At 40.0% G+C, this 115,343-nt stretch carries 103 protein-coding genes, 1 tRNA gene and 2 pseudogenes (1 of these 106 running past the window's edge); 52 read left to right on the top strand and 54 right to left on the bottom strand.

The window, feature by feature from the left end:
• The 6 genes in view from napB to napF are tightly spaced (at most 6 nt apart) and all read right to left on the bottom strand, a layout consistent with a single transcriptional unit that may run on beyond the window.
• Nucleotides 1-315: the 5' portion of a nitrate reductase cytochrome c-type subunit gene (gene napB / locus KDJ85_RS11155; RefSeq protein ID WP_206082770.1), read on the bottom strand. It extends 135 nt beyond the left edge of the window; only the first 315 of its 450 coding nucleotides appear in the window; the start codon lies at nt 313-315; its stop codon lies beyond the left edge, outside the window.
• Nucleotides 312-1,175, bottom strand: a complete 864-nt coding sequence (napH, locus tag KDJ85_RS11150) for a quinol dehydrogenase ferredoxin subunit NapH (RefSeq protein WP_225819737.1) — start codon at nt 1,173-1,175, stop codon at nt 312-314. Before napH ends, napB begins: the two co-directional genes overlap by 4 nt.
• Nucleotides 1,162-1,872 (bottom strand): ferredoxin-type protein NapG, encoded by a 711-nt coding sequence (gene napG / locus KDJ85_RS11145; protein ID WP_225819736.1) that lies wholly within the window; start codon nt 1,870-1,872, stop codon nt 1,162-1,164. Before napG ends, napH begins: the two co-directional genes overlap by 14 nt.
• Nucleotides 1,873-1,878: 6 nt before the next feature.
• Complete coding sequence (gene napA, locus KDJ85_RS11140; RefSeq protein WP_225819735.1) at nt 1,879-4,365, bottom strand: nitrate reductase catalytic subunit NapA; 2,487 nt, start codon at nt 4,363-4,365, stop codon at nt 1,879-1,881.
• On the bottom strand, nt 4,346-4,624 hold the full coding sequence (napD, locus tag KDJ85_RS11135; RefSeq protein WP_206082774.1) for a chaperone NapD: 279 nt from the start codon (nt 4,622-4,624) through the stop codon (nt 4,346-4,348). Before napD ends, napA begins: the two co-directional genes overlap by 20 nt.
• Nucleotides 4,614-5,105, bottom strand: a complete 492-nt coding sequence (napF, locus tag KDJ85_RS11130) for a ferredoxin-type protein NapF (protein ID WP_225819734.1) — start codon at nt 5,103-5,105, stop codon at nt 4,614-4,616. Before napF ends, napD begins: the two co-directional genes overlap by 11 nt.
• A gap of 811 nt (nt 5,106-5,916) precedes the next feature.
• Here napF and nrfA point away from each other — a divergent pair.
• The 7 genes from nrfA to KDJ85_RS11095 all read left to right on the top strand — a co-directional run bounded on the left by nrfA (nt 5,917) and on the right by KDJ85_RS11095 (nt 13,230).
• Nucleotides 5,917-7,356 (top strand): ammonia-forming nitrite reductase cytochrome c552 subunit, encoded by a 1,440-nt coding sequence (nrfA, locus tag KDJ85_RS11125; protein WP_225819733.1) that lies wholly within the window; start codon nt 5,917-5,919, stop codon nt 7,354-7,356.
• 48 nt (nt 7,357-7,404) lie between these two features.
• On the top strand, nt 7,405-7,974 hold the full coding sequence (gene nrfB / locus KDJ85_RS11120; RefSeq protein WP_225819732.1) for a cytochrome c nitrite reductase pentaheme subunit: 570 nt from the start codon (nt 7,405-7,407) through the stop codon (nt 7,972-7,974).
• Complete coding sequence (gene nrfC / locus KDJ85_RS11115) at nt 7,971-8,642, top strand: cytochrome c nitrite reductase Fe-S protein (protein ID WP_206082778.1); 672 nt, start codon at nt 7,971-7,973, stop codon at nt 8,640-8,642. Before nrfB ends, nrfC begins: the two co-directional genes overlap by 4 nt.
• Nucleotides 8,639-9,595, top strand: a complete 957-nt coding sequence (gene nrfD, locus KDJ85_RS11110) for a cytochrome c nitrite reductase subunit NrfD (RefSeq protein WP_225819731.1) — start codon at nt 8,639-8,641, stop codon at nt 9,593-9,595. Before nrfC ends, nrfD begins: the two co-directional genes overlap by 4 nt.
• Before the next feature lie 24 nt (nt 9,596-9,619).
• Nucleotides 9,620-11,479 carry a heme lyase CcmF/NrfE family subunit gene (locus KDJ85_RS11105; RefSeq protein ID WP_225819730.1) on the top strand — a complete coding sequence of 620 codons (1,860 nt, stop codon included), beginning with the start codon at nt 9,620-9,622 and terminating at the stop codon, nt 11,477-11,479.
• Entirely contained in the window at nt 11,472-12,515 is a 1,044-nt protein-coding gene (gene nrfF / locus KDJ85_RS11100) for a heme lyase NrfEFG subunit NrfF (protein ID WP_225819729.1), read from the top strand. The genes KDJ85_RS11105 and nrfF overlap by 8 nt, the downstream gene beginning before the upstream one ends.
• A gap of 316 nt (nt 12,516-12,831) precedes the next feature.
• Nucleotides 12,832-13,230, top strand: coding sequence for a hypothetical protein (locus tag KDJ85_RS11095; protein ID WP_225819728.1), 399 nt, complete (start codon nt 12,832-12,834; stop codon nt 13,228-13,230).
• Between the two features lie 155 nt (nt 13,231-13,385).
• Here the strand turns inward: KDJ85_RS11095 and KDJ85_RS11090 are convergent, their stop codons facing one another.
• Complete coding sequence (locus KDJ85_RS11090) at nt 13,386-13,640, bottom strand: GDCCVxC domain-containing (seleno)protein (RefSeq protein ID WP_225819727.1); 255 nt, start codon at nt 13,638-13,640, stop codon at nt 13,386-13,388.
• Nucleotides 13,641-13,812: 172 nt separating this feature from the next.
• Between KDJ85_RS11090 and yegD the strand changes: the two genes are divergently transcribed.
• Nucleotides 13,813-15,165: a molecular chaperone gene (gene yegD / locus KDJ85_RS11085; RefSeq protein ID WP_225819726.1), complete on the top strand. Its 1,353-nt coding sequence runs from the start codon at nt 13,813-13,815 to the stop codon at nt 15,163-15,165.
• Nucleotides 15,166-15,219: 54 nt separating this feature from the next.
• Here the strand turns inward: yegD and KDJ85_RS11080 are convergent, their stop codons facing one another.
• Nucleotides 15,220-15,699, bottom strand: coding sequence for a DUF4822 domain-containing protein (locus tag KDJ85_RS11080; protein WP_225819725.1), 480 nt, complete (start codon nt 15,697-15,699; stop codon nt 15,220-15,222).
• A gap of 178 nt (nt 15,700-15,877) precedes the next feature.
• Complete coding sequence (locus tag KDJ85_RS11075; protein ID WP_225819724.1) at nt 15,878-16,738, bottom strand: LysR family transcriptional regulator; 861 nt, start codon at nt 16,736-16,738, stop codon at nt 15,878-15,880.
• A gap of 109 nt (nt 16,739-16,847) precedes the next feature.
• On the opposite strand from KDJ85_RS11075, the gene KDJ85_RS11070 reads away from it, so the two are divergent.
• From KDJ85_RS11070 to dmsD, 3 genes are all read left to right on the top strand, one after another.
• Nucleotides 16,848-17,318, top strand: a complete 471-nt coding sequence (locus KDJ85_RS11070; protein WP_225819723.1) for a multidrug/biocide efflux PACE transporter — start codon at nt 16,848-16,850, stop codon at nt 17,316-17,318.
• A gap of 253 nt (nt 17,319-17,571) precedes the next feature.
• Nucleotides 17,572-18,039 carry a hypothetical protein gene (locus tag KDJ85_RS11065; protein ID WP_225819722.1) on the top strand — a complete coding sequence of 156 codons (468 nt, stop codon included), beginning with the start codon at nt 17,572-17,574 and terminating at the stop codon, nt 18,037-18,039.
• Between the two features lie 367 nt (nt 18,040-18,406).
• Complete coding sequence (gene dmsD, locus KDJ85_RS11060; protein WP_225819721.1) at nt 18,407-19,024, top strand: Tat proofreading chaperone DmsD; 618 nt, start codon at nt 18,407-18,409, stop codon at nt 19,022-19,024.
• Nucleotides 19,025-19,076: 52 nt separating this feature from the next.
• Here dmsD and KDJ85_RS11055 read toward each other — a convergent pair whose 3' ends face one another.
• Genes KDJ85_RS11055 through KDJ85_RS11035 form a run of 5 tightly spaced genes read right to left on the bottom strand, consistent with a single transcriptional unit; the run spans nt 19,077 to nt 24,255 of the window.
• On the bottom strand, nt 19,077-19,421 hold the full coding sequence (locus KDJ85_RS11055) for a DUF3088 family protein (protein ID WP_225819720.1): 345 nt from the start codon (nt 19,419-19,421) through the stop codon (nt 19,077-19,079).
• 49 nt (nt 19,422-19,470) lie between these two features.
• A complete protein-coding gene (locus KDJ85_RS11050) occupies nt 19,471-20,610 on the bottom strand; it encodes a trans-sulfuration enzyme family protein (RefSeq protein WP_225819719.1) in 1,140 nt (379 codons plus the stop codon).
• A gap of 26 nt (nt 20,611-20,636) precedes the next feature.
• A complete protein-coding gene (locus KDJ85_RS11045; protein ID WP_225819718.1) occupies nt 20,637-21,632 on the bottom strand; it encodes a D-cysteine desulfhydrase in 996 nt (331 codons plus the stop codon).
• A gap of 16 nt (nt 21,633-21,648) precedes the next feature.
• Nucleotides 21,649-23,073: a Na+/H+ antiporter NhaC family protein gene (locus KDJ85_RS11040; protein ID WP_206082796.1), complete on the bottom strand. Its 1,425-nt coding sequence runs from the start codon at nt 23,071-23,073 to the stop codon at nt 21,649-21,651.
• 36 nt (nt 23,074-23,109) lie between these two features.
• On the bottom strand, nt 23,110-24,255 hold the full coding sequence (locus tag KDJ85_RS11035; RefSeq protein WP_225819717.1) for a trans-sulfuration enzyme family protein: 1,146 nt from the start codon (nt 24,253-24,255) through the stop codon (nt 23,110-23,112).
• A 1,339-nt stretch (nt 24,256-25,594) separates the two neighbouring features.
• Between KDJ85_RS11035 and KDJ85_RS11030 the strand changes: the two genes are divergently transcribed.
• The 11 genes and pseudogenes from KDJ85_RS11030 (at nt 25,595) to KDJ85_RS10980 (ending at nt 39,237) form a co-directional block, all read left to right on the top strand.
• Nucleotides 25,595-26,725 (top strand): M20 family metallopeptidase, encoded by a 1,131-nt coding sequence (locus KDJ85_RS11030; protein ID WP_225819716.1) that lies wholly within the window; start codon nt 25,595-25,597, stop codon nt 26,723-26,725.
• Nucleotides 26,726-26,749: 24 nt separating this feature from the next.
• Nucleotides 26,750-28,186, top strand: a complete 1,437-nt coding sequence (locus KDJ85_RS11025) for a YfcC family protein (RefSeq protein WP_225819715.1) — start codon at nt 26,750-26,752, stop codon at nt 28,184-28,186.
• 169 nt (nt 28,187-28,355) lie between these two features.
• Entirely contained in the window at nt 28,356-29,729 is a 1,374-nt protein-coding gene (gene dbpA / locus KDJ85_RS11020; RefSeq protein WP_225819714.1) for an ATP-dependent RNA helicase DbpA, read from the top strand.
• A 166-nt stretch (nt 29,730-29,895) separates the two neighbouring features.
• The gene (locus KDJ85_RS11015) at nt 29,896-30,939 is read left to right on the top strand and encodes an ABC transporter substrate-binding protein (protein ID WP_225819713.1); all 1,044 of its coding nucleotides are present in this window, start codon (nt 29,896-29,898) and stop codon (nt 30,937-30,939) included.
• Entirely contained in the window at nt 30,939-31,652 is a 714-nt protein-coding gene (locus KDJ85_RS11010; protein WP_225819712.1) for a substrate-binding domain-containing protein, read from the top strand. The genes KDJ85_RS11015 and KDJ85_RS11010 overlap by 1 nt, the downstream gene beginning before the upstream one ends.
• 134 nt (nt 31,653-31,786) lie before the next feature.
• Nucleotides 31,787-33,033 (top strand): annotated as a pseudogene (codB, locus tag KDJ85_RS11005) (cytosine permease).
• A complete protein-coding gene (locus KDJ85_RS11000) occupies nt 33,026-34,318 on the top strand; it encodes a cytosine deaminase (RefSeq protein ID WP_225819711.1) in 1,293 nt (430 codons plus the stop codon). Before codB ends, KDJ85_RS11000 begins: the two are co-directional and overlap by 8 nt.
• A 434-nt stretch (nt 34,319-34,752) precedes the next feature.
• Nucleotides 34,753-35,736: an autoinducer 2 ABC transporter substrate-binding protein gene (locus KDJ85_RS10995; RefSeq protein ID WP_225819710.1), complete on the top strand. Its 984-nt coding sequence runs from the start codon at nt 34,753-34,755 to the stop codon at nt 35,734-35,736.
• Between the two features lie 83 nt (nt 35,737-35,819).
• The gene (locus KDJ85_RS10990) at nt 35,820-37,301 is read left to right on the top strand and encodes a sugar ABC transporter ATP-binding protein (protein ID WP_225819709.1); all 1,482 of its coding nucleotides are present in this window, start codon (nt 35,820-35,822) and stop codon (nt 37,299-37,301) included.
• On the top strand, nt 37,294-38,268 hold the full coding sequence (locus KDJ85_RS10985) for an ABC transporter permease (RefSeq protein WP_225819708.1): 975 nt from the start codon (nt 37,294-37,296) through the stop codon (nt 38,266-38,268). Before KDJ85_RS10990 ends, KDJ85_RS10985 begins: the two co-directional genes overlap by 8 nt.
• 3 nt (nt 38,269-38,271) lie before the next feature.
• Nucleotides 38,272-39,237: an ABC transporter permease gene (locus tag KDJ85_RS10980; RefSeq protein ID WP_225819707.1), complete on the top strand. Its 966-nt coding sequence runs from the start codon at nt 38,272-38,274 to the stop codon at nt 39,235-39,237.
• Between the two features lie 39 nt (nt 39,238-39,276).
• Here the strand turns inward: KDJ85_RS10980 and araC are convergent, their stop codons facing one another.
• The gene (araC, locus tag KDJ85_RS10975) at nt 39,277-40,170 is read right to left on the bottom strand and encodes an arabinose operon transcriptional regulator AraC (protein WP_225819706.1); all 894 of its coding nucleotides are present in this window, start codon (nt 40,168-40,170) and stop codon (nt 39,277-39,279) included.
• A gap of 279 nt (nt 40,171-40,449) precedes the next feature.
• Here araC and KDJ85_RS10970 point away from each other — a divergent pair, with 279 nt between their 5' ends.
• On the top strand, nt 40,450-42,123 hold the full coding sequence (locus KDJ85_RS10970) for a ribulokinase (RefSeq protein WP_225819705.1): 1,674 nt from the start codon (nt 40,450-40,452) through the stop codon (nt 42,121-42,123).
• 54 nt (nt 42,124-42,177) lie between these two features.
• Nucleotides 42,178-43,686, top strand: coding sequence for an L-arabinose isomerase (araA, locus tag KDJ85_RS10965; RefSeq protein ID WP_225819704.1), 1,509 nt, complete (start codon nt 42,178-42,180; stop codon nt 43,684-43,686).
• A 50-nt stretch (nt 43,687-43,736) separates the two neighbouring features.
• On the opposite strand, the gene KDJ85_RS10960 is transcribed toward araA, so the two are convergent.
• Entirely contained in the window at nt 43,737-44,579 is an 843-nt protein-coding gene (locus tag KDJ85_RS10960) for a DeoR family transcriptional regulator (RefSeq protein ID WP_275967691.1), read from the bottom strand.
• A 250-nt stretch (nt 44,580-44,829) separates the two neighbouring features.
• Between KDJ85_RS10960 and KDJ85_RS10955 the strand changes: the two genes are divergently transcribed.
• From KDJ85_RS10955 to cfa, 8 genes are all read left to right on the top strand, one after another.
• Entirely contained in the window at nt 44,830-46,116 is a 1,287-nt protein-coding gene (locus tag KDJ85_RS10955; RefSeq protein ID WP_225819703.1) for a D-tagatose-bisphosphate aldolase, class II, non-catalytic subunit, read from the top strand.
• An 11-nt stretch (nt 46,117-46,127) separates the two neighbouring features.
• Complete coding sequence (locus KDJ85_RS10950) at nt 46,128-47,276, top strand: SIS domain-containing protein (protein WP_225819702.1); 1,149 nt, start codon at nt 46,128-46,130, stop codon at nt 47,274-47,276.
• An 11-nt stretch (nt 47,277-47,287) separates the two neighbouring features.
• Entirely contained in the window at nt 47,288-48,142 is an 855-nt protein-coding gene (locus KDJ85_RS10945) for a tagatose bisphosphate family class II aldolase (RefSeq protein ID WP_225819701.1), read from the top strand.
• 13 nt (nt 48,143-48,155) lie between these two features.
• A complete protein-coding gene (locus tag KDJ85_RS10940; protein WP_225819700.1) occupies nt 48,156-49,124 on the top strand; it encodes an N-acetylglucosamine kinase in 969 nt (322 codons plus the stop codon).
• 1 nt (nt 49,125) lies between these two features.
• A complete protein-coding gene (locus KDJ85_RS10935) occupies nt 49,126-50,034 on the top strand; it encodes a DMT family transporter (protein ID WP_225819699.1) in 909 nt (302 codons plus the stop codon).
• Nucleotides 50,035-50,120: 86 nt separating this feature from the next.
• Nucleotides 50,121-51,389 (top strand): glycoside hydrolase family 27 protein, encoded by a 1,269-nt coding sequence (locus KDJ85_RS10930; RefSeq protein WP_225819698.1) that lies wholly within the window; start codon nt 50,121-50,123, stop codon nt 51,387-51,389.
• A gap of 78 nt (nt 51,390-51,467) precedes the next feature.
• On the top strand, nt 51,468-52,463 hold the full coding sequence (locus KDJ85_RS10925) for an OmpG family monomeric porin (RefSeq protein WP_225819697.1): 996 nt from the start codon (nt 51,468-51,470) through the stop codon (nt 52,461-52,463).
• A gap of 408 nt (nt 52,464-52,871) precedes the next feature.
• Nucleotides 52,872-54,035: a cyclopropane fatty acyl phospholipid synthase gene (gene cfa / locus KDJ85_RS10920; protein ID WP_225819696.1), complete on the top strand. Its 1,164-nt coding sequence runs from the start codon at nt 52,872-52,874 to the stop codon at nt 54,033-54,035.
• A 57-nt stretch (nt 54,036-54,092) separates the two neighbouring features.
• Here cfa and torS read toward each other — a convergent pair whose 3' ends face one another.
• On the bottom strand, nt 54,093-56,855 hold the full coding sequence (gene torS / locus KDJ85_RS10915) for a TMAO reductase system sensor histidine kinase/response regulator TorS (protein WP_225819695.1): 2,763 nt from the start codon (nt 56,853-56,855) through the stop codon (nt 54,093-54,095).
• An 84-nt stretch (nt 56,856-56,939) separates the two neighbouring features.
• Here torS and torT point away from each other — a divergent pair, with 84 nt between their 5' ends.
• Complete coding sequence (gene torT, locus KDJ85_RS10910; RefSeq protein ID WP_225819694.1) at nt 56,940-57,971, top strand: TMAO reductase system periplasmic protein TorT; 1,032 nt, start codon at nt 56,940-56,942, stop codon at nt 57,969-57,971.
• Here torT and torR read toward each other — a convergent pair.
• Nucleotides 57,944-58,645 carry a two-component system response regulator TorR gene (gene torR / locus KDJ85_RS10905; protein ID WP_225819693.1) on the bottom strand — a complete coding sequence of 234 codons (702 nt, stop codon included), beginning with the start codon at nt 58,643-58,645 and terminating at the stop codon, nt 57,944-57,946. The two genes, torT and torR, sit on opposite strands and share 28 nt — an antisense overlap.
• A gap of 136 nt (nt 58,646-58,781) precedes the next feature.
• Between torR and torC the strand changes: the two genes are divergently transcribed.
• Genes torC through torD form a run of 3 tightly spaced genes read left to right on the top strand, consistent with a single transcriptional unit; the run spans nt 58,782 to nt 63,111 of the window.
• Complete coding sequence (torC, locus tag KDJ85_RS10900) at nt 58,782-59,951, top strand: pentaheme c-type cytochrome TorC (protein WP_206082809.1); 1,170 nt, start codon at nt 58,782-58,784, stop codon at nt 59,949-59,951.
• On the top strand, nt 59,951-62,497 hold the full coding sequence (gene torA / locus KDJ85_RS10895) for a trimethylamine-N-oxide reductase TorA (RefSeq protein ID WP_225819692.1): 2,547 nt from the start codon (nt 59,951-59,953) through the stop codon (nt 62,495-62,497). Before torC ends, torA begins: the two co-directional genes overlap by 1 nt.
• Nucleotides 62,494-63,111, top strand: coding sequence for a molecular chaperone TorD (gene torD, locus KDJ85_RS10890; RefSeq protein ID WP_225819691.1), 618 nt, complete (start codon nt 62,494-62,496; stop codon nt 63,109-63,111). The genes torA and torD overlap by 4 nt, the downstream gene beginning before the upstream one ends.
• Nucleotides 63,112-63,170: 59 nt before the next feature.
• On the opposite strand, the gene KDJ85_RS10885 is transcribed toward torD, so the two are convergent.
• Nucleotides 63,171-63,773 carry a DJ-1/PfpI family protein gene (locus KDJ85_RS10885; protein ID WP_225819690.1) on the bottom strand — a complete coding sequence of 201 codons (603 nt, stop codon included), beginning with the start codon at nt 63,771-63,773 and terminating at the stop codon, nt 63,171-63,173.
• Nucleotides 63,774-63,859: 86 nt separating this feature from the next.
• Here KDJ85_RS10885 and KDJ85_RS10880 point away from each other — a divergent pair, with 86 nt between their 5' ends.
• Nucleotides 63,860-64,405 carry a TetR/AcrR family transcriptional regulator gene (locus tag KDJ85_RS10880; protein WP_225819689.1) on the top strand — a complete coding sequence of 182 codons (546 nt, stop codon included), beginning with the start codon at nt 63,860-63,862 and terminating at the stop codon, nt 64,403-64,405.
• An 88-nt stretch (nt 64,406-64,493) separates the two neighbouring features.
• On the top strand, nt 64,494-65,030 hold the full coding sequence (locus KDJ85_RS10875) for a GNAT family N-acetyltransferase (protein ID WP_225819688.1): 537 nt from the start codon (nt 64,494-64,496) through the stop codon (nt 65,028-65,030).
• A gap of 24 nt (nt 65,031-65,054) precedes the next feature.
• On the opposite strand, the gene KDJ85_RS10870 is transcribed toward KDJ85_RS10875, so the two are convergent.
• The 5 genes from KDJ85_RS10870 to KDJ85_RS10850 form a co-directional block, all read right to left on the bottom strand.
• Nucleotides 65,055-65,681, bottom strand: coding sequence for an SDR family oxidoreductase (locus tag KDJ85_RS10870; RefSeq protein ID WP_225819750.1), 627 nt, complete (start codon nt 65,679-65,681; stop codon nt 65,055-65,057).
• Between the two features lie 318 nt (nt 65,682-65,999).
• Complete coding sequence (locus KDJ85_RS10865) at nt 66,000-67,175, bottom strand: ROK family protein (RefSeq protein ID WP_225819687.1); 1,176 nt, start codon at nt 67,173-67,175, stop codon at nt 66,000-66,002.
• Between the two features lie 319 nt (nt 67,176-67,494).
• Nucleotides 67,495-68,526: an N-acetylglucosamine-6-phosphate deacetylase gene (locus tag KDJ85_RS10860; protein ID WP_225819686.1), complete on the bottom strand. Its 1,032-nt coding sequence runs from the start codon at nt 68,524-68,526 to the stop codon at nt 67,495-67,497.
• Nucleotides 68,527-68,550: 24 nt separating this feature from the next.
• On the bottom strand, nt 68,551-69,294 hold the full coding sequence (locus tag KDJ85_RS10855) for a glucosamine-6-phosphate deaminase (RefSeq protein WP_225819685.1): 744 nt from the start codon (nt 69,292-69,294) through the stop codon (nt 68,551-68,553).
• A 41-nt stretch (nt 69,295-69,335) separates the two neighbouring features.
• Nucleotides 69,336-70,673 (bottom strand): MFS transporter, encoded by a 1,338-nt coding sequence (locus KDJ85_RS10850; RefSeq protein WP_225819684.1) that lies wholly within the window; start codon nt 70,671-70,673, stop codon nt 69,336-69,338.
• Nucleotides 70,674-71,100: 427 nt separating this feature from the next.
• On the opposite strand from KDJ85_RS10850, the gene KDJ85_RS10845 reads away from it, so the two are divergent.
• The 5 genes from KDJ85_RS10845 (at nt 71,101) to KDJ85_RS10825 (ending at nt 77,601) form a co-directional block, all read left to right on the top strand.
• Nucleotides 71,101-72,540, top strand: a complete 1,440-nt coding sequence (locus tag KDJ85_RS10845) for a mannitol dehydrogenase family protein (RefSeq protein ID WP_225819683.1) — start codon at nt 71,101-71,103, stop codon at nt 72,538-72,540.
• 705 nt (nt 72,541-73,245) lie between these two features.
• Nucleotides 73,246-74,034: a DUF3100 domain-containing protein gene (locus KDJ85_RS10840; protein ID WP_206082819.1), complete on the top strand. Its 789-nt coding sequence runs from the start codon at nt 73,246-73,248 to the stop codon at nt 74,032-74,034.
• Between the two features lie 12 nt (nt 74,035-74,046).
• Nucleotides 74,047-74,523: a hypothetical protein gene (locus tag KDJ85_RS10835; RefSeq protein WP_219246199.1), complete on the top strand. Its 477-nt coding sequence runs from the start codon at nt 74,047-74,049 to the stop codon at nt 74,521-74,523.
• Nucleotides 74,524-74,542: 19 nt separating this feature from the next.
• The gene (locus KDJ85_RS10830) at nt 74,543-75,868 is read left to right on the top strand and encodes an amidohydrolase (RefSeq protein ID WP_225819682.1); all 1,326 of its coding nucleotides are present in this window, start codon (nt 74,543-74,545) and stop codon (nt 75,866-75,868) included.
• 554 nt (nt 75,869-76,422) lie between these two features.
• On the top strand, nt 76,423-77,601 hold the full coding sequence (locus KDJ85_RS10825) for a M20 metallopeptidase family protein (RefSeq protein WP_225819681.1): 1,179 nt from the start codon (nt 76,423-76,425) through the stop codon (nt 77,599-77,601).
• Nucleotides 77,602-77,661: 60 nt separating this feature from the next.
• Here the strand turns inward: KDJ85_RS10825 and KDJ85_RS10820 are convergent, their stop codons facing one another.
• A complete protein-coding gene (locus KDJ85_RS10820; protein ID WP_225819680.1) occupies nt 77,662-78,639 on the bottom strand; it encodes a LysR substrate-binding domain-containing protein in 978 nt (325 codons plus the stop codon).
• Between the two features lie 227 nt (nt 78,640-78,866).
• On the opposite strand from KDJ85_RS10820, the gene focA reads away from it, so the two are divergent.
• Together focA and KDJ85_RS10810 are read left to right on the top strand one after the other, a co-directional pair.
• A complete protein-coding gene (gene focA / locus KDJ85_RS10815) occupies nt 78,867-79,721 on the top strand; it encodes a formate transporter FocA (protein ID WP_225819679.1) in 855 nt (284 codons plus the stop codon).
• A gap of 459 nt (nt 79,722-80,180) precedes the next feature.
• Nucleotides 80,181-81,182 (top strand): FUSC family protein, encoded by a 1,002-nt coding sequence (locus tag KDJ85_RS10810; RefSeq protein ID WP_225819678.1) that lies wholly within the window; start codon nt 80,181-80,183, stop codon nt 81,180-81,182.
• A 104-nt stretch (nt 81,183-81,286) separates the two neighbouring features.
• Here the strand turns inward: KDJ85_RS10810 and KDJ85_RS10805 are convergent, their stop codons facing one another.
• The 21 genes from KDJ85_RS10805 to KDJ85_RS10705 form a co-directional block, all read right to left on the bottom strand.
• Nucleotides 81,287-81,520: a hypothetical protein gene (locus tag KDJ85_RS10805; RefSeq protein WP_225819677.1), complete on the bottom strand. Its 234-nt coding sequence runs from the start codon at nt 81,518-81,520 to the stop codon at nt 81,287-81,289.
• A 49-nt stretch (nt 81,521-81,569) separates the two neighbouring features.
• A complete protein-coding gene (locus KDJ85_RS10800) occupies nt 81,570-81,947 on the bottom strand; it encodes a CrcB family protein (protein WP_225819676.1) in 378 nt (125 codons plus the stop codon).
• A 12-nt stretch (nt 81,948-81,959) separates the two neighbouring features.
• Nucleotides 81,960-82,340 (bottom strand): fluoride efflux transporter CrcB, encoded by a 381-nt coding sequence (gene crcB, locus KDJ85_RS10795; protein ID WP_225819675.1) that lies wholly within the window; start codon nt 82,338-82,340, stop codon nt 81,960-81,962.
• Between the two features lie 145 nt (nt 82,341-82,485).
• Entirely contained in the window at nt 82,486-83,085 is a 600-nt protein-coding gene (locus tag KDJ85_RS10790) for an ATP-binding cassette domain-containing protein (RefSeq protein WP_225819674.1), read from the bottom strand.
• Nucleotides 83,086-83,103: 18 nt separating this feature from the next.
• Complete coding sequence (locus KDJ85_RS10785) at nt 83,104-84,339, bottom strand: ArsB/NhaD family transporter (protein ID WP_225819673.1); 1,236 nt, start codon at nt 84,337-84,339, stop codon at nt 83,104-83,106.
• A 100-nt stretch (nt 84,340-84,439) separates the two neighbouring features.
• Nucleotides 84,440-85,615 carry an ion channel gene (locus tag KDJ85_RS10780; protein WP_225819672.1) on the bottom strand — a complete coding sequence of 392 codons (1,176 nt, stop codon included), beginning with the start codon at nt 85,613-85,615 and terminating at the stop codon, nt 84,440-84,442.
• A gap of 31 nt (nt 85,616-85,646) precedes the next feature.
• Complete coding sequence (yut, locus tag KDJ85_RS10775; RefSeq protein WP_225819671.1) at nt 85,647-86,639, bottom strand: urea transporter; 993 nt, start codon at nt 86,637-86,639, stop codon at nt 85,647-85,649.
• A gap of 167 nt (nt 86,640-86,806) precedes the next feature.
• Nucleotides 86,807-87,772 carry an urease accessory protein UreD gene (locus KDJ85_RS10770; protein WP_225819670.1) on the bottom strand — a complete coding sequence of 322 codons (966 nt, stop codon included), beginning with the start codon at nt 87,770-87,772 and terminating at the stop codon, nt 86,807-86,809.
• Between the two features lie 2 nt (nt 87,773-87,774).
• Entirely contained in the window at nt 87,775-88,407 is a 633-nt protein-coding gene (gene ureG / locus KDJ85_RS10765; protein ID WP_225819749.1) for an urease accessory protein UreG, read from the bottom strand.
• A 29-nt stretch (nt 88,408-88,436) separates the two neighbouring features.
• Nucleotides 88,437-89,123, bottom strand: a complete 687-nt coding sequence (locus tag KDJ85_RS10760; protein WP_225819669.1) for an urease accessory protein UreF — start codon at nt 89,121-89,123, stop codon at nt 88,437-88,439.
• A gap of 29 nt (nt 89,124-89,152) precedes the next feature.
• Nucleotides 89,153-89,815, bottom strand: coding sequence for an urease accessory protein UreE (locus KDJ85_RS10755; RefSeq protein WP_206082860.1), 663 nt, complete (start codon nt 89,813-89,815; stop codon nt 89,153-89,155).
• A 62-nt stretch (nt 89,816-89,877) separates the two neighbouring features.
• Nucleotides 89,878-91,596 carry an urease subunit alpha gene (locus tag KDJ85_RS10750; protein ID WP_042848772.1) on the bottom strand — a complete coding sequence of 573 codons (1,719 nt, stop codon included), beginning with the start codon at nt 91,594-91,596 and terminating at the stop codon, nt 89,878-89,880.
• Between the two features lie 62 nt (nt 91,597-91,658).
• Nucleotides 91,659-92,084: an urease subunit beta gene (locus KDJ85_RS10745; RefSeq protein WP_225819668.1), complete on the bottom strand. Its 426-nt coding sequence runs from the start codon at nt 92,082-92,084 to the stop codon at nt 91,659-91,661.
• 19 nt (nt 92,085-92,103) lie between these two features.
• Entirely contained in the window at nt 92,104-92,406 is a 303-nt protein-coding gene (locus KDJ85_RS10740) for an urease subunit gamma (RefSeq protein ID WP_206082862.1), read from the bottom strand.
• Nucleotides 92,407-92,632: 226 nt separating this feature from the next.
• Nucleotides 92,633-93,412 (bottom strand): ATP-binding cassette domain-containing protein, encoded by a 780-nt coding sequence (locus KDJ85_RS10735; RefSeq protein WP_225819667.1) that lies wholly within the window; start codon nt 93,410-93,412, stop codon nt 92,633-92,635.
• Nucleotides 93,412-94,218: an ABC transporter permease gene (locus KDJ85_RS10730; protein ID WP_225819666.1), complete on the bottom strand. Its 807-nt coding sequence runs from the start codon at nt 94,216-94,218 to the stop codon at nt 93,412-93,414. The genes KDJ85_RS10735 and KDJ85_RS10730 overlap by 1 nt, the downstream gene beginning before the upstream one ends.
• A complete protein-coding gene (locus KDJ85_RS10725; protein WP_225819665.1) occupies nt 94,215-95,183 on the bottom strand; it encodes an ABC transporter permease in 969 nt (322 codons plus the stop codon). The genes KDJ85_RS10730 and KDJ85_RS10725 overlap by 4 nt, the downstream gene beginning before the upstream one ends.
• Nucleotides 95,183-96,772 carry an ABC transporter substrate-binding protein gene (locus tag KDJ85_RS10720; protein ID WP_225819664.1) on the bottom strand — a complete coding sequence of 530 codons (1,590 nt, stop codon included), beginning with the start codon at nt 96,770-96,772 and terminating at the stop codon, nt 95,183-95,185. Before KDJ85_RS10720 ends, KDJ85_RS10725 begins: the two co-directional genes overlap by 1 nt.
• A 103-nt stretch (nt 96,773-96,875) precedes the next feature.
• The gene (locus KDJ85_RS10715) at nt 96,876-98,120 is read right to left on the bottom strand and encodes an ammonium transporter (RefSeq protein WP_225819663.1); all 1,245 of its coding nucleotides are present in this window, start codon (nt 98,118-98,120) and stop codon (nt 96,876-96,878) included.
• Between the two features lie 761 nt (nt 98,121-98,881).
• Nucleotides 98,882-99,199, bottom strand: coding sequence for an MGMT family protein (locus KDJ85_RS10710; protein WP_225819662.1), 318 nt, complete (start codon nt 99,197-99,199; stop codon nt 98,882-98,884).
• A 31-nt stretch (nt 99,200-99,230) separates the two neighbouring features.
• A complete protein-coding gene (locus tag KDJ85_RS10705; RefSeq protein WP_225819661.1) occupies nt 99,231-100,124 on the bottom strand; it encodes a LysR family transcriptional regulator in 894 nt (297 codons plus the stop codon).
• A gap of 115 nt (nt 100,125-100,239) precedes the next feature.
• Here KDJ85_RS10705 and KDJ85_RS10700 point away from each other — a divergent pair, with 115 nt between their 5' ends.
• A complete protein-coding gene (locus KDJ85_RS10700) occupies nt 100,240-101,736 on the top strand; it encodes an MFS transporter (protein WP_225819660.1) in 1,497 nt (498 codons plus the stop codon).
• Nucleotides 101,737-101,994: 258 nt separating this feature from the next.
• On the opposite strand, the gene arsC is transcribed toward KDJ85_RS10700, so the two are convergent.
• Genes arsC through KDJ85_RS10675 form a run of 5 tightly spaced genes read right to left on the bottom strand, consistent with a single transcriptional unit; the run spans nt 101,995 to nt 106,316 of the window.
• Nucleotides 101,995-102,447, bottom strand: a complete 453-nt coding sequence (gene arsC, locus KDJ85_RS10695) for a glutaredoxin-dependent arsenate reductase (RefSeq protein WP_225819659.1) — start codon at nt 102,445-102,447, stop codon at nt 101,995-101,997.
• A gap of 10 nt (nt 102,448-102,457) precedes the next feature.
• The gene (locus KDJ85_RS10690; RefSeq protein WP_225819658.1) at nt 102,458-103,747 is read right to left on the bottom strand and encodes an arsenic transporter; all 1,290 of its coding nucleotides are present in this window, start codon (nt 103,745-103,747) and stop codon (nt 102,458-102,460) included.
• Nucleotides 103,748-103,802: 55 nt separating this feature from the next.
• Nucleotides 103,803-105,554, bottom strand: coding sequence for an arsenical pump-driving ATPase (gene arsA / locus KDJ85_RS10685; RefSeq protein WP_225819657.1), 1,752 nt, complete (start codon nt 105,552-105,554; stop codon nt 103,803-103,805).
• 13 nt (nt 105,555-105,567) lie between these two features.
• Nucleotides 105,568-105,933 carry an arsenite efflux transporter metallochaperone ArsD gene (gene arsD / locus KDJ85_RS10680; RefSeq protein ID WP_225819656.1) on the bottom strand — a complete coding sequence of 122 codons (366 nt, stop codon included), beginning with the start codon at nt 105,931-105,933 and terminating at the stop codon, nt 105,568-105,570.
• Nucleotides 105,934-105,980: 47 nt separating this feature from the next.
• On the bottom strand, nt 105,981-106,316 hold the full coding sequence (locus KDJ85_RS10675; RefSeq protein WP_225819655.1) for a metalloregulator ArsR/SmtB family transcription factor: 336 nt from the start codon (nt 106,314-106,316) through the stop codon (nt 105,981-105,983).
• Between the two features lie 450 nt (nt 106,317-106,766).
• Here KDJ85_RS10675 and KDJ85_RS10670 point away from each other — a divergent pair, with 450 nt between their 5' ends.
• The 4 genes from KDJ85_RS10670 to KDJ85_RS10655 all read left to right on the top strand — a co-directional run bounded on the left by KDJ85_RS10670 (nt 106,767) and on the right by KDJ85_RS10655 (nt 111,955).
• Complete coding sequence (locus tag KDJ85_RS10670) at nt 106,767-108,485, top strand: IlvD/Edd family dehydratase (RefSeq protein ID WP_225819654.1); 1,719 nt, start codon at nt 106,767-106,769, stop codon at nt 108,483-108,485.
• Nucleotides 108,486-108,605: 120 nt separating this feature from the next.
• The gene (locus tag KDJ85_RS10665) at nt 108,606-109,298 is read left to right on the top strand and encodes an RraA family protein (RefSeq protein ID WP_225819653.1); all 693 of its coding nucleotides are present in this window, start codon (nt 108,606-108,608) and stop codon (nt 109,296-109,298) included.
• Nucleotides 109,299-109,332: 34 nt separating this feature from the next.
• Entirely contained in the window at nt 109,333-110,646 is a 1,314-nt protein-coding gene (locus KDJ85_RS10660) for an MFS transporter (RefSeq protein ID WP_225819652.1), read from the top strand.
• Nucleotides 110,647-111,196: 550 nt separating this feature from the next.
• Nucleotides 111,197-111,955, top strand: a complete 759-nt coding sequence (locus KDJ85_RS10655; RefSeq protein ID WP_225819651.1) for an IclR family transcriptional regulator — start codon at nt 111,197-111,199, stop codon at nt 111,953-111,955.
• A 470-nt stretch (nt 111,956-112,425) separates the two neighbouring features.
• Here the strand turns inward: KDJ85_RS10655 and KDJ85_RS10650 are convergent.
• Together KDJ85_RS10650 and KDJ85_RS10645 are read right to left on the bottom strand one after the other, a co-directional pair.
• Nucleotides 112,426-112,773: pseudogene (locus tag KDJ85_RS10650) on the bottom strand (tyrosine-type recombinase/integrase); the annotation flags it as partial.
• A gap of 145 nt (nt 112,774-112,918) precedes the next feature.
• Nucleotides 112,919-112,995 (bottom strand) — tRNA-Arg (locus KDJ85_RS10645).
• Nucleotides 112,996-113,182: 187 nt separating this feature from the next.
• On the opposite strand from KDJ85_RS10645, the gene folD reads away from it, so the two are divergent.
• Nucleotides 113,183-114,040: a bifunctional methylenetetrahydrofolate dehydrogenase/methenyltetrahydrofolate cyclohydrolase FolD gene (gene folD / locus KDJ85_RS10640; protein WP_225819650.1), complete on the top strand. Its 858-nt coding sequence runs from the start codon at nt 113,183-113,185 to the stop codon at nt 114,038-114,040.
• Between the two features lie 18 nt (nt 114,041-114,058).
• On the top strand, nt 114,059-114,271 hold the full coding sequence (gene ybcJ / locus KDJ85_RS10635; RefSeq protein WP_206082893.1) for a ribosome-associated protein YbcJ: 213 nt from the start codon (nt 114,059-114,061) through the stop codon (nt 114,269-114,271).
• Between the two features lie 47 nt (nt 114,272-114,318).
• Here ybcJ and KDJ85_RS10630 read toward each other — a convergent pair whose 3' ends face one another.
• Nucleotides 114,319-115,068, bottom strand: a complete 750-nt coding sequence (locus tag KDJ85_RS10630; protein WP_225819649.1) for a protein-tyrosine phosphatase family protein — start codon at nt 115,066-115,068, stop codon at nt 114,319-114,321.
• Between the last annotated feature and the right edge of the window lie 275 nt (nt 115,069-115,343).

Below are 115,343 nucleotides of genomic sequence, written 5' to 3'. Positions count from 1 at the left end.
AAAATGTGTGGGACTCACACGCGGCGCACCTGTGGTACGGTAGTTTTCAACGCCGTGGCATTGTAAACAACGGTTCGTGTTGGTGGTAATTTGGTAACCCTCAACGCTATGTGGGATCATCGGCGGCTGGTTCACATAGTTTAGTGCCATTCTTTCTTGCTCTTTAGGAATATGAATACTTCCCTCAGTCGTACCAGACACTTCTGGTGATTGCGTCAAATCGACACCATTAGCAGCCCAAACTAGACCACTGACAACAAAGACCATACCTGCGATTGCGCGGCTTAGCGTCTTTTTCAGGACTGAATTTTTCATGATTTAGCTCCCGAGCTCCATCGTAGTGTTATTTTAAAAACATCCTCAGAACAGACATCGATACAACGACCGCAAGTGATACAGTCCTTGTCAGAAATCAGTGCTGGGGCTTGTTTATCGAGAACCGGTGCACGCAACACTTGCGGCTCCGGACAAACGTGGAAACAATCCATACAGCGGCTACAGTCTTTTTTATTCACCGCCGTGACGACCAGTGCGCCCTTACAACCTGCGACACCATATAGTGCGCCTAATGGGCAAAGGTGACCGCACCAACCATGTTCCACTACCAATAAATCGAATAAAAACAGCGCAACTAAAACTAATGCACCACTTCCAAAACCGAAAATTAAGCTGCGCCCTATTAATGAGACTGGATTTAGCCATTCCCACAATAACGTGCCTGTCACCGCTGACCCCACTAAAATCACCACCAGCAACACATAACGAATGTAGCGTGGAATGGTGGCGGATTGGTTCAAGTCAAACTTACGGCGCAGCCATGCTGCGGCGTCAGTTATTGGATTAACAGGGCAAACCCAACTGCAAAAAATGCGTTTACCTAATAGCGCATATACACCGAACACAATAGCGGCACCGATCAGCGCAGAGATCCCTGGTAAGTAACCACTTGCTAAGCTCTCTAATGTAATCAGCGGGTCGGTCAATGGCACTGTGTCTAACAATAAGCTACTGCTATAGTTTCCGTGTAAGATCCACACACCAAACCATGGACCACTCAAAAACATCGCTAGCACCAATAATTGGCTGACACGCCTTAACACCAACCATTTGTGGCTCTGCCACCACCCTTTTTTTGCCTGAGCTTCACGTCCGGCGTCGCGTTTACGATTTGCCATTGTTTCCCTCCAGCCAACCAAAACGGTAATGATGGCCTAATTCACCTTTCGCCAAGTCTCTTGGCAACACTTTGATAGCCGCTTCTTCCAACACACAAGCTTGCTCGCACTTACCGCACCCCGTGCAATAATTGCTGTTTACCGTTGGTAAAAAACGCGCGTGTTTACCTGTTCGATGATTCTGCTCAAGCTCCAATGTGATTGCTTCGTCAATAAGCGGGCAAACGCGGTAACACACATCGCAACGTAACCCTTGGAAATTCAGACAGTTTTCTTGGTCAAGTAACACAGCCAAGCCCATACGCGCATCATTGATAGACTCAATGTCTTTATCCAGCGCGCCACTTGGGCACACTTTTGCACATGGAATGTCTTCACACATTTCACACGGGTTTTCACGGGCGATAAAATACGGTGTTCCCGCTGCCAGCCCCGATGCCAATGTCGCTAATTTCAACATGTCATAAGGGCAGGCTTGAACGCATTGACCGCAGCGCACACAGGCACTGGCAAATGCAGCTTCATTTAGCGCACCCGGCGGGCGAAGTCTGACTCCACTCGCTCGGGAGGTTTGTTGCTGAAGCCCCAGTACCACACCAACAGCCGCTAAACCAGCCGCTGCGCGACCTACGTCACGCAAAAAGCGACGGCGACTGTTCTGGGACTTAACCTTGTTAGGATTAGTTTTCTGGGGCATGAGCAATTACACCTTTTCCAGTTTAACGGCACATTTTTTGTAGTCCGTTTCTTTCGAAAGTGGGTCAGTCGCATCCAGTGTTAAATTGTTCACTAATTGCGCTGCATCGAAGAACGCCATGTACACCAAACCTTTTGGTGGTCTATTACGGCCGCGAGTTTCAACAATCGTTGTCACATCACCACGGCGAGAAACCACTTTGACTTTGTCGCCACGACGTAATCCACGATCTTTCGCATCAAGTGGATGCATAAACACTAATGATTCAGGGAAAGCACGGTGAAGCTCAGGCACACGACGCGTCATACTGCCAGTATGCCAATGTTCAAGAACACGCCCTGTTGATAACCACAAATCGTATTCTTTATCTGGCGCTTCTGCAGCGGGTTCAAACGGCAGTGCAAAAATAACCGCTTTGCCATCAGGTTTACCGTAGAATTGATAGCCTTCACCCGCTTTAACGTAAGGGTCATTTCCTTCGCTATAACGCCACTGGGTTTCTTTGCCATCCACCACCGGCCAACGGATACCGCGAGCTTTGTGGTAAGCATCAAAGTCTGCTAAGTCATGACCATGTCCACGACCAAAACCTGCGTATTCTTCAAATAAGCCTTTTTGTAAATAAAAGCCTAACTCACGGGATTCATCGTTTAATTGGTCTTCTGCTAACTCTGTCACTGGGAATTTGGTGACAGCTTCGTTGGCAAATAACACGTCATACAAGGTTTTACCGCGTAGTTCTGGTTTTTTCGCCAGTAACTCTTCAGGCCACACGTCATCCGTTTTAAAGCGTTTAGAGAATAGCACCATCTGCATTAAGTCAGATTTTGCTTCCCCTGGCGCTTGAACTTGTTGGCGCCAAAACTGGGTACGACGTTCTGCGTTACCGTAAGCCCCTTCTTTCTCGACCCACATTGCGGTAGGTAAGATTAAGTCGGCAGCCAATGCACTGACAGTTGGGTATGGGTCAGATACCACGATAAAGTTACGCGGGTCGCGCCACCCTGGCATGCGCTCTTCGTTGATATTTGGGCCCGCTTGCATGTTGTTATTACACATTACCCAGTAGAAATTCAGCTTCCCGTCTTTTAAGGCACGGTCTTGTGCAACGGCGTGTAAACCGACTTTTTCTGGGATTGTGCCCGCAGGTAATCCCCAAACACCTTCCACTTTTTCACGGTGTTTTTCGTTAGTGACCACCATGTCTGCAGGTAAACGGTGTGAGAACGTCCCCACTTCACGCGCGGTACCACAGGCTGATGGCTGGCCTGTTAAGGAGAAAGGACCACAGCCCGGCTGAGAGATTTTACCCGTCAATAAGTGCAGGTTATACGCAAGGTTATTTGCCCAAACTCCGCGGGTGTGCTGGTTAAAGCCCATAGTCCAGTAAGAAACCACTTTGGTTTTCGGGTCCGCATACAGCTTCGCTAACTCTTCTAGCTGGTCTTTTGGTACCCCGGTCATTTCCGCGGTTTTGTCTAAGGTGTATTCCGCAACAAAGGCTTTATATTCGTCCCATGTCATTGGTTCAGAGGCATCAGAACCTGCATTTTTCGCGCTTTTTTCTAATGGGTGAGTTGGACGTAAGCCATAACCGATATCTGTTGCACCGCGACGTAGGTTAACGTGTTTATCCAGAAAGTCCTGATTAACTGCATTATTTTGAATAATATAATTCGCAATATAGTTCAGGATCACCAAGTCAGACTGCGGCGTAAATACAATGCCGTTATCGGCAAGTTCAAAGCTACGGTGTTTAAACGTAGACAACACCGCAACACGTACATCTGGGTTAGATAAACGGCGGTTAGTAATACGCGACCATAAAATCGGGTGCATTTCCGCCATGTTTGAACCCCACAGAACAAAAGCATCTGCGTGCTCAATATCATCATAACAACCCATCGGTTCATCCATACCAAAAGTACGCATAAAACCCACTACCGCTGACGCCATACAATGACGCGCGTTCGGGTCTAAGTTGTTAGAACGAAAACCACCTTTAAACAGTTTAGAGGCTGCATAACCTTCCCAAACAGTCCATTGGCCTGAACCGAACATGCCGATCCCTTCTGGCCCTTTTTCTTTTAAAGTGGTTTTAACTTTTTCTTCCATGACATCAAACGCTTGTTCCCACGTAATTGGTGTGAACTCGCCATTTTTGTCATATTCGCCGTCTTTCATGCGCAACATTGGCTGCGTTAAACGGTCTTTTCCGTACATGATTTTCGGTAAAAAATAGCCTTTGATGCAGTTCAGGCCACGGTTTACAGGGGCTTCAGGGTCACCTTGGCTCGCAACAATACGGCCATTTTGAGTGCCAACAAGGACGCCACAACCTGTACCGCAAAAACGGCAAGGGGCTTTGTCCCATTTAATGCTTTCTTGTTGGCCGACGACCGCTTTGGCAATACTGGGGGTGCCAATACCTGCCGCCGCAGCAGCGGCCGCTATCGCATTGGCTTTCATAAAGCTACGACGACTGAGTTTCATAATCTTCCTCACCTTGCTCATCCTGCTGGTGATACACCAGCGAAACATCTAGCACACCTTCGATATCGCGTACTAAATCAATAGTATCTAACAACGTTTTACTGCCTTGCCCTTCAACAACGACAATCAGTTTTCCATTTTCAGGGGCGCTAATCGCCACTTCACAGTTCGGAAACTGATTTATTTTTTCGGTCACAGCAGACATTCGTTCGCTTTTTATTTGTACAATCAAACTGCACACTTGATATTTACTGTGCATGTTCATGCTCCACGGTAATGGCTGATACAGGGCAGCCTGCAACACAGGCACCACAGCCTGTACAGCCTTGTGTTTCTATTTTTGGCTGGTAAATACCTGCCAGTGACGGACGAAAAGAGATAACTTCAGGCTCACAACTGTCTTGGCAACGGCGACATTCGATAGATTTAAACGCAAGGCAGTTCTGACCGATAGAAACGGTGATATCCCAAGGTTGGGTTTGTTGTGGCAGGAAAATAGGTTCAGGGCAGGCAGTCGCACACGCGTAGCAAAAGGTGCATTCGCCACGTTTAAAATCGACAACAGGGTACCCACCTGCGCCAGCGTGTAAAATTGTTGTTTCACAACTTTCTACACAAGCATTGCAGCGGGTACACTTTTCAATAAAGTGCGCTTCACTACCACTCCATGGCGGTCGAACCACTGGCGCCGCATTACGCCACGCACCAGTTAATACTCCCCGACGGGTGAGATCAACCATGTTGATTTCCTTTACATTGCCAACAAAATCGTAAAAAAGTACTGATAAACCGCAGTTTTTATATGTGTATTATTTATGAGAAATATTAACGATAGAGGTTAGAAAAATACATACTACCAAGTAGGTAAAAGGAGTAATAACACCGCTTACAACTGAAAATCACCGCATTCGAATTCTTGATAACTTTTGAACATCAAAATGACTAAAAATAGGGAATACCGACAGTTTTTTAATTATTTTTTAACAATCATTCAATATAGATATTTAATTTAATCGTGAGTTTTAATGTTCCAAGTTTAAATTAACACCAAAAACTACCACTAAAGTGGTAGATTCAATGTCATTTTAGAAAAAAATAATTGCAAGTTTTTTGATATTACGCACGATTTATTTCTTATTTTACTTTGCGAAATATAAAAATGATTACAACCAATAATATTATTCTTAAAAATCAAATAACTAAATAAAACAAATTGTATTGGTAAAAATAAGAATCATTACTAAATAATTACCCTAAACGATCAGTTTAAAACTAGCCATTAATAACTATAGCAGTTTCTTTAATACTCCGTATTTATTATTTATCTGCATTCTATTTCTTTAATCCAAATTATCTTTTGATCAAAAACAATATTTTTTGTGTGGTTTTTTGTTACACATATAAGTTGGCAATGTCTTGATAGCATCCATCAACTTGCTATCAAACCTATATAACAAAAAATACCCAAAATCGTTCGAGCTGATATACCTCCTAAAATAGTTGCTCGAAAAATGAAGGGATGGTTGGCTCACATTACTCGAGGCCCTTTTTATGGCAAACATAAGAAATAATGTACTGTGCTTACTGAGTCTAGTGGCAGGAATATTTCTCTTTACCTCTGTTCATGCACAAACCCCTACTCCAACTAAGGATGGTACCTCCACAATAAATACACGAAATGAAACTTTCGAAGCCGCTCACCCAGACCAATATCACTCTTGGCGAGCAACTTCTGAACAAGCAAACCGCGAAGATGCCCTCGCAGAAGACCCGCGTTTAGTCGTTCTTTGGGCGGGATACCCATTCTCCCGTGACTATAACAAACCGAGAGGCCATGCGTATGCCATCATTGACGTGCGTGAAACATTGCGCACAGGTGCACCAAAAGATGCACAAGATGGCCCATTACCAATGGCTTGCTGGAGCTGTAAAAGCCCCGATGTTGCAAGGCTTATCCAAGAGCATGGTGAAGATGGGTATTTTGAAGGCAAATGGGCAAAAGGTGGCCCAGAAGTCGTTAACGTTCTCGGTTGCGGTGACTGCCACAAAACTGATTCCCCTGACTTTGCGAAAGGGAAACCCGAGCTAACTCTGACACGCCCTTATGCAGAGCGCGCAATGGAAACCATTGGCAAACCCTTCGATAAAGCCAGTCGTTTCGACCAACAGTCCATGGTGTGTGGTCAATGTCACGTTGAGTACTATTTCTCTGGCGACAAAAAATCCGTTAAATTCCCGTGGGATAACGGAATCAAAGTTGAAGATATGGAAGTGTACTATGACAACATTGGTTTTTCTGATTGGACAAACTCACTATCCAAAGCACCAATGTTAAAAGCACAGCACCCTGAATATGAGACCTGGAGTGCAGGTATTCATGGCAAAAATAATGTGACTTGTATTGATTGCCACATGCCGAAACTACAAAACGAAAAAGGCGAACTGTATACCAGCCATAAAATTGGTAATCCGTTCGATAATTTCGAGCAAACTTGCAGCAACTGCCACACACAAAGTAAACAACAGCTGCAAGATGTCGTCGCAGAGCGTAAACACGCTATCCAAGAAATGAAAATCAAAGCGGAAGATCAGTTAGTTCGTGCTCACTTTGAGGCAAAAGCCGCATGGGATGCGGGTGCAACCGAAGACGAAATGAAACCAATCTTAACCGACATTCGCCATGCACAATGGCGCTGGGACTTAGCGATTGCGTCTCACGGTATCCATATGCATGCGCCTGATGAAGGTTTGCGTATGTTAGGTGGCGCAATGGATAAAGCCGCTGATGCACGCACCAAACTTGCTCGTTTGCTCGGTTCGAAAGGCATCACCCATGAAATTGCCATCCCAGACATTTCCACCAAAGAAAAAGCACAAAAAGCCATTGGTTTAGATATGCAAAAAATCAATGCTGAGAAACAAGAGTTCTTAAAAACTGTTGTGCCACAGTGGGATGAACAAGCTCGTAAAAATGACCTATTAGCCAAATAACCGTCACTTGCCCCAATGATAAGGGGCAATACAACCAATGGAGTAATTATGAGCGTACTACGTTCGTTATTCACTGCTGGGGTGCTGGCAACAGGCTTATTATGGGCAGCTGCCGCCTCCGCTACGCCTCAAATTGCTGAGGAAAATGCTGATGGCCGTTGGGTTGTCACACAGCAACGCAGCGCTGATAGCGCATGCTTAGATTGCCACAAACCAGACAAAGAAGGCATGCACGGCACGCACTCAGAAGTGGTCAATCCAAACAATAACTTACCAGTGACTTGCACCAACTGCCACGGTAATCCTGGGCCTGATCATCGAGAAGGCGTAAAAGATGTTATGCGCTTCAACAACCCAATGTACAACGTGGAACAGCAAAACAGCGTCTGTTTATCCTGTCACCTACCAGAGCAACTGCAAAAAGCGTTCTGGCCCCATGATGTCCACGTGACAAAAGTGGCCTGTGCCAGTTGCCATGACCTCCATCCAAAACAAGATACGATGAAGGTACTGACCGATAAAGGCAAGGTGAAGATTTGTGTTGATTGCCACTCTGAGCAGCGCGATAACCCTGCTTTCAACCCAGCAGCGGTGAAATTGCGTAAGGAGCAGCCATGAGTTGTTCTCGTCGTCAATTCATTATTTATTCAGGAGCACTGGCGGCGGTAGGAGGAATAGCTGGCCAAACTCTAGCGAATACCATGAAAATAGACGGCGTTCGCTACGGCATGATCCACGATGAAAATTTGTGTATCGGCTGTACGGCATGCATGGATGCGTGTCGTGAGGTTAACCAAGTCCCAGAGGGAGTTTCACGGTTAACCATTATTCGTAGTGAACCCATCGGCCAGTTCCCAGATATCAAATATCGCTTCTTTCGCCATTCATGCCAACACTGCGAAAGTGCACCTTGTGTCGATGTCTGTCCAACAGGCGCTTCTTTTATCGATAAAACGACAGGCATTGTTGATGTCAATCCTGACTTATGCGTGGGCTGCCAATATTGTATCGCGGCATGCCCTTACCGTGTGCGGTTTATTCATCCTGTCAATAAAACAGCGGATAAATGCGATTTTTGTCGAAAAACCAATCTAAAAAATGGCAAGCAACCTGCTTGTGTTGAATCTTGCCCAACCAAAGCACTTACATTTGGTAATTTAGATGATCCAAAAAGTGATATTTCTTTGATGTTAAAGGAAAAACCTACTTATCGATTCAAAATCGCACTCGGTACTCACCCCAAAATGTACCGAGTTCCATTCAAATATGGGGAGGTTAGCCAATGACAACCGCTTCTGCTTTCCATTTTGAATCACTGGTTTGGGACTGGCCCATCGCGGTCTACTTATTTTTAATCGGTATTTCTGCGGGGCTGGTTGTATTGGCCGTGTTACTGCGCCAGTACTACCCTAATGCTGCAAGCAGTGACAGTACAATAATGCGTACCACGCTAATTTTAGCGCCAACAACCATTATACTGGGCCTATTGATTCTAATTTTCCATTTAACACGTCCATGGACGTTTTGGAAATTGATGTTTCATTACAGTCCAACTTCCGTCATGTCGATGGGGGTAATGTTGTTCCAAGTGTATATGGCAGTCTTAGTGGTTTGGCTGGCTAAAATTTATGAAACCGAACTAATTGGCTTGCAACAAAAATGGCTGCCGAAATTCAGCATAATACCTCGCGTACTCGCGATGCTTACTCAAGCAATGCGCTTTCTCGATATTATCATGCTGGTTTTAGCGGTATTACTGGGCGCCTATACGGGGTTCTTACTGTCCGCCTTAAAATCCTATCCGTTCTTAAACAATCCATTATTACCCGCTTTATTCCTATTTTCTGGAATATCGTCAGGAATTGCCGTGTCATTAATTGCATTAGCGTTACGCTATCGCAAAAATATTCATAACACTGAATCTGCTTTTTTACATCGCGTAGAAAGCTTTGTGATTTGGTTAGAGATATTCCTATTGGCGGCCTTTTTTGTCGGCTTAGCCTTAGGTGATGATGGTAAAATTCGTTCATTAATTGCTGCACTAGGCGGTGGTTTCTGGACATGGTGGTTCTGGATTGGCGTGGTTGGCTTCAGCTTTATTATCCCATTAGGCTTAAAAAAATGGGTGGATAAAAGCCATGGCGCAGCAAGAGTTTTGCTGGTCAGTGGTGCGAGTTTATTCGGCGTATTTTGCCTGCGTTTCTTTGTGTTATACGCAGGGCAATTAACGGTTGCATAATTTGTTAAAAAATAAAGGTGATAATTGGAACTGATACTCCCAGAAGTGGGTTTCATCTGCCTAGTGCTGACTCTGGGTCTCACCAGTTTCCAAGTGCTATTTGGGTTTATTGGTCACTTCAGACACGTTCCGAGGCAAATGCCTCAGAACGTGTTTTGGACATCTTTGCAGTTTATCCTATTACTCAGTGCATATATTTGTCTAACCGTCAGTTTTATTAGCAGTGATTTTTCGGTGGTTTATGTTGCTCAACATAGCCACCGACTCTCACCATTATCCATTAAAATTGCCGCCGTTTGGGGCGGGCACGAAGGGTCGTTATTCCTTTGGTTATTGTTTATCTCAGCTTGGAGCACCTTATTTGCGTGGCGCTATCGCCAGCAAAAACACCCATTATTTTCATTAACACTCACCCTAATTGCGGTCATTAATACGGCTTTATTACTATTTATCGTCCTGTACTCCGACCCGTTTGCTCGTATTTTTCCGCCTGCAATTGAAGGGCGAGATCTCAACCCAATGCTGCAACATTGGGGCTTAATCTTGCATCCTCCGCTGCTTTATTTAGGTTATAGCGGTTTAATTATTGTTTGTGCTTTAGTGATTGGTTCACTGTTATCAGATGCGTTTAATACAACAACAGCTTGGTTGTGCTGGCGTTTTCTAGTACCAAGTTGGTGCATACTCACTCTCGGTATTATTCTGGGTTCTTGGTGGGCTTATAGCGAATTAGGCTGGGGCGGGTGGTGGTTTTGGGACCCTGTCGAAAATGCCTCTTTACTACCGTGGCTGAGTGCCACCGCACTCCTTCATAGCTTAGCTGCATCACGAAAAAGTGGGATTTATCGCCACTGGTCCATGTTATTGGCAATCGCCACATTTATTCTCTCTTTATTAGGTACCTTGATTGTTCGTTCTGGTATTTTAATGTCTGTACATGCCTTCGCATTAGATAATGTGAGAGCCGTCCCCCTCTTTATATTATTTAGTTTTTTAAGCCTAACCTGCTTACTTATCTACGGGTGGAAAGCCAAAACGACTGACAATGCAACACAAGGTAAAACACAGCGTGACGTTTATTTATTACTCACATTAATCCTATTTGTCGCTGTGTTATTTATTGTGCTTACAGGCACATTGTACCCGATGATTTACACGTTATTTAGTTGGGGGAAAATTTCGGTTGGTGCACCTTACTTCAACCAGACCTTGTTACCCTTTGGCATTTTAATGTTGCTGGTAATTACATTAAGTGCATTTAATCCAAATCCGAAAAAACGTCGTATTCTTTATATTGCATTTTTCGGTTTACTACTTGGCCTAGTTTTAGCACCACATGGTATTATTATTGCTACTGCCTGTAGTTTATTAACTGTTGTTTTATTGGTTTTATGGTTAAAACCTTTCTACATTATCCGACAACAACTTCCCGCTTTATTAGCGCATACTGGGGTGGTTATTTTTGCTGCGGGTATTGCACTTTCAATCGGTAGCCGCCAAGAAACTAGCGTTAATCTGGCGGTTGGGCAAACAATCACATTAGCAGGCTATCAATTCAAATTTGCCGATTTACAACTCGCGGCACAGCCTAATTACACCACTGAAAAAGCCATTATTCACATTACTCAAGGGAACCAATTTCAACATAATTTAATTACCGAACGCCGTTTTTATCTTGCTCGTCAGCAATTAATGATAGAACCAGGCATTAACTGGGGATGGTTACGTAATTGGTATGTGGTGCTCGGTGAAAAGACCGCTGACCAACATTATGCAATGCGCTTTTATGTGCAAGATGGTATTCAATGGATATGGAGCGGCGGTATATTAATGTGCCTAGGACTCTTATTTGGCTGGATAAGAGGGCGAAAAAAACATGCTTAATCTCTTACGTGCCCTATTCTTATTATGTATTTCAACCATAGCGAATGCGCAAATAGTCGATACATGGCAATTTAACAGTGCTGAAGAACAAGAGTATTCTTTACAGATTGCTGCGCAACTACGCTGCCCTCAGTGTCAAAATCAAAACCTATTAGAGTCTAACGCCCCTACCGCCGTCAGTATGCGCCATCAAGTCTATAAAATGGTATCCGAAGGGAAAAACCAACCCCAAATAGTGCAATATATGAGGGAACGCTATGGCGATTTTGTTCTGTACAACCCACCCGTCAATTTTACCACCGCCATTCTTTGGTTATTGCCTTTTTTTGCATTTTGTCTGATTTCTTACTACCTAATACGCGCCCTTCACACACAGAGAAAACAGGCATCGACACAATCATCAGTAAATTCATCAGAGCAATTACTGGCGATGCCTAAAATAAACCCAAACCTTAATACATGGAATCGCAAGCTCAATGCTTTACTCATCGTATTGGTCGTAGGGATCACCGCAAGCTATTTTTTATTACCCCGTTTTCAATTAGCTTATAATGAATATCAACGCATTTCAGATCCCATAAATGCCTTCACACCATTAGAACAAGAACAAAGTGACCTATTACGCTTACAAAATGATATTCGCCAATCACCTAAAAACGGTGAACTTTGGGCTGTACTTGGGGAATATTATTTATACCAAAATAGTTATGATAATTCGTTAATTGCCTACCAGAGAGCGCTAAAATATACCGGAGAAAATGCACAACTGTACTCCGCTATCGCCACTGTTTTATACTATCAAGCGGGCCAGCACCTCACTGATGAGACATTAGCTGTTATCAACAAGGCACTTAGCCTTGATAATAATGAAGTCACTGCGTTGATGTTAATTGCTTCTGATGCGTTTATGAATGCAAACTATGATAAAGCCATTCAAATTTGGCAAACTCTACTCGATAGTAATAGTCCACGAATTAATCGAGCACAACTTATTGAAGCAATTCAAATGGCAAATATCATGAATAATAAACAATAATAACTTTATTCTAATATTACTAACGCTAGGTATTAATACATGGTAATCTATCACTAAGTAAAATTATCACGAGCAAAATAATGACAATCTATTTAAATGTGTAATTTTTCGTTTCTTATTGATTGCCATTATTTCATTTCTATATTACTTAAAAAAAATTTATGCTAGATTTAATAGAATCAGCATTTTTTAATACACACACGTACAAAATCGCAATTAACGAAGTCATATAGCCACATATACTGCTTATATGCACTTTCCTGTTTGTGTGTTTATTAAGGATAATTAAAATAACTACATATAGAAAATAAATACTATGAGAAATAAAATATTTTCATTTTTAGTCGTAGGGCTTGTTGCTGGCGTCTCCTTTATTGGCGGCGTTGCGAGTAACTATACTCCTGATTTAGATATTGTCTCTAAATCACAAAGAGCAGTAGAAGACTTTTTAGCATTCCCAAAGACAGCAAAGTATAAAAACGTTAAATATCATGAAATAAGAGAAACGCTAGATCATGGTATGCTCGGGTATGTTTGCGGTGAAGTTCTTATCTTCACTACCCAAAACTCATACAGTTTTAAGCGGTTTATTGTCAAAACATACCTACATCAAGATGGGCGTAATGTCGTTTCTATTCCATTAATTGATAGTGATGAAAAAGAATTTCCAAACAATGAATTTAATATTATTTGGACTAAATACTGCAATAGTTAACAAAACGTAAATATTTAATTCTATTCATTATAAATTTAGCTTAAATAAAAAATTAAATAGATATAAATCAAATATAGGATTTATATTTAATAACTGAACTTCATTTATAGATAAATTGATAGCAAATTAGAGTCCCATATTTTCATATGGGCTTTTTATTGGTCAGCTTTAAGGGTTGAGCAACAACAAGAAGACGAGCCCTTAATTTCGGCCTCTTGAATCGGTGGACATTTAACTGAACCATAAGAGCAGAAAACACAACAATCCCCTTTTAATGGCGTCAATAAAACACCACAGTGCTTGCATTCATAAAACCATTGACATGCATTTGTTGGCATTTCTTCCTCTTCAGATTGCCTACACTCAGGACACGTGATCACTGATATTAATTCTATCTGTTTATGACTCATTTTAGCTCCATAACATCCACATTTTATTTCATGAGAATAGCCCGTCTTCATTACAAGTTCCTTGAGCTAAGTACAGATCAAGCTAAAAACTACTATTCTGATAGTAATTCGAACCTGCTTGATATAAAGTCTTTCCCCTTTTTTCTTTGGTCACTTAATTTTTGGAGATGAGATGTTTATTGGTTTTGATTATGGAACATCCAACTGCGCTGTCGCGATAATGGAAAATGGCGTACCTAAATTGCTGCCTTTAGAAGGTGAGAAAGCTTATATTCCATCGACTCTTTGCGCGCCAACGAGAGAGTCCGTTTCTGAACATTTATTTCGCCATTGCAAGATTTCACCTTCCGATGATATTGGACAACAAATTTTAAGAAGATCAATGGCGTTTAACCAAGAAGAAGGTGTTGACTTAGTACCTGAAGACATTGTATTCGGTCAAGCTGCGTTAGATTTATATTTACGGGATCCTCGTGATGTCTATTACGTCAAATCACCAAAGTCATTTTTAGGGGCTTCTGGTTTACATGAAACACAAATAAGTTTTTTTGAAGATCTTGTCTGCGCCATGATGCGCAATATAAAAGACACCGCCGAAATAAGTACACACAACCCAATTACAGATACCGTTATTGGACGCCCTATTAACTTCCATGGCCGTGGTGGTGAAACAGCCAATCAACAAGCAGAAGCCATTTTATACCGCGCGGCAAAACGTGCGGGTTTTCATAATATTGCTTTTCAATTCGAACCCGTTGCAGCAGGTTTAGAATATGAGTCAACGTTAAATAATGACCAGATAATCTTAGTCGTTGATATCGGTGGCGGAACAACAGATTGCTCATTAATAAAAATGGGGCCAAGTTACCGTGGTTCAGAAGATAGAACTCAATCATTATTAGCTCACAGTGGCCAACGTGTGGGTGGGAATGATCTCGATATCTACCTTGCTTTAAAACAACTTATGCCGCTTTTTGGCATGGAGAGCCAATCGTTATCTGGGTTAAAAATGCCATTTTTGCAATTTTGGAATCCCATAGCCATTAATAATGTCGAAGCACAAAAAGAATTTTATTCAAGACCGAACTTATTGGCACTTACGCGTTTAAAGCAAGACGCGAAAGAACCCGAAAAAATTGTGCGCTTACTCGAAGTTTATAACCAAACATTGGGCTATAGCCTTGTTCGTAAAGCTGAAGAAGCCAAAATTGCCTTATCGGATAATACAGAGTATTTAGCTAAAATAGCTTTGATAAGTGAAGTGCTAGAAGTGAATATTCGGCAAGATCAGATGGTTGAATCCATTGAATCACCAAAAAGTAAAATGATTGAACTGGTAAAAGAAGCCGTAATTCAAGGTGGCGTACAACCAGATGCTGTTTTTGTCACGGGAGGGAGTGCTCGTTCACCGATATTACACCAAGCTATTACTCAGGAACTGCCAAATATTCCTATTGTAAAAGGTGATGATTTTGGCTCCGTCACAGCAGGATTAGCACGCTGGGCTGAAACTTGTTTTAAATAAAAAAAGCGATCACTTGCTTAAAATTAATGCCGCTTAAGCGGCATTAATTAGAAACTATTTTTTTACTTTATGAACAATATCAAAGTACTTATCTTTACTATCTTGTTCAGGGTAAATACGGTAAGTATATTCTTCAGGTGTCACTGTGACATTTTCAACAACACGGGTAAATAACACTTCACCTTTGTCATTTTTCGCCGTTAATGAACGAGTTTTACCATTTTCATCAAATGACCAATCCCCTTTCATTTTTGGTTTGCCATCGAAAGTGGTCATATTAAATGTGCCATCAGGGTAATACTCAGCTAGGCCAAAGAAATTAGCGACTTGCTTATCATCAGCGCTGACTACTTTTTTGTCTTGATCCAACGCTTCCGTGGTTGTCCAAACTTTACCGACCATAATTTCTTCATAAGCATTTAATTTATGCTCCGCGCTCTGAGCTTGGCTCACAGCTTGAGTTGTAGCGGCATGAATACCAAATGACATAGTAGATACAACAGCAAATAATGTAGGTACTAATAATTTTTTCATTTTCTTCCTCTCAATTAACGCTAACAACAGAACTTGTTTTATTTAGGTTAACGACATGAGTCTTATTATCAAAATAGTATTACGTTTATTTACATGAAAACATTTTGTTACATGAAATATTTAGTGTTTTAGTCTGAAAAATCTGTAAATAATTTAGTATTCGAAACTAAAGATAACTTTAAACATCACCAGCGAGTAATTTATTTATTAACCAGTAGCCAGCTTTACCCGGAGGGCTATTTTTAGACCAAACTAAATCAACATCTATTTTTCGTGGCCACAAATCATAATTAAGGCTGACTAACACGTCATGACCAAATTGTTTAACTAACCATGTAGGTAAAATAGCCCAGCCAATACCTTGTTCCGCCATTTCCAATAACAATAAATAGTTAGGTGCTAACCAGTTTTTCTCACTATTAATAATAATTTGGCTACTGCTACTCAAACGTAATTGACGTGTCGTCGTTAAATGTTGATAAGTCAATTTTTTTTCTAGTGCTAAAGGATGTGTTTTTAATACATATAATCCGAGCTCACCTTGAATAGGCAACCGTGAAAAAGAAATATCCGCAGGATATTCAGTTCTCGACTCCATCATACCAACATGAGCCTGCTGGTTTTGGATCATCTCAATAACCGCATTATTTTCTGCAATTAAAAATTCAAACTCAATGTGCGGGAACTGCCTATTTAGCGTTGTTAGGATATGCTCAGCATGGGGTGGCTGGTAAATATCTGAAAAAGCACAGCTTAATTGTGGCTCAATATCTGGAGATAACTCGACTCTTAATGCTTGCAAGCGCTCATTGGCTGATAATATATCTTCAACCAAACTCAACACTTTTTTCCCCGCCAACGTTAGCGTAGATTCACGCCCTTGACGGTCAAATAATGCAAAGCCCATATCATCCTCAAAACCACTAATTGTACTGCTAATCGTTGACTGGCTTTTATTGAGCTTCCTTGCCGCCGCAGAAAATGATTTTAACGATGCCGCTTCTACAAAGGTACGTAATGTTTCAATGGAATAATTCATAAGGTATCGGTTTTATCGATGGCTGCCATTTTGTATATATAGTAAAAATCACCAATAATTGCACCTGTTTTTTACTAATACATTATTTTGCTATAAGTTTGAGGTTGTTATGAGCAAGCATACAAAAACATTAACTGAACGAGTTTTTCACGCAGTTTCATTCGAAGTCATTGCGATAGCAATAACTGCACCGGTCAGTGCGTGGGTTTTAGGACGCTCAATTTTCCAGATGGGAACAGTGGCTATCGTACTTTCCACACTCGCCATGTTATTAAATCTATTTTATAACATGCTGTTTGACCGTTTTTGGCCTTTATCAAAAGGACCAAGGTCTGCAAAAGTACGTATTGGCCACGCCGTTGGTTTTGAACTCAGCTTCGTTATCTTAGGTGTCCCAATGTTGGCTTTATTATTAAACATGACCCTATGGGATGCCTTTATTTTAGAAGTTGGCTTTTTTGCTTTTTTCTTATTTTATACGTATGCATTTAACCTGGTATATGATGTTTTACGCGTACGTTGGTTTGAACATCAAGAAAAACACGCCAAAGCTGCTAATCCTATAGTAAAACGTACTTAATTCTCCCAGTAACACCGGATATCGACATATTCGGTGTTACCTGTGTTTTCCCTTCTACTTTCCCAAACTATCCATCACTATAATTGCAAAAAACTTCCGTTTATTAATTAATAGATGCGTTTTTTGCATTCAACATTTGCAGAAATGTCAATTTTCCCTTTGTCTTTCATCACTTATATTTAGCGCATTAAAGAAACAAACACTTAAAGTCACAAGCCAATATTAGCTGGCTAAACTGTTTAAAGGTATTTAAATGAAAAAAATATTTATCTCATCGGCATTTTTTTTAATCTTTCACATGAGCGCACAAGCCGATATCCGCGCACATGAAAATGCAATTGTTTCATTAAGCTTTAATGAAAATAACACATCTTATGCAAATGAAGCGGCAATCGCGGCTCATGCAAAGGCCGCTAATTTACCTAAAAGTGAAATCAATGGAGTGGCTAAGCCTTTTTCACAAATGAACGTTCATGAAAAAGCCATAACCACATTAAATTCCACTGAAAATAATATGTCACCCGCTATTTTACGTATCATCGAGTCGCATATTAAAGCAAGCCAACTACCTTCTAATAAAATTTCAGGGGTTAGCAAATCTCTTTCAGACATGGATTCCCATGAAAAAGCAGCTGTAGCATTAAGTTTTACCCACAACAACCAGTCCCCTTCAATGATTTATGCAATGGAACAACACTTAATCCGGAGCCAAACAAAATAAGAAAATTCGTTATTAACGCACTATTTCGATTTATCACACACTAATCATGCTCAAGGCTTAGGATCTATTCTGGGCCTTTTTATTGACTTCACGCCACAATAACCCCATCTAAATTGATTTAAAAAACACATAACAAACTTGTTTTTAACCTAGTGACCCCAAAGACTCACTTAAGCCTTAGTACTAACAGAAAAACGTTTTCTTATCTTGCGCTGAACGTCGACAAATATCTGATGATTCGTTACGATGGTTAAATCAATATGTTGATATTTCCATAAACAAGTACAACCGAAAACCACCCTTTATTTCATTTGAAACTCAAATGGTTAAAAATTTTTAGTAAAATTAAAAGACGAAGTGAATCAGTATGGAACAAAAACAATTAGATGACATGTCACTGTGCATCCAAACTTTAGGCGCACTCTTTTCCTATGACCCTTCAGACCCTCGAGTTAGCAGACTCATTGAGCTATTTAGCACCAGTGAATGGTTAACAGAGTGGCCTCTCACCGCTCATTATGATTGCCAACGAATTAATCAGTTATTTCAAGGTGATACTAAGCAATCTGAAACGCTAAAAGAGGCCTATGAGCGATTATTTATTGGCCCTAATGCACTCCCTGCTCCGCCTTGGGGTTCTGTTTATCTCGATAAAGAAAATGTTTTATTTGGAATTTCTACCCTTGAATTAAGAGCTTGGCTACGTAACAACCAAATTAATATTGAATTGAATGCCAATGAACCAGAAGACCATGTTGGCTTATTATTCTTATTAACAGCGTGGGTTATCCAAAATAAGCCTGAATTGCTAAATGATTTATTGGAAATTCATTTCTTACCTTGGATATATCGTTATTTGGAAAAAATGCAATTACAAAGCGGTAATCACTTTTATGAAGCTACTGCGTTATTAGCAACAGAAACCTTAAAATACTTGCAGAAAGAAGCTCAATTGACGCCAGTGAATAAAGAGCTTTATCTATAGTTTCTATTTATTAGAAGATAAGTGCCCTAAAAAATATTAGGGCACTTTTTTATTATGGATGCTGTTTAGGTATATGGTAAGTATCTACTAAAAACGCAATGATTTGGCTTAAATCAGAAATGTAAGACGTATTTTTATACACTCCAGTTTGATAAGAAGACGTTATCCCCTCTGGTAATATTAAAGCAGGTAAAGATTGATTCTCCTCGCCACACATATCCACTAATTCTTCTCGTGGTTTCTCAAAAGGCAGATAACTTACCTCAATGAAATTGAATAACCTCGGGTTTTTAGCGAGTATTCCCTCTAGCATTGTGCAGTCTGGGCAAAAAAAAGTGTCATCTTGATAATTTTTATCCGAAAAACCCATATCTAAAAGATACAATTTACATTTCATTGTGATACCCATTTTTGTAAGGAATAAAGATGAAAAATAAGCCTTCTGGTTATAGCGTTGATAGTGCGTTATCTAAATCAGCTAATAAATCACTAATGTCTTCACAGCCAACTGAAAAACGTAGCAACCCATCCGTCACTCCCTGTGCAATGCGTTCCTCTTCAGGAATACAAGCATGGGACATAATCTTAGGGTAAGAAATAATTGACTCAATTCCCCCTAAGCTAACAGCGACCAATGGGATACGAATCGCATCTAAAAATAATTTCACATTTTTTTCATTGCCTAAATCAAACGAAACGACCATTCCGCCATTTTTAGATTGCTGCATATGAACTTGGTGATTTGGGTGTGAAACCAAGCCTGGGTAAAATACCTTTTTTACTTTCGAATGTTGGTTAAGATATTCTGCAAGCTTCTGCGCATTTTCACTGGAACGCTCAACACGCATTGCCATTGATTTTAAACCGCGCATGGTCAACCAACTATCAAATGGAGCAGCAATACTGCCAATAGCAACTGCTGATTTGTGTAACCATTTGGCATATTCGGCATTATTTGTCGCAACTGTCCCTAAAATAACGTCGCTGTGCCCATTTATAAATTTAGTGGCGCTATTAATCGAGAAATCAATACCTAGTGAAATCACATCCGACAATAACGGCGTCATAAACGTGTTATCACACACAGTGATTAAATTATTCTTTTTTGCCAAACCAATCACTGCATTTAAGTCTGTTACTTGCAGTGTTGGGTTCGATGGCGTTTCAATGTAAAATGCCTTGGTATTTTCTTGTATTGCATCTGCATAATTTTTAGGATCTGTCGCATCAACAAATGTCACTGAAATACCGTAACGAGGTAAAAACTCAGTCATTAACTGAAAAGTGCCACCATAAATATTTTTACAGGCAACAATGTGATCTCCCTGGCTAAACCCTAATAAAACTGCACTAATGGCAGCCATACCCGATGAAAAAACCTCAGCAAATTGTGCGTTTTCAATTGAGCAAATAGCTTCACTTAGTGCATCACGGGTTGGGTTTGAAAAACGCGAATAAATATACGCGTAATTTTCTTCAATATTACTTTGCGAATAAGTTGACGATTGATATAACGGAATAGATGAACTTCCCGTGTACTTATCCGTCATTGGATAACCGTGTATAACTTTAGTATTAATCTTCATAGGTACATCACATCTTTAATATAGTTTTAAATACTTGTCACATTGATTTCAGGATAAGCAAATAAGGCAGGTGAACCGCCTGTATGAATAAATAAAAGCGGCTGACTGCCTTCAATAGTTTCTTTTAATACATTATCAATTAACCCTGCCATGGCTTTGCCCGTATAAACAGGGTCGAGTAAAATCCCTTCTTTTTGTGCTAATAATTCAATTGCTTGTTGCCCCTTGCTATTCGGCGCACCATAAGCAGGTGAAAAGTATTGATCCCATAATTGTACATTCGGAAAATTAGCAAGGTTTAATAATTCACTTATTTCATTTTGCAACTTTTCAACTTTTGGCTGTTGTTGTTCAACCGTACGCGAAACTGTTACGCCAATAACGGGAGTTTGAGGCAAAACGACCTGTAACCCTATAGCCAAACCAGCATGAGTTCCGGCACTACCTGAAGCAACAATCACCGCAGCAAAATCAATATCTTTTGGCTTTTGCTGTGCAATCTCCAAAGCACAACTGACATACCCCAGTGAACCTAGAGCATTCGAACCACCGACAGGTACAACATACGCATTTTCTAACCTTAATGACTCAATTAATGCTTTCATTTGTTCATTAGGGTCAGTTAATTCTTCACAAAAATAACAGCGAGTATCAAATAAATCGGTCAGCAGTTTATTGCCATTATTTAGAAATAGGGAATTCCCACTTTGCAGCGGGTTTTCCAACAAAGCCACACACTCTAAACCATACATTGCTGCAATAGCCGCTGTTTGGCGAACATGGTTAGATTGTATAGCGCCTGCAGTGACTAATACTTTAGCTTTTTTCTGTAGTGCATCCGCAATAATAAACTCTAACTTACGCAGTTTATTGCCCCCCAAAGCAAGGGGGGTCATATCATCACGTTTAATATAAATTTCTCGGCCAAGGTATTCAGATATATTATTCAATTTCACCAATGGCGTTGCGGTGTGTAATAAATCAATTTTCGCTATTGCTGAAAGCCTTTCTTGTATATTCATTTGAATATTATCCAGATTAATATGTGAAGCCTAAATAGAGGTAGACCATCAGAGCAAATGCAGCTGTCACAGTGGCATAAGGCATTTGTGTTCGAATATGTTCAATATGGTCACAATCTGTTGCCATCGAAGCCACAATCGCATCACTGGAAATTGGGGATGTCATATCGCCGTAAATAGACCCTGCGATAGCTGCACCAATCATATATTCCACTGGCATTCCCACTGAAATACCTAATTGCACACCGATAGGGATCATAATGGCAAACGTTCCCCACGATGTGCCTGTTGCCAATGACATTACAGCGCTAATTAAGAAAATAAATCCGATTGAAAATGCTGGGGAAATAACACCAGAAGTCACTTCTGCAATATAAGCTCCAGTATTTAAATCTGAGGAAACTGTCCCCATTAAGAATGCTAATATCATGACTGAGCTGATTTTCACCATGCTAGCGTAACCGATATATAATTCTTTAAAGAAGCTCTCAATATTTAATACGCGACGCGCTAAGAACCAGACAAAGGAAACTAGCGTTCCAAACATGACCCCCCAATAAACAGATGTTGAGCCGCTACCTTTACTAAAATCACCATTACCAGTGATATATAAAGCCACTGGCACCATTAATACCGTTGATAAAATTGGGATAAAGAAATTTAAAGATGTATGGCAATTAGGATGTTCAATAATATCTTCATCATCTTGCTCAGTATTTTCCGCAGATAAGATGGTTAACGATTCTTCATGAGCTCGCAATTCTGCTTTTTTCATCGGTCCCCAAGAAAAATTGGAGAAGATATAAAATAAAACCGAAGCTAAAGAAAACCATGCCATGATATTAAATACCATCGAGCTGGCTAAAATTTCAAAAGGTTCACCCGTAATAAAACCCTTTGATATCTGCACGCCAATCACCCCCATCATCGCTGCCCCCCAACCGTTTATCATCGCTGATGAGCACACCGACACACAGGACGTTTGCACGATATAAGACATTTTTTCTGGTGAAACACCATAATTCTTCGCGAGTGTTTTTGTTGACGCACCTGCAATTAACTGGTTAATTGAACTTTCAATAAAAATTAATGACGTAATAATCATTGCCATTAATTGAACGGCTTTTCTATTTTTAATCAACTTGGTTTTATTAGTCAATAATCTGACAAGTGACCTAACACCACCTGTAACCACAACAAGCCGCATAATACCGCCTATCATGACCATAAATAGAATTGTTTTTGTATTTCCTGGTGAGGCAAAAGTATTAATAATGCCATCGAGTGTTCCGTTAACGCCTAATAATATATTATGATCATTAATAACGGTAAACCCAACTAGTATTCCCAATAATAAAGATAAAATAACTTGGCGTGTAAAAATGGCTAAAAGTATCGTGACCAGTGGAGTGACAATGGTCCAAATTCCATAATCATTCATGGGGTGCTCTCTTATTATATTTTATTGTGATTTTAATTAAGATAATGCTTTTTCTAAATCATTTAATAAGTCGTTAATATCTTCAATACCTACTGATAAACGCAATGTCGTATCGTAAACATGAATACTTTCTCTTTCTTCTTTAGTCATTGAACCATGGGACATGGTCGCTGAATGGTTTACCATACTTTCCACACCACCAAGAGACTCCGCTAATACAAAATAAGTCACCTTAGATAAAAATGTTTTTGTATCTTCAATATCACCTTTTAATTTAATCGTCACAACTGCCCCCCCGCTTCGCATTTGTGTTTTGCATAGCTGATGTTGCGGATGTGATGGTAAACCTGGGTAATAAACGTGCTCAATTTTCGGGTGTGTTGCTAGATATTCTGCGACTTTCTGCGCATTACTGCATTGTGCTGACATGCGTAATGCCAATGTTTTTAAGCCACGTAACGCAAGGTAAGCATCAAAGGGAGAAGCAATTGCACCGAGGGTGGTTTTTAAAAAATCAAGTCGGCTGGCAATATCTTCACGTTGTGTAATTACCGCACCACCAATTAAATCAGAATGACCACCGATATATTTACTGGCTGATAACATCACTAAATCGGCACCTAATTCTAATGGTTTTTGGTTCCATGCTGTTGCAAATGTATTATCCACACACGTCAAAATATCATGCGTTTTTGCCAACGAACAAACCGATTTAATATCCACTAACTCTAATAACGGATTAGTTGGACTTTCAATCCAAATTAAGCGGGTATTGTCTTTTATGTTAGCTTTGACCTCATCAAGATTATTTAAATCAACATAATCTATTTCGTGACCACAGTTTACGGTTGCAACACGCTCAAATAAGCGGAAAGTTCCACCATAAACGCCCTTCATTGCAATAATATGAGAGTCTTTTGGTAGTAAATTTAGCACTAAGCTTGAAGCCGCAACACCTGAAGCAGTCGCTGTTGCGTAGATTCCACCTTCAATTTCCGCTAACAGTGTTTCATAGGCATAACGAGTCGGGTTACTACAACGGGAATAACAATATTCTCCATGCTCAGTTAAGCTTTGTTGGACAAAAGTACTCGCGGTTGTGATTGCAGGGAAAATCGCATGATTGACAGTATCTTGCTGTTTTCCACCATGAATTAAAACAGTAGCAATATTCTTAGTCATTATTAAAACCCAATCATAAAAAGATAAAAAAGTGTTTATTTATATTTGTTGCTGAAAGGAATATGCCATAGGGAAATAGAAAAATTTTTCTAAAAATCGATGACTTTATACAAATTTAGAGAAAAATTTTCTAAATTTAAATTAATAACCTTAAAATACAATGGGTTAATCAATTAATATGAAATGAGTGAGCCGTCACAATATCACTATTTAATTTATCAATATCTACTGCACCAGTAGATAAAACACATTAACCTATTAAAATTAAAGAATAATTGTATATTAAAAGTTAATTATATTACTAACCAATGTAATCAAGTCTAATGAAAACCATGATTAGCATGATAGCTTTATCTGAAATTCTACTTACTACTAATACTGACTTACTCTTTAATGATGCTATTGTAGAAACTTATTCTCTTTTGCTCTCCTAGCTATTATCTCTTACATATTTCTCAGCTATATCAGCTCATTTATTACCAACCACAAAGTGAAGAACAATAATTACCCTATCAGATCTCTGTAAGGTAGCTAAAAACGTAGCTTCATTTTATATCTCTAATAATGTCGCCAATTAACCAAGCCAACATTTAGTACACTATTTAAACAAAATTATGTTTATCATTAATTTCGATTTCACCTACGAACAAAAAGCACTTAGCTATACTTCTTTAAAATCAAAAGCCATCCACAAAATAAAGTGTTCAATAATCATTCAATTCAAACCCTAAAGACCATAAAATTTATTATGTTTATTACATTTAAATAAAAAAATAAATTTTAATATTGGTTCATTTACACTCAAAATTATACTTTATATAAGTAAATCGAATAAAATCAAACAAAAAAACCATTACCGTAAAACAAAAAACCAAAATACAAATATCCTTAATTATTTATAGTGAATGATTAAATTTATTTCATTAATTTTGATTTTCCATTCAATTTCAATGCATTAAATAAAAATAAAACAAAACTTGTATCTAAATTATTTAATATGATAGAGTCAAAAAGTACCGACTCCTGTAGGTATCCTGCATATTAACCTTTCACAGAATAGTGAAGTTATATATCGAATCATTAAATTCGATTTAGTTAATCCGTGTCATAGAAACATAACAGAGACGATAAAAAATGCTTACAATAATTATTTAAAAATTTTAATCAAATAATTAAAACTGAGCATTTTATCAAGTAGTGCATATATTTATTTAATTTAAATAAAAATGAAATTCCTTACATTGCACTTATTCTTATCTTTATTTTTCGATGTAACACCACATGCAGAACACAATAAAAACAGTCTCATTAACGACAAACACAATATTAGGAATCCATTATGACTAATCATTTTTTAGTGCACGAGCCTGCCATGTTAAAACTCCTGGAACAGGTCGTGAATATCGAATCTGGCTCTTATGACAAGACTGGCGTCGATAACCATGCTGCCGTGTGGTGCGAAAAATACCAAGCAATGGGGTTTGAAATTGAAGTCATTGAGAATGAATCATTAGGCAATAACTACCGTATTTATTACCCATCGGTAAAGGCCGATATCTTAATTTTACTGCACTTAGATACCGTTTTCCCTAAAGGCACTGTCGCAGAACGTCCATTTAGTATCAAAGGTGATAGAGCCTATGGTCCAGGTGTGATTGATATGAAAGGCAGCCATGTCATGGTGTATCAAGTCATGAAGCAATTGTACGATAACCAAGACTCTCGCTATAAAAATATCGAAATTTTACTCAATTGCGATGAAGAAATTGGTTCTATTTCATCCCGAGGTGTGATTGAAAAATGTGCATTAGGCAAGCGTTATGCCTTAGTTATGGAACCTGCACGTGCCAATGGCGCCATTGTTAGTGCACGCCGTGGTGTCGGCACTTATGTATTGAGCATCGAAGGGAAGGCTTCTCACTCAGGTATCGCCCCTGAAGCTGGTATCAGCGCTATTCAAGAGCTATCCCACAAAATCCAAAGCTTACATGCACTCTCTGCCCATGATCAAGGCTTATCCGTTAACGTTGGTCTCATTTCAGGTGGAACCTCAGTCAATACTGTTGCACCTAATGCGAGAGCAGAAATCGATGTACGAATTTCTTCTGAAGAACAAGGCGTGGAAATTGATAAAAAAGTCAGAGAAGTGTGCAGCAAGCCTGTATTAGATGGCATTAAACTGACGCTAACTGGGGGAATCAATCGCCCGCCGATGGCTAAAACGGATGAAAGTACAGTACTTATCGACATCATCAAGCAAGAAGCAACGAAATTAGATATCGAGTTAATCGACGTTTCAACAGGCGGCGGCTCAGATGCTTCATTCACAGCCGGCGCCGGCACTGCCACAGTTGATGGCTTAGGCCCAATCGGCGGCTACCAACACAGTGATAAAGAATATTTAGAGATTCCATCATTAACTGAGCGAGCGCAGTTATTTTTCAATGTATTACAACGCATTACGCAATAAATAATAATCCAACAGGATAATAATATGGCAACAACGTCAACAAACACACCACCAGCGAAAAAGCGTTCGGAAGGTTTGAACCCTTACGTTTTATTGTTCTTCATTTTAGTCATCGCAGGTATTGCGACTTGGATCGTTCCCGCAGGGCAATATGCATCAGAGACTAAAGTCATCACCATGGTCAAAGATGGTATTGAAACTAAAGTATCTAGCTCTTACACCATACCTGGTAGCTATGAGCGTTTACCTGAGCAGCATGGTATTTTACCGGGGCAAATTTTCACGTCTATTGCCGATGGCTTAGTGAAAGCAGCACCAATTATCTTTTTAATTATTTTTACAGGTGGTGCGTTACATCTTCTTGAAGAAACCGGTGCCATCAAAAAGGTACTGAATAATATTTCGCGCAGTAAGAAGCTCAATGATTTTTTGTTAATTACAATTTTCTTTGTGGTGTTTTCTATTTTAGGTACCACTGGCATTGTCGTTAACTCAATCATTGCATTTGTGCCTATCGGCCTGCTAGTCGCAAAATCTGTTGGAATGGACGATAAATTTGGTGCTGCATTGGTCTATGTTGCTGCCTACGCTGGTTTTAATGCCTCAATCATGGCACCGATGACGGTTGGCTTGTCACAAGGCTTAGCTGACGTTCCCCTGCTATCTGGCCTTGGTTTCCGAATGGTGATTTATATCGCTTTCGTCATCGCGGGTATCTTATTTTTAACTTTCTATACCAAAAAATGCCGTAAACAAGGTATGGTTCGCCCAGAGATTGCTACCGATGACGCTGATCACCAAACCTCAAAAATTTCGGCGCTACACATCATCACTTTGTCATATAGCGCATTTTGCTTAGTTGGCTTTATTTTTGGTGCTGTTGAATGGGGCTGGGGTGAAAAAGAGATGATGGCGATGTTTATCATCTTAGGGGTAGGTGTTGGTGTACTCAACCGCATGTCACCAAATAGCATTGCAACAGGATTTTTAAAAGGCTGTGCGGGTATGGTTGGCGGTGCATTTATCGTTGGTATGGCACGTGCTATTGCGATTGTATTATCTGATGGCATGATTTTGGACACCATCGTCAATACAATTATTTCAATGATGGATGGATTGCCAAAAACCCTTTCTGCACTCTCAATGTTTGCAACTGCAGCGATTATGCACTTCTTTATTTCTTCTGGCTCAGGTGAGGCCGCTGTATTAGTGCCAATCTTTACTCCGATGGGCGACCTGCTCGAAATCACCCGCCAAACTACCGTACAAACGGTTCTGTTAGGTGAAGGTGTGGTGAACTGCATTAACCCAACATCGGGGATTCTAATGGCTGTGCTGGCTACGGCGAAAATCCCATATACCACGTGGGTGAAATTTATTTGGCCATTGGTATTTACATGGATTGCTATTTCTATTGTGGCTCTGGTTTATGCCGTCCTGACTAATTTAGGGCCAATTTAATCCGTAGATAAAAATAGAGAAAACTGACTTAACACCACCTTTTTGGTGGTGTTATTTAGCAATTCACATTCTAAATCTCATTTCTTTAAAAAAATTAAAAACAGACAGCACCATACAGGGATAGTATCATTGGCGGCATTAGCTCCTTTTTATTATTTGAGATTTTATTGTGACTTCATTTGCTGATCTTAACGCGCTGAGCGCTGAACAACTGTCTAACCTACAAGAGTTAGGTTACCTCAGTATGACCCCGATTCAAGCAGCCGCCCTTCCCGCTATTCTGGCGGGGAAAGATGTTCGTGCGCAAGCCAAAACAGGCAGCGGTAAAACAGCCGCATTCGGTTTGGGTTTATTACAACGTATTGATGCAAAATTATTTAAAACCCAATCATTGGTTTTGTGCCCTACTCGCGAGCTCGCAGAACAAGTTGCCAACGAATTACGCCGCTTAGCCCGCGCAATTCCAAACATTAAAATTCTCACTTTGTGTGGTGGTGTCCCTTTTAGCGTGCAGCGCGATTCCCTTGCTCATGCCGCTCATATTATTGTAGCAACGCCAGGTCGTTTGCTTGATCACCTAAACCGTGAAACTGTTCAACTGGATGAATTGCAGACGTTAGTGCTAGATGAAGCGGACAGAATGTTAGATATGGGCTTTATGCCTGACATTGAAACCGTGATTAATTACGCGCCGATGAGCCGACAAACTTTGCTGTTTTCAGCTACTTGGCCAGATGAAATAGCGCGTATTAGCCAACAAATTCAGCACGAGCCACAAACAATTGAAATCAATAGTGTTGATGAATTACCCGCAGTTGAGCAGCAATTTTATGAAGTCTCACGCCACGGTAAAATCGAATTATTACAAAAACTATTAAGCCGCGAGCAACCCGCTTCTTGCGTCGTTTTTTGTAACACCAAGAAAGATTGCCAAGCGGTGTACGATGCATTAAATGACAGCAAACAAAGTGTTTTAGTACTACATGGCGACTTAGAACAACGTGACCGTGACCAAACCTTAGTACGTTTTGCAAATGGGAGCAGCCGCGTATTGGTTGCGACCGATGTCGCTTCCCGCGGACTCGATATTAAAGCCCTCGAAATGGTAATTAACTATGAATTATCATGGGATCCTGAAGTTCATGTGCACCGTATCGGCCGTACTGCTCGTGCAGGTGAAAGCGGTTTAGCCATTAGCCTATGCGCCCCTGAAGAAGCACAACGCGCAAATACCCTTGAAGAAATGCTGAACATGAAACTGAACTGGCAACCCGAGCCCGCAGGTCTTCGCATTACACCACTTGAAGCCACAATGGTGACGTTATGCCTTGATGGCGGCAAAAAAGCTAAAATGCGCCCTGGTGACATTTTAGGGGCTCTCACTGGAGAGGTTGGCCTTGACGGCGCAGACATTGGTAAAATTGCCATTCACCCAACTCACGCCTATGTGGCAGTAAAGCGCTCCGTGGCTCAGCAAGCGTGGAAACACCTGCAACAAGGTAAAATCAAAGGTAAATCCGTTAAAGCGCGATTGCTGAAATAGTTCCTTCCGTTCTTATTTAGCGCCTAACCATACTTAGGCGCTAAATTTTCTTTTTATTTCTTATTTAACATTAAATTTACGCGCATTAATTTCGCAAATGATAGTTGACCCTTAAAACCAATCGTTATATAAATAATTTCATATCGAAATATTAGGCTATATAACAATGAAAAAATATCTTATTGGTTTTTTGGCTTTATCTTGCTCATTTGCCAGCTTCGCTGAACGAGAGTTTACCGATCAATTAGGTCGAAAGGTCATCATTGACGACCACGTTGAGCGCGTTGCTGTCCTCCAACACCAAACATTAAATTTACTGGTTCAGTTGGATGCCACCGATAAAATCGTTGGCGTCATGGGGAATTGGCGTGAACAACTTGGACAAAATTATGAACGACTTGCTCCTGAATTGGTCAAGGTCCCCAATGTCGGTGACCTCAAAAGTGTTAACCTTGAAAGTTTAGTGCAATTAAAACCCCAAGTGGTATTTGTCACAAACTATGCCCCGCAAGAAATGATCGATAAAATATCCCAAATGGGCATTCCTGTTGTGGCAATTTCATTGCAAAAAGAAAATAGCGGCAAAGCAAAAAACAATGTCAATCCTGAACTTATCAACGAAGAACAGGCATACAACGAAGGCTTAAAAGAAGGCATTGCGCTGATTGGGGATATCGTCAATAAACCCGACAACGCAAAAGCACTAATTAAAGAAACTTTTGATAGCCGCGAGGTTGTCGCTCAACACTTAAAAAATATTCCTGAAAATCAACGTATTCGATCCTATATGGCGAACCCTGAACTCACCACTTATGGCTCTGGAAAATACACAGGCTTAATGATGCAACATGCCGGGGCGATGAACGTTGCCGCAGCAACCATCAAAGGATACAAACAAGTTTCCTTAGAGCAAGTGATTAGCTGGAACCCAGAAGTCATTTTCATTCAAGACCGCTACCCAAGCGTAGTAGATGAAATCAACAATGACCCACGCTGGCAAGTGATTGATGCTGTTAAAAATAAACGCGTCTTTTTAATGCCTGAATATGCGAAAGCATGGGGTTATCCAATGCCTGAAGCTATGGCGTTAGGTGAATTATGGATGGCAAGCAAACTCTACCCCCAAAAATTTGCTGATGTTAACGTGGATGCAAAAGTGAATGATTGGTATCAAAAATTCTATCGTATTCAATATCAAGGCAACCATTAATGCATATTATGGCTGCAGGCAGTCTACGTGGCGTATTGACTGCCATTTTAACGCATTTTCCGCAAGCGGATGAGCATGCAATTACCTGCGAGTTTGGCCCAGCAGGTCTATTACGGCGAAAAATTGAGGCAGGTATATATTGTGACCTGTTTCTTTCTGCGGATAAAGCACATCCTCTAGCGTTAATGCAACAAAACATCGCCTATACCACTTTGCCCTTTATTACTAACCGCCTAGGAATTACCACAACGACACCGCTTGCCCAAAAGTACCCAAACTGGCTGCAATTGCTTAGTGCACCAAATATTATCATTGGCACATCTACGCCCCACGATGATCCTTGTGGGGATTATGTTGTCCAACTCTACGATAAAATTCGCCTGAATCATCCCCTCCTTGCTAATGAGATTCAAGCTCGCACTCGCCACTTAGTTGGTGGAAAAAACTCTCCCGAGATCCCTTCAGATCAATTAGCGTCCCAATGGTTAATAGAATCTCATCAGGCAGACTTATTTATTGGCTATCATCACTACCAACAAAAAATTGCAAAACTGCCCAACCTCACCACGCTCCCAATCCCAAATCACGATAATATCCAAGCGATTTACACCATGGCATTGATAACAAAAAAATCAGAAGTTTTCGCAAATTACCTATTACAGATTGAATCACAACAACTTTTTATTGAATATGGATTTACCTCTCTGCAATAAATCGCCTAAGAACACATATTTCAAATCAATAAATTAAAAATATTTAACAATATACGAAAACGTTTGCTTTTTATTTTGATGGCTATAAAATGCGTCGGATTTTTTTGGCCTGAGAAAAATAACTGGAGACAATCGTGCCTGAAGATAAAAATTATAGCCATGGCCCCGTGCCCATATCCGCGCGAAAAGGCGGACTAGCATTAACCTTTGTGATGCTAGGTTTAACGTTCTTTTCAGCCAGTATGTGGACCGGAGGCGCTCTCGGTACCGGTCTTAATTTTCATGATTTCTTCCTCGCAGTTCTTATTGGTAATCTTCTTCTTGGTATCTACACCGCATTTCTTGGTTTTATCGGTTCAAAAACTGGCTTAACAACTCACCTCCTCGCGCGTTACTCCTTCGGTATTAAGGCTCATGGCTCCCTTCATTCTTACTTGGCGGCACGCAAGTCGGCTGGTTTGGCGTGGGTGTTGCTATGTTTGCTATCCCTGTTGGTAAAGCCACAGGCTGGGACATTAACTGGTTGATTGGTATTTCAGGTATTTTAATGACCGTCACCGTATTTTTCGGTATTTCCGCATTAACCGTCCTTTCTATCGTCGCCGTTCCCGCGATTGCTATATTAGGGAGTTACTCTGTCTACCTCGCGATCACCGATATGGGGGGGATGAGCGCATTGCAAGCCGTTGTTCCTGCAAAACCGATTGATTTTAATTTGGCACTTGCCATGGTGGTCGGCTCATTCGTCAGCGCAGGCACCTTAACTGCAGATTTTGTTCGCTTTGGTCGCAAACCGAAAGTCGCCGTTTTAGTCGCACTCGTGGCTTTCTTCCTTGGTAACTCATTGATGTTTATCTTTGGTGCAGCAGGAGCCGCGTCACTTGGAATGGCTGATATCTCAGATGTCATGATTGCCCAAGGTTTGTTATTACCTGCAATTATCGTTTTGGGTTTAAACATTTGGACAACCAATGACAATGCCCTTTACGCATCAGGTTTAGGATTTGCCAACATTACTGGGTTATCCAGTAAAACCTTATCCATTGTGAACGGGTTAGTTGGCACCTTGTGCGCATTATGGCTGTATAACAACTTTGTCGGCTGGCTAACCTTCTTATCTGCGGCCATTCCACCGATAGGTGGGATAATCATTGCTGACTATTTGATGTATCGCCATCGTTATGAAACATTCGATCGCAGTAAAATGCGTGATGTGAATGTCAGTGCGTTAATCGCTGTTGCAGCGGGTGTTATTGCGGGGCATTGGTTACCTGGAATTGTGCCTGTTAATGCCGTCCTTGGGGGCGCTTTGTGTTACGCTGTACTTAACCCTTTATTAAACCGCCGCCGTGCCACGGATTCGGAGTTAACTCGTGCATAATCAAACTATTAAACATATCCATAATGTCCACTTACCTGAGCGCAATGGCTTATGGCGCATCGATATCGACAACCAAAAAATCACTGCAATTACCCCGCAAGTGGATGGCGAAATCTTGCCAGAAAGTTTAAATGGTGAAGGTGGGTTAGTTTCGGCTCCTTTTGTTGAGCCGCACATTCATTTAGATACCACCCAAACGGCGGGACAACCTAGCTGGAACCAGTCAGGCACCTTATTCGAAGGGATTGAACGTTGGGCAGAACGCAAAGCGATGCTCACACACGATGATGTGAAAAACCGCGCTTGGCAGACCTTGAAATGGCAAATTGCGAATGGAATTCAACACGTTCGTACCCATGTTGATGTGTCTGATCCTACGTTAACGGCACTGAAAGCGATGCTTGAAGTGAAACAAGAAGTGGCACCATGGGTCGATTTGCAAATTGTCGCCTTTCCACAAGAGGGCATTATGTCTTACCCAAATGGCGAAGAACTTCTTGAAGAATCTCTACGCCTTGGTGCTGACGTTGTTGGTGCAATTCCTCACTTTGAATTTACCCGTGAATACGGTGTGGAATCGCTCCATAAAACCTTTGCTTTAGCTGAAAAGTATGACCGTTTGATTGATGTTCACTGTGATGAAATTGATGACGAACAATCGCGCTTTGTGGAAACTGTTGCTGCATTAGCGCACGCTAAAGGTATGGGCTCCCGTGTGACCGCAAGCCACACAACAGCAATGCACTCCTATAACGGTGCTTATACATCCCGTTTGTTCCGCTTGCTAAAAATGTCGAAAATCAACTTTGTCGCCAACCCGTTAGTGAACATTCACTTACAAGGCCGTTTCGACACCTATCCAAAACGCCGTGGGATCACGCGAGTGAAAGAGATGCTGGCTGCGGATATTAATGTGTGCTTTGGGCACGATGACGTTTTTGACCCTTGGTATCCACTTGGCACAGCCAATATGTTGCAAGTCCTGCATATGGGGTTACATGTTTGCCAATTAATGGGTTATCAGCAAATCAACGATGGGCTGAAACTGATTAGTGAATACAGCGCACGTACCTTGAACTTACAAAACTACGGTGTCAGTGAAGGTAAACGCGCAAGTCTGTTAATTTTACCTGCTGAAAATGGTTTCGATGCGGTACGCCGTCAAGTGCCAGTGCGTTACTCTATTCGTGATGGCCAAGTAATTGCCAATACCCAACCTGCGGTAACCCAAATTCACCTCGAAGAAACTGAAACCGTTCGTTACGGATATACCCCACTCGTTTAATCAACAATGATTAAACTGATTAATGGCGCTCAATAAATAATTGAGCGCTTTTTTAATTTTAAATCATATCATTAGCTACTTTTTGACCAAATCCCCCATAAATCTGATGTGATCTTTATCCCAAATTAGAAGGTGGGCGTAAAAATCCATATAAACAACCAATAAATACATAACTATTTAAGCCTTAAAGCTCTACATTCCTAAATGTATAAAAAGCAATATTAACGAAGTGTTAAATCTGCCATGTCCCTACACGCCAACACCACCCAAGGCAGATTTCCTTCAATAAGAGAGATAATTTAATTCAACACCGACCTATTTGTGTCTAAAACACACTTTTTACCGATGATGTTATTGTCTGAATCTACTCGTTTTCAATAGCGGGTAGTTTAGAAAATGAATACCCTTAAATGACGACCTGTATGAGGTATGAGATGAATAAAAGTAATTTAGGAAAATTGTTATCCGCCAGTTTACTCGGGTTAATGATGTGCTCAACCGCAGCAATCGCACAAGAAGTTGAAGTGGTCAACATCTCAAAAATTGGCGGTATGCCTTGGTTTAACCGCATGGGAGAAGGTGTTACCAATGCAGGTAAAGACCTTGGAATTAATGCATACCAAGTGGGACCTTCAAGTACTGATGCACCTCAGCAAGTTAAAATTATTGAAGACTTAATTGCCAAAAAAGTCTCCGCTATCTCCATCGTTCCTAACGATGCAAACGTGCTTGAGCCTGTGTTTAAGAAAGCACGTGAAGCTGGCATTGTCGTTTTAACGAACGAGTCACCAGGGCAACCAAGCGCCAACTGGGATGTTGAAATCATTGATAATGAAAAGTTTGCCGCGGATAACGTAGAAGAAATGGCAAAAGCAATAGGCGGCAAAGGCGGGTATGTCATTTATGTCGGAGGCCTAACTGTTCCTCAACATAATTTATGGGCAGATTTATTCGTTAAATACCAAAAAGAACACTATCCGGATATGTACGAAGTTGCTAGCAGAATGCCTGTTGCAGAAAATATCGATGATGCACGCCGCACTACATTGGACTTAATGAAAGCGCACCCTGATATGAAAGGTGTCGTTGCTTTTGGTTCTCAAGGCCCTATCGGTGCAGGTCGTGCCGTTAAAGAAAAACGCGCACGTGGCAAAGTGTTTGTTTATGGCATGATGATCCCATCACAAGCAGCTTCACTGATCAAAAGTGGTGATATTGCCATGGGTGTTACCTATGACCCAGCCTCCGCAGGTTATGCATTGACTGCTGTCGCTGACAAAATCTTAAAAGGTGAAGAAATCACACCTGATTTAGAGATACCAAACTTGGGTAAAGCAGATGTAGATATGGATAAACGTATTATCAAATTCCATAAAGTACTACGTGTAACCAAAGATAACGTCGATAGCCTGTACTAAAAATTCGCATTAACCGATTCTTGCCGCCAATAGGTGGTAAGAATTGTTGTGTCTGTAGGTTGCCAATGTAGACAGAGGTAAAAATGGAACCCTTTATTTCGCTGGGTAATATCAATAAAACCTTCTATGGTGTGAAGGCGCTTGATAACATGGCCTTGACACTACTTCCAGGGGAAGTCCACTGCCTAGCTGGACAAAATGGTTGTGGAAAATCCACACTTATTAAAATTATATCAGGTGTTTATCACCCTGATGCTGGAGCAGATATTACCGTGAATGGGAAAAAATTTTCCCATTTATCACCTATTGATTCGGTAAAAGCAGGCATTCAAGTCATTTATCAAGATTTATCGTTATTTCCGAATTTAACCGTTGCTGAAAATATTGGCATCAACCAGTACCATCATAAATTTATTGTAAACAAACAAAGCATTCGTCAAATAGCAGAAAAAGCCATAAAAAGTATCAATGCACAGCTCGATTTAGATACAACAGTTGAGTCGTTACCCATTGCCCAGCGGCAAATTGTGGCTATTTGCCGTGCTCTATCTCAAGAAGCCAAACTTATTATTATGGATGAGCCGACAGCCTCATTGACAATGCAAGAGGTTAAAGGGCTACTGCAAGTGGTGCACGATTTAAAGAGAAAAGGAATTTGCGTGGTGTTTGTCAGCCATCGACTTGATGAAGTGATGGAAATTTCCGATAGGATCACAGTGCTAAAAGATGGAAAACTAGTTGGGACATACCCTGCTGCCGACATTGATAATAAAAAATTGGCATTTTTAATGACGGGAAAAGCCTTTTCCTACACAGTACTTCCTCCTATTGAACAGCACAATACCGTTGCATTAGAAATCAAAAACCTAAATCGAGATAATGAATACAAAAATATTTCATTTAAAATTCACCAAGGTGAGATTGTTGCAATTACAGGGTTATTAGGTGCAGGTCGTACCGAACTTTGTCTAAGCTTATTTGGTGTCACCAAACCAAAGAGTGGCGAAATATTTCTTAAAGGAAGCCCCGTTAAATTCGCTAGTAACCGTGATGCAATAAAAGCGGGAATAGGCTATGTGTCTGAAGATAGAATGAATACTGGGCTAGTTATGGAGCAATCCATCAATGACAATATCATTTCAACTATTTTAAATAAGCTCAAAACCCCTTGGCAGCTTCTCAATAAAACCAAAGCAAATAGCGTTGTCATTGATTTAGTTGAACAATTAGCCATCAAAATTGGCAGTGTAAATTTGCCCGTTAATACATTATCAGGGGGAAATGCGCAACGTGTTGCCATTGCTAAATGGCTGGCGATCAACCCCAAGGTACTCATTCTTGATGCACCTACCGTTGGTGTTGATATTGCCAATAAAGCAGGAATTTACCAGATTATTCGTGCATTAGCCCAAAAAGGGATCGCGGTATTGATGGTCACGGATGAAATAGATGAAGCCTTTTTTAATAGCCACCGCATATTAGTGATGCGTAAAGGTGAAATTATTTCGACCTATTTACCTGGAGAAACAACAGAAGCCATTTTATCTGAGGTGGTCAATGGTTAATAAACTTGGAATTAAAGGCCACGAGTTATTCTTAGGTATCATTATTATAATTATCAGTGGCTATTTATCTTTTGCGAGTGATGATTTTATGACACTCAGCAATATTTATGACTTAGTTAACAACTACGCCATGCTAACCATCTTAGCCTGCGGCCTATTTATTGTACTCATCTCCGGCGGTATCGATATTTCATTTCCTGCTATGACAATTATTTCCCAGTACATTATGGTCACCCTAATTCAGGGTACTACGGGGAATTTTGCCCTTGCCTTCGCATTATCTGGTGGTGTGGGTTTATTGCTTGGTTTAGTTAATGCTATTTTGGTCAATCGCCTGAAAGTTCCCTCAATTATTATTACCATTTCAACATTAAATATCTTCTACGGTTTATTACTCTATTTAACCAAAGGTATCTGGTTATATAGCTACCCTGAATGGTTCGAACAAGGCATTTTATTATTTAAGTTCACTGCGGCAGATAGTTATGATTATGGATTGAGCCTGCAAATCTTAACGGTACTTGCCGTCATCATCTTAACCGCCTTTGTTATGAATAAAACTAGCATTGGTCGCATGATTTACGCGATGGGTGGTAATAAAGAAGCTGCATCAAGGATGGGGTTTGGTATCTTCAAACTGCAACTATTTGTTTATGGTTATATGGGATTGATGTCAGGCGTGGCTGGCGTAGTACAGTCTGCAACGGTGCTCACCGTAGCCCCTGATTCATTACTGGGGTATGAGCTAACGGTTTTGGCTGCAGTCGTATTAGGTGGTACCAGTATCATTGGAGGACGAGGCACTTTACTCGGAACCTTACTAGGGGTGACCCTGCTGGCCGTCTTACAAAATGGCCTAAACCTCTTAGGTATTTCTTCCTATTGGCATACCGTTGTCACTGGCCTAGTTATCGTCGTGAGCATCAGTATGACGGCATGGAGCCAACACAAAAGTCGAGAGGTTTAAAACATGAGCTCAAGAAAAGTAAAAGATAATGTCGAAATTTACCTGAGCTTACTTATCGGCTTGGTTATAGTGGCATTTAGTATTTTGATCCCCAATGTTTTCTGGTCATCGGCTAATTTTCAATCTATTGCGACACAAGTCCCTGTATTAGGTGTTCTTGCGCTTGCTATGGCGGTGACGATGTTAACAGGGGGGATAAATTTATCGATTATTGCAACAATGAACGCCTGTAGCCTTGTTATGGCTTGGATTGCAACTCAATATCCTCCCACCTTAGGCAGTTTCTTTCTTGTCATCATTGCAGGTTTAATCACCGCAGTTATTATTGGCTCAATCAATGGATTTCTCATTGCTGTCGTGCGTGTATCTCCAATCCTTGCGACTTTAGGGATTATGACTTTACTCAATGGGATCAATATTTTAATCTCTAAAGGCTCTGCGATTTCGAATTTCCCTGACTATATCCTCACAATAAATAGCTCAGATATCCTTGGTATTCCTGTCCCACTAATTATCTTTTTAGCTGTTTCATTTGTACTATGGGTGATTTTAGAGAAAACCACTTTCGGTCGTACGATTTATCTTATTGGTTCGAATGAACGCGCCAGCTATTATTCTGGGATTCACACCAAGAAAAACCTCATTTGGGTCTATATTTTATCGTCTATTTTCTGTGTCGTTGCGGCTTTATTAATGATGTCAAAACTGAATTCAGCAAAAGCCTCTTACGGGGACTCATATTTGCTGGTATCTATTTTGGCCGTGGTATTAGGCGGCGTAAACCCTGATGGTGGGTTTGGTAAAGTCTTTGGTATTTTTATGGCTTTGATTTTATTACAAATGCTAGAAAGCGGCTTAAATATTCTAGGGATTAGCAGTTACATCACCATGACACTCTGGGGAAGCTTGTTATTGGCCTTTATCTTCTTAAAAGGGATAAATCTTTCACAACTTATCAATAAACACTAACCCATTCCAAGGAGTAATGCGGCTCTTATCAGCACTGCATTACTCCTCTTCCAATTCAGATTGAATTAATAACTCTAAATATCGGCGGCGAAAATCACTGGGACTAACGCCAACCCGCTTACGAAAAACACGTGAGAAATAGAGCTGATCATCATAACCGACAGTACGACCAATCCTCGCAATAGGGTCTTGGGTCGTTTGCAAAAGCAACTTAGCTCGAATAACTCGCTGATCTTCACGCCAACGTAAGATATTAATCCCCATTTCATCCCGAAAAAGGTGTGCTAATCGCGAAGGCGATAAACACACATGACTAGCAATATCCTCTATACGAATGTCATCAGCCAAATTATTCGTCATAAATTGGCACGCTTCAATAATGCGTGTATCAATCCGCTTATGAGAAGCTTGTGGCTCTTCTTCAATACAACGTAATAATAAACGTTCAAGCAAATTCATGGCAAATTCTTCAGAAAGGTGTTTGCCTGACTGGTGAATTTGTTCAATAGAAATAAATAGTTGCTCAAATTCTTTCTGTAATTCTTGTGTCTCTAGTGTTAAGCGCCCCACTTTCTGGGTTTGCGTTTTCCATTCGAGCCAATCAGCCCAATATGCCCTAGGGCGGAAGTAAATCCAACGGTGATACCAGCAATCACTGTCTTGCGACCTGCCATAAAAGTGTGGTTCTTTTGGTTGGAACAACAGTAAGTCACCTTGCTCACAAAAAAAACGTTTTTCACCATCAAATACCTGCCCTTGCCCCTTGATAGTCATATTTAAAATATAACCTTTCATCCCTAAAGCTCGGTCTATAAAAAAGTCTAATGGACCACCAATAACGATCGGCGTTAATCCTGCCACAAGATAGGCATTGAACGGATACCCTGGCAATAATGGGTTAGGCTGTGAATCTAAATTAGTTCGTTGATGCACTGTTTTTCCTCAATAATGACAAAAAAATATGCTAGCTTCCTGCTTATTGTCATACATCATCACTATCTCTTTCATATCTAAATATACAGCGGCAACCTATTAACCTCAACTCTGCCCGTTTTTGGTGACTCACTTCCCTGATAAGATATTGATGAAGTTCACATTCTGAATGAAGAAAGCAGGATTGTGCATATTTGTAGCTAACCCCTCCTCACACTTTCAGCCAATATTTTTTATGGTACGGATCTTAATTATGATCCTTGTGAACTTGAGGTTTTTATGTCAACAAACGCGATTGCTATTGGACTCGATTTTGGTAGTGATTCTGTACGTGCCCTCGCTGTCGATTGCATAGAAGGCTCTGAAATCGCCACAGAAGTTATTTATTATCCACGCTGGAAAAAAGGCTTATTTTGCAACCCAGCAAATAACCAATTTCGTCACCATCCATTGGATTACATTGAATCAATGGAACAAGCGATTAAAGCCGTTGTTGCAATGTTATCTTTTGAACAGCGTCAACATATTATTGGCATAGGTGTAGACAGCACAGGTTCGACCCCCGCTCCCATTGATCGTGAAGGCCAAGTATTAGCTTTACGGCCTGAATTTATGGATAACCCCAATGCCATGTTTGTGTTGTGGAAAGACCATACTTCAATTGAAGAAGCCGAAGAAATTACTCAGCTTTGCCATAGTGGACGATTCAATGATTATAGTAGTTACATTGGTGGCATTTATTCCTCAGAATGGTTTTGGGCAAAAATCCTGCATATTTCTCGCATTGATGAAGCAGTTCGAAAAACAGCAGTTTCTTGGATTGAGCTGTGTGACTGGGTTCCTGCTCTTCTTAGCGGTACTCAGGCACCAAAAGATATCAAACGCGGACGCTGTGCCGCAGGCCATAAATCATTATGGCACCCAAGTTGGGGAGGCGTTCCCGCACGTGATTTTTTACATGCACTTGACCCTACTTTAGTCAATGACCTCGATTATCCTTTATTTACCGATACTTATACGGCTGAAAAATCGGTTGGTACCATTACTGCTGAATGGGCCAATCGCTTAGGTATTCCTGCCACAGTACAAATTGCAGGTGGCGCATTTGATTGCCATATGGGCGCTGTCGGTGCTGGCGCTCAACCTTATACATTAGTGAAAGTAATTGGTACATCAACATGCGACATTTTGATCACTGAATATGATTTAGTTGGCGATCGGGCAGTTGCAGGGATCTGCGGGCAAGTTGATGGTAGCGTCATTCCTGGTTTTGTCGGGATGGAAGCTGGTCAGTCTGCTTTTGGCGATATGTATGCATGGTTTGGGAATTTACTTGGCTGGTCATTAAATTACGCAAGCCAGAGCCATCCTGAGTTAGCAAATACGTTAAAACAGGTTGAATCTACATTACTTCCTGCGCTGACCAATGCATGGGCGGAGCAAACCTCCTTAGAGAAACTCCCTATAGTGCTAGATTGGTTTAATGGCCGTCGCACACCATTTGCGAACCAACGTCTAAAAGGTGTTATCACAGATTTAAATCTGGGAACTGATGCACCAACCCTCTTTGGTGGCTTTATTGCATCTACCGCATTCGGTGCTCGTGCCATTATGGAATGCTTTGTGAACCAAAATATCCCGGTTGACAACGTGTTAGCATTAGGTGGAATAGCACGTAAATCCCCTATCATCATGCAAGTCTGCTCTGATGTGATGAACCGACCTCTTCAGATTGTTGCCTCTGACCAGTGCTGTGCCTTAGGTGCTGCAATTTTTGCTGCTGTCGCCGCAGGCGTTCACTCAACCATTTCACAAGCACAAAAACACATGGCGAGCCCAATTGAGTGTACGATGATGCCTGATCCTGCGAGGGCTCTACAATATGAGGCGCTTTATCAACGTTATCAAAAATGGCATCTCGCCGCCGAGCCTTGCTATGCCGCAAATGAGTAGTGTAGAGTGGCCTTACCCCTACACAATAAGCGATCCTAAAGAATGAAAGTAGATATGAACACCTTTGATAATTTAGAAGTTTGGTTTGTGATTGGCTCTCAGCATCTATACGGTACGCAAACACTACAACAAGTTGCCCAACAGGCTGAAACGGTCGTTAATGGGCTTAATATGCAAGCAGAGCTGCCTATAAAGCTAGTGATTAAGCCGCTAGCAACGACCCCAGATGAAATCAGCGAAATATGCAGAGATGCCAATTACAATAAAAATTGTCTCGGCATTATCGTTTGGTTACATACTTTTTCACCTGCCAAAATGTGGGTTAATGGCCTCAATTTCTTAGAAAAACCACTTCTTCAATTACATACACAATTTAGTGATTCTATTCCATGGGATTCTATTGATATGGATTTCATGAATTTAAATCAAACTGCTCATGGTGGTCGCGAGTTTGGCTTTATTGGTGCTAAAATGCGCAAACAACATACTGTTGTCGTCGGTTCTTGGCATGACAAAAATGTCCATCAACAACTTGGTCGGTGGGTACGTGTTGCCCTTGGTATCCATGAAAGTAAAAATCTAAAAGTCGTACGTTTTGGTGATAACATGCGTGAAGTTGCTGTCACTGAAGGCAATAAAGTTTCTGCACAAATTAAATTTGGCTACTCAGTAAATGGTTATGGCTTAGGCGATTTAGTTTCAGTTATCGATAATATTCACCAAGGTGATATTAACGCATTAATTGATGAATATGAGAGCACCTATCAGCTCAGTGAAACAGTCAAAGTGAATGGCGAGCAACGACAAAATTTATTTAACGCCGCACGCATTGAATTGGGTCTGAAAAGATTTCTTGAACAAGGAAAATTTCATGCCTTTACCACCACATTTGAAAATTTATATGGGTTAAAACAACTCCCTGGTTTAGCCGTACAACGCTTAATGCAACAAGGTTATGGCTTTGGCGCTGAAGGAGATTGGAAGACCGCTGCGTTACTTCGGATAAGTAAAGTCATGGCTGAAGGCCTAAAAGGTGGAACTTCCTTTATGGAAGACTACACTTACCAATTTGACTCGCAAACAGGTAATGGTTTGGTATTGGGCTCCCATATGCTCGAAATTTGCCCATCGATTAGTTCTAGTGAAAAACCCATATTAGATGTGCAACATTTAGGTATTGGGGGTAAGGAAGCCCCTGCTCGCTTAATTTTCACGGCAACACCTGGGCCTGCAATCAATATCAGCTTAATTGATATTGGCGATCGCTTTCGCTTATTAGTCAATAGCGTAGATACCATAGCCCCCCCACATTCGCTCCCTAACTTACCTGTTGCACATGCTGTTTGGCAGCCGCATCCAACACTGAATATCGCGGCCCAAGCTTGGATGTTGGCTGGTGGTGCTCACCATACCGTATTCTCACAAGCGTTAGATATTGAGTACATGAGATTGTACGCTGAAATGTGCGGCATTGAGCTCTTGGTTATTGACCCTCATACGCAACTTCCGGCTTTTAAAAATGAATTACGCTGGAATGAACTATATTATAAGTTTTTCTCATGATTGAAAAACCGCTTTAATTAAGGTGAATAGTTAAAGCGGTTTACCAACCATCAACTTGAAACATCCGCAATCATCACCTCGATGCCCAGTTTTTCTAGCCCTGTTCGCATTACATCCGTAATTTGACTATCCGTAATTAGTACATCCACCTTTTCCGTGTCGATAATACGGTGCAAGCTAACTTGGTTAAATTTACTAGAATCAGCAACGGCAATGATTTTCTTCGAAACTTCACACATTCGGCGGTTCATACGCGCTTCATTTTCATGATGCGTTGTAATTCCTTGGGTTAAACTAAAACCATCTACCCCAAGAAATACCATATCAAAATGGTAATTTTCCAATGAAAGCTCAGCCTGAGAACCGTAAAATGACAATGAGCTACGACGTAAATGCCCCCCTGTCACAAGTAACTCAATTTGATTAGCATCCACTAATGCATTCGCCACATTCATCCCATTAGTCATGATAGTAATATCTTTCATTTCCTTAAGCTGTAAGGCTATTTCATACGTTGTGGTGCCCGAGTCCAAAATAATCGTATTACCTGGTTTTATTAATGTGACAGCTAATTGCGCTATTTTTTGCTTAACCGCTAAATGTTCAGTTTGCTTCGTTTCAATGGTTCTTTCCGTTGTCATACTGGGAAAGTCACTCAGTAATGCCCCACCATATGTTCGGGTTGCAATACCCATTTTCTCGATAAATGTTAGATCACCTCGAATTGTTACTGTTGATACATTGAATAATTCAGCAAGATCAGTGACCTGAACAGCGCCTTGTTGTTTAAGCAACGAGATCGTTTTTTCTCGCCTTTCACTTGTACTACGAACACTTTTTTTCATTAACGTATCCACATAACCAACAATCAACGAGAAATACAAAAACCACATTGCGACTTTCACTTGAGTTTCAACGAATTTCTGCCTTTCATTTCCTTTATTCTAACAGTTTACTTTCGTTTCGATTTTTATTCACCTATCAATTTGCTTATTTTTAGCAAAAAACGGATCCCTTGTCACAAAATAAACCCTAACAACCTTTCGTTTTCTTTATTTTATTGATCTTGTTTTTCCTTTCGATTAACGTGAAAAGGTGTTAAACAAACAAAAAAAGAAACAAAACGAAATGAAAGAGGTTACAATGAACGGTATATCAAAGCTTATTGAAAGACATAAGCAAGGTGAGCAAGTTGGGATTACGTCGGTTTGTTCCGCTCATCCTTTGGTATTGGAAGCCGCCATCAAACATGCCAAAGATAATGGAAGTTTGCTATTGGTCGAAGCAACCTCAAATCAGGTTGATCATGAAGGGGGTTATACAGGAATGACCCCGCAAGATTTTCGTGAATACGTTGATAACCTTGCGAATAATTTAGGTTTAAGCTTAGATAAATTAATTTTAGGAGGTGATCACTTAGGGCCAAATCGTTGGCAACATTTGCCTGCTGAATATGCAATGCAACAAGCAGAATCCGTTGTAATGCATTATGTTGCGGCAGGCTTTAGCAAAATTCACCTTGATTGTAGCATGTCTTGTGCTGATGACCCTGCGGTACTGTCCGATGACGTGATCGCCAAACGAGCAGCAAGACTGGCCAAAGTTTGCGAAGAAACACGTCAAAAACATCATCCAGAACATGAAATTGTGTACATCATAGGAACGGAAGTCCCTGTGCCTGGCGGAGCAAATGAGTCCCTTGATGAGCTTGAAGTCACGTCTGAAAACGCAGCACAGAAGACAATTACCGCTCATAAAGACGCCTTTGCCGCCCAAGATTTAACGCCTATTTGGCCATCCGTTGTTGGGCTAGTGGTGCAACCTGGCGTTGAATTTTCTCATGATAGTGTGGTCGACTACCAAGCTGAAAAAGCCATTTCATTAAGCAAATTTATTGAAAACTACCCAAACATGGTTTTTGAAGCGCATTCAACCGACTACCAACCTGCAACTGCCTACCATGAACTTGTCCGAGATCACTTTGCTATTTTAAAAGTCGGCCCTGCTTTGACTTTCGCTTTACGTGAGGCGCTATACGCTTTGGAATTAATTGAAAAAGAGTTAGTTCCCGCGGAAAAACAGAGCCAATTACGCCAAGTTTTAGAGGAACAAATGTTAGCACACCCTGAAAATTGGCAACGTTATTACCATGGTGATACGCAGCAACAGCGCCTTGCTCGTCACTTTAGTTACTCCGACAGACTACGCTATTACTGGCCTAATCAACGAGTTCAGCAAGCTGTTAAGCAATTATTTGCCAACTTAGAGCAAGTGACTATCCCACTTACATTAGTTAGTCAGTACTTACCCGCTCAGTACGATTTCGCACGCAATCGTGCATACAAAACTTCTGCCCATGACTTCGCTATTGAGCACATTATTGATGTTTTACGTATCTACAATGCAGCTTGTCAGCCTGCGTCACTATAAGGAAATAGATTATGACTACGACACAAGCAATGACCGAGTGTTGGACTGAAAAAGAAATTAGACAACAACCTGATATGTGGCGGCAAACCCAAGCGTTAGTAAGCGCCTACCAAGGAGAAATAACGGCTTTTCTGCAACCGTTGCTTGCAATGTCTGACCTACGTATTTTACTCACAGGCGCGGGCTCTTCGGCCTTTATTGGTGATACAATCGCCCCTATACTCGCGAAAAAACTGCAAGTTCCTGTTCTCTCCGTCTCAACGACAGACATGGTCAGCGACCCTACTGGCTACCTACCTGAACACTGCCCACTCTTGATTGTTTCTTTTGCTCGTTCAGGCTCAAGCCCCGAAAGTTTAGCCGCACTGACCTTCGCTGAACAACGTAACTCACGTTGTTTCCATTTAATCGTGACTTGCAATCCACAGGGTGCACTATACCAACGCTATCATGACGAGAAAAACGCCCTAATTTTGCCCATCCCAGCACAAACCTGTGATCGTGGATTCGCCATGACTAGCAGCATGAGTAGCATGATGCTTGGCTGTATGGCAGCTTTTGAATGTGAAGGAACCGACCGTATTTCTGTCGATGATCTCGCTAACAGCGTTTCGTTACTCCTTGAGCAACAAAAAGACATGCAATCGTCACCTCTGCAAGTTGCGGGTGTTAAACGCATTATTTGGCTTGGAAGTGGCTGCTTGCAAGGTATTGCTCATGAAAGTGCCTTAAAAATTTTAGAATTAACAGCGGGGAAAACTGCCACGTTTTATGAATCACCAGTTGGTTTCCGTCATGGCCCTAAATCATTGATTGATAATGAAACCCAAGTGATTATTTTGGTATCCAATCACCCTTACACCCGTGCTTATGACCTTGATTTATTAGCTGAATTACGTAATGACGCAATTGCTCGTAATGTCACTGCAATATCAGGGCAACAAAACGCCGCTATTGAGCAAGGTGATTATTTTTATTTGCCGAATGCTCAACATTTTTCAGACAGCCAGCTCGTTCTCGGCTTTTTAGTTTTTGCCCAAGTTTATGCGGTTGCCCAGTCGATTTACTTCTCTTTTGAACCCGATAACCCTTCACCACAGGGTTTTGTTAACCGCGTTGTTAAAGGCGTCAATATTTACCCTTGGCATACTGAACAATAGAGGTAAAAAATATGTCAATTATCTCAACAAAATACTTATTACAACGCGCACGCCAACAAGGCTGGGCAGTACCTGCGTTTAATATCCACAACGCAGAAACTATTCAGGCAGTACTAGAGGTGTGTGCTGAGCGCCAATCACCTGCAATTTTAGCAGGTACACCAGGAACCTATAAACATATTGCATGTGAAGAAATGCTGGCACTGTGCCGTGCCTATTCCAAAAGCTACAACATGCCAACGATTTTACACCTTGATCATCACGAACAATTTGATGACATCGTTCATAAAGTCAATGCGGGTGTACGCAGTGCCATGATCGATGCTAGCCACTTTCCGTTCGAGCAAAATGTTGATTTAGTGAGGCAAGTCGTCAATTTTTGCCATCGTGCGGATTGTAGTGTGGAAGCGGAATTAGGACAATTAGGCGGTCAAGAAGATGATAAAAATGTAGACGCTCAAAATGCATTTTTAACAGACCCTCAGCAAGCTGTTGAGTTTGTACACCGTACAGGAATTGATAGTCTTGCCGTCGCAATCGGTACGGCTCACGGCATGTATACACAGCCACCCAAAATTGATTTTGACCGTCTATCTGTCATTGGAAAATTGGTGGATATCCCTCTGGTGTTACATGGAGGAAGTGGTGTACCCAACGATGATGTAACCCATGCCATTCGTTTAGGTGTTGCGAAGGTCAACGTAGGGACAGAATTAAAAATTGCCTTTGCAAATGCTGTTAAAGCGTATTTTGCAGAAAATCCGAATGCCAATGATCCACGCTTTTACATGCGTACTGGTATGGACGCAATGAAACAAGTGGTCCATGAGAAGATCACGCTGTGTGGCTCTGAAGGCCGCCTATAACGAGGAGAATCACATGATTTTTTTGGGAGTCGATGGGGGCGGAACCAAAACAGCCTTTGTTCTAATAACAGACACTGGAGAAGTGCTGGCACGTCATGAGTCAGCCACCAGTTACTACTTAAGTGTTGGGATGGATTCTGCCCGCAGTGTTGTCATTAACGGTATCAATGAAATCTGTCGCCGCGCAGGCGTTCAGCCTCACGAGATTGATTATACATTCTTAGGGCTGCCCGCTTATGGTGAAATTTCAGCAGATATTGCCCAGCTCAATGATCTTCCTTCTTCATTACTCAGCAGCGATAAATATCGCTGCGATAACGATATGGTTTGTGCATGGGCAGCAAGCTTAGGCTGCCAAGATGGTATCAATATCGTTTCGGGCACAGGTTCAATCGCTTATGGCGAGCACAATGGCGTAACTGCTCGCTGTGGCGGGTGGGGAGAACTATTTAGCGATGAAGGAAGTGCCTATTGGATAGGTAACCAATCTCTAAATTTATTCTCTCGTATGGCTGATGGCCGTTTACAAAAAGATATTTTTTACGACCTACTACGAGAAACCTATCCTGTTGCCAACGACTTAGATATTTGTGACTTGGTTTTTAACCAATGGAAAGGCGATCGAGGAAAAATTGCATCAATTGCCCCTATTGCGTGTGAAGCCGCTATTGCAGGTGATAAACAAAGTCGAGCAATTTTCTTTCAAGCAGCAAAAGAACTGTCTTTAATGGTTGATTCTTTACGTGGACTTTTAAATTATCAATCAGATGAACGTGTTCGAGTATCTTATTCTGGGGGGGTATTTAAGTGTGGCGATATTATCCTTGAAGCATTTGCCTATGAATTGGCCAAGCTCAATGGTAATTACCATATTTCATTACCTGAATACCACCCTAGCCTTGGTGCTGCCATTTATGCTGCAAAACTTAACAGTACACCACTCAACGAGCAAGCATTAAAAAAACTGACACTTGGAGGCTAAGATGAAGAATAACTCTTGGATTATTTATACTTTTTTAGTAGTCATTACGTGGGGCGTTTGGGGAGCATTTAGTGCTTGGCCAACGCAAGAATATGGCTATCCCGACCAATGGATTTATATTATTTGGTCACTCACAATGCTAATTCCTTGCTATTTTTCATTACGCGGGAAAAAATTTGATACTTCTGGTAAAGCCATTTTTTATGGTTGCTTAGTGGGCTTTACAGGTGCAGGTGGTCAATTACTGTTATTTAAAACTCTCGCCATGGGAGCGCCCGCTTATTTAGTCTTCCCAATTATTTCTATTTCCCCAGCTATTACCGTCATTATGTCTCTGGGAATATTAAAAGAAAGAATCACTAAATTAGGGTTTGTTGGCGTTGCTCTCGCTTTATTGTCTATCGTCATGTTTAGTATAAGCAGTAATAATGGTGAACAAAGTGATGGCATAACGTGGTTAGTTTATTCCGTAATCATCTGTGCTGCATGGGGAATCCAAGCCTTCTTTATGAAAAGGGCATCAAATGAAGGAGTGCAAGATAGTTCAATTTTCGGTTATATGACAATTACGGGAATTATTCTTGCCCCTATAGCTTGGTTAATGTTACCTGATACATCAATAAGTTACCCATGGATTGCCATTGTATCAACGGCATTTATCCAAGTTCTTAATGCCATCGGAGCCCTTTGCTTAGTCATGGCTTTAGCCAGAGGTAAAGCAACAATTATCGCGCCTTGTACCAATGCACTGGCACCTGTATTAACTGCTGTCATTTCACTTATTATATACCAAGCGGTTCCAGGAACATGGTCATTAATTGGTATCGTACTTGCAGTAACAGGATCAACAATTATGGTTTATTCAGAGGAAAAAAAGCAAACATTAAATATTACACAAAGTGAAATATAATAATTTAATATAGAACTAAAAATAACCTTATATTCAAATAAAATTCAAAATAAAAAACAACTGTATATAATACGGAGAATACACTCATGAATAAATATCATGTTGTTATTTTTGCCGCTCTATTTAGTTTTATTGCTAAAGCCGATATAAATAAAGAAACAATTAAATCACCCGAAAATAAAATATCATTCAGTGCTAATCTTGCCAATACTCCACCAATGGGATGGTCCAGTTGGAATAATTATGGCGATAGAATTAATGAGAAAATAATCATGGATACTATCGATAAAATGGTTTCAAGTGGATTAAGGGATGCGGGTTATATTTATGTCAATATTGATGATGGTTGGCAAAAACATAAAGGCTCTCGCACTGAACATCCATTAACATTTGATGAGAAAAAATTTCCCAGAGGCATTAAATACATTGCAGATTACGCACATAAAAATGGCATGAAGCTTGGTATTTATAGCGGTCCAGGTAATGAAACGTGTGCAGGCTATACTGGCTCTGAAGGGCACGAACAAGAGGATGCAAAACTCTTTGCATCTTGGGGGATTGACCACTTGAAATATGACTCCTGCTGTAGCCATCAGCAAGCATCAAAGGAAGCCCTTGTGACAGCTTTTGGTGAGATGTCTAAACAGCTCGATAGCGCGGGTCGCCCGATGGTATACCATGCTTGCCATTGTGGCTGGCAAAATATTTGGGAATGGGCTGCTGACTTAGGTGCCAATCAATGGCGCATTGGCCAAGATATCAGTGATGATTTCAACTACCCTGGTAACCGCGAAGGTTATTATTTTGATGTCCTCGATATGATAGACAGAGGAGTTGGGCTTGAACAATATAGTGGTAAAGGCCACTGGAACGATTACGACATGCTAATCATCGGCTTACATGGAAAGTCACAAGAACTTGTTGGTACGGGTGCATCGAATACGGAATATCGTACACACTTTGCTATGTGGTCTATGCTCAGCTCACCACTCTTGATAGGCGCCGATTTAGATAATTTAACTGCTGATGATTTAGCCACATTAAAGAATAAAGAAATTATTGCATTGAACCAAGACTCTTTGGGGCTCCAAGCTAAACGTTATGTCAATAATGGTGACTTGCAAATTTTTGCAAAACCCTTAGCCGATGGGTCATGGGCTGTCGCCCTTTTGAACCGCTCAGGGCAAACTGCAAATATGACGCTGAATATTCATCAAGATTTAGACCTTCCGTGGAAACAAACAAAAGTCCGTGATTTATGGGAACATAAAGATTTAGGAACTTTTGAAGAAAGTTATACCACTGAAGTTCAATCCCATGAGGCCAAAATATTACTCATTCGTAGCGGTTGGTAATTAGCAACCTCCTTATGGCTACGGTTTATATTTCGTAGCCATAATATTTAATTATAATTATAAATAAAGGCTATTAGAATGAAAAATAAAAAAATATTATTTTTTTGTGCATTTACATTATTAATCTCAAATAAAATATCGGCTGGCGATCTGATTTTTGACAATAACTCTGAGAACATTTTAATCCAAAATCCCTCTCAAATTAATAATGATGAATATAATTTCAAAGTGGGTATGTTATTTGAGAATGAAAATACACAATCCAATAGTGACAAAAAAGGGGTATTTGAAAAAACCTATTATCTAGAATATGAAAAAGATAACTGGCATTTTTATGGGGGGTTCTACCAAGAGAATTATAATGTCTCCAGCTATTATAAAACAAAAGGTAGAGATAGTTGGTTTGACCGATACGAAACTAATCTTCGTTATCAAAGCCGTATCACTGATAATATTGAACTGGGTTTATTAGGTGGGTTTCGATATTACCGTTGGCATCACCGTAGCCCAGAAAACCAAGAACACGCTTACAACACACTGCGCTATGACATTCAACCCGATTGGAAAATCACTCTAACCGACAACCTTAATTTTGCGGGTTGGCTTGGACTATTTAATTACTATAATCACATTGAAAAAAACGAGTTAACAGACAAAGAAATTGAAGGCGAAACAGGACTTAACTATGCATTCAATGAAACATTCAGTACTAGCCTTAATTATTATATTAACCAAGGTTGGAACAATGGAAATCGCTCATCCGCAGAGTTTGCTCAACAAGAAATTCGCTTATATTTTCCTATAAACCTCCCTTTATTTGCGGATCAGTCAACTACCTTAACCCCCTATTACCGCCACACTTTAGATACTTACCACTTTGATGATGAGCGCAATAAGAAAAAACATGAAAGGGATCGCCGATATGGCCTGTTACTTGAACAAAATATTACCGACCGACTGTTTATCTCTTTGGAATATGCATTAGAAACACAAAAACAAAGCTACGCAAATGAAGGAGAAAAACGACATTACTATTTTCACTATTCAGGTTTGAACCTCAGCTATCGCTTTTAAGATTAACTGTAAACAGTACACCCTTGGCTGCTTCACAACTTCAAGCAGCCATCTACACATCTGTAACTATATAAACTTTCTTATAAAAATAGTGTTCATCATATTGTCACTCACTTAGGTCATACTAAAATATAATGGTATAAGGGCAATATCCCCTTAATTCACCTTGTTTTTTGGTGATAAGTGCCTTTTATGTTATTTAGTTGTAATTTTGATTGAAATTCACACTGAAGGTTTTATATTTTTTAGAGAGTTATCTGAAACTGGATTTGAGCTTTATTTATAGCAACAATAACGCTAATACACTGTCTGCCATGCAGTGGTGGTCAATATTCCTGTTTTGCTGTACCGCGAATACGTCACAAATAAAGTTCTCTGAATCCCACTTTGCTAAAAATTGGAGATCAGATGAGTACTGAACATGCTGTTAATCAAAAAACCTCTGTCGACTCTTGGAAGCGCATTGTTAGTGAGTTATTAAGCGAAGCTGGCATTGAAATTAATGGCTCCCAACCTTTCGATATTCGTGTCCATAATGACCAATTTTATAAACATGTCTTACAACACGGTTCCATTGCACTTGGTGAAAGTTATATGGCGGGTTGGTGGGATTGCGAACGTCTAGATATTTTTTTCCACCATGTACTTCGCCATGGTCTCGATAAAAAACTACCACATAATTTCAGCGATATACTGAAAATTGCTATTGCACGCATCCGTAATTTACAAACGCCAAAACGCGCACGCATTGTGGGTGAAGAGCATTACGACCTCGGGAATGACTTATTCTCACGGATGCTTGACCCTTATATGCAATATTCCTGTGGTTATTGGAAAGGTTTAGATAATACCCCCGAGAACTTGCCGATAGCTCAAGAACAAAAATTAAAACTGATTTGCGAAAAACTGCAATTAAAACCAGGAATGAGTTTACTTGATATCGGTTGTGGCTGGGGAGGCCTTGCAGCTTTTGCTGCAAAACATTTTTCAGTGTCGGTAACGGGTGTAACAATTTCGGCTGAGCAACAGAAATATGCACAAGCGCGATGTGCTGAACTTGATGTGCAAATTCTGTTAGAAGATTACCGTAATCTGAATGCCCAATTTGACCGCATTGTTTCCGTTGGCATGTTTGAACATGTCGGCCCCAAAAACTATGCAACGTATTTTGATGTAGTGAAACGAAATTTAAAACCAAATGGATTATTTTTATTGCACACAATTGGTTCCAATCGAAATAAGGTAAATGTTGATGCATGGATCAATAAATATATATTTCCAAATGGTTGTCTGCCTTCACTGCAAAATATTGGCGAAAGTAGCGAAAACAAATTAGTGATGGAAGATTGGCATAACTTTGGTGCTGACTATGATAAAACCCTTATGGCGTGGTATTCACGTTTCCAATCAGCTTGGCCTGAGCTAGAGCCTAATTATACACCGCGCTTTAAACGGATGTTTTCTTATTACTTGAATGCCTGCGCTGGCGCATTTCGAGCTCGTGATATACAGTTATGGCAAATTTTATGGAGCCCGCAAGGTGTCGAAGGCGGCTTAAGAGTTGCAAGGTAAACAATGATGCCGTAAAAAGCCGATTAAATCGTCTTTTTACGGCATTTGAAACTTGAATCAAGTCGATTGGTTTTCCAACCATTTCTCAATCACTTGTAACCCATCCTCTATTTCTTTTCTTAATTCAGTGGATTGTAGAGGTTCTTTTTCTAAAATAACACACGTCGCCATCGCGGTTTGTAGGCCTAAACTGGCGCAGCTGCTTTTTAATTGATGAGCCAACTTTTTTATACGTTCAGCATCATTATGTTGATAAGCGACCTCAATATCAGCCAATAAGGGGAAAGAATGCTGTTTAAAAATAGCTACCCAGTCCTTAATTTTTGGGTACCCCATTAATTGGGCATCATTTTCCAATTGCACTAAATTAACTGACTGTCTAATCTCAGGATTAATAGGTGAAATTGAAATGCATTCCCCACCTGAAATATATTTAGTAATTAATTGATTTAATGTATCCCTCGGAACAGGCTTTTGAATGATCCCACGGAAAATTTTATGGGTACGTTGTCGCAACGTTTCATCAATCACATGGGCACTAAAACCAATCAGAAGAAGCAACGGATATTGCTCTGATAACTGCTTCGCTAATGTAATTCCATCCATATCTGGCAAGCCAAAATCGACTAGCGCAGCAGTGAAGGAAGGTTGTTGCGAGAGTATTGCCAGCGCTTCTGCAGCTGACCCCGCGACTGTCACTTTCGCCCCGCTTGAAATTAGCATTTCACTGCTAATTTTTTGTGTTAACGGGTTATCTTCAATCAGCAATAAACTCACACCATGCATGTTAACAGGTAAATCAGAAGAATTATCAATGGGTTTTAACGCAGGGCAAAGTGGTAATGTTAAACGAAAACAGCTTCCTACCCCCAACTCACTATTCACCGTAAGTTCTCCCCCCATGGCCTCAGCCAAGCTTGCACTGATGGTCAACCCAAGACCTGTTCCGCCTCGTTGGCTATCCACTTGCACAAACGGTTTGAAAATATCCGCTAAGCGCGAGCCTTCAATGCCACATCCAGTATCTTCTACCTCAATAAACCAGTATTTACCAAAACGGCAACTACGTAAGGTAATTTGCCCTGCCTGTGTAAAGCGCAGTGCATTACTCAACAAATTAGTAACAATCTGCCGAATACGTAATGGATCACCCTGTAGTGCCGCAGGCAAGTCATCCGCAATATCTGCCACCATTGTGATAGCACGGTTTTTATTGCTCGCATTCATTAAATATAATGTGCTTTCTAGTAACGGTTTCGGCAGAAAAGGTTCATCGCTGATAGAAACATTTTGCCCGCCTGCTTCGATGGCAGAGTAATCTAAAATATCATTTAAAATAGCCAGTAAAGACTCACCTGAATCTGTGATTGCGTGTAAATCTTCACGATATTGCTTAAGTGGTGGCTTTTCTAATAACAACTGCGCCGTGCCTAAAATACCATATAGCGGTGTACGAATTTCATGGCTCATGGCAGCCAAAAAGGCGGATTTTGCTTGGTTGGCCTTTTCCGCTTCAGCGCGCGCTTTTCGGTGCTCTACCACCAATACCCGTAACTCCGCAGTCCGTGCTTTGACTTGATCAGCGAGCTGTTCACGCTGACTATTCAGCGCATGAACACTTGAGCGAAACGCATCCATCAAACGACCGATGGTGTCTAGTTCTTTCACCCCCGCCGTTTCAGGAAATGCGGAATCAATATCCCCTTCGAGTAACCGTTGAAGGGCTTGAGTTTGTTGCTCTAACGGTTTAGTCACTAGCCGGTAAACCACACGCCATAAAATCAAAATAAATGAAAAAAGTGACACAATACTGAGTAACAATAACCAGTTTTGTCCCCGTTCACTGGCTTGCTTGAGTTCGACAAGTGCTGTTTGATTACGTTGTTCAATCGTATCAACCAGTTGGGTAACTTCGCTGCTAAAGCGTGCAAATTGGTCAATATTATTTTGCGATAAAATCTGTAAACGCGTGGTGATGTCGTTTTCTTGGCGATATAGCGAAGTCAACTCCACATAACGGCTAACGATGTCTAATGCATTCCCTACTTGGTGACGAACTGCAGGATCTTCAATGTATTTTTGCCGACGTTGGAGGATTTTTACTGCTTGATTAAGTTGGTTATCTAACTCCGCTGTATTTGGGGTTAATGGCAATGTACTTAAATTTAACACCATCTGTTGAACACGCATCGCACTGAGCCGTAATTCATTCATTTGACTGACATATTCAAGGTCAATATCAATTAAGCGATCAAGTGCCGCCTGCGCAGATGACGTTCGCTTTTCTTCAATTAAATCATATAAACTAACTTGCGTTGCTCCTGCAGAGGTCGCAGCATTATTTGCCTGTCCATGAGCTAACTGCGCAATTTCCCCTGCCGCTGAAATAATGCGTTGCCGTAGTTGTCGCTGAGTATTACGCAACGTCAGCCGTTGGCCAACAAGTTCCCCCTGTTGGCTTAACGACTTGGCGATCTCTTTTTCTTGCTGTTCAATTGCTGATGTGTCAAACCCTTGCTGACGAAGGGTTTTCAATAAGTTCGTAATTTTTAAGCTTTGTGCGGTTAACATTCGGCCTTGGGCAAGCCAGCTGTTTTCATTATCCGCATTAGTCAAATTTTGTGCTGAAAAAAGCTCCCATGCGCTAGCTTCACTTAATTGGCGCGCCATATTCATGGTTGGAATTAGGGCTTGGGTGTTATCTTGCTCAACCTGACTAACAAAACGGAGGTTATACCAGCCCACTAGGGTACTGATGAACGTCAATGCGGCCATTAAGGCAAAGCCCATCCACAATCGTCGAGTCAGTGATAAATTCACAGTTTACGTACCTAGCGGTTAATAAAGGTTGAGTTCGTATTACAAAAGCATTTAGGATAAAGGTTTATGACCTGTGAGGCTATCATGCGCGCATTTATTTTACTGTTCGTCACGTTTTACGCGGTACTCGGTTATGCTGCGGATAAAAACGAGTCGCTATTGCGTTGGCAAGATAATTTGTCTTTCAGTCATCAAGAGCACCAAACACCCCAAACCGATAAAGTTTGGAAGCTATGTGCCCTTTACCCAAGTTTAAAAGATTCTTATTGGTTATCCATCAATTATGGTATGCAAAAAGCAGCCCAGACTTACGGTGTCGATTTAAAAGTTTTGGAAGCGGGCGGTTATAATCAGCTAGCGACTCAGCAAAAACAAATTTCCCAATGTCAACAATGGGGAGCCGACGCGTTATTGCTAGGCAGTAGCACCACATCATTTCCTAACTTAAGCCAACAAGTGGGTCATTTACCTGTTATTGAAGTGATAAATGCCACTCACAATAACATCATTAAAACTCGCGTGGGTGTACCTTGGTTCCAAATGGGCTATCAACCTGGTCGTTACCTTGTTCAATGGAGCAAAGGCAACCCATTAAAAGTATTACTGATGCCAGGCCCTCGTGATGCAGGTGGCAGTCAAGAAATGGAAGACGGTTTTCAACAAGCCATAACAGGAAGCAATGTGATTATTGTTGATATTGCCCATGGTGATAACGACCTTGAAATTCAACGTAATTTATTACATGAAATGCTAGAGCGTCATCCTGATGCCGATGTGGTGGTCGGTACGGCCATTGCCGCAGAGGCTGCGATGGGTGAAAAACGAAACCTTGCAAAACCGCTCAATATTGTTTCTTTTTACTTGTCCCACCAAGTCTATCGTGGCTTAAAACGCGGCCGAATTATCATGGCAGCCAGCGACCAAATGGTTTGGCAAGGGGAACTCGTCATTGAACAAGCAATTAATGTGCTCGAAGGCCATGCCGTACCGGATAATATTAGCCCGCCCATTTTAGTATTAACCCAGAAAAATGCCGATAGTGAGCACTTACGTTGTTCACTTTCTCCTGGAGGATTTCGCCCTGTTTATCAATATACATCAGCCGCTAAAAAATAACCTTCACCATGCTGAGTGACCAATAAATCGGCCTTTAATTTGTGACGCAAACGGCGAATCAGCACATCGACAGTACGCAAATCTGGGTTATCAACGCGGCGTGCTGATAACATACGTAATAACCGCTCACGACTTAGAATTTCCCTTGGATTCGTCACAAAAGCCACTAACATTTCATATTCAGCACGCGTTAATTTTATGGTTTCTTGGTTAAATTCTAACGTGTGCATGGACACATTGAGGCAATAACCTGCAAATTGGTAGCAATTGTCTTGGGAAATAGGTTGCGAGTACGCTTGGTTCGCTAAATCAATGCGCCATAAAAGGTTTTTCACACGCACGACTAACTCCCGCAATTCCAGCGGCTTCGTCACATAGTCATCCGCCCCCATCTCTAAACCAACAATACGGTCAATTTGGTCGCAGCGCCCTGTTACTAAAATAATCCCTACCGTAAATCGCTCTCGCAATGCCCTTGTAAGCATCAAGCCGTTCTCATCAGGTAAATTAATATCTAATAAAATCAGGTCGACAGGCTGAAGCTCCATAATTTCACGCAGGCCAGCACCACTCCCCGTGACCGAAACACGATACCCTTCTTGCTCAAAATAGGCTTGCAACCGTGCCTGAGTTACGGGTTCGTCTTCAACAACCACAATATGATGTGATGCCATCGATTTCTTCTCTTCTGTTCATATCTGTTCATATTTATTCACATCTTGCCCCATGCTGTTCATCCTGACCAGTACCGCTATTCATATTTGCTGAATAAGATCCTCTGTATTAAACCATATTATTTTAGGGGATATTATGCGGAAACTCTGGAGAGCGTTATTAAGGCCAAGTGCGCGCTGGTCAATGCTCACATTACTTATTGTCGGTATTGTTGTCGGCGTTGCACTTATCGTTGTTCCTCATGTGGGAATGAAAGTCACCAGTACAACGGAATTCTGTGTTAGCTGTCACAGCATGGAAACCGTTTATGAAGAATATAAACAATCCGTTCATTTCCAAAATGCTTCTGGTGTTCGTGCCGAGTGCCACGATTGTCATATACCAAATGACCTCCCTGGCATGATTAAACGTAAACTCGAAGCGAGCAATGATATTTATCAAACATTTATCGCACATTCGATCGATACCCCAGAAAAATTTGAAGCAAAACGTGCAGAACTTGCAGAACGCGAGTGGGCTCGCATGAAAGAAAATAACTCCGCGACATGCCGCTCCTGCCATGATTACGATTCAATGGATCACGCGAAGCAAAACCCAGAAGCGGCACGCCAAATGCAAATTGCAGCGAAAGATAACCAATCTTGCATCGATTGCCACAAAGGGATTGCCCACCAATTACCCGATATGAGCAGCGGTTTTCGTAAACAGTTCGATGAATTACGTTCCAAAGCAAATGATGATGGCAATACATTATATTCCCTTGATATCAAACCGCTTTATGCTCAAAAAGGCGATAAAGACCCTGCTGGCTCATTGTTACCAGCATCTGAAGTGAAAGTGTTAAAACGCGATGGTGACTGGCTACAAGTCGAAATTACGGGTTGGACAGAAACTGATGGCCGCCGCCGTGTACTTTCTGAGTTACCAGGCAAACGTATTTTCGTTGCTTCCATTCGTGGTGATGTTCAAGAAAATGTAAAAACCCTCGAAAGCACGACCGTTGAAGCCACTGATACCTCGTGGAGCAAATTACAAGCCACTGCGTGGATGCAACAAGGGGATATGGTCAACGATATCAAACCAATTTGGGCTTATGCAGACTCCCTGTACAACGGCTCATGCAATCAGTGCCACGGTGCACCTGATATCGCCCACTTCGACGCCAACGGCTGGATAGGCACCCTAAATGGCATGATTGGTTTTACCAGTTTAGATAAGCGCGAAGAACGTACCTTATTGAAATACCTGCAAATGAATGCATCTGATACAGGTGGTGCTGCACACGGTGACAACGGAGAAAAATAATGAAAAATAATCCGACATTTCAAGCTTCTCGTCGACGCTTTCTTGCCCAACTAGGCGGGCTAACGGTGGCAGGGATGCTAGGTCCCTCATTACTAACCCCACGAAAAGCCAGTGCAGCAACGGCAGCAGAGCAAACCGCCGTTGTACAAGAAGGCATTTTAACGGGGTCGCACTGGGGCGCTATTCGCGCCACGGTTGTTGATGGTCGATTTATCGAAGCAAAAGCATTTGAGCGCGATAAATTTCCATCCAAAATGATCGCTGGTTTACCTGACCACGTACATGGCACTGCACGCATTCGCTACCCAATGGTGCGGGTTGATTGGCTACGCAAGCGCCATTTAAGTGATACCACCCAACGGGGCGATAACCGATTTGTGCGTGTTTCGTGGGATGAAGCCCTAGATTTATTCTATCAAGAGCTTGAACGCATTCAGACAACTTATGGCCCAAGCGGGTTATTAACCGCAAGCGGCTGGCAATCAACAGGGATGTTCCATAATGCTTCTGGGATGCTTGCCCGCGCCATTGCCCTGCACGGTAACAGTGTCAGCACGGGTGGTGACTACTCCACGGGGGCTGCGCAGGTTATTTTACCCCGCGTAGTGGGTTCGATGGAGGTCTATGAGCAACAAACTTCATGGCCACTGGTATTAGAAAACAGTAAAACTATCGTGCTATGGGGCTCTGATCTCATTAAAAACCAACAAGCTAACTGGTGGTGCCCAGACCACGACGTATACGCTTATTACGAGCAGCTAAAAGAAAAAGCAGCAAGTGGTGAGATAAAAGTAATTAGTGTCGACCCAATCATTACCTCTACCCATGATTATCTTGGACGCGACAATGTTCAACACATTGCCATCAACCCACAGGCCGATGTGCCTTTACAACTTGCTTTAGCCCACACGCTATACACGGAAAATTTACACGATAAAAACTTCCTTAAAGATTACTGTGTTGGTTTTGAGCAATTCTTACCCTATTTACTGGGGAAGAAAGATGGGCAAGCCAAAGACGCAGAATGGGCAGCCAAAATTTGTGGTATCGATGCCGAAACAATCCGCACACTTGCACGCCAAATGGCGGCAAACCGCACGCAAATTATTGCGGGTTGGTGTGTGCAGCGCATGCAGCATGGCGAACAATGGTCGTGGATGATTGTTGTGCTCGCCGCGATGTTAGGCCAAATTGGTTTACCTGGGGGTGGGTTTGGTTTCGGCTGGCACTATAACGGTGCAGGCACACCAAGCCGCCAAGGCATTATTTTAAGTGGTTTTTCTGGCTCAACCAATGTGCCACCTATCCACGATAGCGACGATTACAAGGGCTATAGCAGCACAATCCCTATCGCCCGTTTTATCGATGCTATTTTAGAGCCAGGTAAAACGATTAATTGGAATGGCAAGTCAGTCAAATTACCGCCATTAAAAATGTGCGTGTTTGCGGGGACGAATCCATTCCATCGTCACCAGCAAATTAACCGTATTATTGAAGGTTGGCGTAAGCTTGAAACCGTGGTGTCGATTGATAACCAATGGACATCCACCTGCCGTTTTGCCGATATTGTGCTACCAGCAACGACCCAATTTGAGCGTAATGACCTCGACCAATACGGCAACCATTCTAATCGCGGCATTATTGCGATGAAACAGTTGGTTGAGCCGCAATTTGAATCGCGCAACGATTTTGATATTTTCCGTGATTTATGCCGTCGTTTTGGCCGTGAAGACGCATTCACCGAAGGCTTAGACCAAATGGGCTGGCTGAAACGTATTTGGCAAGAAGGCAACCAACAAGGAAAAGGCCGCGGTATTCATTTACCCACATTTGATGCATTTTGGGAAAAAGACGGATATGTGGAATTTGAACATCCACAAATGTTTGTTCGCCATCAAGCCTTTAGGGAAGATCCAGATTTAGAACCTTTGGGCACACCAAGCGGCTTGATTGAGATTTACTCGAAAACCATCGCAGACATGCAGTACGATGACTGCCAAGGCCACCCAATGTGGTTTGAAAAAGTTGAGCGCTCCCACGGTGGCCCAGGCTCTAAACAATGGCCTTTGCATTTACAGTCTGCTCACCCTGATTTTCGCTTACACTCACAATTATGTGAGTCCCCAGCATTGCGCCAATATTATTCCGTCAGTGGCAAAGAGCCCGTATTTATCAGCCCTCAAGATGCCAAAGCTCGTGGAATTCATAACGGTGATGTGGTTCGGGTCTTTAATGACCGCGGGCAAGTTTTGGCTGGTGCTGTGGTTTCTGACTTGTATACGCAAGGTGTTGCCCGTATTCACGAAGGTGCCTGGTATGACCCTACTAAAGGTGGTGAAATCAATACACTTTGTAAATATGGCAACCCTAACGTATTAACGTTAGATATTGGTACATCACAACTCGCCCAAGCCACCAGCGCACATACTACCTTAGTGGAAATAGAGAAATTCACAGGGCAATTAGATAGCGTTAGTGCATTTGATGGGCCAATTGAAATGGTCGCACAATGTGAATATGTGCCTGCATCACAGGTGAATAAATGACCAAGAGCAGCATGTTAACCGCAGAACAGATAGCCTGTATTTATGCATGGCTAGCACAGCTATTCTCACGTGAATTAGATAGCACCCAATTAGCACAGCTTCAGTCCACCGACAGGGTGGGCTGGTTTACCATTATCGAGCAAGAACCGAGATTAATTGCACCAATGCATGAATTACAGGTAAAAATCGATGCCCTTACGCATCGACCTGACGCCCAATTAGAACTGGCTGCGGATTTTTGTGGCCTATTTTTAATGTCAGATAAACAATCGGCCTTACCTTATGCCTCGGTTTACCCAAATAATGAGCCAAATAACGTACAAATTACGAGTTTGCTATTCGAAGCAGGAATGGAAACCAGTGATGTATTTAATGAACCGTCAGACCATCTTTCCATCTTTTTGGAATTACTCAGTCACCTGCATTTTTCACTCAGTGAACCCCATGTGGATCACGAAAAAATCAGGCAATTACGCCAACAAACCTTATCGTGTTTATTGCAGTGGTTACCTGAATTTAGCCACAATTGCCAACGTTATGATGAATTCGGTTTTTATGGTGCATTGAGTCAGTTATTACTCACATTAGTTCAGTTAGACGAACAAAACCAATAGAGTAGTGACTTATACCTCTTGGGTCGCGTGTATTTACACGCGACCCGATTTAAAACAACCTAAATTCGGCCTTGAATTAAACTTGATTCAATTAAGTTTTCAAAGAGTGTTTGCTGACCCGTTGGTAAAACATGACATAGCGTTTCTTTCCGCTTTTGTTGATCAAATAGTGATTCAATCAACCACCCGACAAGGTACAACGCGGATAAGCATCCCCCCGCTGTAGCGACTTTCCCATGACAAACAAGGGGCTGGTCAATCGGCTCTACCTGCCTTAATTGTAACGCTTTTCTTGCCTCTGGGTGAGTTGTCGCTTTTCGTTCAGGTAATAAGCCAAGCGCATCTAAAATAAACGCGCCTGCACAAATCGAGCCAATATATTGACGCCTTGAATCTAACTGTAATACAGATAAAAAATTTGGATTCGCCAATACGTCTGGCACACCTTTTTTACCGCTGCTAAACAACACAGCATCTGCTTGATTCGCGTCAGATATTGAACCATGCACTGGAATTTCCAGCCCATGTGCAGAACGAATTGTTGGCGTGATGGCCAAAATGCGAACTCGCCAATCTCGTTGATTACGCCCCAAAATATCCCACATAAAAAACAGGTCAATATCTGTAAAATCATCAAATGTAATAATCGCTATTTCTTTCATATTGGTTCCTTTATGCTCTCGTTAATGGCAAATTAAGGACATAAAGTAACAGCGGTATTTCCACCATACACAGCCTGTATTGAACAATGAAAAAATTAACCAAAGCGTGTTGGATTAAAGCGGGATTTGATGTGTTAGATACAGAAGGACACACTCGCTTTTCCAGTGAGCACATTGCACGAAAACTCAATGTGACCCGCGGTTCTTTTTACCACCATTTTAAAAACCGTGAAGAATATGTTCGCACTTTACTAGAATGCTGGGAGTTAGAGTACACACAGCAGATGTTAGCTCAGGCTAATTCTGCTCATACTCTTGATGATATTTTGAAGAAATATCTTGATGTTGCATCGCAAAAACACCCATCAAGAGAGGTCGCTATTCGAGCATGGGCGCTCAACGATCCGATTGTTTCAGAGTACCAACAGAGGGTCGATGAAACCCGATTAGCTTTTGTGACTAAAAAACTCAATCGTTTGTTTATTCCTCGCCACTATACCGATATGCTCAGCAAACTGATCCATTTATGTTTTATTGGTGGCCAAATGTCAGGTGATAGGCATAACAACCAAGAGTTTAACCAGTTAATCCTTGATGCGCTTCGCTTAAAGGCGCGACTTTTTAACTTTTGATGATGCTTGTCTAGCACGTAAAACACCACTTATTATCCTAAAATTCCTTACAATTGGGATGACTGAGAGAAACATATTTAGGTATTTTATGACTATCCGATACAGGCAATGCCACACTTCACAGCTTACTAATGATGAAAAAGACGCGTTATTCGATATGTTATTTGTCGGGTTTGAAGGGGATTTCACACGGGATGATTTCGAGCACGCCTTAGGTGGTATGCATGTTTTGGCCTATGATCAACATCGTATCGTGGGTCACGTGGCGATAATTCAGCGCCATATGGCAATAAATGATAAACCTATTTCAGTGGGGTATGTCGAAGCCATGGCGGTACTGGAAAAGCATCGTCGCCAAGGTATTGGGCGTGAATTGATGTCTATGACAAATACGATTATCGGTAATTGCTACCAACTTGGCTTGCTGTCAGCCTCTGACGAAGGGTTCCATCTGTATCAATCCCTTGGTTGGAAAGTGTGGAAAGGTACCTTATTTGAATTATGCCAAGGCGCCTATGTCCGCTCTGAAGGCGAAGAAGGCGGCGTGATGGGCTGGTCTAGAGATAATTCTGTTGAATTTACTGAATCTCTGTATTGCGACTTTCGCGGTGGCGATCAATGGTAACGGGCTGAAAACGATAATCTAGCCTTATTTACTGATAGTCAGGTTTGGCTGAATAAGGCTATAAATTTGATTTTTCAATTCTGTTTGACACGCAAGTTGGTATACCTGCGCAGCAACATCTGCCCGCATCACTAACCCATGCGCTTCAACAGTTTGCTGCAAAATGGACTTTCCTGTCGCATCCCCATGAAGTAACCCGCCTGGTCGCACAATGGCAAAATCAAGGGAGCTGGTTTGTAACCATGATTCGGCCAGTGATTTTTCCCTCACGGCATGTCCGAAAGCAGCTCTTGCCCGTAAAGAAAGATATTGCCATGAATCCCCGCATCCCAAAGACGTCACCAAAACCATACGGGATATCCCTTCTTGTTCCGCACAGTCAATCACTGTACGGTTCGCCAAATAATCTTGTGAGCCTCCCATGGTGGAAATCACCGTTGCATTGGTGCCCGCCGCTTGGCATGCGGCGGTCACTATGGCCTTATCGCAAGCATCCCCCACAAATACGTTCACACCCTGTAATGACAACTTTTCCGCGGCTTCAGTATTGCGTACCACAGCCACCACTTGCTGCTGATTTGTCATCGCCAGTTGGGCTATCAGGTTCCCAACCCCTTTTCCACCTGCCCCAAAAAGTAGCCACTGCGCCATACATTCACCTTTGTTATTCACTGAAATTAGCCACCACGCTACCAAACTAATTGAAATATAAATACCATTCATTTTGAAAATATTATCAACCAAGCTCATATTTATTCCCTTTTTCTATCCAGTAATGCCCTCAAAACATGCTTGGGGCTTAAGTTCACGATGATAATGGCAATGCTTTTATCTATGATGGTGGGGAACGATGATGAAGTTTGTGATGATACTGGCACATGGGAGCACAGTCAGTTAGGGCTTTTAATCCTTAAGTGCTTTTAGCCCTTGATGAGCACAGGGCTGAGAGTTGATGATTTATCGTTGAGTTTATTGAGCAAGTAATTCCAATAACGTTTGCTCCAGTACAGGTAAAGCAGCGCCATAAATGCGAGAATTGCGGTTAATTTGGCTCATTGAAAGCTCAGGAAGAGTTTGTCCAAAAAATGCATTTTGCTGCTGAAATTTTTCACAAAAAGTCGCCCAAACTTGTGGGTTTTTCACAAATGGGCCTGAAACAATGAGGCGTGAAGGAAAAAACACCCGACATATATTTGATGCTGCATTCACCATATGAATAATTGCTTGCTGCATGACGGGGTTACTGGTTAAATCACAACTTGCTAATATTTCAGCGATATTTTCCTCGTCATCATGGGCCTTGAATTTGTTTCCAAGTACATCAGACCCGATGGACCATAACGCCGCCACTGTTTCTAAACATCCCACTTGCCCACATTGACAAGGTTTTATTTGCTGTGGAATATGCCAATGGCCTATCTCACCAAACCCGTGTCCACCCACGTTAATCTGGTTATCTGCTGTACTAAATGCAACGCCAACGCCATATCCCCAATGAAGTAATAAAGTACTTCTATTGCGTTCAAGAACATGAAGCATCAGTTCATCATCCAGTGTACGCGACAACACGACGCGATAATTCTCTGGAAATAATTTTTTGATATTCAGGTTATTCATTCGAGGCCATCGGGAAGCGTGTATCCAATGGTAAGTTTGGCTATCAAAAATTCCCCCTAAAGAAAACACGCACCCAGCCACTTCGGCTGATTTCGGGATCTTTACCATAATTTTTTCATGGAGTTGGCTAAATTTATCGGCCAGTGCCTGATTATCGCAATCTGGGGATGCCTCGAGTTGCTCATGAGCAATAACATTTGATACTAAATTGATAGCAAAAACGTGCAACGACAAGCTGATTACTTGAAAAACCAATGTAATCAACCTGTTAGGGTTAACAACTAAAACCATTGATGGCCTTCCCCTACCTGAATTTTGGCTGATGGTCTCAGTTAATAAGCGGCTATCAAGAAGTTGAGCAACATATTCAGACACGGTTGTCGAGCGAATATTCAACAACTTCACGGCTTCGCGGCGAGTCGTGATTTGCCCATTTAAAATAGCAAAAAAGATACGCTCTTTATCGTGGGTTATGGCTTGCGTTATCGGTAGGTGAGAAAGAAAACCTGTCGTTTGTTTAAGTATCATAATAGTGAGATATAAAGCTGTTTAATCAATAGCTTACCCAAAAAATAATTGTCTTTAACGACAGGGGGAAATACGCTATTTATCGACAGCCTAGCCCTTATATGTGCGGAAAAATGGTGAATCACTATCGACAAAGTATGCCTTAAGGAATAGCTGTCAATCAATCCCTATCCACAAAAGAAAATACAAACAAAACATGAGAGAAGCGCAAGGGGCAAGAAGAAGATTTAAGTATAAATACCTATCCAGCCTGTAAGTAGCCAGAGCCAACCTTTAGCTCTAGCTACTGAGTTATTAACACATTCTATAGTCTATTATTTTAAAATACATATTCACGCGCGATATCTTCTCCTAATACACAACTGACGACATTCATGTTTTCATCCCATTTCACCGCAGATATTTGAGGGACTATCCCATGGAAGTCGAACGCTGATTGCAAATAACGTAATGGGTTCATCCTCGCCATCATGATTGCTTCATCAAATTTAGCCATTTTATGTGTCACAACATTACGAATGGCTTGATCTAACGTTAAACTAGACCCTGCTAAATTGACCTCTCCTGGTACCCGTACTGTGCCATCAGCCGCCCGCTCAATCGACATTGTTGCAAATTGGTAGACCCCTGCTTGATGGCATCCCGCCGCACTGACGGCATCAGTAACCAGTATTGATCTTGCTACCGTCTTTGTTCGCAATAAATTTTTTAACGCAGGAAATGGAATATGGATCCCATCTGCGATAAAACTTGCGCCAATCGCATCACAACTTAATTGAGCTTGCAGCGTATTTTCCAATTTATGCAAATGTTGAGGGATCCCATTACCTAAATGGGTACTCATACAAACTCCTGCTCTGGCTGCCGCCTCCATTTGGTTAAAGCTAACATTCGAGTGGCCCACTGCAATACATTTCCCCTCTGCGACTAACTGCTTTGTAAATTGAAAATCGACATCAAATTCAGGTGCATAAGTAATCAATAAGATTGGCTTAGTGATTTCCTGCTCTAACCGACTGATCAAGTGCACATCAGGTTTAATAATTTCGTTAGGTGGATGACATCCCGCATAGCCTATTGCGGAATTAATAAAGGGGCCTTCTAAATGATAGCCAGGCACCATCCATGGCCCTAAGCGACTTGTAGATACCGCCTTATCAAGCGCTCGAAAGCGCTTTATCAAAGATGATTCCGATGCGGTTATTAATGTTGGCAAACAGAGTGTGACGCCTGTTTTTAACATCGCCTCTAACGCATGATCCAATGCCTCTGCGGTGATTTTTTCGTCATTAAAATCAACACCCGCGAAACCATTGACTTGAATATCAAATAAGCCACCCGTCATTTTCATAATTTGTTCCTTCAATGCTTTTCCTTAATCAATCTTTGATAGCAATGACGCAGAATCTTGATCTAAAAATATTTGGCATTGGGCATGATTTTGAACAATAGATGCAGGCACGCGAGGGGTGATTTCACCTTCAAGTGTGTTTTTAACCGCCATCGCTTTTCGTAAATCAGGAATACTCAGTATTAATGATTTTGAACGCATGATCTGTGGAATGCTCATTGAGATAGCCTGTTTAGGCACCTCATCTAAACTCGCGAACCATTTTTCACCCAGTTGTTGTCGTCTACAATCTTCATCAAGATTAACAACAAGATATGCAGAGGTGGCATGAAAATCAGCGGGGGGATCATTAAATGCTAAGTGCGCATTTTCACCAATACCAGCAAAACAGACATCAATTTCATACTGCGCGATAATCTCGTTAAGTCTTTGAATTTCCTTTCCAATATCAGCAGCAGAACCATTCACACCAATAAATTGGTGTAACATGGGTAATTTATCCACTAAACGTTCCTGCAAATAACGGCGAAAACTCGCTGGATGAGTCTCATCAAGGCCAATGTACTCATCTAGGTGAAAAATAGTCACCCTTGACCAATCTATATCTTCTTTAATTAAGCAATCCAACATCTCAAACTGACTGGCACCAGTGGCAACAATAATGGCAATTTCGCTTTTTTCGCGCATTGCTTGTTTAATGGCTTGTGCTCCAGCTTTACTGGCTTTTTCACCTAATGCATGTTTCGTGTCGGAAATAGTAATATTCATACGAACCTCATATTTAAATATTGATACGACCACAAATGGCCTTATTGATGCTGTTTTAAATTTTTCGCCATTTGCACTGCGGCTAACGTCAGTACACAACAGAAAATCAGGTAATAAACAACATAGGTGGGTTTGCCATCACCAACAGTAACAAGTGCTGCCGCAATGACGGGGGTTGATCCTGCGAAAATCACACTGTTTAATTCACGTGAAAGTGCAATACCTGAATAACGATATTGTGTTGGGAATAAATTGGCTAAGAATGCACCTTGTGCGCCTGACGTAGCACCGTGTCCAATACCATACGCAATACACATACCGAGCGTTGCGAGTACTAAACTGCCACTTCCCAAAAACCAAAATAAAGGAAAGGCAAAAGCACCTAAGAAAATAGCGCCGAAAGAGAAAATGGTCGTAGTTCCGTATTTATCCGTTAAACGCCCCATGACAGGCGTCATTATTGTATTCACCAGCACAGCAACCATTAACGCCATCAATCCATCTGATTTCTCCATTCCTAATGTATTGGTCAGATAGCTAATACTAAACACACTAAGAACATAACCATTTGCTTGGTGCCCCGCTAAACTGAAGAAGCCACACAATAAATTTTTTCGGCTGTGTATAAAAAGTTCTTTAATTGGGATCTTTTGCTCTTTTTTCTCTTTCTCCGCTTTTTCAACGGATTTAACGTATTCAGGTGTTTCATCTAATTGCTTGCGGATATAAATCGCAACAATAAATAAAACGATGGATAACAAGAAAGGTATCCGCCATCCCCAACTCATAAAAGCTTCATCGGGTAGCTGCGTCACGGCAAAAAATGCGGCAGTGGAGAGCAAAATTGCAATCCCCGTCGAAGCATTAATTAGCGATGTATAGAAGCCCCGCTGCTTCATGGGGACATATTCCGCCACAAAGGTTTGCGCCCCTGCTAATTCAGCCCCTGATCCAAACCCTTGCATTAACCGAATAACGACCAGGGCAATCGTTGCCCATATGCCGATATGGTAATACGTGGGTAATAACCCAAGCGCTAATGTCGCAATCCCCATTAAGACAATTGCAAAAATGAGTGCAGGTTTTCGCCCATATCGGTCACCAATATGGGCAATAATCACGCCACCGAGTGGTCGGGAAATAAAACCGACGGCAAAAGTTAAAAATGCAGCCAGCGTTGCAATTGTTGGTGATAAGTTTGGAAAATAAAGTTTGTTAATCACCAATCCTGCTGCTGCGCCATAGAGTGAATAGTCATACCATTCAATTACAGTGCCTGACACGCTTGCCATCATCACTTTTCTAATCGTTTTTTTATCTGCCGCGGGCTTGTCAACCGCGGTATCTGTGGCTAATTGTTCTGAAATAGTGTCACTCATACTGCCCCCTACATTTTAGGAATACATTATTTGAGGTATGTTTTGTTCAAACAAAACGGACAAAAAGCGCGCACTATTGAAACTAACACTGAGATAATTATTTTAGAACATAATTGTTCTTAATTTATTTAAAAATGAGATCGGAATCAAATTTAATCGATAAAGCAGCGTTATTATTTGAATAATTCAATTTTCTCTTCTACTCAAACATCTAAGTTTTAATTTTATTAAACAAACAAATATACATTTAAATCAATACATTAAAATTATAAACAAATTATTTCTTTAATAAAAATTTTAACGTTGTACAATTTTATTATTCATGACACTTTTTTATTTTCACCTTAAATTTAAAACATAATTGTTTTTAAAAATAGAAACAGTAAAGTGTGCGTAGCACATATTCTTTTTATGGTAGGGAGTGATAATGGATAACAACAGGCATCAGTTAGTTCCCCGAATAGTACATCTTGGTTTCGGGGCATTTCATCGTGCTCATCAAGCACTTTATACACATCTATTAATTGAACAATCTCAATCTGATTGGGGATATTGCGAAATAAACTTAATGTCGGCGCGCGGTGCAGAACTTATCCGCCAGCTGAAGAAACGTCACTGTACTTACGTACTATTAGAAAAAGATGAAGAAAAAACCACGCTAACACGGATTAATTCAGTAAAAGAAGCGATGCACCCACGTATTGATGGGGTACATGCCGTGATTGAAAAAATGGCAGCACCTGAGACTGCAATAATCTCTTTGACAATAACAGAAAAAGGCTATTGCACTGATCCTTCAACGAATAAACTCAATTTATTACATCCTGCAATACGCCACGATATCGCCTATCCTGAAACGCCAGAGTCTGTTTTAGGCTATATCCTTGCCGCCCTCAAAATACGTTTTCAACAAAATCTTCCCCCTGTCACCATACTTTCTTGCGATAACATTAGAAATAATGGTGAGGTTACACGAAATGCTATATTAAGTTTGGCTGCACAACAAGATAGTGAATTAACATTGTGGATTAAGCGAAATATCACATTTCCAAGCACGATGGTGGACAGAATAGTCCCTGCGATGACCGAAGATTCTTTTGATGAAATCAAGCAATTAACAGGTGAGGACGATCCTTGTGCGGTTATCAGTGAGCCATTTCGGCAATGGGTTATTGAAGATTGCTTTGCGAACGGTCGACCTGATTGGCACTATGTTGGAGCGCAATTTGTTAAGGATGTGGCTCCTTATGAAATGATGAAGCTAAGAATGTTAAATGGCAGCCATTCATTCCTGGCTTATTTAGGCTGTTTAGGCGGTTATGAGTTTATATCAGATGCCATGCAAAATCAGGATTACTACCAAATCGTACAGCGCATCATGCTAACCGAACAAAAACCGACCCTCAGCTTGCCTGATAATATTGATCTTAACCAATATGCCCAACAGTTATTAACTCGCTTTGCTAATCGAGCAATTAAACATAAAACAGCACAGATAGCCGTTGATGGTAGCCAAAAACTACCTCAGCGCCTACTCGACTCTATACTTTGGCACCAAAAAAAGGGATCAGACTACCCATTACTTGCTTTAGGCGTTGCCGCTTGGATGAGGTATGTCAGTGGTATCAATGAGGACGGAGAACCTATTCCTATCAAAGACCCACTTAGCGACGAGTTTTCGAAAATTTATCAACGCCATGGTACATCTTTGGATGCCGTTGATGCCCTATTAAAAATTGATGCAATATTTAGCGCTGAAATATCACAAGACAATAATATTGTTAATAAAATAAAAACTGCATACCAACAATTGTTAACACTTGGAGCACGACAGACTGTCAAATATTACTTAACAGAAATCGATTAATCATGTTGAAATTCCACTCGGGTTAAGTCGCTCACTCTAGCCCGAGACATTTTTGTCTAATCACACAGACTTAACTTCAAATTACTCCCCCATTCTTGCTTTTCAATTAACAAATGTTCAATTTTGAGATCTTGATCAAAAACCCCTGCCAATGTAGGTATATTTTAAATTATCAAATTTATTTTAGAATAATAAACAAAATCACCGATAGATAATTATTCCTAAAATAACACACCTGACAGATTAAAATAAAAACAAAAAAACAAAAAACTCACCATTAACGCTATTTAAAATTCAATTTTCATCATTATATAAATAAATTTAAATTGGTTATTTTTTTATAGTGAATAGAAAAACAAGAGCAAAATCACATTCTCCTATGAATTAACGTTTTTTTACTAAAATTCAGCAAGCAATCAAAAACGCTTATGGAACAACATGTTAAAAAATTAACATATTTTTTATATCTCAATGAAAAATAAAAGAATATTGCCAGAAAACCAATTGAGAATAATTCTCTTTATTTTAATTTATTAATAAATATTAATTTATGATTTTTAACCATGCCTTTTAGGCATGCCTGAGACTTTTTCGGAATATTGTCAGGAAAATAGTTTCGTGGATAGTATGAATACGCAAATAATGCTTTTTATTATAAATATATACGAATTACTCTTAAAAACATTTCCAATGAAAGGTAACACTATGGGTATATTAAAAGATAGTAAGTTGCTTTTGGTTAGCTTACTTATCATTCTTCTTTCGGAAGCAATAGGGCAAATTAAAATCAGTCTCGTGATGGTTTTTCCAATGCTTTATTCCATGTTGATGGGTGGTATTGTCAGTTTCCCAAAATTCAAAATTCTTAATGAACAAAACATGGCACGTGCTAGCTCAATTATGAGTGTCGCGTTAGTTATCTTAATTGCAAAATTAAGCACCTCTGTTGGTGCATCTTGGGAAAAAATTATTCAGGCAGGTGGCGCGCTGATCCTTCAGGAAGTTGGCCACTTTATCGGTACTATCCTGCTCGGTTTACCGCTCGCCATTATGTTAGGTATGGGACGTGAAGCCGTTGGAGCAACCTACTCTATTGGTCGTGAACCTAACATCGCTATCATCGAAGCGAAATACGGTTTAAGTTCGCCAGAAGGCCGTGGCGTCATGGCAATGTACATCTGCGGTACATTATACGGTGCAGTTTGGATGGGGATTATTGCCAGTGTTATTGCAGGACTCGATATTATGAGCCCACTTGCATTAGCCATGGGTGCTGGTGTTGGTAGTGGTTCAATGTTAGCTGCATCTGTTGCACCTCTACTCGAACTTTACCCTCAACATGCAGCGGATATCCAAGCATTTTCATCATCCGCAAACTTGATGTCTTCCGTTTTAGGTCTGTACATCTACATTTTCTTCTCCTTACCTTTTGCCTCTTTCTTGTACAACAAACTGAAAAGAAAACGTGCAATGGCATCAGCAGATACAGAATAAGGATACGAAATCATGAAAAAGATGGCAGAAATTGCAATAATCATCGTATTAGTTATCATCTTCACCTCATTGGGTGATGCACTGGGCGGTTCAATCTATGGCCGGGGTAGCTTTGGCGCAGTCTTTAGCGACTCGCTAATCGCGATGGCACTTTTAGGCGGTATGTCATTTGTGGCGTACTTAATCGCACAAATCCCACCATTAGGTAAATTGCCCGTTATTTTCTGGGTATCCCTCATTGCTGCGGGCCTGTGTTCACCATTATTCCCTTACGATAAAGAAATGATCGCAATGACAGGCAAAATTTCACTTGCTGTTATTAGTACCACGGTACTGGCATTTGCAGGTCTTTCACTCGGTAAAGATATCGAAAAATTTAAAGCCATCTCTTGGCGGATTATTCCAGTTTCACTGGCGGTATTCACGGGAACATTCTTATTCGCTGCACTTATTGGTCAAGTGACTCTTTCATGGAGTGGCGTTATCTAAATAGAGGAAAATATTAACCATGACAATGACCAAAGACCAATTGAAAGCCAAAGTATGTGAAGCTATTGCGTCTAACAAAGACACAATCAAAAAGCTAGCAGACGATATTTGGGCAGAGCCTGAACTGGGTTATAAAGAAACCAAAACAGCAAAAAAAGTTGAAGCCGCATTTTCCGCTTTAGGCGTCAACTACCGCAATCAACTTGCCTTAACGGGTGTTAAAGCACGCTTAAAAGGTGGTAAAGGAAGCAAGCACAGTATTGCCGTGATTGGCGAGTTAGATGCCATCATTTGTGCTGAGCACCCTGATGCCGATGACCTCACAGGCGCGGCTCATTGCTGTGGGCACAATGCACAAATTGCCAATATGATGGCGGTGACAATTGGTCTGGTTAAGTCAGGTGCAATGGAATACCTCGCGGGGGACGTGGTTCCCTTCGCAGTTCCCGCTGAGGAATATGTCGAGCTTGCCTACCGAAATAAATTGATTGAACAAGGAAAAATCAATTATATCGGTGGCAAGCCCGAGTTAATCTCCCTCGGTGAGTTTGATGATGTGGATATGGCAATGCAAATCCACTTAACCAGTGTTAAGCCTGAACGTGATATCGGTTTTATCGAGATGTCTACAACCACTAATGGGTTCATTGGCAAACTGATTAACTACAAAGGTAAATCTTCCCATGCTGCAGCGGCACCCCATTTAGGCGTGAACGCACTGAATGCGGCCATGATGGGCATTATGGGGGTAAATGCGATTCGCGAAACCTTCCAAGAAAAAGATTATATCCGTTTCCACCCAATTATTACCCAAGGTGGTGACTTAGTGAATGTCACACCAAGTGATGTGCGGATGGAAAGTTATGTCAGAGCCTCAAATGTCCCTGCGATGGTTGATGCTAACGAGCGGATCACTCGTGCACTGGTTGCTGGGGCAATGTCTGTTGGTGCTGAAGTGGAGGTAAAAGATTTACCCGGTTATTTGCCACTTTATAACAACGACACACTCAATGACTTACTACAACACAATGCTCATGACTTAATTGGTGAAGACAATGTCTGGGTTGCTGAACATATGACAGGCAGCACAGATACTGGCGACCTTTCCCACATCATGCCAGTGAGCCACCCATGGATTGGTGCAATTCGCGGTGGATTACATGGTAAAGATTACGTGGTATTTGATGATGACATGGCCTATATCCGCCCAGCTCAAATGATGGCAATGACCATTATTGACCTGTTGTTTGATGATGCTGCTGGTGCTGATGCTCTTATGGATAATTACAAGCCATTGATGAGCAAAGAAGAATACCTCGCATTTATCAGCTCCTTTAAAAATTAATTTGCCCCCCTAAATATGTTGCTAAAAGCCATATATTTAGGGGTATTTCTTATGCACTCCTCCTCGCCTTTCTTTTATTTATCGTTATCAACGATTATTTTTAAATATATTTAGTCTCATTGGGCATTCTTTATTTATCAAATCAATTAACTTATTTTAAATAACGTTTTTAAATCATAAAAACCTAACTAAAACCATCTAAAAAAACATACAACAAAACCACAAAACATACTGATATCTAATACATTTTTAATTAAATTTATTTTTCTACTTTATTTCTTTTGCTTACCATCTAAATTCTTCATGAGCCATGAAATACTGATATGATATAAATACGATCCCCATCACGCATACTTTCTGAATATTAACGTTAAAATCTAGCTAACCAATAATAATCAACAATAGCCACTAACAGATATTTTCTGAAATTTGGCTTATTTTGAAAATAAATGGCAATGATGTTATGTCATAGCCACACCAAGAATTAAACACGCTTACACCAGGGCCCCTTTTAACAGCATGAAAATTGCTTTCTGTATACGGGAAATAATGTAATGACCAATAAGTACAATATTAGTGAAAAACTCTTTTCGCTTGAGACATTTAGCAAAAAAACGCGCCAAGACTTACATAAAATCCCTGAACTCTCAGGTCAAGAATTCAAAACATCGCAATACTGCCGCGAGCTGATGCAAAGTTTTGGCTACAGCATTCGTCTATTTGAAGGTTATACCGGTTTTACCGCTGATCTGATTATTGACCCTGCTAAGCGTTTAATTGCTTATCGTACCGATATCGATGGCCTTGAAATGCCTGATTTAACCTGTAACGAACACAGTTCTGTTCATGAAGGTTGTGCCCACAACTGTGGTCACGATACCCATATGACTATCGCACTGACCGCAGCAAAATACCTAAGTGAAAACCGCGATGAACTGACCCATAACGTTCGTTTTATCTTCCAAATGGCGGAAGAAGACATGCGTGTTCCCGGCGCCAATAAAATGGTTGAAATGGGCTGTATGGATGGCGTTGATGAGGTTTATGGCTTACACAATGATGCGGCATTTGAAACAGGCAGTATCAAATTTAACGCTGGCGTAATGTCCTCTTATGGTTCAGCTTGGACACTGGATGTACACGGTGTTTCTGCACATGGTTCAACACCCCATAAAGGGCTAGATGCCATTCGCGAAGCAACACGTATTATCGACTACATGGATTATATTGTTGCGAAAAAAACCGATCCTTTTAGCCCTGCTGTCTTTGGCTGCGGTATGATCAACGGCGGAACCATTCCAAATGCATTAGCAGATCATGTTCAAGCACGTGGAACCATTCGTTCAATGGATGAGGAAACCGACAAAATCTTAAAAGCAAGCTTTAAAGAAATTGTTGAACGCAGTGAAGCGGGCGGTTTCAAAACGACACTTGAGTGCAGTGGTTACCCTGCGGTCGTGAACCACCCACAAGCCGCTAAAGTGATTTACGATGCAGCAGCGGCATTCTTACCCGTTGAAAACATTGAGTCAAATGGCAAGCCGATGACAGGAAGTGAAGACTTCAGCTTTATGGTCAATGCCACAAAAGATAAACTTGGCGCCATGTACTTTTTAGGCAGTGGTAATCAAGCAAAAGGCATCAATAACTATCTGCACGCCAACCCCTATTTTGTCGACGATGACTGCCTGTTAATTGGCGCTCAGATTTTTATTAATATCGCGACCCGTTAAAACTAAAATAATACACACAGCAATCTAAAGCCGAATAATCTAAATTATTCGGCTTTTTTCTTAGAGTTCAGGTAGGGAGCGATAGAGCTCGTCACGCTCGTTTTTATCCGTTGGAACCCATTGCGCAGATTGGTGAATATAATTTAAATCAAGGTGGGGAGCATAGCTGGAAATAAAGTCATACATATAGTCTTTCAGGTGCATATGTCGACTAATACAGACATGAGTATAACTTGGCTTCACTAAATTACTAATATCAATGCAACGTAATGTCTCGCTATCTTCTTCAGGGTCAAAAGCAACTGTCGAAATAATGCCGACCCCTGCTCCACGCTTCACATAGTATTTAATAATTTCTGTATCAACCGCCGTTAATACAACATTTGGTGTTAATTTATTTTGATAGAAAACTTGGTCGAGCTTTGATTGACCTGTAAAACCAAACACATAGGTAATTAGTGGGTGCTGAGCAAGTTCCTCTATCGTTAATTTTTCACACTGTGCAAGTGGGTGATCATGAGGAACGATAACGCTACGTGACCACTGGTAGCAAGGCAAGGCTAATAAATCATCATAAAGGTGCATCGATTCTGTTGCGATAGCAAAATCCACATCCCCATTGTTAACCATTTCCGCTAACTGCGCTGGCGCACCTTGATGAAAATGCAGGGAAATATTGGGGTAACGTGCATTAAAGCGCTCAATCACCTTTGGCAATTTATAGCGGATTTGTGTATGTGTCGTGGCAATATGCAGATTTTGTTTAATCGTCGTGTCTTCGTGAGAGACAATATTTTTAATTTTATCAAACTGCGCCAAAATATCGCACGCTACTTGGTGAACTTGTTCTCCAATCGGGCTTAATGAAAGTAAGTTATTATTTTTTCGATTAAATAAAGAAACATTCAGCTCATCTTCCAATAGTTTAAGCTGCTTACTCACTGTAGGTTGCGAGGTATACATTTTCTCAGCGGCATTCGTGATATTAAAATCACTTCTTACCACCTCAACAAAACTTTTTAGCTGACTAATGTTCATTGCTGATTTATCCAGTTTAAATGGATCAAAATAAGAATTAAAAGAGACAATTTTTTATACAACATACACCATGTTGTGCGCAATAATTGTATCATAAAAAGATAAGCCCACTAAATTAATGGCTATTCATTATTCTTTTCTAAAGACAAAACTCGTTCAACCTTGGCATAGGTTATGCATTTATTTTGCAATGACATCTATTCATAGCACTATCCAAGGAGCATCTCATGAAAGACAATAATATCTTTGACTTACGTCTCCCTGCGGAAATGGCTAAAGTCGCAGAGCAAGCAGGCCTTTATAAAGTCAGCAAAAAAAAGGATATTAGCTTTTTTTTAGCGATTATGGCTGGTATTTTTATTTCTATCGCATTTACGTTCTATATCACAGTCACGACAGGCGCCGTTCCCGCAAATTCACTCACTAAATTGGCGGGGGGACTTTGCTTCTCATTAGGGCTGATTTTAGTCGTGGTATGTGGAGCCGATCTTTTCACCTCAACAGTCCTCACCGTTATGGCAAAAGCCAGCAATTTAATTACATATAAGCAATTGATTGGTAATTGGATATTGGTTTACCTTGGCAACTTTGTCGGCGCAATTTTCTTTGTCGCACTTATCTGGTTTTCAGGGCAATTAATGAACAGCAATGGCCTGTGGGGACTGAATGTCTTGCAAACGGCCGACCATAAAATGCATCATACATTCATTGAAGCGGTTTGCCTTGGCACACTGTGTAACTTGATGGTCTGTCTTGCGGTTTGGTTAAGTTACTCTGGTCACTCTTTGACCGACAAAATTGTCGCTTTGACGCTGCCGATCGGCATGTTTGTCGCCAGTGGCTTTGAGCACAGCATCGCCAATATGTTTCTTATTCCCTTAGCCATTGTCATACGCAACTTTGCTCCCGACACATTTTGGAATGCAATCCACAGTTCCGCAGATAGCTTCCCTGCTCTAACCATCAACAATTTTATTACCGACAACCTTATCCCTGTCACTATTGGCAATATCATTGGTGGTGGCGTACTCGTGGGGATTACCTACTGGTGGATTTACTTGAAAAATCAAAAAAGTGAGTAGTCAGTGTTTTGTTTCATTCAGTTAAAATCACCTGTTCTTATGAACCACTGGCCAATTTTTGAGCCAGTGGCTGAATTCACTATTATGGTGAATTCAATGATGACTAGATCAATACATTTTTTGGAGTTAAAGCAACAACCTTCACTACCACCAGACTATGATATTTTTTAATATAAAATAAAGTCAAATTGAGGCTACTATTCTAATTCCCTGAAAATATTCTTATACATATAATAATTATGAAAATCTATTTTTGTTATTTTCTCATCTTTTTATGATGTTTTTAATACAGTCTGATTACCTTGATATTTACCATTACCAATATACCCATAAAAATAAATTTATATCTTAAACACACAAGCACATTTACAATAAAATAAAAACAATTCTTTAACTTGTGATGCAACTAGACTAAGATAGAAGATGAAAATAACTAAAAAGATAAAATGAGCAGCCAATATGAAAAATATTAATCAAGAAAATAAATATATTAGCTTTAGAAATAACGGCGTTTTTTTGATTACTGCCATAGTCAATTCAACTATTTGTTTTTCTTTATTTGGCTTCATAGGTGGGACATTTGGTCTTTTAACAACACTATTCTCTAATATCGTTTATGATACAAAGCCTGATAGTAGTAATATTTTTTATGTGTTTTTTTTATTATGTTTAGTTATCGTTGGCGGGGGTATTGGTTTTATACTAAAGCTAACAATTTACTTTCATATTTACTTATTTATCCTATCCTATTGCTATTACCTATTTTACAAAAAAGATGATTACTTAGATCGTACATTTCCATTTTTGATTATCTTTTCTTGTATGGGGACAACACTTGACTCTATTAGCCTTGACCTGCCGATGGCATTTATCTCAGGGGTTGCTATTAGTCTGCTTACATTTAGCTTACTAAGACATAAAAATTTTGAAAGTCATGCATTTAAGAATGGATTATTTTCAAAGGAAATATATCATAGTGACGAAAAAGTATATATTCGTGCTTTCTTGTTCAGTTTTTTTCTATTTTTAAGTCTTTCAATACCTGACTATCTAAATTTATATAAACCTTATTGGGCTCCTCTAACATTCATTATGTTACTCCATCCAAAAGAAATGCATATAATAAAGGTTACCTTACTTAGGTTTTTAGGAAGTCTATTGGCAGCCATTTTTGTTATTGCTATGTTTAGCATAACAAAATCACAGGAAACTTATATTTACTTAGCCGTTTTAGCTTTAATCATATTTTTCATGCCAACACTTTTCCGTTTAAATTATCTACTAAAAACATTTTCTATTACTGTTTTTGTTCTGCTTCTTCTTGAAGAAACTCCGTTTTTACATAACCCAAGCTACTTACTACCGATATCAAGAGCATATGAGACATTTATCGGTGGCGCTGTTGCAATTCTTGCAAGCTTAGTTTTAAATATTTTCAGGATCCTAAAAAAAGAAAAATAAGGAAGCCTTCTTTAAGTGAAAATTGAAGCTTCCTCTATTTTTAGACTACCATTGAAGAAAACCATAAAAAAAATAAGCGTACTCTTATAAAAAATATATACATATTATTTATTTTTACTTCTATTACAATACCAGTGGCTAAACCAACGTGTAATATAAATATAAACTAAAATAATTAATGTAATAGTAAAAATATCCACATTTAATGTTTTTGTGTCAAAACCAATTATGCTGATAAATATCACAGGTGATAATACCAAAAGTATCAAATCAAAAAACAATTGTAACCTATAAGGCTCTGAAGTAATTCCATGCCATATCGATTTACCTATTTTCATTTCAAACCCCCTCGTTCTATTATAAACATTCAAAATATCAGTATCATAATTAACTATATTGCTTATTACCCACTGAGTATCCAATATAGATAGCAACAAACCCGATAACGACACTTAAAATCAAGTAACTAACTGCCACTAAGAAAGCCCCTGGATACTTCATTATCTCAACGGCACCATAGACAAAACTAGAAAATGTTGATAATCCACCCATTACACCTGTGGCAAAAAATGCATTCATCCCTTGACCTATTTTCTTCCTCATTAATAGTCCAGCGACAATACCCAATAATAATGATGCGATAATATTTGCTATAAATATATCAAGGGGAAAGTGATCATTCATGGCAGGAACAGACACCATCAGTAATTCTCGGGAAATTGCGCCAATTGCACCACCAATAAAAACTAAGATCATAATATTCATTTTTAGCCCCTGTTAGTTTGCTAACCAAGCACCAATAAATGCCGCAGCTAACCCAAATAAAACCGAAATTAATAAGTAAAAGAGTGCGAGTAATTTGTGTTTAGTTTGAGTCAACTTCAAGGCATCAAGCTGCATGCTACTGAATGTTGTATACCCCCCCAGTAACCCTGTTAAAATGGCTGATTGTAGAAATGTTCCATAGCGGTCATCCCAATCAATAGAAAAATAACGGCTTAAAAAGCCTATAACAAATGCGCCAGAAATATTAATGATGAACGTTGATAATGGAAATTTCCCGTGATAACGTTCACCCACCAGGCTACCAATCCACCAACGCAGTAGTGAACCAATTCCTCCGCCAGTTCCAACTAATAAAATATCAATAGCTACCATTGCAGCATCCTCTATTTGATATCATAGATATAAAAACACCGTTTCTAGAATTTAAATTAAATACATTAGTTTAATATCAAAAAGTAATAGTCATTAAATGAACACAATTAAATAGCCCGTGAATCTTTTAGTAATTTAAAATAGTTCACTCTGATATTGTCATATTCCAAATCGATGTACACACCTTTGCCAGTAGGAATTTATTATGACTAAAAATAATCATCGGTAATGGCCTTTCTTCCGAAAGCTGAATTAAAAACTGCCATATATCTTTCTGTAGATGCGCATCTAATTGTGCGGTGATTTCATCCGCTATTAAAATTTTAGTTCTTGGGTCTAATGCTCTTAATAAGGCAATTCGAGCAAGTTCTCCACCCGACAGTTCACTTGGTCTTCTAGCTAACCAGTCTACTTTAATAAACAACCGTTCAAGGTAATATGGATCAGGCTCCCAAGCATCCTTCACACTTTCACCTACTGTCCGATAAGGGTTAAAGCACTTTTCAGGATGCTGAGGAACGAGCTGAATAGGGCAATATTCTTTTTGAGACAATTTTTTTCCATTAAATAGCACATCTCCTTGTGTAGGCATTTGCCATTGGGCTAATACACGACCTAATGTTGTTTTACCAAAACCACTCGGTGCTGAAATTCCTAAACGCTCATTTTTATTTAGTGAAAATGATAGTGAATCCCATAATTTACGGTTATCTTGCTTTATACATAAGTTTTTGACTTCTAACATCGTGAAACTCTCTATAAATTAATAGATGGATAACCAGACAACAGCAATAAAAATACAAATGATGGAAATAATACCGCCTGATTTTGTAAACTCTAAAAACGATATTTTAATACCATGCGCAGAGGATTGCTCAACAGCAATAATTCCTGCAATACTACCAAATATAAATATATTACCCGCAAAACAGGCTCCTAAAATTAACGCGGCACCTAACAAATCAACATTGCCATGAGGGTAAACAAACTGGATCAATAAAATCACCGTTGGTGTCGTCCCTACAAAAATACTCATCACGATGGTAATCAAAAATAATGTAATAGGACTATTTAGGTCGATACCTTTACCCAATAGATAATGCAATACTTCCTGGGGGATACCTGTATTGGAAAATGCGGTATTAATAATAAATAGCCCCATCATTAAAAGAATTAAGTCTCCATCAACATGCTTTAACATGTCACTGGACGCTATTTTTCTGTTTAACAATAAAAAACAGGCTGCTGACAATGCAACAAGCTCACGGGGTAAATTACTAAATAAAAAAGCGAAAATAATCGCAAATAAAACCGTAGCGGCTTTTATCGTTTCCCACCAATTGAATTCAATAATCGAAGGTTCCCCATTGGACAATGTTGACTTTTTATCGTCAGATAAATACCAACGGTTACGGTAAAGCAAAGTGATCACACACCATACAATGGGAACTGAAAATAAGACTGGAATAGCCGTAATATTGAGAATACCAATAAAAGATAAATCCAATCCTTGTGCCACAACCATATTTTTAGGGCTGCCAATTAAAGAACCTGCGGCACCGTTATTGGCCGCAAAGCAAAAGCCAAGTAAAAATGGAATCGGGTTAAGGCCACGGGATAATGTAATGGAAACCAATAAAGGCGTCATTGCCACCACAACAATATCGTTCGTAAGTACTGAAGCAAGAAGTGCCCCAACAATAATGAAAACAGCCATTAATTTAGGTGGGCTAATATTTAAACTCGCCACTTTTTGCGCCGCTTGGTGATAAAAACCTGATACTGTAAATGATGCAGATACCACCATTAAGCCAAATAGTAACCCAATTGCACTGTAATCAATTGCATTCCAAGATACTTTTGGCGAGATAATCCCAAACCCTATCATGGCCAATGCCCCCGCTACAGATGCACCAGTACGGTCAATTTTAATCCCTGGAAAAGTCCCAAATGCCATTGCGACATACACTAGAATAAAAATAATCACGGTTAGATCCATAATAAACTCTCTATTTCTTATCTATATTTTTATTTCTTCGTATAAACGATAAAGCTGCAGATACTCCACAGCAGCAATTTTCGATTGGGACTCCAGCATATTACGAATCTAATATGTTGTTTGAAAAAATAATATTTTCCATCACTTGGTTATTAATGTTTTCACCAAAGATCATTTTAATCAGAACTTCACTTCCTAAAGATGAAAGCGAAATGAGTAAATCCGCATGTAGTAGCTGCATATTTTCGTAATTTTTGTCATCATTTACAGCAATAACGCTTTTAATATTTCCACCGACAATTTCTTTCGCAGCCAACATAGAAATGGTGTTTTCAGAATCAGAGCCACCTAAAATAAATAACGCTTTTGCCTGATCTAAGTTAGCGCTATTTAACGTATGTTTATTAATTTGCGCTGTGACAATAACTTGCGCATTATCTGGATAGCTCTTTTTTTGATCTTCATGACAAAGCACCATGACATCTAAGTCGCGCTTTCTTAATCCGTGGTAGGTATTTAAAGCTAGGGGGCTTGCGCCAACAATAATATAGTGGTTTTTCATACGGAATAATCTCTTCTTAACAATTTCCTGTGTGCTTTTTGCAAATACCCCTAAAAAATAAACAATAGAGGTTGTGAAAATTGTAATACCTAAAATTACAATCGAAATTGTGAACAGTCTTGCCTCAACGCTAATTGGAATAATGTCACCAAATCCCACCGTCGTCATACATACCAAAGCAAAGTAAAATGCTGATGAAATATCGGTGACATGGGGTTGAAATTGTTCGCCTAAATACAAAGTTCCAAATACAGAATAACCCAATAATACGCTTAAGCTCATGAAAGCAACAAAGCCTGCACCAGATAAGCTATGGCGATTAAATGCTTTCCAATTTGCAACGGCAATAATCAGTACTATCAGTGAAAAAGTTCCAGTTAGGACATTTTCCCTTGCTAATACTAAGTTAATTAACATAATAATAAACAGCATAAAGCAGCTAAATAACCAACCGATCCGCAGACCTAAATAAGTAGGAATAGCAAGGATAATGAGTACAACTCCAATAGCAAATCTTGGAATATCTAATAACTTAACTAACCCTAAAGATTGTAGCCAATCAACAAAACCTAGATGCTGAGGGTATAAATGAAGATCATAAGTTGAGATTATGGGGATAATGATCAATATCCCATCTACAAGTATTAATAATGAGAGCACTAAGCGTAGCATTCTCATATTTTGAATATATTTATATATTGCATTTTTTTTCATAATTGAATACCAAAAAGTTTTAGTGCAAATATTACTGCCGATGCTTAGGCATAATATCTTGATTCGGTACTAGGAATAACCATGATGCTAGAACAAATGGCATCGTTAAGGTCGGGATACCAAATGGTTCAAGAATAATATCGAGTGCTCCTTGAACAAATACGGTAAATATCACACCTACGATGGCATAAATGACCACTCGATAACTCGGTTTATTAAAGGTAGAACCTAAAGCAATCGCGGTTAATACAGCGCTAAATGAATATAAACCAGTATGAATACTCGAAAAGTCACCTTTTAAAAGGGTTGCAACAATAAAAGCAAGAAGAGAACCAAATACGGCAAATATCGCTGCCCATATAGAGCTAACCGCAAGACCAATGACAAAAAGAATGCCGACAATCATGCTACTGAGTAAAAATACTTCCGAGACACCACGGAAAATATCAGCAAGCAGATCGCTATGAGGAATTAACCCAATAGGCTCAATAAGCTGTTTAGGCAATGCGGGGGTCGGTAATGCAACACCTTCAATACCTAGAAAATTGTAACTCGCGAGTAAAATGATCCACGATACTAAAACAAAAGGGGCTGTTAATGCTGCAACTTTCCAGTTTTTTAGAAAATCCATTAAAGAGATAGTCGCTATAACAGAAACGATACTCCCTAATACGATTGTTACCCAAACAAATGGGGTATTCTCTAAGAAAGTCGGAAGAGCAACCCCAACTAAGCAACCATTGTAGCCATAAAGCCCCGAGCGCAGTGATTCAGTATCTAATTTACTAATATAAGCGGTAAGTGTAGCGACAATGGTTCCTAACAAACAACCTAAAGCGACTTGTGGCATGCCTTCTAAAAACGCCCCGATGAAAATGGCAATAAAAAATAGAAGTCCGGTGAGTGCGTTATTTTGAAACATAACTTGAGCACAGCCACGCAAGACGATATCAATAAATTGTATCGCTATATTTTTGCTGGCTAACTTATTCCAAGCGTTCTGATTTATTATTTTTTCCATCATGAAATTCCTTGATAGGAATATCAGTAGAGAAATCATAAAAATTACTCTACTGATAATATATTAATAAATTACTTTGATAACCTAACAGGTTATTTCAGTCACTTTATGACAATCATTACTACTTTGTATTAAATACAATAATAAACATTTAATGTAACAAACCGCATTTAACGCCATAAAAAAGGTTCTTGTAGCGAAATACCTAATATTTCTTCTCTCGCTATTTGCCAAAAATATCTGACAGCATCCTTCACTTTTGGACTATCAACCCCCAATGCTTTAAATATTAATCCACAGTCATTCGGTAATTGAGTTGCACCAAAAGCAATTTCATTTTTCGGGTCATATATCGCATCTAGACGTTCTAAAATACGCTCATGGTGAATTTTAGGTGTCAGTAAAATAACATTGCCAAAAGTATCAAAACTATCCATAACCGCTTTAAGATTTAACGGTGATTTTTTTGGCTCTAAAATGTATTTCTCAACAAATAATTCTTTATTGAACGATGATTCAGCTCGAATATGGGATGAGAAAACATCAAATCCAAACTGTTCATCTGGGTGATGATATTTCCTGCCCGACATGAGTATTTCGGAATAAATCATTGTCGCACTTGGATGAATATTAATCCGCGTGTCAGTAATAAACCGAGAATTGCGGTGAGGAATTATAGGATCGGGTAAATACTCTAAATACCCATCTTCCTCAACGATAATATTCTGGTACTGTGTGGCATAGTTGGCTTCCATCATATGAACCTTGGTCGCTGATTGCGTTGTCACATGAGCACAAGCACCTTTTTCAACTATAATATCAAGAGCTTGCCTATCACCTTGCAATAAGCTACCAGAGGTAGAGATCATAGTGACGCAGGGTAGCTGGGGCATCAATTCATCCCAATACAGCGCTTTTTGCACTAAAGAGGGAACGCGACGCTCCATTTCTACTAACTCACTACGATACTCTCCTTGGGCAAACCTTAATTTTAAGTAACCACTTTTACCAACAGCACCACTTTGCATTTGCTTCGGTTCATCTTGATATGCGGCGAGTTCAGGTGCATTACTGCCTAAAATATGAGCTTTAACACGCGTTGGAGTATTTGCTATATCTGCCCTGAAATTCGTCATCTTTACCCCCTTGGAACTTGGTGCGTAAAGAGGAATTTATCCATGATCATATCAACTAACTCAATAACCCCTTCCCCTGTTTTACAGTTAGTCAATATATAAGGGCGGTCGCCACGAACAATTTTGGTATCATGTTCCATCACTTCAAGACTGGCACCAACATAAGGCGCTAAGTCAATTTTGTTGATAACTAAAATATCGGCTTGAACTAAACCTGGGCCATTTTTACGTGGAATTTTTTCACCTTCAGCCACATCAATAACATAGATGTAAAAGTCAGCAAGCGCAGGGCTAAAGGTTAAAGTTAGATTATCACCGCCGCTTTCGATCATAATCACATCGCTATCAGGGAAGCGTTCTTCCATATCTTCAACTGCAGCAATGTTCATACTTGGATCTTCACGTACCGCAGTGTGAGGACAAGCCCCTGTTTCAACACCTAAAATTTTCTCTTCATCAAGAATGCCTTTCAAGGTGCGTTTTACTTGTTTTGCATCTTCGGTCGTCACAATGTCATTCGTGATGATGAGCGGTTTAATACCTCTTTCAATGAGGATCGGAGTAATCACTTCAATAATTGCTGTTTTTCCTGAACCTACTGGTCCACCAATTCCGATCCGAGTCATTTTTTTCATCATTTTTCCCCAAAATTTTTAGTTGTTCGTTAGTTCATAAACAAACGGACAAACGATTTAGTGTGTACCGCAGCTAAGACATCAATCACAGGAACATATGAGGACATTTGCTCTATGTCACCATTAGCTGCGATGTCACAAAAAACCTTAATTTCTTCATTTAATTCAAAAAGAATATGCTGTGTTTCATAGTGTGTGATACGCATTAACCGCATCGCAGCACTTAAAATGGTCATGGCAATACCATATTGGTGCATCACAACAACATCTCTTTCCGTGATCCCTTGAACAGCCATAACAATAGCTTGTGTTACTGGCTGAGTTCCTGGAACCTCATTAGCTTTGATTTTTGCAAGCCACCCACTCACTTGTGGGTTCTCAAAAATATGGACTGAGATTTCAGCGAGTTTTTTCCCCATTCGGGTTGTCATTATGCGCGCTTCTTCATTCAATTTACGGTTATGTACCGCCCAATCAACCTTCGCTAATGCGTCGTTATCTTGAGCAATAGCAGCACGATGTGCCGCCACAATGGCGATGCAATCTGAATGAGCTGCGACACTTAAAGACGTATGAACAAAAGATTTCAGCGTTTCTTTGTCGTGGACAACACCTTTTTGAATGGCGGATTCAACCCCATTTGAAAATGTAAATGCACCAATTGGCAGTGCTGAATCACCAAACTGCATGATTCTAATTAGGTCAGATGCTTCCATATCACTTTCCTTACTCATGAACACGGACGTTATTTGTGTGTATGAGTGTGCCCATGGTCATGATGGTGATCATGACTGTGATCGTGGCTGTGTGCATGATCATGACTGTGACTGTGCCCGTGAATCTGCCCTAATTCCACATGAACATGCGTATCTGTTTCCTCTGCACCACCAAATAATAAACGAGCTTCAGAGTGGCTCAATTCAGGTAAAATGCTTTCACCCTTCACAAAGGCAAATGTTTCTTCACCAAAACCATGTGTACGCATGACCGATCCCATGACTTTTTCACTTACCGTCAGTGGTACGTAAACAAGATCACCCTTTAACACGGCTTTCCAGTGCTGGTTACCTAATGCATGCCCTAATTCGAAACTAATGCGAATATGCTCTTCTGTACTTAAGTTTTTCAGGTGGGATAAATTGACCATCATGACGTCACGTAAAGAGATCTGAACTATCGTCATTGTGTTAGTGGTTTCATCAAATAGCAAAACGTCACCATCCGACAACAAGACTTTTCTGTCCAGCGCGATACCTAAGTCTTGGCCTTTTTCAGTATTTTTGCGACAGCGGCTTTTCTGTGCTTCTCGTTGATCAAGGATCAACGTATCAACATCGGCATTTTTCTGCCGCGCTTGCCACACTGGGTCTTTTTTAACATTGCCAAGAATATGTTCAATAATGATCATAATATTACCTTTTATGTTAATTCTGCCCGCCACTGGCAGGCAGATAATCCAAACATGTACAATTAGCTAAAGAAATAACGTTGATTCATTGCGGCTTCGCTAATCGGCTGGCAAGTTGCATGTTCACCATTTACTTTTACAGCAAAGGTTTCAGGGTCAACTTCGATATTTGGTGTCTCACCGTTACGCACTAAATCACGCTTTCCAATCGCTCGGCAGTTATTGACAGCAACCACTTGGCGCTCAAGATCTGCTTTTTCTTTAATGCCATCATCTAAAGCTGCTTGTGAAACGAAAGTCACACAAGTGTCATTAACAGTTTTACCCATCGCACCAAACATTGGACGATAGAACACTGGCTGTGGTGTTGGCAGGGAAGCATTTGGATCGCCCATTGCTGCCCAGTTAATCATGCCACCTTTAATAACCAGTTTAGGTTTAGCACCAAACATACGCGGGTCCCATAATACGAGGTCAGCCATTTTGCCGACTTCAATGGAGCCTAGAATATGGCTGATACCCTGAGCAATCGCTGGGTTGATGGTGATTTTTGCCACGTAACGTAGGACACGGAAGTTATCATTGCCTGGCGCATCTTCAGGTAGCTTGCCACGAGAAGCTTTCATCGCGTTGGCTGTCTGAACAATACGTAACCAGTTTTCACCCACACGCCCCATCGCTTGTGAATCACTTGAGAACATCGAAATAGCGCCCATATCATGTAGCACGTTTTCTGCTGCAATGGTTTCAGGGCGAACACGACTCTCTGCAAATGAAACATCCGACGGGATATTTGGATTTAAGTTATGACATACCATTATCATGTCAAATAACTCTGACTGGCTGTTAACACCGAACGGTAAGGTTGGGTTTGTTGAGCTTGGTAATACGTTAGGCTGGCTAACAACTTTTATAATATCAGGGGCATGTCCACCACCAGCACCTTCTGTATGGTAGGTGTGAATAGTTCTACCTTCAAAGGCTTCGATGGTATCTTCAACATAACCGCCTTCATTTAAGCTGTCTGTATGAACTGAGATTTGTACATCAAATTCATCAGCAATACGTAACGCATGGCGAATCGCATTTCCAGTTGCGCCCCAATCTTCGTGAACTTTTAGGCCAGCGGCCCCCGCAACCAGTTGTTCTATCAGTGGTTCACGAGTATAAGAGTTGCCTTTACCTAAAATACCTACGTTAATTGGTAAACCTTCGATAGCGCGTAGCATGGAGCGCATATTCCAAGGGCCTGCCGTTACTGTCGTACCGTTGGTTCCATCAGTTGGGCCAATACCACCACCAAAGAAGGTTGTCACACCGTTTGATAACGCCGCATAAGCTTGTTGCGGCGAAATTAAGTGAATATGAGTATCAATACCCGCTGCCGTTAGAATTAAGTGCTCTCCAGAGATAGCATCAGTTGATACCCCAACAACCATGCCTGGCGTGATGTTATCTTGAATATTTGGGTTACCGCTTTTACCAACACCAACAATTTTGCCTGCTTTAATCCCCACGTCGGCTTTGATCACACCTAAACGCGCATCGACGATAGTGACGTTAGTAATCACTAAATCTAAAACACCGTTATCACTCGTGAAAGTATTATTCGCGCCCATACCATCGCGTAAAGATTTACCACCACCATAGACAGACTCTTCGCCATATCCACGTAAATCTTTTTCGATTTCAATATATAAATCGGTATCGCCTAAACGAATTTTATCGCCAACCGTTGGTCCGAATAAACCGTTGTATTCTTGTCTAGAAATTTTTGGCATGTTATTTACCTTTAACGTTAAGAAGGTGCATTGTTATTTATCATTACTGACATCTAACGCGCTTACTGTTCCTTATGCTTAAAACCACGAGCAATTGCTTTATTTAAAGCGATTGTTTTAGCAGGACGCTCAGTAGCGGCAACGTTGTCACCCGCCCAACCATCAACAAGGTTATTAAATCCATAGACACTTTGCTTTCCGCCATAAGGGATCAGAGAAACTTCCACTTCATCACCTGGCTCAAAACGAATTGCCGTTGTAGAGGCAATATTTAAACGTTTACCGTAAGCCGCTGCACGGTCGAACTCTAAAGCATGGTTAACTTCAAAAAAATGAAAGTGGGAACCAATTTGCACAGGCCTATCACCTGTATTACGAACTTTAATTTTTGTTTCAGGTTTGCCAACGTTGAACTCAATAGGCTCATCTGCAAAAATAACACCACCTAAAGGAGTCGGGGCTTTAATGCTTGTTTTTGAATTACTCATATTTCACCTCATCCTTCATTTATTTAATCGGATTGTGGACAGTCACTAAGCGAGTACCATCAGTAAAAATCGCTTCAACTTGAACATTTGGAATTAAGTCATCCACACCATCCATAACGTCTTTTTTCGTTAAAACAGTTGCCGCTTCTTTCATCACATCTTCAACAGTTTTACCATCACGTGCACCTTCAAGTGCGGTAACCGTAATAATGGCAACAGCTTCTGGGTAATTTAATTTCACACCACGCGCACGGCGTTTTTCAGCTACATCTGCGAGTGTGTAAACCATCAATTTTTCAATTTCTCTTGGGGTTAACTGCATAACGCCTCCTCAATTGATAAAACTTAGTATTGTTAATACTGATAAATATTCATTTTACGAACCAATAATTCATTTTCATTTGTAAAATATAAATTGAGTTAAATATCCAATAACGATGAGTTAAATAAATAAAAACCTTCTCAATAAATATTCCAATTTAATTAATCCAAATAAGACTGGATACCTATTGGCTATTTATTAAATTCAATTTCTAAATCATATTTATTCACTGAGTCCAATTTATAAATTGTTGTTCGGGCAAAGAATTCCATAGAGATTGAAAACACTTCCCTCCTCCTCCTCGCTTTAATATTTCACTACTGAGTACTTCTTCTAAAACACCATTACGTAATAGCGCAATGCGATCAGCAAAACGCACAGCCATTGCAAGGTCGTGGGTCACCCACAAAACACCTTTACCATCAAAGCAAAGAGATTTGATATGTTGTAGAAGTTGCATCGCATGTTCATCGTCTAGCCAAGATGAAATTTCATCGGCAAGAATATATTCAGCTTGAGAGAGTGTCGCACTACAAGCGAGTACACGTTTTGCCATTCCCCCAGAAAGCTTATTGGGATAACTATGGATTAAATCTGCTTGTAAATTATATTGTTGTAAGTGCAACGCGACGTCATGCATTTTAATATGCTGTCCGCTTAATACAGCGGCACGTTCAAGCTGAGGGCCTATCTTAATGAGAGGGTTTAATGCACTAATCCCTTGAGGAATATAGCACAGTGAATTACCACGATATTGCTGTTTTGATTTTTCTGTTAACTGGCATCCATTTAATACAATCTCACCACGACAGCGCATATTTTCAGGTAATAGACCTAAACTACTTTGTAGTAATAAGCTTTTCCCTTCTCCGCTCCCACCTACCAATGCAACCATTTCACCTGGAGCCACATCCAATGAAATATCTTGTAAAAGCGGTGACCACTGTTTTTTGCCTAAAAAGCGGAATTTCGCAACATCAATCGTAAGGTTATCAAAACTTAACATCAATCGCTCCTCAACCATAATTGTTGTACCGCTTTAGCAAACTGATCAAATAACAGCACTAACCCAACTAATGCAATGCCTGGAAACACAGCTAACCACCATGCACCTGTACTTAAGTAACGCAATGCATCTGACAGCAAAATACCTAACGATGCTTCATGTGGAGACAAACCAAAACCCAAAAAACTCAGCGCCGCACTATGTAATATCGCATGTGGAAACATTAATAATGACCCCACTAACCATTGTGAAAGGATCATCGGCAAATAGTCATATCGGCAGCGGTAGAGCGCACTATTGCCAATCCGTTTCGATAACATGATGTAATCTGTTTGCTGCACTCGGAGTAATTCGGAACGTAAGATCAACGTCAGCTTTGGCCAGTGTGTCAACGCAACTGCCCAAATTACCCCCGCTTTGCCGCCACCTAATGTAAAGCAAATCAATATCAACAATAACAAGTGTGGCAACGCTAACAACGAATCAATACATCCACGAATAACATAATCCATCGTCTTACTAAACGATGACAAACTTGCCATCACTAGCGCTATAACTCCGCTCGATAATGCTGCGATAGTACCAATTTGTAAGCTGGTCGCTATTCCTTGGAATACTCTGTCCCACAAGTCTCGACCTAAATTATCAGTACCAAATAAATGAACCAACGATGGTGCTTGTCGACGGTCGAGTAAATTCACTTCTACATCAGTTTGGGCAAGCCATGCTGCATAAGCCCCTAAAGCAAATAAGCACAATAAGGAAATAACTAATTTAATTAAGGCCTTATTTGGATTATAAGTCATGGCTCTCTGAGTACCCCTTTGTTCACGCTCTTGAGCACCCTGTCAGCGATACTATTACTAAAGAAAATCACTACCGCACATAACATCACGATCCCCATTAATAAAGGGATGTCACCCCGTAAACCCGCATCAATGGTTGCTTGTCCTAAACCTGGGTAAGCAAACACTTTTTCTGCTAGCAATGCGCCACTGAGCAACTCACCCATTGAGGCAAACTGTAAACATATTGCGGGTGTAATCGCATGTTTTACAACATGAAAACTGATCATTGGCCACCCTTTATCCCCTTGCGCTTTCGCATAGTGGATAAACTCACTATTCATCACCTCAGCAACTTTAGAACGCGTATGCAGGGCTATATTACCAATACCTAACATCCCTAAAGCCACTACAGGTAACATAAGGTGATGCACTTTTTGTGACAGTGTTGATGTTTGTTCATCTAAGCCTATCGGCCAAGCGCAACAAATTGGCGCCCACTGTAATGAAACAGCAAAAAGTGACAATAAAAGTAAACCAACCCAAAAAACAGGAATTGAAGCCAATAAATAAGATAGCGTTGAAATGATTTTATCTGGCCATCTATTTAGGTATCGCCCAGCCATCAACCCCAAACCAAAACCAATAACCCCAGAAAATAGCCATGCTGACAATAACAAAGCTAATGAAGGCGCTAACCTATCAGCAATCACCTGTGAAACAGGGGTGTTATAGAGCATGGAATACCCCATATCACCCTGCAATAACTGAGAAAACCAACGCCAGAATTGCATCCATAATGGCTGATCAAGCCCCCAACGAGCTGCAATTAATGAATATTGCTCAGGGGGAACATGCATTAAATCATTACCAATGTAGGCTTTAATTGGGTCTATTGGCGAATAGCTTAGGAGAATAAAAACCCCAAATGCTGTCACCAATAATAAACAGATAAACCGCAATAAAAGCCCGATGGTTGTCCGCATTACTTACAGGTCCAAGCCCAGTCATCTACATTATTCAACACTGACCATGAACCGTGAATTTCAGGTGCGCCCTTTCCTAGCTCGACACAGTTATTTAATAAATAAAGGTGTTGTACGTTCATTAACCAAGCCCAAGCAGCATCACCTTGGATACCTGTTCCTGTTTTGCCATCCCAATCCACTTTCTGCCAAAATGGAATAGCCGCATCTTGGTCTGGCTGGCGAAGTGCCTCTTCTATCACCTTATCAACAGCTGGATTTTTATAGTAACCCGCATTATAGAACCCTACGCCAGCAGCTTTGCTGCTGTAGTTATGAACGAGTTCCATCGGGTCAAGGCTCCCCCAACCAAACAATGTTGGGTTGGCATGCATATATTTTTCAACGGTTTCCCAGCTGCCTGATTTTAAATCCATTTCAATACCAATTGGCTTTAAGCTAGCTCTTACGGCCTGAGCTAAATCACGACGAGTGCTGTCGCCGCTGGCGTACCAAAGCGTTAGTTTTGCCACTTTGCCATCTTTTTCTCTTAGGCCGTCTTTATTCAGTTTCCAGCCTGCATCATCGAGAATAGTTTTCGCTTTTTCGACATCCCCATCTTTAAATGAAGATTGAGGATTATTCCAAGGCAAGCCTTCAACGCCTGTATATGCAGGGATCGCAAAACCTTCTAACACCGCATCCGCCAATAGCTTACGGTCAATGGCGTAGTTGATAGCTTTACGGATAGCGACATCTGAAGTAATGTCATTTCCAATTGGGTCGCCTGCCGCATTTTTCTCTCCCGCCGGTGGAATTGGGAAGGAAATCCCTCGGTTTTCAACACTGTGGCGCTCAATCAATTTCATGCTTTTCACATCTTTTGCATTATTCGCAACGGCTGCAGGAATACGAACAATGTCTAATTCACCACTTTGAGCAGCGGCAAAAGCGCCATCTTCATTCAAGAAGACAAAAACCATTTTATCGAAATCGTTTTTAGGGCCTGCATAAAATGGGTTTCTTTCAACAATTAATTGCTGGCCTGGCTGGAAGTTCACTAAACGATAAGGGCCTGCCCCGATAGGATTGTGTGCGTATTTTTTCGCATCATATTTATCCGCAGAAACAATCCCTAGTGAACCTAATACATTAATAAAGGTACTTTGCGGAGCAGATAAGGTCATTTTAACGGTAGTTGGGTTGATTTCCTCTGCTTTAGCAAAGTTCCCCATATCCACTTTTCCACCACTTGCCGCTGCGTTGTTATAGGTAAAAACAACATCTTTTGCGGTTAATGGGGAACCATCGGAGAATTTAAGCCCGTCTTTTAATTTTAATGTCCACTCTTTACCGTCATCTGAATGTTCATATTTTTCAATCATGTAGCTATGCCATGATAAATCAGCTTTTTGTTTTAATAATGGGCTATGCAAAAGTAAATAGCTGCCATGGCTCCAACCTAACATTGGGTCAAACCCTTCAGTTGGCTCAGAGCCAATCGCTAGACGCAAAGTTTGCGGTTTCTGAGTATCAGTCGCAGCATTTGCACACATCGATAGCCCCATAAAACAAATAGCCTGAATAGCTATTGCTACTTTCTTTTTCATATACCCATCCTAGATTACCAGCTGTATTTAGCAGCTATCCCAACCGTGGATTTGAATAAATCAATCAGTTAGGATGAACTGCAAGAAATAATGTATTTGATAACTAATCTGATTTTTCTCGATAAGCGTCTTCGTCAAATTCAACGCTATCTAAATTGTCACCAACCGCACTTTGGTCAACTCTGACTGGTGTAAATTTATTGATTATCCAAAGAATTAAGATTGTAAAAACAAAAGACCAAATACTGGTAAAGACAACTGCGACAGTTTGCTTCACAATTTGCATCCCGTTACCTTCAATTAACCCAGCAGGACCTTTCGCATTCCAAACCGTTGATGCAAACACGCCAACTAAAATAGAGCCCGTAATACCACCGACACCGTGCACACCGAATACATCTAATGCATCATCTAAATGACGTCTGACTAAGAAAACACAGGTGTAACAAACGATACTCGCAATAATCCCAATGATTGCCGCAGAACCTATTGAAACATAACCTGAGGCAGGTGTAATCGTGGCTAACCCCGCTACAGCCCCCGTTAAAAAACCAACAAGTTTAGGTTTACCTGTATGGAAACGTTCAATGATAAACCAAGTAATTGCTGCGAATGCCGCGGCAATATCGGTAGTAATAAACGCTGAAACAGTTACGGTATTAACTTGCAGTTCAGAACCCGCGTTAAAACCATACCAACCAAACCACAATAAAGCCGCACCAAGTGCAATATATGGAATATTGTGAGTACCATCTGACTTAATAACTCTTTTACCTACATATAATGCTGAAGCAATAGCAGCAAACCCTGCAGTTGCGTGAACGACAATACCACCCGCAAAGTCAACAACCCCCCATTTAGCAAAAATACCATCTGGGCTCCAGACCATATGAACGAATGGTGCATAGACAAATAATGTCCATAAGGTTAAAAAGATGAGATAAGCTGGGAAATTAACTCTATTTGCGAAGGCCCCTGTAATTAAGGCGGGCGTAATAATCGCAAACATCATTTGATATCCAAAATGGACCAGTATTGGCAAACCGCCATCATTACCGGTATACATCGTCTGAGGATCAATGTTATTCAGGAATGCATAATAAAGTGGGTCGCCAACAATCCCATTAATTGTAGGACCGAACGATAATGAATACCCAACCGCAAACCAAATAATTGCCACCCATCCCATTGAAAAGAAACTCTGGGACATAATGGTAATAATACTTTTGCGCGAAACTAATCCACCATAGAAAAAAGCAAGCCCAGGAGTCATTAGCATAACAAGACTAGTACAAAGCAGCATAAATGCTGTATTTGGGACATCCAAAACTGACAATACATTTTCCATGGATACTCCTAAATTAACATAATGATATTTAAAATTTAGAGATATTTATTACTTCATTAAATGACTAGAATGATTATCACAATTGAAATTACATTCATAATAGAGTGATCACTCAGATAATCAATAAAAAAAACCAAATTATATAATAAAAAATAATTCATACGCTTTTTAATAATCGATAAATGATTAACCATAAAGGACTAATTAACAGAAAAAAAACAAAAAATAATTTCAGCCAATGTAAAACTCATAAATTCCAATCGAAAACAAGGCATCACCTTAATTTAGGGCATTCAGGTTTAAAAGCATGCTTTACATTTTTTTCACTCTTGATTTCAATAGGCATAAAAATAAACTCAAACTCCAAAGCCATTCATCAACATTACTTTTTTATTACTATTAATTTGAAAAATAACGCAATTAACTCAGCATACTCAGTTAAAAAACCGAAATCCCCATAAAACTAATAAAATAAACCGAAAAAACCATTAGCAACCCTAAATATAAAGACAAAATCCTTTAAACTCATTAAAAACAAAAAACACCTAAATAATATTATTTAAAATAAACCCTAGATAATAAAACAAAAAAATAATTTCTTATGGTAACTCCAACGCCTATAAAGTTAGCATTATTTTATTAAATTTATTTTTAAAATATAAATGCGGATTATTTTTAAACTACTTCCTAAAATAATTATCAACAAATCAATTAACGAAAAACACCTGTATTAGTAATAAATCATTTAGATTAATAAAGAATTAATCAAGCCCTTCCCACAAATACTGCTTGAGTTTTATCTTATCGTTTGAATCAAAAATAATACCTTCGCTGATAAGTGCTTTTTTATGTCGCTTATAACTTTCCCCTTTAACAGACAATTTCCCTTGTCCATTGATAATACGATGACACGGCAAAGTACTGTCTGCGGGGATCGTGCGGATGACTTGGCATACTTGGCGCACATAAGTGGAGTAACCCGCCATCTTCGCCAGTGTGCCATAAGTCACCACTCGGCCTGTTGGAATGCTACCGATTAGATGGTAAATAATATCCTTAAAAGATGGCGCGTCATTCATAGTAAACTCCATAATAGCGATGAGTACTTCATTATTTCAAAAACTCATTATGCATGAAATTAATAAAAACCCTTAGTTTTGGTAACATCGCATAGTTTGATGGCCATAAGATATGAAATTCACTTTTCATTCCAACCCATCCATCTAACAAGACCATTAATTCACCTTTTTTTACTTTCTCTGCAATAGAAAAATCAGGCAAATAGGCTACCCCATGACCACTAACAGCCATAAATAACAAACTATCAAGATGATTACTTACCATAGTCTTAGAAAAAGGAGTTATATCAACATACGCAGGTGCATTAGTACTCCTCATCCACCATTTTTCAATTAACCCTGTTGAGGGGAAACGATGTACAAGGCATAAATGCGTTTCTAATTCTTTGGGTTCTTTAGGAATACCATACTCTGAGCAATATTTCGGCGAGGCAACACAGAAAAACTGGCTAATACCAATACTTTTACTCACTAATCTAGAATCTTTTAATTCTCCCGTCCGAATCACTGCATCAAAACCTTCATTAGTCACATCAACTAATCTATCACTAAAATCAATATCAAGTTCAATCTGAGGATAAGACTTAGAAAAATCAGATAATAATGGCAACATCAATGTACTTATAAGGGGTAAACTGATTTTTAAACGACCTTGAGGGAGTCGTTTTGCGTCATGAAGTTCACGCTCTGCTTCAGTTAACTCGCTCATAATCTTTAAACATCTTGCAAGAAAAATTTCCCCCTCCGCAGTTAAGCTCACGCTACGCGTGCTCCGTTGTAACAAACGCACACCTAATCTTTCCTCTAATCTTGACACTCCCTTACTGACCGCTGAAGGCGATATGTGTAACTGTTTTGCTGCTTCAGCAAAGCTATGCAATTGCGCAGTATGAATAAAATGAGTAACACCGATTAACTTATCCACACACACCTCCAATTAATGACATTTTTGTCACCTTTATAATGAATATATCACTATTTTTCTTTGATGAATCTTTAAATAAACTCTCGAATCAATCAATTATTAATGAGTATAATTCATGAATATTAAGAATAAAAATGATGAATCTCCTGTTATTATTCTTGTAGCAGCATGCCTAACGGCAGCTGTTATCCCTCTTAGTATTGCAGCACCAGCCGTGATTATTCCTGAAATAAGTCGAGAACTGAAAAGCACATCAATTGAGCTTATTTGGATCATAAATGCTTATATATTAACTTATGGAAGCTGCACTCTGCTTGCTGGCAACTTAGCTGACAAATACGGTCGTAAGCTAGTGTGGTTTATGGGGTTATTTTTCTTTTCACTATTCAGCGTACTTATTTCATTTTCCACAAATGTACTTATTCTTGATATCTTAAGGTTACTTCAAGGCATAAGTGCCGCAGCCGCATTTTCGGGAGCAATATCTCACTTGGCTCAAAAATATGATGGCAATGCTCGCATACGCGCATTTAGTTTAATCGGGACGACTTTTGGCTCAGGAGCTGCATTCGGCCCATTTATTGCTGGTTTATTATCAGATTATCTAGGCTGGCGTGCCGTTTTTTGGTTACCAACAAGTTTATCCTTACTGTCTTTATTACTTGTATTAAAATACGCAAAAGAAAGTAAAAATATTAACAATAAAAAAAATGACTGGTGGGGAGCAATTACTTTCACCATTTCCGTAGGGTTAATAACATATGGCATTACCCTCGCCCCTATAGATGGCTGGCTCTCTTGCACAACTGTATTGGTTCTCCTCACTGGAGGAGCACTGTTGATTATTTTTATTTTTATCGAATTACAACAAAATGATCCGATGCTAAATCTGGCGTTATTTAAATCACCAAAATTTATTGGAGTACAATGCTTAGCACTTGCACCCGCATTTTCCTATATTGTGCTGCTAATAATCCTACCTGCTAAATTTATTGGTATGGAAGGAATGAGTGCTAATAATGCAGGACAATACTTGTTCATTTTATCTATTCCGCTATTAATCATTCCTATACTTTCCGCAAAACTAACCTATTGGATTACACCAGCAATAATCTCAGCTACTGGTTTTTTTATTACTTCAATAGGCTTATTTTTCTTGGCTTATGAAATCAACAACACTGAGTCTTACCAACGTTTGATATATCTTTTAATCATCGGTATTGGAGTAGGACTACCTTGGGGTCTTATGGATGGGCTATCGGTCAGTGTCGTTGATAAAAACCAGGCTGGAATGGCTACTGGAATATTCAATGCCATCAGATTATCAGGGGATGGAATTGCATTAGCGACTGTTAGTGTATTATTATCAGAATATCTATATTCTCATATTCATAAAGTTGAAAATAATTTATCTTCTTCACAAATCAAAATACTTACAAATCAGTTATCAACAAGTAACTTTAGCAATTTGAATAGCTATTTTCCTTATATTAGTAAAGATAAAATAATGTTAGTTTACGATTATGCATTTCACGCAACCATTTTAACGTTAGGCTTAATTACACTACTTATTTCTTTAATTGTATTTATACTATTAAGAGCTAAAAATTGATTAAACTAGACATCAGTTGAACGAAGAAAAACTAAAATTCCTACAGGGTTCGAACACGAGCTAATTCACATTGTTTTATAATGAAAATATCGTGTTCGATAAATTTTAATTGTTTTTCTATCATAATACCGAAGCTTTTCTAACACTCTGAAAGCTGATATAGCTGTGCTGGTATGATTTAATGCTGGGCTTTCTGTTAGATGCAAATGGGGAACAGAGTGTTGAAGTTGCCAACAACACTCAATCCCATTTATCGTCTTAGGGTTTATGTTTAATAGCCTCTTCACTTGCATTTTGTACATCATGACGACCAATTACTATTTGACCATCTTCTTTGATAAATTCGCTTTGTTGCTGGTTAGGCAATATATCTAGCACTACCTCTGAAGGCCGACACAATTTTACACCTAGCGGAGTGACGACAATCGGTCTATTAATCAGTATCGGATACTGCAACATCAAATCAATGAGTTGGTCATCTGTATAGCTATCTTTTTCTAAGTTTAATTGCTCATAGGGTTCAACATTTTTTCGTAGTAACGCCCTTACCGTGATTTTCATATCAGCAATAAGTTTCACTAACACATCTTTAGTCGGTGGCGTTTCTAAATAATAAATAATCGTCGGCTCAACCCCACTATTACGGATCATTGCAAGGGTATTACGCGAAGTACCGCAATTGGGGTTATGGTAGATGGTGATCTCATTCATTGGGTTACCCTTAATTTAACAGTGAAAGTCGAAGCACTAATGCAACGAGTGTGACAATGAGCACAGGGATAGTCATGATAATCCCTGTTTTGAAATAATATCCCCATGTAATAGTCATATTCTTTTGCGATAAAACATGCAGCCATAACAATGTTGCCAAACTTCCAATAGGTGTAATTTTTGGCCCCAAATCGGCACCAATCACGTTAGCATAAACCATCGCTTGTTGAATTAACCCTGATGCATCACTCCCTTCAATGGATAGAGCACCAATTAATACCGTTGGCATGTTATTCATTATTGAGGATAAAAATGCAGTTATAAATCCCGTACCAATTGTTGCTACCCATAACCCTTTATCGGCAAGGTAATTGAGCGTTTCAGAAAGATAATCGGTTAACCCTGCATTTCTTAAACCATAAACAACCAAATACATTCCTAAAGAGAAAATGACGATTTGCCACGGTGCACCACGTAACACTTTTTTGGTATTAATCGTATGGCCTCTGGCTGCAATCACCCAAAGAATTAAGGCTCCAATTGCAGCAATCGCGCTAACAGGAATACCTAATGGTTCTAAGACAAAGAATCCGATGAGCAACAACACTAATACAAGCCAACCGGCTTTAAAGGTTGTCATGTCCTTAATGGCTAAGGCGGGCTCACTCAATTTAGTGATATCATACTGCTTAGGAATATCTTTACGGAAAAACCAATGCAACATCACGAGCGTTGCAATAATAGCCGCAATATCCACAGGTACCATAATCGATGCATATTCCGTAAAACCGATATTAAAGAAATCTGCAGAAACAATATTAACCAAATTAGAAACGATCAGCGGCAAGCTCGCCGTATCTGCAATAAACCCAGCAGCCATGACAAATGCCAATGTCGTGCCTTTGTTAAAGCCAAGTGCCAGTAACATCGCAATCACAATAGGAGTTAATATCAATGCTGCGCCATCATTGGCAAATAAGGCCGCAACCGTTGCACCAAGTAACACGATATAACTGAATAACAGCTTTCCTTTACCCCCGCCCCACTTGGCAACATGTAATGCAGCCCATTCAAAGAAACCACTTTCATCTAAAAGTAGGCTAATGATAATGACGGCAACAAATGTCGCCGTGGCATTCCAAACAATGTTCCAAACAATCGGGATGTCTTGAAAACTGATTACGCCAAAGATCAGTGCCAATACAGCTCCTGCTGTAGCACTCCAGCCAATACCCAGTCCTTTGGGCTGCCATATAACAAAGGTGATCGTTAAAATAAAAATTAAAGCAGCAATAAACATAACAACCTCATTTAAAAGGTGCTTTTGTGCACCTTTTATTTTTAGAAAATAAAACTCATTCTGCGAGCTGACTTAATGCAGATATCCCCACAGGCTCTGTTTCAAGCAAAGGAACAATAGCAACACGTTTTGCCAATGTTGATGTCACCTTTTCAATCTGAGCGACTTCCTGTTCTGCTCTTGAAAGTAACAATGGTGATGTTGTTTCCGTGATAGATAGACTGTTATTGATCACCCACGCCCACGGATGTATATCTGCCCGTATTAAATCATTTTGTAAGTTCTCCGCCTCAAGCACAGGCGTAGTTTCAGCGAGTGTCGTAATAATAACTTTAGTGCGTTCAGGATCTTGTAATTGCATCATCGGCGTTAAATAATGACCTTTTTCGCCCATTTTTTTAGCAATTTCTTTATGGTATGCCCCTGTTGCATCCAGAAGTAATAATGTATGCCCAGTCGGCGCAGTATCCATGATGACAAAACGTTTACCCGCGTCTCTAATGATGCGAGAAAAAGCCTGAAATACCGCAATTTCTTCTGTGCATGGAGAGCGTAAATCTTCCTCTAGTAACGCACGCCCCTCTGCATCTAAATCTTTCCCCTTTGTTTCTAAGACATAATGACGATAACGTTCAGTTTCAGCGATAGGGTCAATTCGGCTAACTTGAAGATTGGGTAAAACACCGTCGAGGGTTGATTCAATATGCGCGGCTGGATCAGATGTGGTCAGGTGTACATCAAGCCCTTTTTCTGCCAATTTAACTGCGATTGATGCCGCAATCGTTGTTTTCCCAACACCACCTTTGCCCATTAACATAATCAGCCCATGCTGTTGCTGAGATATTTCGCCAACCAGTTCTGACAAGGTAGGTAAAGAAATAGGTTGTTTTGTCGGGGTAATAGTTGGAACTTGTGGCATGTCATTCGATAACAACTGTTTTAATGCATCGACACCCACCATATTGATATTTTGTAAATAAAGAATATCAATAGGTAACGAGCGTAGTGCTTCAGGCATAGACGCTAATGCCGCTTGTTCACGAGAATAGAGGGCATGGGATAACTTATCATTTTCAGTCACCGCCGTTTCAGGGAAAACACCATTGACAATCAATTGCTGATTTTTGATACCCAGAGATGACAACTCGCTATAGGTTCTCGCGACCTCCCTCAATGCCGCAGACTGAGGTCGTGCAACCAAGACTAGCCTTGTTAGTGATTTATCACTCAACGCTTCCACCGCCATGCTGTACTGCTCACGTTGTTTATCAAGACCAGACATTGGCCCTAAACATGACGCACCATCAGGATTGTCACTAATAAAATCACTCCATGCACTCGGGAGTTGTAATAAACGGATGGTATGCCCTGTTGGTGCGGTATCAAAAATGATATGGTCAAATTGCTCTGTAATTTCAGTATTGGTTAACAACCCAGTAAATTCATCGAAAGCTGCAATCTCTGTGGTACAGGCACCTGATAGCTGTTCCGTAATACTTTGAATTACCGCTTCAGGTAAACTTTCTTTGATTGGATTAATAATTTTGTTTCGATATTCTTCGGCTGCGGCTTGAGGGTCTATTTCAATAGCAAATAGATTTGGAATCAATGTTATTGACTTAATATTGTTGCCTATCGATTGAGAGAATACTTGCCCAACGTTAGAAGCTGGATCAGTGCTCACCAGTAAGACTTTTTTCCCTTTTTCAGCCAACTTAATTGCGGTCGCACAGGAAATAGAGGTTTTACCCACACCACCTTTTCCAGTAAAAAATAAATAATTAGGTGTGTTATCTAAAAATTTCATTTTATTGCTCCTGTTAACAACACGTTTTATCATTACCACAACACGATTTAACAATTTCAGCTTTTTCAATATTCGGTCGAATACCAAACCATCTGGCTAGCTCATGTCGTTTTGGGTATCGACCAGTCAGCACAATCTCACCGTCAAGAATCAATAGTGGAAGTGATTCGGCACCTGCGGTTTCCAAAAATGTTTTTGCTTTTGTGTTGTTAACGAACGCCATTGGCTCTTGTGCTAAATTAAAACGCCTTATACTTGCCCCTTGTTTTTTTAACCAATCCACATCTGTTGCGAAGTCCACTAATGCTTGATCGACTTCGGTTCCACAAACGCCGGTGCTACAGCATAATGCGGGATCAAATACTTCTAGCTTTTTCATATTCCAACCTTATATATGTTTTTTCGTATATGTTAATTTAAAAATTTTTATATAGAACAGCTACTCGCAGGTTCTTTTGTCTCTAAGCTTTTGAGTAAATCTGCAATTCTATTTTTCTCTGTGGCATAGGTGACATCAATGATACTTTTCACCCATGGTAGTAAAGCGGGAGATAATCGATAATGAACCCATTTGCCATGTTTTGAATCTAGTAGAAGGCCTGATGCTCTGAGCATTGCTAAATGTCGAGAGGTCTTTGGTTGCGATAAATTCAAGGCCGTATAGATATCACAGACACATAGCTCACCAGATGCTTTCAAAAGCAACACGATATCGAGCCTTGTTTGATCACCTAAAACTTTAAACAGTTGTAATGGTTCCATGTGTACCTCTTTAATCTTTTTTTTAGATTATACCCAAAAAACACATTCGTCAAATCGAATATGTTTAATTACCAACCATAGAAAAATAATCAAATAGAAAAAATAAATTCTTATAGTTACTTTGTTTCTCTTATCAGTGAATTGGCCAATAAAAATGTGATTACCATCATAAAACTCACTTTTGATATTTTTTCATATATAAAAGTAACTGCTATTTACCTTTCGAAGGAAATAATCTATTTATTTGTTTTTCATTAAAAAATTATCAATCCATCTCTTTATTCAAAAATAAACTTTTATATATAAAAACGTTTTTTTGTTACCGAAAAGAAAACTGAAGAGAGCTCACGATTTCATTAAATATTCTGCATTTATAGGTCAGTTGCTAACAATATTCCACCTACATATACTCCTTCAAAATTATTTATGATGTATGTTTGGGGTTATAAAATGAAAAAATACAGAAGCCAAGAATGGTTTGGCGTAAAAGATAAATCTGGTTTTATTGCTCGTAGTTGGCTTAAAAATCAGGGGCTACCAAATGATGCATTTGATGGAAGACCTATTATAGGTATCTGTAATACATGGTCAGAATTAACACCTTGCAATGCCCATTTGCGTGATTTAGCAGAACAAGTTAAGCAGGGTGTTTTAGAAGCTGGTGGAATTGCATTCGAGTTTCCCGTGATGTCACTAGGGGAAGCTCTTATGAAACCAACAACTATGCTATATCGCAATTTAGCAAGTATGGATGTTGAAGAGTCTATTAGAGCGAACCCATTAGATGGGGTTGTCTTATTAACCAATTGCGATAAAACCACCCCAGCCTGCCTTATGGGCGCAGCCAGTGTCGACTTACCAACCATTGTCGTGACCGGTGGCCCAATGCTTAATGGTAAACACCAAGGTAAAGACATTGGTTCTGGTACAGATTTATGGAAATTCAGCGAAGAACTGCGAGCTGGTATTATTACTCAGCAAGAATTCGATGAAATAGAAAATAATATGTCCCGTAGCTCAGGTGCATGCAACACAATGGGAACTGCCTCAACTCTTTCATGTATGGTAGAGTCTTTAGGTCTATCATTACCAGGATCTGCAACTATTCCTGCTGTTGATGCTAATCGCAGGCGCGTTGCTCGCCTTTCCGGACGTAGAGCCGTTGAATTAGTTAAAGAGAATATCTGTTTATCCCATATACTGACAAAAGAAGCCTTTGAGAATGCAATTATTACCAACGCGGCAATTGGCGGTTCAACTAATTTTATTATCCATTTATTAGCTATTGCAGGTCGCATCGGTGTTCCATTATCACTTGATGATTTTGATAAGCATAGCCAAAATATTCCGTTGCTCGTGAATTTAAAACCATCAGGTAGTTATTTGATGGAAGACTTTCATTATGCAGGAGGAATGCCAGCGGTAATCAATCAATTATTAGATAAAGTTAATTCAAATATTCTACAAATAAATGGGTTCACTCTTAAGGATAATTATTGTAATGGTGTAATTTATAATGAAGATGTTATTAGAAATTGTGCTAATCCATTACAAGATGATGCAGGAACAATTGTATTAAAAGGTAATTTAGCGCCTGATGGTGCAATTATAAAGCCTTCTGCTGCAACTCCTCAATTACTAAATTATAAAGCGAGAGCTTTTGTTTTTGAGAATATAGAAGATTACAATGAAAGAATTAATGACCTTGATTTAGATGTTAGCCAAGATGATATATTAGTATTAAAAGGTGCTGGACCTAAAGGATATCCAGGTATGCCTGAGGTGGGTAATTTTGGATTACCACTAAAATTATTAAAATTAGGGGTCAGGGATATGGTTAGAATCTCTGATGGTCGAATGTCAGGCACTGCATTTGGTACGATTGTTCTACATGTTAGTCCAGAGTCTAATGTTGGGGGAACTCTCGCTTTAGTCAAAACAGGCGATATCATCGAATTAAATTGTCAACAGCGAAAACTAACATTGCACGTTAATGAAGACGAATTATCTATACGACGTGAAAGTTGGGTTCCTGAAGAAATTAATTATCCGAGAGGATACACCCACATTTATATTAAAACAGTAAATCAAGCGAATACCGGAGCTGATCTTAATTTCTTAACAGGAAAATCCAGCTCTATTATAAAAAGGGAACCTCACCCTAAATAATACTTATTTATTTAACATCTAATATATTGAAATAAAAAACCATTAACCATTAGCTATTAACTCGCTGTTAATAGCTAAAAACTGCTAATCATTTATATTAATAAACAGAAGGGTAATACAATGAAAAAGTATTGGACTGACGATAATATGCTATTTTCTTTAGCCAAAGAAAAATTATTTGTTGGTTTAGTTGGCGATATTCTGGATACAATGGGATTACAACATCAATTTTTGCATCAGCAAATTAAGCCTATCAATTCTAATAACGTGATCATTGGCAGGGCAATGCCTGTTCTAGAAGCTGATTTTTTTCATCATTCATTTGAAGGTAATAACCCAATAAGCGAAAAACAGTTTGGTTTAATGTTTCACGCATTGGATGATTTAAAAACAAACGAAGTTTATATATGTTCCGGTGGTTCTCTTCGCTATGCGCAGTGGGGAGGCCTTATGACGAAAAGAGCGATACAGTGCGGCGCTGCAGGTGCTGTAATTCATGGATTCCATCGCGATACAAATGAGATATTAAGCTCTGGTTTCCCTGTCGCGTCCTTTGGTAGCTATGCACAAGACCAAGGACCAAGAGGAAAAGTAGTTGACTGGCGTATTCCTATTGAATTAGATGGAATTAGAGTTAATCCAGGCGATATTATCTATGGGGATAGAGATGGGGTTTTAATTGTTCCTGCTGATGCTGTAGATGAAGCTTTCCAAGGTGCTTTTGATAAAGCCAAAGATGAAAACCTTGTCGCTGATGAATTGGATAAAGGTATGACTACTGTGGAAGCCTTTGCTAAATATGGCATCATGTAAATATTAATACAAACTTATATAGAGAGGGAGCATTATGTACCCTGCAGAAAATAATATTGAGCGAAGTACAATAAAGAAAATATCCATAAGACTAATCCCTCTCATGGTTATGCTATATATAATTGCCTATATTGATAGGCAAAATATAGGTTTTGCTAAACTACAAATGGCTGACAGTTTAGGTTTAACAGAAACAGCCTTTGGTTTAGGGGCATCATTATTCTTTATTGGATATTTGATTTTTGAAGTGCCAAGTAATGTATTTCTTCATAAAGTGGGTGCTAGAATTTGGTTTTCACGTATTATGTTTACGTGGGGATTAATTACTATTTTAATGGCGTTCACCTCAAATGCGACTATATTTTATATATTGCGATTTTGTTTAGGTGCAGCAGAAGCAGGATTATACCCTGGGTTGCTTTACTATATTACAAAGTGGTTTCCGTTAAAATATAGACCTAAAGTTGTAGGATATTTAATTATTGCTAGTTTAGGTGCCAATTTAATTGGGGCTCCTCTAAATGGAATGTTGCTTAGTATACATGGTTATTTAGGCATTGAAGGATGGCAATGGATATTTATCGGTACAGGATTACCCGCAGTGATTTTTATAATTCCTGTTATTTTATTCTTGCCAGACTCCAAAGAAAAAGTCAATTTCTTATCTCCAGAGCAAAAAAAATGGTTAGATAGCACATTATCTGAAGAACAATATCAAGATAAAAATATTTCTAACGTTTTTCATGCATTAAAAGATAAAAGAGTATTACTATTAGCATTAATTCTAGGCTTTATATCATTCGGTGCATATGGATTAAGTTATTGGATGCCTACCATTGTAAAAAGCTTTGGAGTTTCGGATATGGCTAATGGATTCATCAATACAATTCCTTGGCTTGCGGCTATTTTGTGGCTAATCTGGATGACTCGTAAACCAGAAAGAACTGCTGATCCGGTCAAAAATATTGCATTACCTATGTTTGTTGCAGCTATTTTCTTAGCTGGAAGTGCAGCATTTATATTCATCCCTTGGTTAAGTTTCTTATGCATTATATTTGTGATCTTAGCTATATTCTCTATTCAACCTTGTTTTTGGACTCTAACTCAATTTTTAGGCAACACAGCCGCCGCCGCTGCGGGGTTAGCCGCAATTAATTCACTAGCCAATTTAGGTGGGTTTTTTGCACAAAATACAGTGCCGGGAGTAAGAGATCTCACTGGCAGTGTCAGTGCTCCAATGTATTATCTAGGTGCTTGTATGTTAGTTGGCGGATTCATCACATTAGCTGCAATAAAATACTTACGCCAATACGATTCAATGATTCATTCCTCTAAATTAAAAGAATAATATCTAGTTTAGATGTACCTGAATTATCAACAGTATCTGGGTAAATTCTATAATAGTGAAGTAGAACTAAATCGCCATAGGTAATTTCACCTATGGCGATTTTTTAAGCCACTAATTTAAATAAAAACAAATCTCAAAAAATACTATTTTTACCTAACCTTAAATTACCCATGATTTGATAAATGACATTCAGTTTTGCAAAATAATCAGTAGTAAATGGGAACGCAAATAACGAGTAGTTTTCCGAATAGTCATTACTAGGCATCCATATCACTAAGATTACAAATCTGTCTAAAAAAACAGCATCTGATTTATTGTTCTTAGCTAAAAAATTATGTTGTTAGTTTTGCTCAATACAAAAAATCGAGATAAAAATAGCGACTAAAGATGATCATAAAAAGAGCCTAAGAGTTCTATAATTATTGAAATAACAATATTTTAAGTTAGAATCTTAACACTATCTAGAAATGCGCACTGATTCAAAGTTTCTTACATAGCTATTTTATAGCGTCACGATAAAAATTTATAATGTGTATGAGGAAAGAGGAGCATGACAAAAAATTTAATTCATTATCGTGCACCGGCATTGAGCCGTGGTCTAGCCATATTAGAACATCTCGGCTTAAATAATAAAGCCAAAACAATGAAGCAACTTTGCTCTGAATTAAATTTTTCTTATAACGAAGTTTTCAGGATAGTACGTATATTAGAATTAGAAGGCTATCTTTACCAAGACGCTAATCGCTATTATCACCTAACAGATAAACTCAAATTTACTCATTCGAATGAAGTAATAAATTCATTCTCAGAATCAGATAGCTGCCAAAAATTGATGAAAAAATTCACATGGCAAACAAATCAATCTTGCCATTTGGCAACCATCCTAAATGGAGTGGTGCAGGTAATCACACACCAGCAACCAAATTTTGGGTTATCTATTAGTGCTCGTGATGGCTCATTATTGAACACAATCAAGTCTAGTTCTGCACTTCTATTACTGGCAATGTCTGACGAGAAAGATAGTTGGTCATTACTGCGTAATCACACACTAGACTTACCCCTGCGGGCGCAGCTACATGATGAATTGGTTAAAATACAAAAAAATGGTTATGCAGAAGTGGCTCATGATAGGATCATAGGCTTGAATTCTATTTCCTATCCCGTTTATTACTCAAATAAAATAGTTAAGCTAGTTATTACCTGCCCTTCCTTTCAGCAGAAACCTAGCGATCATAATGAAATAAAAAATTCACTTCTACGACTTGCTGAAGATCTTTCAATTGCATTGGTACAACATCTTGATATTTAACTAACGTTATTACAGTAAACAAAGATAAATAATAAAAACTGTAGTTATCTAACATTAAGCAATGAGTAATATTAGCAGGCACACCAATTATAAGGTGGAAATTTTAGTTAACTCATTGCGAGACTGTAATTTAAATTGTGTATTTACCTTTTATTAAATATGACAGTCAATGGTAAACCTCGAAAAATCGATGTATTTATAAGTGGAATTTTTTCGTAATCTGAACCGAGGAAAATTTGTAATGGCACGATTATCTTGGATGCCTATTAAGCTTTATAATCACCTCACCAAATAACCATCTTTACCTTTCGCCATAAAGATGGCTAATTATCATTAAAAATTCACACTAACCACATTCCCTACCCCACACTCCAAATCATCAATTTAATCCGCATACCGCTGGTATCATATCTCTTCTGTTTTCAAGGTATTGAGCATGATTATACGTGCCACGAATTGTATTCTTATCAACGTAACTCAATAGTTCTCACACCTGTTAACATTAGGATTTTAGTTGCTAGCCGAGTGATTGGGCTACCTGAATAATGATTTAATGCATTAAGGTAGCTCATTTGCTAATAAATGCGGGTAAGTGCTGTACCTTGGGAGGAGTTAATGCGCTAGCAAGTTCAGAGGCAGGGTTGTATTCCGCTTTGCCCGTTGCAATCGCATATCTGAAGACTTGGTTACATTCTTGGCGGATCTTACGTAACTTATCCAGCACTCCCTTTTTCTAGTTCACGCAGTGTACTGAGTACTTCTAGTGGCTTTATTTCAGCAATTAGCCTTTTATATTCATACCATTCAAGGGTTACGGCTGAAATGTATTATTAACCGCTTATTTGCATCAACTAAGTAAATTTCAGGGTAGACGTCAGTTAAACGAAGAAGGGTTAAAATTAGCTAATTCACTGAATTTTAGGCATAAAAAAAGACATCGGTTGATGTCCATTGACTTCGAAATGGTACGCCCTACAGGATTCGAACCTGTGACCTACGGCTTAGAAGGCCGTTGCTCTATCCAACTGAGCTAAGGGCGCATTGTTAATGCAGGCAGCCTATCTGGCTGATGGCGTTGAATTATACGGTTGCTGAGCGCTGAGTCAATGGCTTTTCGCTACTAAAATAGCTATATGCTCATTTTATGTAACAGTTTGAACTGACAATGACGTTAACTTCTGACAAAATAGAGCCATCACCGTGTCTCATATATGGATTAAGTTACAGATGTTAGCAAAAATTATTGATGGGAAAACGATTGCGCAGACAATTAGGCAAGAAGTTGCCCAAAAAGTACAGTTACGTTTAGAACAAGGAAAACGTGCTCCAGGTCTCGCCGTCATTTTAGTTGGTGCGAACCCTGCGTCCCAAATTTACGTCGGCAGTAAACGCCGTGCTTGTGAAGAAGTAGGCTTTATTTCACGCTCTTATGATTTACCCGACACCACCACAGAAGCTGAACTTCTGAAACTGATTGACGATTTAAACCAAGATCTTGAAATTGACGGAATTTTAGTCCAGTTACCCTTACCTGCTGGTATTGATAATGTTAAAGTGATTGAACGTATTCATCCAGATAAAGACGTCGATGGCTTCCACCCTTATAATGTAGGCCGGCTGTGCCAACGTGCACCTCGTTTGCGCCCTTGTACACCACGTGGGATTGTCACTCTGCTTGAACGCTATGATATCAATACTTATGGCCTCAATGCCGTCATTATTGGTGCATCAAATATTGTCGGACGCCCGATGAGCCTTGAGTTATTATTAGCGGGCTGTACAACAACTGTTACCCATCGCTTTACTAAAGACTTAGAGCAGCATGTACGCAATGCGGACTTGCTGGTTGTCGCTGTTGGTAAACCGAATTTCATCCCAGGAGAATGGATTAAACCTGGTGCGATTGTCGTTGATGTGGGTATTAACCGCTTAGAAAATGGCAAAGTGACAGGCGATGTGGATTTTGATGAAGCATCGAAACGCGCTGCGTGGATCACCCCTGTTCCAGGTGGTGTAGGTCCAATGACTGTCGCAACACTCATTCAAAACACGCTGCAAGCGTGCGAAGAGTATCACGATATTTAATGTATTTTGGAGTGATTAATGGAAATTTTCAATCTTGAAGGGCACCCACACGTTGAACTGTGTGATTTGCTAAAAATTCAAGGCTGGGCAGAAAGCGGCGCAATGGCTAAGGCCATGATCGCAGAAGGTTTAGTACAGGTTGATGGTGTGGTAGAAACCCGTAAACGCTGTAAAATTTTAGCGGGTAAAGTTGTCTCTATGGGCGACGAAAAAGTCAAAATCGCTGAATAAGATTTTGGGTAAGTAGGTTAGCCTATTTACCCATCTTTCAATCAAGCTTATCTCATTGATAAACCTAGTTTATTATCAAATCGAATACTATCAAATAAATCCTTCGGCACCCTTTCCCCAAAAGCAAACTGTGAGATACCACCAGCTACTTTATCTGCCTGATTTTGGTAATTGTTTCTATTTGGGTATGAACTCAAGGCACTCCGCTGATCCATTAATTCAAACATACGGTTAGTCAGCCCTGCTTTTTCATTTGGCTGCAATTTAATTTCTTCAGACCAATTCGTTACATACATGACTGGTACTGAGTATCGTTGATTGTTATGGCTAATTGTTAGGTTATAACAATCCAGATTCAAGTTGCCAATGCACTTCGTCACTGCGGTTTTAAATGAACGTGTTTTCAAATTACCAAACTGTTGCTCTTTAACACCCTCAGAAAATAGTATTTTTCCTTGTTCTTCTTGCTGCTGCGATGATGACCAAACAATAACCACTTGGGGTGTTTTTTGTCTAATTTCATTGATAAATTGTTCAACTGATGGCGCTTTGGGCTTGCTTGGTTCAATCTCTGCAACAGCGACCTTTTGGTCGCTTTTTATCGGAACTTGGCTTGTATTACTAGACGCTATAGTGCTCTCAGAGGGCATCTTACTTGAAATATACCACGTTGCAGTGGGGATATTCGCTGGTTGCCTTTTAATCCCCACTAGATTTTGTAAAAAGGTGATAACACTTTTTTTAATCGATGTTGGAGACCATAAACTTCTGACTGAAGTGCTGATTGGTGATGGCATAATTATTACCCTTATTTCAAATAATAGCGCCACCGCATTGTGCGTACTTGATGGCTACTTTTGTTCATTAATTGAACTTATTATTTGACGGAAAAATAATTATTTCTTGCAAATTTAGCTACTAAATAGAAAAACGGCCAAATATTGCATCAATCAATACCTAACCGTTTAATTTTATCAAATTCTAATTTTTTAACGCACCCACTACGCTAAATAGTTCGTGTTGTGGCTAGGCGCCGAACGCGGATAGCTTGGGGAGCATACATAAGTATGTG

The sequence above is a fragment of the Providencia vermicola genome, from assembly GCF_020381325.1.
In the GTDB taxonomy this organism is placed as follows: domain Bacteria; phylum Pseudomonadota; class Gammaproteobacteria; order Enterobacterales; family Enterobacteriaceae; genus Providencia; species Providencia vermicola.
The sequence above is the reverse complement of the archived record's forward strand: the minus strand, read 5'-3'. Positions and strand labels throughout refer to the sequence as shown.

Excerpts from the sequence above, each read along its gene's own strand:
- KDJ85_RS10925 (WP_225819697.1), top strand. The coding sequence starts at position 51,468 with ATGAAAAATAAAAAAATATTATTTTTTTGTGCATTTACATTATTAATC.
- nrfC (WP_206082778.1), top strand. The coding sequence starts at position 7,971 with ATGAGTTGTTCTCGTCGTCAATTCATTATTTATTCAGGAGCACTGGCG.
- KDJ85_RS10710 (WP_225819662.1), bottom strand. The coding sequence starts at position 99,199 with ATGAATGACGCGCCATCTTTTAAGGATATTATTTACCATCTAATCGGT.
- KDJ85_RS10665 (WP_225819653.1), top strand. The coding sequence starts at position 108,606 with ATGAAAAAGTATTGGACTGACGATAATATGCTATTTTCTTTAGCCAAA.
- KDJ85_RS10700 (WP_225819660.1), top strand. The coding sequence starts at position 100,240 with ATGAATATTAAGAATAAAAATGATGAATCTCCTGTTATTATTCTTGTA.
- KDJ85_RS10930 (WP_225819698.1), top strand. The coding sequence starts at position 50,121 with ATGAATAAATATCATGTTGTTATTTTTGCCGCTCTATTTAGTTTTATT.
- KDJ85_RS10750 (WP_042848772.1), bottom strand. The coding sequence starts at position 91,596 with ATGCCAAAAATTTCTAGACAAGAATACAACGGTTTATTCGGACCAACG.
- KDJ85_RS11010 (WP_225819712.1), top strand. The coding sequence starts at position 30,939 with ATGCATATTATGGCTGCAGGCAGTCTACGTGGCGTATTGACTGCCATT.
- focA (WP_225819679.1), top strand. The coding sequence starts at position 78,867 with ATGAAAGACAATAATATCTTTGACTTACGTCTCCCTGCGGAAATGGCT.
- KDJ85_RS11075 (WP_225819724.1), bottom strand. The coding sequence starts at position 16,738 with ATGAATTATTCCATTGAAACATTACGTACCTTTGTAGAAGCGGCATCG.
- yegD (WP_225819726.1), top strand. The coding sequence starts at position 13,813 with ATGTTTATTGGTTTTGATTATGGAACATCCAACTGCGCTGTCGCGATA.
- nrfF (WP_225819729.1), top strand. The coding sequence starts at position 11,472 with ATGCTTAATCTCTTACGTGCCCTATTCTTATTATGTATTTCAACCATA.
- napD (WP_206082774.1), bottom strand. The coding sequence starts at position 4,624 with ATGCACAGTAAATATCAAGTGTGCAGTTTGATTGTACAAATAAAAAGC.
- torA (WP_225819692.1), top strand. The coding sequence starts at position 59,951 with ATGAAAAATAATCCGACATTTCAAGCTTCTCGTCGACGCTTTCTTGCC.
- KDJ85_RS10970 (WP_225819705.1), top strand. The coding sequence starts at position 40,450 with ATGTCAACAAACGCGATTGCTATTGGACTCGATTTTGGTAGTGATTCT.
- KDJ85_RS10880 (WP_225819689.1), top strand. The coding sequence starts at position 63,860 with ATGAAAAAATTAACCAAAGCGTGTTGGATTAAAGCGGGATTTGATGTG.
- KDJ85_RS11095 (WP_225819728.1), top strand. The coding sequence starts at position 12,832 with ATGAGAAATAAAATATTTTCATTTTTAGTCGTAGGGCTTGTTGCTGGC.
- torT (WP_225819694.1), top strand. The coding sequence starts at position 56,940 with ATGCGCGCATTTATTTTACTGTTCGTCACGTTTTACGCGGTACTCGGT.
- KDJ85_RS11080 (WP_225819725.1), bottom strand. The coding sequence starts at position 15,699 with ATGAAAAAATTATTAGTACCTACATTATTTGCTGTTGTATCTACTATG.
- KDJ85_RS11065 (WP_225819722.1), top strand. The coding sequence starts at position 17,572 with ATGAAAAAAATATTTATCTCATCGGCATTTTTTTTAATCTTTCACATG.
- KDJ85_RS10870 (WP_225819750.1), bottom strand. The coding sequence starts at position 65,681 with ATGGCGCAGTGGCTACTTTTTGGGGCAGGTGGAAAAGGGGTTGGGAAC.
- araA (WP_225819704.1), top strand. The coding sequence starts at position 42,178 with ATGAACACCTTTGATAATTTAGAAGTTTGGTTTGTGATTGGCTCTCAG.
- ybcJ (WP_206082893.1), top strand. The coding sequence starts at position 114,059 with ATGGAAATTTTCAATCTTGAAGGGCACCCACACGTTGAACTGTGTGAT.
- KDJ85_RS10845 (WP_225819683.1), top strand. The coding sequence starts at position 71,101 with ATGGATAACAACAGGCATCAGTTAGTTCCCCGAATAGTACATCTTGGT.
- yut (WP_225819671.1), bottom strand. The coding sequence starts at position 86,639 with ATGATGGAAAAAATAATAAATCAGAACGCTTGGAATAAGTTAGCCAGC.
- KDJ85_RS10835 (WP_219246199.1), top strand. The coding sequence starts at position 74,047 with ATGAAAAAGATGGCAGAAATTGCAATAATCATCGTATTAGTTATCATC.
- KDJ85_RS10715 (WP_225819663.1), bottom strand. The coding sequence starts at position 98,120 with ATGGAAAATGTATTGTCAGTTTTGGATGTCCCAAATACAGCATTTATG.
- cfa (WP_225819696.1), top strand. The coding sequence starts at position 52,872 with ATGAGTACTGAACATGCTGTTAATCAAAAAACCTCTGTCGACTCTTGG.
- torR (WP_225819693.1), bottom strand. The coding sequence starts at position 58,645 with ATGGCATCACATCATATTGTGGTTGTTGAAGACGAACCCGTAACTCAG.
- KDJ85_RS10735 (WP_225819667.1), bottom strand. The coding sequence starts at position 93,412 with ATGTTAAGTTTTGATAACCTTACGATTGATGTTGCGAAATTCCGCTTT.
- dmsD (WP_225819721.1), top strand. The coding sequence starts at position 18,407 with ATGGAACAAAAACAATTAGATGACATGTCACTGTGCATCCAAACTTTA.
- KDJ85_RS10950 (WP_225819702.1), top strand. The coding sequence starts at position 46,128 with ATGACTACGACACAAGCAATGACCGAGTGTTGGACTGAAAAAGAAATT.
- arsD (WP_225819656.1), bottom strand. The coding sequence starts at position 105,933 with ATGAAAAAGCTAGAAGTATTTGATCCCGCATTATGCTGTAGCACCGGC.
- KDJ85_RS10990 (WP_225819709.1), top strand. The coding sequence starts at position 35,820 with ATGGAACCCTTTATTTCGCTGGGTAATATCAATAAAACCTTCTATGGT.
- KDJ85_RS10830 (WP_225819682.1), top strand. The coding sequence starts at position 74,543 with ATGACAATGACCAAAGACCAATTGAAAGCCAAAGTATGTGAAGCTATT.
- KDJ85_RS11055 (WP_225819720.1), bottom strand. The coding sequence starts at position 19,421 with ATGAAATGTAAATTGTATCTTTTAGATATGGGTTTTTCGGATAAAAAT.
- KDJ85_RS10760 (WP_225819669.1), bottom strand. The coding sequence starts at position 89,123 with ATGGAAGCATCTGACCTAATTAGAATCATGCAGTTTGGTGATTCAGCA.
- napF (WP_225819734.1), bottom strand. The coding sequence starts at position 5,105 with ATGGTTGATCTCACCCGTCGGGGAGTATTAACTGGTGCGTGGCGTAAT.
- KDJ85_RS10940 (WP_225819700.1), top strand. The coding sequence starts at position 48,156 with ATGATTTTTTTGGGAGTCGATGGGGGCGGAACCAAAACAGCCTTTGTT.
- arsC (WP_225819659.1), bottom strand. The coding sequence starts at position 102,447 with ATGAATGAGATCACCATCTACCATAACCCCAATTGCGGTACTTCGCGT.
- KDJ85_RS10725 (WP_225819665.1), bottom strand. The coding sequence starts at position 95,183 with ATGCGGACAACCATCGGGCTTTTATTGCGGTTTATCTGTTTATTATTG.
- nrfB (WP_225819732.1), top strand. The coding sequence starts at position 7,405 with ATGAGCGTACTACGTTCGTTATTCACTGCTGGGGTGCTGGCAACAGGC.
- KDJ85_RS10755 (WP_206082860.1), bottom strand. The coding sequence starts at position 89,815 with ATGATCATTATTGAACATATTCTTGGCAATGTTAAAAAAGACCCAGTG.
- KDJ85_RS11070 (WP_225819723.1), top strand. The coding sequence starts at position 16,848 with ATGAGCAAGCATACAAAAACATTAACTGAACGAGTTTTTCACGCAGTT.
- KDJ85_RS10730 (WP_225819666.1), bottom strand. The coding sequence starts at position 94,218 with ATGACTTATAATCCAAATAAGGCCTTAATTAAATTAGTTATTTCCTTA.
- KDJ85_RS10860 (WP_225819686.1), bottom strand. The coding sequence starts at position 68,526 with ATGAAAATGACGGGTGGCTTATTTGATATTCAAGTCAATGGTTTCGCG.
- KDJ85_RS10955 (WP_225819703.1), top strand. The coding sequence starts at position 44,830 with ATGAACGGTATATCAAAGCTTATTGAAAGACATAAGCAAGGTGAGCAA.
- KDJ85_RS10655 (WP_225819651.1), top strand. The coding sequence starts at position 111,197 with ATGACAAAAAATTTAATTCATTATCGTGCACCGGCATTGAGCCGTGGT.
- torC (WP_206082809.1), top strand. The coding sequence starts at position 58,782 with ATGCGGAAACTCTGGAGAGCGTTATTAAGGCCAAGTGCGCGCTGGTCA.
- KDJ85_RS10800 (WP_225819676.1), bottom strand. The coding sequence starts at position 81,947 with ATGAATATTATGATCTTAGTTTTTATTGGTGGTGCAATTGGCGCAATT.
- KDJ85_RS10825 (WP_225819681.1), top strand. The coding sequence starts at position 76,423 with ATGACCAATAAGTACAATATTAGTGAAAAACTCTTTTCGCTTGAGACA.
- KDJ85_RS10790 (WP_225819674.1), bottom strand. The coding sequence starts at position 83,085 with ATGTTAGAAGTCAAAAACTTATGTATAAAGCAAGATAACCGTAAATTA.
- KDJ85_RS11090 (WP_225819727.1), bottom strand. The coding sequence starts at position 13,640 with ATGAGTCATAAACAGATAGAATTAATATCAGTGATCACGTGTCCTGAG.
- KDJ85_RS11035 (WP_225819717.1), bottom strand. The coding sequence starts at position 24,255 with ATGACTAAGAATATTGCTACTGTTTTAATTCATGGTGGAAAACAGCAA.
- KDJ85_RS11015 (WP_225819713.1), top strand. The coding sequence starts at position 29,896 with ATGAAAAAATATCTTATTGGTTTTTTGGCTTTATCTTGCTCATTTGCC.
- ureG (WP_225819749.1), bottom strand. The coding sequence starts at position 88,407 with ATGAAAAAAATGACTCGGATCGGAATTGGTGGACCAGTAGGTTCAGGA.
- KDJ85_RS10810 (WP_225819678.1), top strand. The coding sequence starts at position 80,181 with ATGAAAAATATTAATCAAGAAAATAAATATATTAGCTTTAGAAATAAC.
- KDJ85_RS10875 (WP_225819688.1), top strand. The coding sequence starts at position 64,494 with ATGACTATCCGATACAGGCAATGCCACACTTCACAGCTTACTAATGAT.
- KDJ85_RS10805 (WP_225819677.1), bottom strand. The coding sequence starts at position 81,520 with ATGAAAATAGGTAAATCGATATGGCATGGAATTACTTCAGAGCCTTAT.
- KDJ85_RS10770 (WP_225819670.1), bottom strand. The coding sequence starts at position 87,772 with ATGACGAATTTCAGGGCAGATATAGCAAATACTCCAACGCGTGTTAAA.
- napH (WP_225819737.1), bottom strand. The coding sequence starts at position 1,175 with ATGGCAAATCGTAAACGCGACGCCGGACGTGAAGCTCAGGCAAAAAAA.
- KDJ85_RS10785 (WP_225819673.1), bottom strand. The coding sequence starts at position 84,339 with ATGGATCTAACCGTGATTATTTTTATTCTAGTGTATGTCGCAATGGCA.
- crcB (WP_225819675.1), bottom strand. The coding sequence starts at position 82,340 with ATGGTAGCTATTGATATTTTATTAGTTGGAACTGGCGGAGGAATTGGT.
- KDJ85_RS11025 (WP_225819715.1), top strand. The coding sequence starts at position 26,750 with ATGGCAACAACGTCAACAAACACACCACCAGCGAAAAAGCGTTCGGAA.
- KDJ85_RS10960 (WP_275967691.1), bottom strand. The coding sequence starts at position 44,579 with ATGTGGTTTTTGTATTTCTCGTTGATTGTTGGTTATGTGGATACGTTA.
- KDJ85_RS11050 (WP_225819719.1), bottom strand. The coding sequence starts at position 20,610 with ATGAAGATTAATACTAAAGTTATACACGGTTATCCAATGACGGATAAG.
- KDJ85_RS10865 (WP_225819687.1), bottom strand. The coding sequence starts at position 67,175 with ATGATACTTAAACAAACGACAGGTTTTCTTTCTCACCTACCGATAACG.
- KDJ85_RS10985 (WP_225819708.1), top strand. The coding sequence starts at position 37,294 with ATGGTTAATAAACTTGGAATTAAAGGCCACGAGTTATTCTTAGGTATC.
- KDJ85_RS10675 (WP_225819655.1), bottom strand. The coding sequence starts at position 106,316 with ATGGAACCATTACAACTGTTTAAAGTTTTAGGTGATCAAACAAGGCTC.
- KDJ85_RS11045 (WP_225819718.1), bottom strand. The coding sequence starts at position 21,632 with ATGAATATACAAGAAAGGCTTTCAGCAATAGCGAAAATTGATTTATTA.
- KDJ85_RS10840 (WP_206082819.1), top strand. The coding sequence starts at position 73,246 with ATGGGTATATTAAAAGATAGTAAGTTGCTTTTGGTTAGCTTACTTATC.
- KDJ85_RS10740 (WP_206082862.1), bottom strand. The coding sequence starts at position 92,406 with ATGCAGTTAACCCCAAGAGAAATTGAAAAATTGATGGTTTACACACTC.
- KDJ85_RS10780 (WP_225819672.1), bottom strand. The coding sequence starts at position 85,615 with ATGAAAAAAAATGCAATATATAAATATATTCAAAATATGAGAATGCTA.
- folD (WP_225819650.1), top strand. The coding sequence starts at position 113,183 with ATGTTAGCAAAAATTATTGATGGGAAAACGATTGCGCAGACAATTAGG.
- KDJ85_RS10660 (WP_225819652.1), top strand. The coding sequence starts at position 109,333 with ATGTACCCTGCAGAAAATAATATTGAGCGAAGTACAATAAAGAAAATA.
- KDJ85_RS10745 (WP_225819668.1), bottom strand. The coding sequence starts at position 92,084 with ATGAGTAATTCAAAAACAAGCATTAAAGCCCCGACTCCTTTAGGTGGT.
- KDJ85_RS10850 (WP_225819684.1), bottom strand. The coding sequence starts at position 70,673 with ATGAGTGACACTATTTCAGAACAATTAGCCACAGATACCGCGGTTGAC.
- KDJ85_RS10690 (WP_225819658.1), bottom strand. The coding sequence starts at position 103,747 with ATGTTTATTGCTGCTTTAATTTTTATTTTAACGATCACCTTTGTTATA.
- KDJ85_RS11030 (WP_225819716.1), top strand. The coding sequence starts at position 25,595 with ATGACTAATCATTTTTTAGTGCACGAGCCTGCCATGTTAAAACTCCTG.
- KDJ85_RS10995 (WP_225819710.1), top strand. The coding sequence starts at position 34,753 with ATGAATAAAAGTAATTTAGGAAAATTGTTATCCGCCAGTTTACTCGGG.
- napG (WP_225819736.1), bottom strand. The coding sequence starts at position 1,872 with ATGCCCCAGAAAACTAATCCTAACAAGGTTAAGTCCCAGAACAGTCGC.
- KDJ85_RS10630 (WP_225819649.1), bottom strand. The coding sequence starts at position 115,068 with ATGCCATCACCAATCAGCACTTCAGTCAGAAGTTTATGGTCTCCAACA.
- torD (WP_225819691.1), top strand. The coding sequence starts at position 62,494 with ATGACCAAGAGCAGCATGTTAACCGCAGAACAGATAGCCTGTATTTAT.
- napA (WP_225819735.1), bottom strand. The coding sequence starts at position 4,365 with ATGAAACTCAGTCGTCGTAGCTTTATGAAAGCCAATGCGATAGCGGCC.
- KDJ85_RS10720 (WP_225819664.1), bottom strand. The coding sequence starts at position 96,772 with ATGAAAAAGAAAGTAGCAATAGCTATTCAGGCTATTTGTTTTATGGGG.
- arsA (WP_225819657.1), bottom strand. The coding sequence starts at position 105,554 with ATGAAATTTTTAGATAACACACCTAATTATTTATTTTTTACTGGAAAA.
- KDJ85_RS10980 (WP_225819707.1), top strand. The coding sequence starts at position 38,272 with ATGAGCTCAAGAAAAGTAAAAGATAATGTCGAAATTTACCTGAGCTTA.
- KDJ85_RS11040 (WP_206082796.1), bottom strand. The coding sequence starts at position 23,073 with ATGAATGATTATGGAATTTGGACCATTGTCACTCCACTGGTCACGATA.
- KDJ85_RS10670 (WP_225819654.1), top strand. The coding sequence starts at position 106,767 with ATGAAAAAATACAGAAGCCAAGAATGGTTTGGCGTAAAAGATAAATCT.
- nrfD (WP_225819731.1), top strand. The coding sequence starts at position 8,639 with ATGACAACCGCTTCTGCTTTCCATTTTGAATCACTGGTTTGGGACTGG.
- nrfA (WP_225819733.1), top strand. The coding sequence starts at position 5,917 with ATGGCAAACATAAGAAATAATGTACTGTGCTTACTGAGTCTAGTGGCA.
- KDJ85_RS10885 (WP_225819690.1), bottom strand. The coding sequence starts at position 63,773 with ATGAAAGAAATAGCGATTATTACATTTGATGATTTTACAGATATTGAC.
- KDJ85_RS10935 (WP_225819699.1), top strand. The coding sequence starts at position 49,126 with ATGAAGAATAACTCTTGGATTATTTATACTTTTTTAGTAGTCATTACG.
- KDJ85_RS10855 (WP_225819685.1), bottom strand. The coding sequence starts at position 69,294 with ATGAATATTACTATTTCCGACACGAAACATGCATTAGGTGAAAAAGCC.
- KDJ85_RS10945 (WP_225819701.1), top strand. The coding sequence starts at position 47,288 with ATGTCAATTATCTCAACAAAATACTTATTACAACGCGCACGCCAACAA.
- KDJ85_RS10820 (WP_225819680.1), bottom strand. The coding sequence starts at position 78,639 with ATGAACATTAGTCAGCTAAAAAGTTTTGTTGAGGTGGTAAGAAGTGAT.